This window comes from Paraperlucidibaca baekdonensis, assembly GCF_003387535.1.
Classification (GTDB): Bacteria; Pseudomonadota; Gammaproteobacteria; order Pseudomonadales; family Moraxellaceae; genus Perlucidibaca; species Perlucidibaca baekdonensis.
On the sequence record NZ_QUNR01000001.1, the window covers coordinates 1 to 115,343 of the forward strand.

General features: G+C 56.4%; 107 protein-coding genes, 2 tRNA genes and 1 other RNA gene (1 of these 110 running past the window's edge). 40 read left to right on the forward strand and 70 right to left on the reverse strand.

The window, feature by feature from the left end:
* Positions 1 to 125: 125 nt before the first annotated feature.
* Entirely contained in the window at positions 126 to 1,322 is a 1,197-nt protein-coding gene (gene tyrS, locus DFR26_RS00005) for a tyrosine--tRNA ligase (RefSeq protein WP_116206908.1), read from the reverse strand.
* A gap of 107 nt (positions 1,323 to 1,429) precedes the next feature.
* Between tyrS and DFR26_RS00010 the strand changes: the two genes are divergently transcribed.
* Positions 1,430 to 2,536, forward strand: a complete 1,107-nt coding sequence (locus DFR26_RS00010) for an anhydro-N-acetylmuramic acid kinase (protein WP_116206909.1) — start codon at positions 1,430 to 1,432, stop codon at positions 2,534 to 2,536.
* A 10-nt stretch (positions 2,537 to 2,546) separates the two neighbouring features.
* On the opposite strand, the gene erpA is transcribed toward DFR26_RS00010, so the two are convergent.
* Genes erpA through argC form a run of 4 tightly spaced genes read right to left on the reverse strand, consistent with a single transcriptional unit; the run spans position 2,547 to position 5,094 of the window.
* Positions 2,547 to 2,888 (reverse strand): iron-sulfur cluster insertion protein ErpA, encoded by a 342-nt coding sequence (gene erpA, locus DFR26_RS00015; RefSeq protein ID WP_116206910.1) that lies wholly within the window; start codon positions 2,886 to 2,888, stop codon positions 2,547 to 2,549.
* Positions 2,889 to 2,916: 28 nt separating this feature from the next.
* The gene (locus DFR26_RS00020) at positions 2,917 to 3,366 is read right to left on the reverse strand and encodes a bactofilin family protein (protein ID WP_116206911.1); all 450 of its coding nucleotides are present in this window, start codon (positions 3,364 to 3,366) and stop codon (positions 2,917 to 2,919) included.
* Positions 3,367 to 3,376: 10 nt separating this feature from the next.
* On the reverse strand, positions 3,377 to 4,063 hold the full coding sequence (locus DFR26_RS00025; protein WP_116206912.1) for a DUF6776 family protein: 687 nt from the start codon (positions 4,061 to 4,063) through the stop codon (positions 3,377 to 3,379).
* Positions 4,063 to 5,094, reverse strand: a complete 1,032-nt coding sequence (gene argC / locus DFR26_RS00030) for an N-acetyl-gamma-glutamyl-phosphate reductase (protein ID WP_116206913.1) — start codon at positions 5,092 to 5,094, stop codon at positions 4,063 to 4,065. Before argC ends, DFR26_RS00025 begins: the two co-directional genes overlap by 1 nt.
* Before the next feature lie 156 nt (positions 5,095 to 5,250).
* Between argC and hemJ the strand changes: the two genes are divergently transcribed.
* Genes hemJ through DFR26_RS00050 form a run of 4 tightly spaced genes read left to right on the forward strand, consistent with a single transcriptional unit; the run spans position 5,251 to position 9,481 of the window.
* On the forward strand, positions 5,251 to 5,673 hold the full coding sequence (hemJ, locus tag DFR26_RS00035) for a protoporphyrinogen oxidase HemJ (RefSeq protein WP_116206914.1): 423 nt from the start codon (positions 5,251 to 5,253) through the stop codon (positions 5,671 to 5,673).
* Complete coding sequence (gene thiE / locus DFR26_RS11120; RefSeq protein WP_220375668.1) at positions 5,670 to 7,076, forward strand: thiamine phosphate synthase; 1,407 nt, start codon at positions 5,670 to 5,672, stop codon at positions 7,074 to 7,076. Before hemJ ends, thiE begins: the two co-directional genes overlap by 4 nt.
* Entirely contained in the window at positions 7,073 to 8,362 is a 1,290-nt protein-coding gene (gene hemL / locus DFR26_RS00045) for a glutamate-1-semialdehyde 2,1-aminomutase (protein ID WP_116206915.1), read from the forward strand. Before thiE ends, hemL begins: the two co-directional genes overlap by 4 nt.
* Positions 8,363 to 8,365: 3 nt before the next feature.
* Complete coding sequence (locus tag DFR26_RS00050) at positions 8,366 to 9,481, forward strand: DUF3108 domain-containing protein (protein WP_116206916.1); 1,116 nt, start codon at positions 8,366 to 8,368, stop codon at positions 9,479 to 9,481.
* Here the strand turns inward: DFR26_RS00050 and mrcB are convergent.
* Entirely contained in the window at positions 9,470 to 11,770 is a 2,301-nt protein-coding gene (gene mrcB, locus DFR26_RS00055) for a penicillin-binding protein 1B (protein WP_116206917.1), read from the reverse strand. The genes DFR26_RS00050 and mrcB overlap by 12 nt on opposite strands.
* Positions 11,771 to 11,903: 133 nt before the next feature.
* Between mrcB and DFR26_RS00060 the strand changes: the two genes are divergently transcribed.
* The 12 genes from DFR26_RS00060 to panD all read left to right on the forward strand — a co-directional run bounded on the left by DFR26_RS00060 (position 11,904) and on the right by panD (position 23,750).
* The gene (locus DFR26_RS00060; RefSeq protein WP_116206918.1) at positions 11,904 to 12,902 is read left to right on the forward strand and encodes an adenosine kinase; all 999 of its coding nucleotides are present in this window, start codon (positions 11,904 to 11,906) and stop codon (positions 12,900 to 12,902) included.
* Positions 12,903 to 12,911: 9 nt separating this feature from the next.
* On the forward strand, positions 12,912 to 13,235 hold the full coding sequence (locus DFR26_RS00065; protein ID WP_116206919.1) for a Rieske (2Fe-2S) protein: 324 nt from the start codon (positions 12,912 to 12,914) through the stop codon (positions 13,233 to 13,235).
* Positions 13,236 to 13,321: 86 nt separating this feature from the next.
* Positions 13,322 to 13,804 (forward strand): RNA polymerase-binding protein DksA, encoded by a 483-nt coding sequence (dksA, locus tag DFR26_RS00070; RefSeq protein WP_116206920.1) that lies wholly within the window; start codon positions 13,322 to 13,324, stop codon positions 13,802 to 13,804.
* Entirely contained in the window at positions 13,797 to 14,678 is an 882-nt protein-coding gene (gluQRS, locus tag DFR26_RS00075) for a tRNA glutamyl-Q(34) synthetase GluQRS (RefSeq protein WP_147300245.1), read from the forward strand. The genes dksA and gluQRS overlap by 8 nt, the downstream gene beginning before the upstream one ends.
* 67 nt (positions 14,679 to 14,745) lie before the next feature.
* On the forward strand, positions 14,746 to 14,922 hold the full coding sequence (locus DFR26_RS11060) for a hypothetical protein (RefSeq protein ID WP_181898933.1): 177 nt from the start codon (positions 14,746 to 14,748) through the stop codon (positions 14,920 to 14,922).
* Positions 14,912 to 17,854 carry an ATP-binding protein gene (locus tag DFR26_RS00080; protein WP_116206922.1) on the forward strand — a complete coding sequence of 981 codons (2,943 nt, stop codon included), beginning with the start codon at positions 14,912 to 14,914 and terminating at the stop codon, positions 17,852 to 17,854. The genes DFR26_RS11060 and DFR26_RS00080 overlap by 11 nt, the downstream gene beginning before the upstream one ends.
* Entirely contained in the window at positions 17,851 to 19,200 is a 1,350-nt protein-coding gene (locus tag DFR26_RS00085) for a sigma-54-dependent transcriptional regulator (RefSeq protein WP_116206923.1), read from the forward strand. Before DFR26_RS00080 ends, DFR26_RS00085 begins: the two co-directional genes overlap by 4 nt.
* 431 nt (positions 19,201 to 19,631) lie before the next feature.
* On the forward strand, positions 19,632 to 20,966 hold the full coding sequence (gene pcnB, locus DFR26_RS00090) for a polynucleotide adenylyltransferase PcnB (RefSeq protein WP_116206924.1): 1,335 nt from the start codon (positions 19,632 to 19,634) through the stop codon (positions 20,964 to 20,966).
* A 4-nt stretch (positions 20,967 to 20,970) separates the two neighbouring features.
* A complete protein-coding gene (gene folK, locus DFR26_RS00095; RefSeq protein ID WP_116206925.1) occupies positions 20,971 to 21,507 on the forward strand; it encodes a 2-amino-4-hydroxy-6-hydroxymethyldihydropteridine diphosphokinase in 537 nt (178 codons plus the stop codon).
* Positions 21,508 to 21,569: 62 nt separating this feature from the next.
* Positions 21,570 to 22,370 (forward strand): 3-methyl-2-oxobutanoate hydroxymethyltransferase, encoded by an 801-nt coding sequence (panB, locus tag DFR26_RS00100; protein ID WP_116206926.1) that lies wholly within the window; start codon positions 21,570 to 21,572, stop codon positions 22,368 to 22,370.
* Positions 22,371 to 22,379: 9 nt separating this feature from the next.
* On the forward strand, positions 22,380 to 23,246 hold the full coding sequence (panC, locus tag DFR26_RS00105) for a pantoate--beta-alanine ligase (protein WP_116206927.1): 867 nt from the start codon (positions 22,380 to 22,382) through the stop codon (positions 23,244 to 23,246).
* A gap of 123 nt (positions 23,247 to 23,369) precedes the next feature.
* A complete protein-coding gene (panD, locus tag DFR26_RS00110; RefSeq protein WP_116206928.1) occupies positions 23,370 to 23,750 on the forward strand; it encodes an aspartate 1-decarboxylase in 381 nt (126 codons plus the stop codon).
* 88 nt (positions 23,751 to 23,838) lie between these two features.
* Here the strand turns inward: panD and DFR26_RS00115 are convergent, their stop codons facing one another.
* The 18 genes from DFR26_RS00115 to rlmE all read right to left on the reverse strand — a co-directional run bounded on the left by DFR26_RS00115 (position 23,839) and on the right by rlmE (position 43,631).
* A complete protein-coding gene (locus tag DFR26_RS00115) occupies positions 23,839 to 25,992 on the reverse strand; it encodes a TRAP transporter large permease subunit (protein WP_116206929.1) in 2,154 nt (717 codons plus the stop codon).
* Positions 25,993 to 26,062: 70 nt separating this feature from the next.
* Positions 26,063 to 27,058 (reverse strand): putative solute-binding protein, encoded by a 996-nt coding sequence (locus DFR26_RS00120; RefSeq protein ID WP_425453343.1) that lies wholly within the window; start codon positions 27,056 to 27,058, stop codon positions 26,063 to 26,065.
* 84 nt (positions 27,059 to 27,142) lie between these two features.
* Positions 27,143 to 28,174, reverse strand: a complete 1,032-nt coding sequence (locus tag DFR26_RS00125; RefSeq protein WP_116206931.1) for a hypothetical protein — start codon at positions 28,172 to 28,174, stop codon at positions 27,143 to 27,145.
* Positions 28,175 to 28,389: 215 nt separating this feature from the next.
* Complete coding sequence (gene pnp, locus DFR26_RS00130; protein WP_116206932.1) at positions 28,390 to 30,474, reverse strand: polyribonucleotide nucleotidyltransferase; 2,085 nt, start codon at positions 30,472 to 30,474, stop codon at positions 28,390 to 28,392.
* Positions 30,475 to 30,638: 164 nt separating this feature from the next.
* Complete coding sequence (rpsO, locus tag DFR26_RS00135; protein WP_116206933.1) at positions 30,639 to 30,908, reverse strand: 30S ribosomal protein S15; 270 nt, start codon at positions 30,906 to 30,908, stop codon at positions 30,639 to 30,641.
* Positions 30,909 to 30,998: 90 nt separating this feature from the next.
* On the reverse strand, positions 30,999 to 31,943 hold the full coding sequence (truB, locus tag DFR26_RS00140; protein ID WP_116206934.1) for a tRNA pseudouridine(55) synthase TruB: 945 nt from the start codon (positions 31,941 to 31,943) through the stop codon (positions 30,999 to 31,001).
* A 12-nt stretch (positions 31,944 to 31,955) separates the two neighbouring features.
* Complete coding sequence (rbfA, locus tag DFR26_RS00145; protein ID WP_116206935.1) at positions 31,956 to 32,366, reverse strand: 30S ribosome-binding factor RbfA; 411 nt, start codon at positions 32,364 to 32,366, stop codon at positions 31,956 to 31,958.
* Positions 32,367 to 32,380: 14 nt separating this feature from the next.
* Positions 32,381 to 35,101 carry a translation initiation factor IF-2 gene (gene infB, locus DFR26_RS00150; RefSeq protein WP_116206936.1) on the reverse strand — a complete coding sequence of 907 codons (2,721 nt, stop codon included), beginning with the start codon at positions 35,099 to 35,101 and terminating at the stop codon, positions 32,381 to 32,383.
* Between the two features lie 36 nt (positions 35,102 to 35,137).
* Positions 35,138 to 36,610 carry a transcription termination factor NusA gene (gene nusA / locus DFR26_RS00155; RefSeq protein WP_116206937.1) on the reverse strand — a complete coding sequence of 491 codons (1,473 nt, stop codon included), beginning with the start codon at positions 36,608 to 36,610 and terminating at the stop codon, positions 35,138 to 35,140.
* A 26-nt stretch (positions 36,611 to 36,636) separates the two neighbouring features.
* Complete coding sequence (gene rimP / locus DFR26_RS00160) at positions 36,637 to 37,104, reverse strand: ribosome maturation factor RimP (RefSeq protein ID WP_116206938.1); 468 nt, start codon at positions 37,102 to 37,104, stop codon at positions 36,637 to 36,639.
* Between the two features lie 167 nt (positions 37,105 to 37,271).
* Positions 37,272 to 37,348, reverse strand: a tRNA-Met gene (locus DFR26_RS00165).
* A gap of 110 nt (positions 37,349 to 37,458) precedes the next feature.
* Positions 37,459 to 37,543, reverse strand: a tRNA-Leu gene (locus DFR26_RS00170).
* A gap of 45 nt (positions 37,544 to 37,588) precedes the next feature.
* The gene (gene secG, locus DFR26_RS00175) at positions 37,589 to 37,945 is read right to left on the reverse strand and encodes a preprotein translocase subunit SecG (RefSeq protein WP_116207594.1); all 357 of its coding nucleotides are present in this window, start codon (positions 37,943 to 37,945) and stop codon (positions 37,589 to 37,591) included.
* A 14-nt stretch (positions 37,946 to 37,959) separates the two neighbouring features.
* Positions 37,960 to 38,718: a triose-phosphate isomerase gene (tpiA, locus tag DFR26_RS00180; RefSeq protein WP_116206939.1), complete on the reverse strand. Its 759-nt coding sequence runs from the start codon at positions 38,716 to 38,718 to the stop codon at positions 37,960 to 37,962.
* A gap of 59 nt (positions 38,719 to 38,777) precedes the next feature.
* On the reverse strand, positions 38,778 to 40,115 hold the full coding sequence (gene glmM / locus DFR26_RS00185) for a phosphoglucosamine mutase (protein ID WP_116206940.1): 1,338 nt from the start codon (positions 40,113 to 40,115) through the stop codon (positions 38,778 to 38,780).
* 12 nt (positions 40,116 to 40,127) lie between these two features.
* On the reverse strand, positions 40,128 to 40,964 hold the full coding sequence (gene folP, locus DFR26_RS00190) for a dihydropteroate synthase (RefSeq protein WP_245952973.1): 837 nt from the start codon (positions 40,962 to 40,964) through the stop codon (positions 40,128 to 40,130).
* Between the two features lie 18 nt (positions 40,965 to 40,982).
* A complete protein-coding gene (ftsH, locus tag DFR26_RS00195) occupies positions 40,983 to 42,917 on the reverse strand; it encodes an ATP-dependent zinc metalloprotease FtsH (protein ID WP_116206941.1) in 1,935 nt (644 codons plus the stop codon).
* Between the two features lie 72 nt (positions 42,918 to 42,989).
* Positions 42,990 to 43,631 carry a 23S rRNA (uridine(2552)-2'-O)-methyltransferase RlmE gene (rlmE, locus tag DFR26_RS00200; protein WP_116206942.1) on the reverse strand — a complete coding sequence of 214 codons (642 nt, stop codon included), beginning with the start codon at positions 43,629 to 43,631 and terminating at the stop codon, positions 42,990 to 42,992.
* Between the two features lie 140 nt (positions 43,632 to 43,771).
* Here rlmE and yhbY point away from each other — a divergent pair, with 140 nt between their 5' ends.
* The gene (gene yhbY, locus DFR26_RS00205) at positions 43,772 to 44,083 is read left to right on the forward strand and encodes a ribosome assembly RNA-binding protein YhbY (RefSeq protein ID WP_245952974.1); all 312 of its coding nucleotides are present in this window, start codon (positions 43,772 to 43,774) and stop codon (positions 44,081 to 44,083) included.
* A gap of 6 nt (positions 44,084 to 44,089) precedes the next feature.
* On the opposite strand, the gene DFR26_RS00210 is transcribed toward yhbY, so the two are convergent.
* The 8 genes from DFR26_RS00210 to grpE all read right to left on the reverse strand — a co-directional run bounded on the left by DFR26_RS00210 (position 44,090) and on the right by grpE (position 54,521).
* Positions 44,090 to 44,797 carry a type 1 glutamine amidotransferase gene (locus DFR26_RS00210; protein ID WP_116206944.1) on the reverse strand — a complete coding sequence of 236 codons (708 nt, stop codon included), beginning with the start codon at positions 44,795 to 44,797 and terminating at the stop codon, positions 44,090 to 44,092.
* A gap of 36 nt (positions 44,798 to 44,833) precedes the next feature.
* Positions 44,834 to 45,310, reverse strand: coding sequence for a transcription elongation factor GreA (greA, locus tag DFR26_RS00215; RefSeq protein ID WP_116206945.1), 477 nt, complete (start codon positions 45,308 to 45,310; stop codon positions 44,834 to 44,836).
* Position 45,311: 1 nt separating this feature from the next.
* Positions 45,312 to 48,527, reverse strand: coding sequence for a carbamoyl-phosphate synthase large subunit (gene carB, locus DFR26_RS00220; RefSeq protein ID WP_116206946.1), 3,216 nt, complete (start codon positions 48,525 to 48,527; stop codon positions 45,312 to 45,314).
* 3 nt (positions 48,528 to 48,530) lie between these two features.
* Positions 48,531 to 49,673, reverse strand: coding sequence for a glutamine-hydrolyzing carbamoyl-phosphate synthase small subunit (carA, locus tag DFR26_RS00225; protein ID WP_116207596.1), 1,143 nt, complete (start codon positions 49,671 to 49,673; stop codon positions 48,531 to 48,533).
* Between the two features lie 182 nt (positions 49,674 to 49,855).
* Entirely contained in the window at positions 49,856 to 50,665 is an 810-nt protein-coding gene (dapB, locus tag DFR26_RS00230; protein ID WP_116206947.1) for a 4-hydroxy-tetrahydrodipicolinate reductase, read from the reverse strand.
* Entirely contained in the window at positions 50,662 to 51,795 is a 1,134-nt protein-coding gene (dnaJ, locus tag DFR26_RS00235) for a molecular chaperone DnaJ (RefSeq protein WP_116206948.1), read from the reverse strand. Before dnaJ ends, dapB begins: the two co-directional genes overlap by 4 nt.
* 99 nt (positions 51,796 to 51,894) lie before the next feature.
* Positions 51,895 to 53,823, reverse strand: a complete 1,929-nt coding sequence (dnaK, locus tag DFR26_RS00240; protein ID WP_116206949.1) for a molecular chaperone DnaK — start codon at positions 53,821 to 53,823, stop codon at positions 51,895 to 51,897.
* A 137-nt stretch (positions 53,824 to 53,960) separates the two neighbouring features.
* Positions 53,961 to 54,521, reverse strand: coding sequence for a nucleotide exchange factor GrpE (gene grpE, locus DFR26_RS00245; RefSeq protein ID WP_116206950.1), 561 nt, complete (start codon positions 54,519 to 54,521; stop codon positions 53,961 to 53,963).
* Positions 54,522 to 54,673: 152 nt separating this feature from the next.
* Here grpE and recN point away from each other — a divergent pair, with 152 nt between their 5' ends.
* On the forward strand, positions 54,674 to 56,329 hold the full coding sequence (recN, locus tag DFR26_RS00250; RefSeq protein ID WP_116206951.1) for a DNA repair protein RecN: 1,656 nt from the start codon (positions 54,674 to 54,676) through the stop codon (positions 56,327 to 56,329).
* 2 nt (positions 56,330 to 56,331) lie between these two features.
* Here the strand turns inward: recN and fur are convergent, their stop codons facing one another.
* On the reverse strand, positions 56,332 to 56,754 hold the full coding sequence (gene fur / locus DFR26_RS00255; RefSeq protein ID WP_116206952.1) for a ferric iron uptake transcriptional regulator: 423 nt from the start codon (positions 56,752 to 56,754) through the stop codon (positions 56,332 to 56,334).
* Positions 56,755 to 56,818: 64 nt separating this feature from the next.
* Between fur and DFR26_RS00260 the strand changes: the two genes are divergently transcribed.
* Positions 56,819 to 57,253: an outer membrane protein assembly factor BamE gene (locus tag DFR26_RS00260; protein ID WP_116206953.1), complete on the forward strand. Its 435-nt coding sequence runs from the start codon at positions 56,819 to 56,821 to the stop codon at positions 57,251 to 57,253.
* Positions 57,254 to 57,271: 18 nt separating this feature from the next.
* Here the strand turns inward: DFR26_RS00260 and DFR26_RS00265 are convergent, their stop codons facing one another.
* Positions 57,272 to 57,565 (reverse strand): RnfH family protein, encoded by a 294-nt coding sequence (locus tag DFR26_RS00265; protein ID WP_116206954.1) that lies wholly within the window; start codon positions 57,563 to 57,565, stop codon positions 57,272 to 57,274.
* A complete protein-coding gene (locus DFR26_RS00270) occupies positions 57,565 to 58,704 on the reverse strand; it encodes a hypothetical protein (protein WP_116206955.1) in 1,140 nt (379 codons plus the stop codon). The genes DFR26_RS00265 and DFR26_RS00270 overlap by 1 nt, the downstream gene beginning before the upstream one ends.
* Positions 58,705 to 58,812: 108 nt before the next feature.
* Here DFR26_RS00270 and smpB point away from each other — a divergent pair, with 108 nt between their 5' ends.
* The gene (smpB, locus tag DFR26_RS00275) at positions 58,813 to 59,277 is read left to right on the forward strand and encodes an SsrA-binding protein SmpB (RefSeq protein WP_116206956.1); all 465 of its coding nucleotides are present in this window, start codon (positions 58,813 to 58,815) and stop codon (positions 59,275 to 59,277) included.
* Between the two features lie 84 nt (positions 59,278 to 59,361).
* On the opposite strand, the gene DFR26_RS00280 is transcribed toward smpB, so the two are convergent.
* Both DFR26_RS00280 and DFR26_RS00285 read right to left on the reverse strand, forming a co-directional pair.
* Entirely contained in the window at positions 59,362 to 60,783 is a 1,422-nt protein-coding gene (locus DFR26_RS00280; protein ID WP_116206957.1) for an aldehyde dehydrogenase family protein, read from the reverse strand.
* Positions 60,784 to 60,804: 21 nt separating this feature from the next.
* A complete protein-coding gene (locus tag DFR26_RS00285) occupies positions 60,805 to 63,435 on the reverse strand; it encodes a penicillin acylase family protein (protein ID WP_116206958.1) in 2,631 nt (876 codons plus the stop codon).
* Between the two features lie 108 nt (positions 63,436 to 63,543).
* Here DFR26_RS00285 and ssrA point away from each other — a divergent pair.
* The 4 genes from ssrA to DFR26_RS00305 all read left to right on the forward strand — a co-directional run bounded on the left by ssrA (position 63,544) and on the right by DFR26_RS00305 (position 69,116).
* Positions 63,544 to 63,897: a transfer-messenger RNA gene (ssrA, locus tag DFR26_RS00290) on the forward strand.
* Between the two features lie 134 nt (positions 63,898 to 64,031).
* The gene (locus tag DFR26_RS00295; RefSeq protein WP_147300246.1) at positions 64,032 to 67,166 is read left to right on the forward strand and encodes a hypothetical protein; all 3,135 of its coding nucleotides are present in this window, start codon (positions 64,032 to 64,034) and stop codon (positions 67,164 to 67,166) included.
* 10 nt (positions 67,167 to 67,176) lie between these two features.
* The gene (locus DFR26_RS00300) at positions 67,177 to 68,073 is read left to right on the forward strand and encodes a mechanosensitive ion channel family protein (RefSeq protein WP_116206960.1); all 897 of its coding nucleotides are present in this window, start codon (positions 67,177 to 67,179) and stop codon (positions 68,071 to 68,073) included.
* A complete protein-coding gene (locus DFR26_RS00305; protein WP_220375669.1) occupies positions 68,070 to 69,116 on the forward strand; it encodes a potassium channel family protein in 1,047 nt (348 codons plus the stop codon). The genes DFR26_RS00300 and DFR26_RS00305 overlap by 4 nt, the downstream gene beginning before the upstream one ends.
* Here the strand turns inward: DFR26_RS00305 and DFR26_RS00310 are convergent.
* The gene (locus DFR26_RS00310) at positions 69,113 to 69,979 is read right to left on the reverse strand and encodes a mechanosensitive ion channel family protein (RefSeq protein WP_116206961.1); all 867 of its coding nucleotides are present in this window, start codon (positions 69,977 to 69,979) and stop codon (positions 69,113 to 69,115) included. The two genes, DFR26_RS00305 and DFR26_RS00310, sit on opposite strands and share 4 nt — an antisense overlap.
* An 89-nt stretch (positions 69,980 to 70,068) precedes the next feature.
* Here DFR26_RS00310 and DFR26_RS00315 point away from each other — a divergent pair, with 89 nt between their 5' ends.
* Positions 70,069 to 70,983, forward strand: a complete 915-nt coding sequence (locus DFR26_RS00315; protein WP_116206962.1) for a mechanosensitive ion channel family protein — start codon at positions 70,069 to 70,071, stop codon at positions 70,981 to 70,983.
* Here DFR26_RS00315 and DFR26_RS00320 read toward each other — a convergent pair.
* From DFR26_RS00320 to DFR26_RS00335, 4 genes are read right to left on the reverse strand one after another with little or no spacing between them, the layout of a single operon-like run.
* Positions 70,980 to 72,386 (reverse strand): hypothetical protein, encoded by a 1,407-nt coding sequence (locus DFR26_RS00320; protein ID WP_116206963.1) that lies wholly within the window; start codon positions 72,384 to 72,386, stop codon positions 70,980 to 70,982. The two genes, DFR26_RS00315 and DFR26_RS00320, sit on opposite strands and share 4 nt — an antisense overlap.
* The gene (locus DFR26_RS00325) at positions 72,386 to 74,599 is read right to left on the reverse strand and encodes a peptidase M19 (RefSeq protein ID WP_116206964.1); all 2,214 of its coding nucleotides are present in this window, start codon (positions 74,597 to 74,599) and stop codon (positions 72,386 to 72,388) included. The genes DFR26_RS00320 and DFR26_RS00325 overlap by 1 nt, the downstream gene beginning before the upstream one ends.
* 13 nt (positions 74,600 to 74,612) lie before the next feature.
* Entirely contained in the window at positions 74,613 to 75,431 is an 819-nt protein-coding gene (locus tag DFR26_RS00330) for an SDR family oxidoreductase (RefSeq protein ID WP_116206965.1), read from the reverse strand.
* On the reverse strand, positions 75,431 to 75,841 hold the full coding sequence (locus DFR26_RS00335; protein WP_116206966.1) for a hypothetical protein: 411 nt from the start codon (positions 75,839 to 75,841) through the stop codon (positions 75,431 to 75,433). Before DFR26_RS00335 ends, DFR26_RS00330 begins: the two co-directional genes overlap by 1 nt.
* A gap of 267 nt (positions 75,842 to 76,108) precedes the next feature.
* On the opposite strand from DFR26_RS00335, the gene DFR26_RS00340 reads away from it, so the two are divergent.
* The gene (locus DFR26_RS00340) at positions 76,109 to 77,206 is read left to right on the forward strand and encodes a PAS domain-containing sensor histidine kinase (RefSeq protein WP_116206967.1); all 1,098 of its coding nucleotides are present in this window, start codon (positions 76,109 to 76,111) and stop codon (positions 77,204 to 77,206) included.
* A 68-nt stretch (positions 77,207 to 77,274) separates the two neighbouring features.
* The gene (locus DFR26_RS00345) at positions 77,275 to 78,534 is read left to right on the forward strand and encodes a DEAD/DEAH box helicase (RefSeq protein WP_116206968.1); all 1,260 of its coding nucleotides are present in this window, start codon (positions 77,275 to 77,277) and stop codon (positions 78,532 to 78,534) included.
* Between the two features lie 13 nt (positions 78,535 to 78,547).
* On the opposite strand, the gene DFR26_RS00350 is transcribed toward DFR26_RS00345, so the two are convergent.
* On the reverse strand, positions 78,548 to 79,423 hold the full coding sequence (locus tag DFR26_RS00350; protein WP_116206969.1) for a crotonase/enoyl-CoA hydratase family protein: 876 nt from the start codon (positions 79,421 to 79,423) through the stop codon (positions 78,548 to 78,550).
* 127 nt (positions 79,424 to 79,550) lie between these two features.
* On the opposite strand from DFR26_RS00350, the gene DFR26_RS00355 reads away from it, so the two are divergent.
* Entirely contained in the window at positions 79,551 to 81,131 is a 1,581-nt protein-coding gene (locus tag DFR26_RS00355; protein WP_116207598.1) for an inorganic phosphate transporter, read from the forward strand.
* A 36-nt stretch (positions 81,132 to 81,167) separates the two neighbouring features.
* Here DFR26_RS00355 and DFR26_RS00360 read toward each other — a convergent pair whose 3' ends face one another.
* From DFR26_RS00360 to mscL, 7 genes are all read right to left on the reverse strand, one after another.
* On the reverse strand, positions 81,168 to 82,358 hold the full coding sequence (locus DFR26_RS00360; protein WP_116206970.1) for a hypothetical protein: 1,191 nt from the start codon (positions 82,356 to 82,358) through the stop codon (positions 81,168 to 81,170).
* Between the two features lie 34 nt (positions 82,359 to 82,392).
* On the reverse strand, positions 82,393 to 83,010 hold the full coding sequence (locus DFR26_RS00365) for a class I SAM-dependent methyltransferase (protein ID WP_116206971.1): 618 nt from the start codon (positions 83,008 to 83,010) through the stop codon (positions 82,393 to 82,395).
* Positions 83,011 to 83,056: 46 nt separating this feature from the next.
* Positions 83,057 to 84,223 (reverse strand): lipase family alpha/beta hydrolase, encoded by a 1,167-nt coding sequence (locus DFR26_RS00370; protein ID WP_116206972.1) that lies wholly within the window; start codon positions 84,221 to 84,223, stop codon positions 83,057 to 83,059.
* Between the two features lie 3 nt (positions 84,224 to 84,226).
* Entirely contained in the window at positions 84,227 to 85,345 is a 1,119-nt protein-coding gene (locus DFR26_RS00375) for a fatty acid desaturase family protein (RefSeq protein WP_116206973.1), read from the reverse strand.
* Between the two features lie 25 nt (positions 85,346 to 85,370).
* Positions 85,371 to 86,459 carry a ferredoxin reductase gene (locus DFR26_RS00380; protein ID WP_116206974.1) on the reverse strand — a complete coding sequence of 363 codons (1,089 nt, stop codon included), beginning with the start codon at positions 86,457 to 86,459 and terminating at the stop codon, positions 85,371 to 85,373.
* Between the two features lie 97 nt (positions 86,460 to 86,556).
* A complete protein-coding gene (locus DFR26_RS00385; protein ID WP_116206975.1) occupies positions 86,557 to 87,990 on the reverse strand; it encodes a patatin-like phospholipase family protein in 1,434 nt (477 codons plus the stop codon).
* A gap of 3 nt (positions 87,991 to 87,993) precedes the next feature.
* Positions 87,994 to 88,407: a large-conductance mechanosensitive channel protein MscL gene (mscL, locus tag DFR26_RS00390; protein ID WP_116206976.1), complete on the reverse strand. Its 414-nt coding sequence runs from the start codon at positions 88,405 to 88,407 to the stop codon at positions 87,994 to 87,996.
* A 133-nt stretch (positions 88,408 to 88,540) separates the two neighbouring features.
* Here mscL and DFR26_RS00395 point away from each other — a divergent pair, with 133 nt between their 5' ends.
* Both DFR26_RS00395 and mtgA read left to right on the forward strand, forming a co-directional pair.
* Positions 88,541 to 89,551, forward strand: coding sequence for a class 1 fructose-bisphosphatase (locus tag DFR26_RS00395; protein WP_116206977.1), 1,011 nt, complete (start codon positions 88,541 to 88,543; stop codon positions 89,549 to 89,551).
* A gap of 54 nt (positions 89,552 to 89,605) precedes the next feature.
* A complete protein-coding gene (gene mtgA / locus DFR26_RS00400; protein WP_116206978.1) occupies positions 89,606 to 90,319 on the forward strand; it encodes a monofunctional biosynthetic peptidoglycan transglycosylase in 714 nt (237 codons plus the stop codon).
* On the opposite strand, the gene DFR26_RS00405 is transcribed toward mtgA, so the two are convergent.
* Positions 90,279 to 90,995 carry a TetR/AcrR family transcriptional regulator gene (locus DFR26_RS00405; RefSeq protein ID WP_116206979.1) on the reverse strand — a complete coding sequence of 239 codons (717 nt, stop codon included), beginning with the start codon at positions 90,993 to 90,995 and terminating at the stop codon, positions 90,279 to 90,281. The genes mtgA and DFR26_RS00405 overlap by 41 nt on opposite strands.
* A 2-nt stretch (positions 90,996 to 90,997) precedes the next feature.
* Positions 90,998 to 91,489, reverse strand: coding sequence for a hypothetical protein (locus DFR26_RS00410; RefSeq protein WP_116206980.1), 492 nt, complete (start codon positions 91,487 to 91,489; stop codon positions 90,998 to 91,000).
* A gap of 133 nt (positions 91,490 to 91,622) precedes the next feature.
* Here DFR26_RS00410 and DFR26_RS00415 point away from each other — a divergent pair, with 133 nt between their 5' ends.
* From DFR26_RS00415 to DFR26_RS00435, 5 genes are all read left to right on the forward strand, one after another.
* Positions 91,623 to 93,653: a TonB-dependent receptor gene (locus DFR26_RS00415; protein WP_116206981.1), complete on the forward strand. Its 2,031-nt coding sequence runs from the start codon at positions 91,623 to 91,625 to the stop codon at positions 93,651 to 93,653.
* Between the two features lie 123 nt (positions 93,654 to 93,776).
* Positions 93,777 to 94,022, forward strand: coding sequence for an exodeoxyribonuclease VII small subunit (locus tag DFR26_RS00420; RefSeq protein ID WP_116206982.1), 246 nt, complete (start codon positions 93,777 to 93,779; stop codon positions 94,020 to 94,022).
* 3 nt (positions 94,023 to 94,025) lie between these two features.
* On the forward strand, positions 94,026 to 94,946 hold the full coding sequence (locus tag DFR26_RS00425; protein WP_245952975.1) for a polyprenyl synthetase family protein: 921 nt from the start codon (positions 94,026 to 94,028) through the stop codon (positions 94,944 to 94,946).
* Between the two features lie 38 nt (positions 94,947 to 94,984).
* Positions 94,985 to 96,943 (forward strand): 1-deoxy-D-xylulose-5-phosphate synthase, encoded by a 1,959-nt coding sequence (dxs, locus tag DFR26_RS00430; protein ID WP_245952995.1) that lies wholly within the window; start codon positions 94,985 to 94,987, stop codon positions 96,941 to 96,943.
* A gap of 84 nt (positions 96,944 to 97,027) precedes the next feature.
* A complete protein-coding gene (locus DFR26_RS00435) occupies positions 97,028 to 97,462 on the forward strand; it encodes a CBS domain-containing protein (protein ID WP_116206984.1) in 435 nt (144 codons plus the stop codon).
* Between the two features lie 34 nt (positions 97,463 to 97,496).
* Here DFR26_RS00435 and DFR26_RS00440 read toward each other — a convergent pair whose 3' ends face one another.
* From DFR26_RS00440 to glyA, 12 genes are all read right to left on the reverse strand, one after another.
* On the reverse strand, positions 97,497 to 98,831 hold the full coding sequence (locus DFR26_RS00440) for a tryptophan--tRNA ligase (RefSeq protein ID WP_116206985.1): 1,335 nt from the start codon (positions 98,829 to 98,831) through the stop codon (positions 97,497 to 97,499).
* Positions 98,828 to 99,427 (reverse strand): GTP cyclohydrolase II, encoded by a 600-nt coding sequence (ribA, locus tag DFR26_RS00445; RefSeq protein ID WP_116206986.1) that lies wholly within the window; start codon positions 99,425 to 99,427, stop codon positions 98,828 to 98,830. The genes DFR26_RS00440 and ribA overlap by 4 nt, the downstream gene beginning before the upstream one ends.
* A gap of 80 nt (positions 99,428 to 99,507) precedes the next feature.
* Positions 99,508 to 100,035, reverse strand: a complete 528-nt coding sequence (locus DFR26_RS00450) for a phosphatidylglycerophosphatase A family protein (RefSeq protein ID WP_116206987.1) — start codon at positions 100,033 to 100,035, stop codon at positions 99,508 to 99,510.
* A gap of 8 nt (positions 100,036 to 100,043) precedes the next feature.
* On the reverse strand, positions 100,044 to 101,039 hold the full coding sequence (thiL, locus tag DFR26_RS00455) for a thiamine-phosphate kinase (protein WP_116206988.1): 996 nt from the start codon (positions 101,037 to 101,039) through the stop codon (positions 100,044 to 100,046).
* A gap of 27 nt (positions 101,040 to 101,066) precedes the next feature.
* The gene (gene nusB / locus DFR26_RS00460) at positions 101,067 to 101,507 is read right to left on the reverse strand and encodes a transcription antitermination factor NusB (RefSeq protein ID WP_116206989.1); all 441 of its coding nucleotides are present in this window, start codon (positions 101,505 to 101,507) and stop codon (positions 101,067 to 101,069) included.
* A gap of 3 nt (positions 101,508 to 101,510) precedes the next feature.
* Positions 101,511 to 101,984, reverse strand: coding sequence for a 6,7-dimethyl-8-ribityllumazine synthase (gene ribH / locus DFR26_RS00465; protein WP_116206990.1), 474 nt, complete (start codon positions 101,982 to 101,984; stop codon positions 101,511 to 101,513).
* A 15-nt stretch (positions 101,985 to 101,999) separates the two neighbouring features.
* The gene (ribBA, locus tag DFR26_RS00470) at positions 102,000 to 103,103 is read right to left on the reverse strand and encodes a bifunctional 3,4-dihydroxy-2-butanone-4-phosphate synthase/GTP cyclohydrolase II (protein ID WP_116206991.1); all 1,104 of its coding nucleotides are present in this window, start codon (positions 103,101 to 103,103) and stop codon (positions 102,000 to 102,002) included.
* 42 nt (positions 103,104 to 103,145) lie between these two features.
* Positions 103,146 to 103,484 (reverse strand): hypothetical protein, encoded by a 339-nt coding sequence (locus DFR26_RS00475; RefSeq protein ID WP_147300247.1) that lies wholly within the window; start codon positions 103,482 to 103,484, stop codon positions 103,146 to 103,148.
* On the reverse strand, positions 103,471 to 104,136 hold the full coding sequence (locus DFR26_RS00480; RefSeq protein ID WP_116206993.1) for a riboflavin synthase: 666 nt from the start codon (positions 104,134 to 104,136) through the stop codon (positions 103,471 to 103,473). Before DFR26_RS00480 ends, DFR26_RS00475 begins: the two co-directional genes overlap by 14 nt.
* Positions 104,137 to 104,140: 4 nt before the next feature.
* Positions 104,141 to 105,274 (reverse strand): bifunctional diaminohydroxyphosphoribosylaminopyrimidine deaminase/5-amino-6-(5-phosphoribosylamino)uracil reductase RibD, encoded by a 1,134-nt coding sequence (gene ribD / locus DFR26_RS00485; RefSeq protein WP_116207600.1) that lies wholly within the window; start codon positions 105,272 to 105,274, stop codon positions 104,141 to 104,143.
* A 47-nt stretch (positions 105,275 to 105,321) separates the two neighbouring features.
* On the reverse strand, positions 105,322 to 105,786 hold the full coding sequence (gene nrdR / locus DFR26_RS00490) for a transcriptional regulator NrdR (RefSeq protein ID WP_116206994.1): 465 nt from the start codon (positions 105,784 to 105,786) through the stop codon (positions 105,322 to 105,324).
* A 54-nt stretch (positions 105,787 to 105,840) separates the two neighbouring features.
* Positions 105,841 to 107,112: a serine hydroxymethyltransferase gene (gene glyA, locus DFR26_RS00495; protein WP_116206995.1), complete on the reverse strand. Its 1,272-nt coding sequence runs from the start codon at positions 107,110 to 107,112 to the stop codon at positions 105,841 to 105,843.
* A 165-nt stretch (positions 107,113 to 107,277) separates the two neighbouring features.
* Between glyA and DFR26_RS00500 the strand changes: the two genes are divergently transcribed.
* Positions 107,278 to 108,198, forward strand: a complete 921-nt coding sequence (locus tag DFR26_RS00500) for an alpha/beta fold hydrolase (RefSeq protein ID WP_220375670.1) — start codon at positions 107,278 to 107,280, stop codon at positions 108,196 to 108,198.
* Here the strand turns inward: DFR26_RS00500 and nhaA are convergent.
* Entirely contained in the window at positions 108,195 to 109,382 is a 1,188-nt protein-coding gene (nhaA, locus tag DFR26_RS00505; RefSeq protein WP_245952976.1) for a Na+/H+ antiporter NhaA, read from the reverse strand. The two genes, DFR26_RS00500 and nhaA, sit on opposite strands and share 4 nt — an antisense overlap.
* Before the next feature lie 87 nt (positions 109,383 to 109,469).
* Here nhaA and ettA point away from each other — a divergent pair, with 87 nt between their 5' ends.
* Positions 109,470 to 111,128 carry an energy-dependent translational throttle protein EttA gene (ettA, locus tag DFR26_RS00510; protein ID WP_116206997.1) on the forward strand — a complete coding sequence of 553 codons (1,659 nt, stop codon included), beginning with the start codon at positions 109,470 to 109,472 and terminating at the stop codon, positions 111,126 to 111,128.
* A 104-nt stretch (positions 111,129 to 111,232) separates the two neighbouring features.
* Positions 111,233 to 111,901, forward strand: coding sequence for an outer membrane lipoprotein (locus DFR26_RS00515; protein ID WP_181898935.1), 669 nt, complete (start codon positions 111,233 to 111,235; stop codon positions 111,899 to 111,901).
* Here the strand turns inward: DFR26_RS00515 and minE are convergent.
* The 4 genes from minE to DFR26_RS00535 form a co-directional block, all read right to left on the reverse strand.
* Positions 111,898 to 112,152: a cell division topological specificity factor MinE gene (gene minE, locus DFR26_RS00520; protein WP_116206999.1), complete on the reverse strand. Its 255-nt coding sequence runs from the start codon at positions 112,150 to 112,152 to the stop codon at positions 111,898 to 111,900. The two genes, DFR26_RS00515 and minE, sit on opposite strands and share 4 nt — an antisense overlap.
* A gap of 1 nt (position 112,153) precedes the next feature.
* Positions 112,154 to 112,963, reverse strand: a complete 810-nt coding sequence (minD, locus tag DFR26_RS00525; protein ID WP_116207602.1) for a septum site-determining protein MinD — start codon at positions 112,961 to 112,963, stop codon at positions 112,154 to 112,156.
* A 43-nt stretch (positions 112,964 to 113,006) separates the two neighbouring features.
* Entirely contained in the window at positions 113,007 to 113,747 is a 741-nt protein-coding gene (minC, locus tag DFR26_RS00530; protein WP_116207000.1) for a septum site-determining protein MinC, read from the reverse strand.
* Between the two features lie 94 nt (positions 113,748 to 113,841).
* Positions 113,842 to 114,096, reverse strand: coding sequence for an acyl-CoA-binding protein (locus tag DFR26_RS00535; protein ID WP_116207001.1), 255 nt, complete (start codon positions 114,094 to 114,096; stop codon positions 113,842 to 113,844).
* A 127-nt stretch (positions 114,097 to 114,223) separates the two neighbouring features.
* Here DFR26_RS00535 and DFR26_RS00540 point away from each other — a divergent pair, with 127 nt between their 5' ends.
* Positions 114,224 to 115,003, forward strand: coding sequence for a hydroxypyruvate isomerase family protein (locus DFR26_RS00540; protein WP_116207002.1), 780 nt, complete (start codon positions 114,224 to 114,226; stop codon positions 115,001 to 115,003).
* 5 nt (positions 115,004 to 115,008) lie between these two features.
* Here the strand turns inward: DFR26_RS00540 and radA are convergent, their stop codons facing one another.
* Positions 115,009 to 115,343 carry the 3' portion of a DNA repair protein RadA gene (radA, locus tag DFR26_RS00545; RefSeq protein WP_116207003.1) on the reverse strand. Its footprint extends 1,021 nt past the window's final position, so only the last 335 of its 1,356 coding nucleotides appear in the window; its start codon lies beyond the right edge, outside the window; its stop codon occupies positions 115,009 to 115,011.

Genomic DNA, 115,343 nt, shown 5'->3' on the forward strand with positions numbered 1-115,343 from the left:
GCTGAGAGGGTGTAAAGCGGTTTTTGCTAATTATCTTTCAACCGATCAATTTCTCACCAAAACCAGTGCATTTCGTATGATTAACGAGCGTATTAGCCCGCCCATCAAAACCAAACACTCTCCTTTTAGCGCACAACTACGCGAGCAATCGACTTCTTACCAGCTTGGATAACGCAACTATCACCGCGACGCATCGAAAAGCCATCCATAGCGGGCTGACCATCGATATAAACCGCTTTACGCGCCAGCACATCTTTTGCTGCCGCTGAGTTACGCACAAGACCGGCACGATTGAGAATAGCGATCAAATAGATTGGATCATCCGTCTCGGCAACGACATCCACGCACGGTAAGTCATCGGGAATATCACCCATACGCAAGACATTGCCAGCCGCCTGAGGCGCTGCAGCCGCGGCTGCTTCAGAATGAAACCGACTGACGATCTCGACAGCCAATAGTTTTTTGACTTCTTGCGGATTTTTTCCAGCCGCCACTTCCGCGCGCAGCGCATCAATCTCGTCTAACGAGCGAAAGCTCAACAACTCGAAATAACGCCACACAATGCTATCGGGTATAGACAGCAGCTTTTGATACATCTCGCCTGGCGCATCAGTGACGCCAATATAGTTGCCCAAGGACTTCGACATTTTCTGCACGCCATCGAGACCCTCTAAGATGGGCACCGTGATGCACACTTGCGCGGCTTGATCATAGCGACCCTGCAATGTACGCCCCATCAGCAGATTAAACTTCTGGTCGGTGCCGCCAAGCTCAACATCAGCCTTAAGCTCGACGGAGTCATAGCCTTGCAACAGCGGATACAAAAACTCATGGATGGCAATCGGCTGCTGGCTCGCAAAGCGCTTAGTGAAATCATCGCGCTCCATCATGCGAGTCACAGTATATTGCGCCGCCAGCCCAATGAGATCAGCGGCAGACAACGCATTCATCCACGCTGAGTTAAACACTACTTGCGTGCGCGCCGGGTCGAGGATTTTAAAGACCTGCTCCGCATACGATTTTGCGTTATCGGCGACTTGCGCCTCAGTGAGCGGCTTGCGCGTTACATTTTTCCCCGTCGGGTCGCCAATACGACCTGTAAAGTCACCAATCAAGAAGATCACTTCATGGCCCAGATCCTGAAAGACCTTGAGCTTATTGATCAGCACCGTATGGCCAAGGTGAAGGTCTGGTGCAGTTGGGTCAAACCCGGCTTTGATGCGTAATGGCCGACCTTCACGCAACTTAGCCAGCAAGTCACTTTCAGGAATAATTTCTTCTGTGCCACGCATAATCCATGCGAGCTGTTGTTCAGGGGTCATATATGAGCGCTTTTTGTCCGGATTAACGTGGGCACTAGTCTAGCACTCCCGCGCATTAGTCCAAGCCTGATAGAGTCGGTGTTTTAATCCGCAATTAGGGAGCCACGATGAGTGCGCTATACATTGGCTTGATGTCGGGCACCAGCATTGATGCATTAGATGCTGCATTAGTCGACTTAAGTGATGCGCATCGCCCGCGACTCCTAGCGGCGGAAAGTTATGCTTGGTCAACGAGCGAACGCGAGGAGCTACTGGCACTATCGGCTGGCACCACGCATGAAATTGACCGCAGCGGTGAGGCTGGTGTTTGGTGGTCTATACGTGCCAGCGAGCTCATCGCCACCTTACTCCATGCGCAGGGACTGACGCCTGAGGCTATCGTCGCCGTTGGTAGCCATGGCCAAACATTACGCCATCGGCCCAGCAACCGGCATCCCTTTAGTTTGCAGATTGGCGACCCCAGTGTCCTCGCCGAGCGCTGCGGCATTTCGGTCGTCACTCACTTTCGCCAACGCGATTTGGCCGCTGGGGGGCAAGGCGCACCACTGGTGCCGGCGTTTCATCAGGCGCTATTTGGTCAAAACAAGCAGTGTGTCGTTGCACTGAACTTGGGCGGTATCGCCAATATCAGCGTTATGCATTCGGGCCAACCGGTGCGCGGCTACGATACCGGCCCAGCCAACATGCTGCTCGATGCCTGGTGTTTGCGCCATACCGGCAACGCCTACGATGACAATGGCCAATGGGCGCAGCGCGGGCAATGCCACGACGATCTATTAAAACGCTTAATGAGCGCCGCGTATTTCGCCATGCCTGCGCCGAAAAGCACGGGTCGCGAAAGCTTCGGCATGGCGTGGCTACAAGCAGCACTCGAAGACATGCCTACCCAGATTAAGCCCGAGGATGTACAGGCCACGCTGTTGGCGCTGACGGCAACCACGGTTGCCGATGCCATTAAACGCGAAGCAGATACTGGCAAGCTCATTATCTGTGGGGGTGGCGCCAATAATAGCGCGCTGGTGGCAGCGCTTGCTGCGCAGCTTCCCGCATGGCAATGCCAAACCAGTGCGGACATGGGTTATCCGACACAAAGCATCGAGGCGATGGCGTTTGCTTGGCTGGCCATGCGCTTTATGCAAGGCCAGAGCGGTAATGCGCCGAGTGCTACCGGCGCGCATGGTGAGCGGATTTTAGGGGGGCTATTTCCGGCCTAACGCCATCAGCTTAGATCGAAAATGACGAACCACAACCGCAAGTCGACTGCGCATTCGGGTTATGAATGACAAACTGCGAGCCATTCAGACCCTCGACGTAATCAACTTCTGAGCCCACCAAATACTGGAAGCTCATGGGGTCTACCAGCATTTCCACATCGCCATTGCTGAAATGTGAATCGCCTTCCTTTTCAACATCGTCAAATGTGAAACCATAGGAAAAGCCCGCACAGCCACCGCCGGTGATATAGACACGTAATTTCAGCGCGGGGTTGTTTTCTCCCTCGCGTAACTTACGGACTTTCTCAGCGGCTTTGTCTGACAAGGCCAAGGCAGCAGTTTGCTCACTCATAAACAGCTCTCAATCAGGTATGCGTTGATTATAGCGCGTGAACGTTAGCAGCAGGACGCGATTTCTCATCTGACTGAACGGCAGGCGCAGGCTCGATTGGCGCGGGCTTGGCTTTCGACTCAACGACTGGTGCCGAAACCAATGCCATTTTGCCGGTGACTTGCGCGCCGAGCTGCATTTCCATATTGAGATAAGTCACCACGCCGCAAACACGCGCGCCTTTAGACAGCTCTAAATGGTCCGAGCAAGTGATATTGCCGTGCACGGTGCCATTAATGATCGCATTGGGCACATGAATGTCGCCGACGACATCGCCATGCACCAATAAACAGCCCTCTTTGGACTCAATATTGCCCTCAATACGGCCCTCTACGTGCAAGCCACCCACAAACGTGAGGTCACCACGGACAGTTGACTGCCGGCTGATAAAGCTATGGTCTTTATAGGCCGCTGGATCATTTTTGCTCTTTTTAAACATATCTCACACCTTAACGAGTCTTTACTTCCCACTTATAACGGCGGTCTAAACTTTTGCCGCCGCTACGCACTTGCACGTCTACGCGCTCGGGCTTGAAGCCATCAGGCAGACGCCACTCACCGCTGAACTGCTGATAATAGCGCAATGAAAATCGTGGCTTATCGACAGCCAGCTCGATTTGCCGACGACCATTGCTGACTTTTACCTTAACACGGCCTTCGGCTGCCTTGCCGGAGGCATTGCTACGAACAATTAATATTCGGTAGCGCACCACGCTAGGGTCTTTCGTTGGCAACAGTTCAAACAGCTCGATGGCCACAGGCACATTGGCACCTTTCGGCGATGCCATACGCTTATAGAACGTCACGCGACTTTCCAGCGATGACATGCTCGCCAGCAGCTCTTGGTTGTCTTCCTGCAAGCGCAGCGAGGCAGCATCGATGATGCCATATTCCTTGGCCTTCACCGCAGCACGCTCACGCTCAACGCGCAGTCGCTCATCGAAGTCTGCTTGCAAGGCAATGATGGCTTTCTCGTGATCAGCCCCCTGCGACAACAGCCATTGCTGACTCAAAAAAAAGCCGGCAATGAGTCCGATCAATACCATCACCACTAGCCCGCCTGCACTGGTGAAAAAGCTCACCACCGGCCCACGGACAGTCGGCATATACCGCCGAATCGCGTCACGCTTAGCCATCAGGGCAATAGCCCAATAATAGATAAGCCGGCGCGCTCATCGAGGCCAAACATCAAATTCATGTTTTGAACGGCTTGGCCCGCAGCACCTTTCACTAAGTTATCGATCACCGACAGCACCACCACGGTGTCGCCACCCTGCGGCTGCACCACGGCCATACGACACATATTACCGCCGCGTACGCTGCGTGTTTCTGGATGACTACCGGCCGGCATCACATCGACAAAGGGCTCATTGGCATAGGCGGCTTCAAACAGCGCCTGCAAGTCGCCCGCCGGTTTGATCAAGCGCCCGTACAACGTGGCGTGTATGCCACGAATCATTGGCAATAAATGCGGCACGAAAGTTAGCCCGACTGGCGCACCAGCGGCATCCGTTAAGCCTTGCTTAATTTCGGGCAAATGCCGGTGACCGCCAGAGCCATAGGCTTTAAAGCTTTCTCCAGCCTCGGCCATCAGTGTGCCAATCTCTGCCTTGCGACCCGCGCCTGAGGCGCCAGATTTGGCATCAGCAATCAGCGTATCGGCATCAATGAGCCCGGCTTTTATGAGCGGCAAAAAGCCAAGCTGTACGGCCGTTGGGTAGCAACCCGGGTTCGCTACTAGCCGTGCATTTTTGATGGCCTCGCGATTGACTTCGGGCAGACCATACACCGCCTCGGCAAGCAACTCAGGGCAGCTATGCGTCACGCCATACCAACGCGACCATTCCTGCGCATCTTGAATACGAAAGTCGGCAGCCAAATCGATCACGCGCACGCCGGCGGCGAGTAGTTCAGGCACTTGCTGCATCGCAATGCCATTGGGTGTGGCAAAAAACACCACATCACATGCCGACAACACCTGCGTTGAGGGTTCCGTAAAGGCAATGTCGACGTGGCCACGCAAATTTGGATACAAGGCAGAAACCGCTAAGCCGGCCTCACTGCGCGAGGTAATCGCGGTTAATTCAACCTCAGGGTGCAGCGCCAGTAAGCGCAACAATTCGACACCGGTATAGCCCGTGCCACCTACAATGCCGACCTTAATCAACGGAGAATCCTCACAATTAATGCAGCTGCCACAAATAACAATCGTTGGATTATCAGGAAAGCATGGCCCTAGGGCAAACGTTGATGGTGTTTTTTCTTGCCAACTAGCCGAGCGCCAGCATTCTTGGCAGACTGCGGGCCTTATCGGGAGATACGCATGTTATGGGTTAAGGCCTTTCATTTAATCGCCGTGGTGTGCTGGTTTGCCGGCCTCTTTTATTTGCCACGATTGTTTGTTTATCACTGCGAAAGCCGTGACGCGATTAGCCATGATCGCTTTGTCATCATGGCCCGACGGCTTTACAACGGCATTATGATGCCGTCGATGATCGCGACCGTGGCGTTGGGTATCTGGTTATTGGTGGTGGTCTGGCCCATCTATGGCCATCAAGCATGGCTGCACGCAAAACTTGCGCTGGTGGTACTGCTACTGATCTACCACTTCTATTGCAATAGGCTGCGCTTGGCCCTGGCCGAACGCCGCAGCCAGCATAGCAGCCGCTACTTTCGTATTTTTAATGAGCTGCCGGTCTTGGCGCTGGTGGCGATTGTGATTTTGGTGGTGGTGAAGCCCGTATGACGACCATGCGCCCAGTCACATTATGTTTTTCGGGCCTCGACCCATCGGGCGGTGCGGGCTTGCAGGCCGACATTGAAGCAATTGCCAGCCTTGGCGGCCATGCCACAGTGGTGTGCACGGCCCTCACCGTGCAAGACAGCCAGCAGGTCTACGACTTCGCACTAGTCGATACGGCGCTGCTCCTCGCGCAAGCCAAAGCCGTGTTGGCAGACTTTCAGGTGGCCTCGGTCAAGATTGGCATGCTGGGCTCGCGCGCGGTGGTTGATGCCATTTTTGCACTACTCGCCGAGCACCCACACATTCCGGTGGTGTTAGATCCTGTGTTGTCGGCCAACGCCGGCGGCAACTTAGCCCACGATGACCTGCGCGATGCCTTGCTCGCCGTGCTGCCGCAAACCGCTGTCATCACGCCAAATAGCCTAGAGCTACGCCGCCTCGCGGCCTGTGACAATGACGCCGCCGCTATCGCTAAGCTAAGCGCTAGCGGTGCACAAGCCATCTGGGTCACCGGAGGTCATGAGCCCGGCGACCAGATCATGAATCGACTTTATGTGCACGGCGACCTCGCCCTGACCACACAGCAAGCACGCCTTCATGGCGAGTTCCATGGCTCCGGCTGCACATTGGCGGCCACTCTCGCCGCCGCCATGGCACGTGGCATGACACTCACCGATGCGGTGCCTTGGACTGAACGTTATGTGCGGCAAGCACTTGAGCACGCCGATAGACCGCGCAGTACCGGCCAGTTTATTCCCAATCGACTCGCCCATCTGCATACCGCAGCCGCATGCATACAGGGTCTTTACGCCATCACCAATGCGAACTTGGGCGACACATTGCTAACGCAGGTCCGCCAAGCATTGATTGGCGGCGCGCGCATCGTGCAATACCGCGACAAATCCAATGATGCCGCCAAGCGCTGGCGAGAAGCCTCGGCCTTGCGTCTGCTGTGCAGCGAATTTTCCGCGACTTTCCTCATTAACGATGATGCCGCGCTAGCCCATGCCGTGGCAGCCGATGGCGTGCACCTCGGCCAGCAAGATGGCGCCGTGGCTCACGCTCGGGCGTTGCTCGGCAGGCATGCTGTCATTGGCGTGACCTGCCATAACGACCTCGCGTTGGCGCGTAGCGCAGTAGCCGCCGGTGCCAATTACCTCGCTTTTGGCGCCATGTTTGCCTCGCGCACCAAGCCCCACGCATCACTCTGCAGCATGGAAACGCTGCAAGCAGCGCGTGCCGAATTTTCGCTGCCGATAGTGGCGATTGGCGGCATTAGTCACGATACTATTGCGCCAGTTCGCGCGGCTGGCGCCAACGCCATTGCCCTTATCAGCGAGCTATGGCGCGGCGACGACACCCTCGCCCACGCTCAACGCTTGACCCAGGAGATTTACCGTCCATGAGCAATAATCGTTCCGAAACACTGTTTGCCTCCGCCTGTGAGCACATCCCCGGCGGCGTCAATTCGCCCGTGCGCGCCTTTCGCGGCGTCGGCGGCACGCCGGTGTTTTTCTCGCGTGCGCAAGGGGCTTATCTTTTCGATGCCGATGAGCGCTGCTATATCGACTACATCTGCTCCTGGGGGCCGGCGATTTTGGGCCATGCGCATCCGGAGGTAATCCGCGAAGTGCAAGAGGCCGCCACGCTGGGCTTGTCGTTTGGTGCACCCACTGAGATTGAAGTGGAAATGGCCGCCACCGTGCGCGAGCTCATGCCCTCGATGGACCTCGTGCGTATGACCAGCTCCGGCACCGAAGCCACCATGAGCGCTATTCGTTTGGCTCGCGGCTTTACCGGCCGCGACGGCTTGGTGAAATTCGAGGGCTGCTACCACGGCCACTCCGACTCGCTGCTGGTGAAAGCCGGCTCCGGCGCCTTAACCTTGGGTGTGCCGAGCTCAGCCGGCGTGCCCGCCAGCATTGCCCAGCACACCATTACGCTGCCCTACAACGACCTCGATGCCGTGCGTGCGTATTTCCGCGCGCATGGCGATTCGGTGGCTTGTATCATCGTTGAGCCTGTCGCTGGCAACATGAACTTGATCCCGCCCAAGCCCGGTTTCTTGCAAGGCCTGCGCAAGGTCTGCGACGAATTCGGCGCCGTACTCATTTTTGACGAAGTGATGACCGGTTTCCGGGTAGCGCTCGGTGGCGCGCAAGCGCTTTATGGCGTGAAGCCCGATCTCACCACGCTGGGCAAAATCATCGGCGGTGGCATGCCGGTCGGTGCCTTTGGCGGCCGCCGCGATATCATGCAATGCATCGCGCCATTAGGCCCGGTGTATCAAGCCGGCACGCTCTCGGGCAATCCGATCGCCATGCGCGCGGGCTTAAAAACGCTGTCGTTGTTGCGCCAACCCGGCTTTCACGAGCAGCTGAGTGCACTCACGAAAATGCTCTGCGATGGCCTTGAGGCGGCGGGTAAAAAAGCCGGCGTGCCGATTGTCACGCATCAGGTTGGTGGCATGTTTGGCTTCTTTTTCAGCGATAGCGCGCCATGGTCATTTGACGAGGTCATGCACGGTGACACCGAGCGCTTCAAAGACTTTTTCCACGCCATGCTCGCCGAGGGGGTGTATCTCGCGCCATCGGCCTTTGAAGCAGGCTTTGTCTCGATTGCACACACCGAAGCCGACATCAGCAATACCATCGCCGCCGCCGAACGCGCGCTGATGGCCTCGCGCCGCTAAGCCATGGGCACACGCCAACGCCTGTTGATAGCCGTTGCGCTATCGGCGTTGGTGCATGTGCTCAGCATCGCTGACATCCATTGGGCTTGGCCCTGGCAGGATGAAAGCCCAGACGAGGTGCTGTCGAAAAAGCCGGCCGAGCAGCTCAAACGGGTGTCATTGGCATTAACACCAACAAAGCCCATCAGCCAATGGCCTGTGGTGTACCTAATTAAGCCGGCCCCTGTTGTGGTAGAAGCCCCCGCGCCAAAGCCTGTGGTTAAGCCACTGCCCGTTGTGCGCGCGCCAATGAGCGCCCCGCCAACACCAGCGCCAGTCATTAGCGATGCGTTGCTCGACAGCATTATTGCTCAAGCACCGGCGCCTGAGGTCATTGAGCCCGCACCAACGTTTCCCGTGCAAGTCACTGCTGTGCAGCGCGCGAGTTATTACGGCCTTGAGCTAAAGCTTGTGCAGCAATGGTTTATGGAAGGTTTCCGCTACGCCATCATCAACGACGCCAGTAAGTTTGGTTTTACCGCCACGCTGAGCAGTGAAGGTAGTGTGTCCCCAGAGGGGCTTCAGCCAGAGCAGTATCGCTTGCTCCTCAATAACACATTGAAGCAATACGCCACCTTTGATCGCGATGCCGGCGTGGTGATTCATGGCAAAGCCGGTCAGAGTAAACGCGTCGATATCACACCGGATTTTCAAGACATGGCCAGCCTGCCCTATCACGTGGCGGTGAGCTATAGCGGCGACAAAGAAAAGCGTCTGATGGTCACCACCGGCAGCTCCGTGTATGAGATTGCACTCAATATTGTCTCTGAAGACCAGCTCAAACTACCTGGAGGCATTCTCACTACCGTGCACCTCACCGGCTCACGCGTGCGCAGCAATGGTGAGCGCCAAGTCGGCTATGACATTTGGCTTGCCCCGAGCCTGCAAAACTTCCCCGTGAAGTTTCGCGGCCCCGACAGCAAAGGCAATATCTTGGAAATGTCGGTGATGACCTTGAGCTTTGATGGCAAGGCCATCTTTGGCAAAAACGTCGAGTTTGACCCAGTCACACCCGATGACATCGCGCTGCCAGCAGACATGCTCGATGACATTGTGCGTGATTTTGACTCAACGAAATAAGTCCAACACGCCGTCAACCATGGAGTCGATAAACCCAGGAATGCCACCCGTGGCACAGGCTGTCATTTCTTGCGGACGAGATTTTGCCGCCACCGGCAGGCGCACGCCGCCACATTCGGCATTGCTCAAATACCCGCTTTGCTCATCCAGATACTCCCAGGTCACATCAGCAGGCATTTTGGCGGCATGGTAGCTCGGCTTAATACGCACCATCATATCTGTCCACACCGGCAAGGCGCCGGTGCCGCCCGATAGCCCTGTCGAGGCATTGTCATCACGACCTAACCAGACTACGCCAAGCAGGTCACCGGCAGACCCGGCAAACCAGCTATCGCGCAGGTCATTGGTGGTGCCCGTTTTGCCGGCAATGACCGTCTGCGATGGCAATCGACGATAGGCCGAGGCCGCTGTGCCCGCGCGCGCCACCTGCTCGAGACCATAGTGCAAAAGATACGTATCGCTTAAATCCACGACTTGCCGACGCTCACCAGCAAAGCGCTGCAGACTTTGGCCATCGGCATCGACCACTTCACGAATGCTTTGAATCGGCGAGCGCACGCCCGTCAGCAGCACTTGATATAAATGCAGGACATCCATTGGCGACTGATTGAGCGCGCCCAGCAACAACGAGGGATAGCTTTGTAAGTCGCCCTGCACGCCGAGCTGACGCAAGGTATTGATAAACGCTGGCAAGCCAACGGTCATGCCCAGACGGACTGCCGCCTGATTGTAGGACTTCGCTAATGCGGTACGTAATGGCACATCGCCATGGCTTTGCTTATCGTAATTTTGTGGCGTCCAGCGCTTACCCGAGTCGCTAACCACTTCCACAGGCGCATCCGAAATAGGGCTTTGCCAGGTGTATTGGCCGCTGCTCAGCGCCGTGAGATATATGGCGGGCTTCAATAATGAGCCGACTTGACGCGAGGCATCGACAGCGCGGTTATAGCCGGTAAATGTGCCCGTACTACCAATTAAAGCGCGCAACTCACCAGAGCGAAGATCGGCGGCCAGCACGGCACCTTCGAGCTTATCGAGCTTGCGGCCCTGCTTACGCAGGCGCGCTACCGTAGTCGTTAAGGCGGCATCGGCGGCATTTTGCACTCGTGGATCTAGCGTCGTGAAAATGCTTAGCCCTTGGCTGCTCAAATCATCTGGCTGATAACTTTCGCGGAGTTGGCGGCGCACAACATCTAAGAAGTCTGGGTACAAATTACCTGCCGCGGCTGGTTTGGCAATCACGCCCAGTGGCCGCTTCATGGCGATGTCACGATCTGGCGCACTGAGCTTATCTTCACGATATAAATTATCGAGGACGATATTGCGGCGCTGTGTGGCGCGCTCAGGATTACGCCGCGGATTGTAATACGACGGACCTTTGACCATGCCGACGAGTAACGCCACTTGCGGCAACGACAGCTCAGCTAACGGCTGGCCAAAATAATACTCCGCCGCCAAGCCAAAACCATTGATTGAACGGCGCCCCTGCTGGCCCAGGTTCACTTCATTGAGATAGGTTTCTAAGATTTCTGCTTTGCTGTAATGCAGCTCCAGCAGCAGCGCCATCAGCGCTTCGTTGGTTTTGCGTGTCAGCGAGCGCTCATCCGTGAGGTAGAAATTTTTCACCAGCTGTTGCGTCAATGTGCTGCCGCCTTGGCGTACTTGGCCGCTGGTTAAGTTGACCCATACCGCGCGCAAGATGCCGCGAATGGATACGCCAATGTGCTGATAAAAGCGCTGATCTTCGGTAGCCATCAAGGCCTCAACCAGATACGGCGGCGCTTCTTTGAGCTGAATTAAAATGCGGTCTTCGTTATGGCTGGGGTAAATACCGCCAATGACCAGCGGCTCAAGACGCACATCGCCGCGTTGACCTGGGCGCGTGCTGGCCAGCTCGATTAGGCGATCTTGCGAGAAGCGTGCGCGCAATAATTGGCCTGGCTCACGGCCATCGCTAAATGAAAACCCACGCGTGCGAATAAATAGCGACGAGCCATCGATAGCGTAGGTACCTGAGGATGGCGCACCGTTCACGCGACGGTAGTTCAATAGCCGCAACTCTTCTTCAACCACCTCTTGGCTCAGCTGCTCACCCTTAGACAGTACCAACGGTCGTGCATAAACGCGTGCCGGAATAGCCCAGCGCTTGCCCTCAAACTTTTCTCGCACAATCGAGTCTAGATGCATGACATAGGCGCCGCCGCCCACTACACCAATCAAGGTGACGAGCATCAGGCAGAGCAGGGCGAACGCTTTGAAGCGGCCGCTGGAGGCGGAAGATTTAGCCACGCAAAATATCCACTAAAGATTAAGTAGGGGCATTGTACTCATGCCAGCACAGCGGCGGAAACTCTGTCATCTGGCAGAAACCGTCAGCTTGCCTATAATGCGCGCTGACATTTACTAAAGACATGAGATTGCTATGAGTCGCCGCTTTGATATTTATGCCATTGGCAATGCCCTTGTCGATTTAGAGTACGCCGTCAATGAGGATTTTTTAACCCAACACGGCATTGAAAAGGGGGTGATGACACTGGCGGAGGCCGACGCGCAAGCCACATTGCTCGACGCCCTTGATGCCAATGCGCCGCGCCTTAAGCAAGCCAGTGGTGGCTCAGCAGCCAATAGCATCATTGCGGCTAGCGCCATGGGTGCGCGCAGCTTCTATCATTGCAAAGTCGCCAATGACGCGCTTGGCACGCTGTATCGCGATGACTTACTGGCCGCGGGAGTCAGCACCAATCTCGCCGAGGTGCGTCCCGAGGGCGTCACCGGCACTTGCGTGGTGATGGTCACCCCCGACACCGATCGCACCATGAACACCTACTTGGGCATTACCGCCGAAGTCTCGCGCGCCGAGCTCGACCCCGAGGCCTTGCAAGACAGCCAATGGCTTTATATTGAAGGCTATTTGTGCACCTCTGATTCCGCGCGCGATGCCGTGGCGCATGCACATGAGCTCGCCAAGCAAGCGGGCGTAAAACGTGCGCTGACGTTTTCTGACCCAGCCATGGTGCAGTACTTTTTGCCGCAGCTAAAAAGCTTGCTTGCCGATGGTGTCGACCTGCTTTTTTGCAATGAAGACGAAGCCCGCGGCTTCACCGGCTGTGATGACCTTGAAGAAGCCATGGAGAGCCTGCGCCAAGTGGCCGACAGCGGTATTATTACCTGTGGCAAATCGGGCGCATGGGCCTGGACGCAAACCAGTGCGCAGATCCTGCCGGCCTGCGCCACCACAGCCGTCGATACACTAGGGGCCGGCGATAGCTTTGCTGGCGCTGTGCTCTATGGGGTTAGCCAAGGATGGACATTAGAAAATAGTGCCCGCCTGGCCATGCAAACCGCCGCGGAAGTGGTGGCGCAATTTGGCCCGCGATTGAGCATCGAACGCTATCGCGCGCTTCGCGACGCACATCAATAAGGAGATCGTATGGGCTTTCGTTTATGCGCCAATGCCGACTTGATCGACAATGAAGCACGCGCTTTTCGCTCACCGGCAGGCGAGGTCATCGTGGTCAACCGCGATGGCCAAAGCTATGCTTATCACAACAGCTGTCCTCACCTCGGCATTAACCTTGAGTTTAATCCTGATGAGTTTATGGATAGCGAAAATCATTTCCTGATTTGCAGCAACCATGGCGCGTTGTTTCAGGTTGAAGATGGTCTGTGTGTGAGTGGGCCCTGCCAAGGCGAATCGCTGTTGGCTGTGCCCATTCAGATCAGCGATGGATACATCGAATTAATCGAACATTAGTTCAGTCAGGCGCAAAAAAGACGGTTTTGTTTGCGCCACCGCCAAGCCTCTGCTATAGAGAGCGATTATTCGCACGAGAAAAACCAATGCCTACCCGCACTACTGAAAAAACGGCTGCTGCGGCCACCAAAGCTAAGAAAAAAACCACTGGCAGTACTCTTGTTCACGGCATTGCACCGTACAAAGAAACCAAAGGTGAAGACTATTTGGGTGCGCCACAACGCCAACACTTCCGCGATATTCTGCACGCGTGGAAGCGCGAGCTCATGGAAGAGGTCGACCGTACCGTCCATCACATGAAAGATGAGTCGGGCAGCCTGCCAGACCCCAATGATCGCGCCACGCAAGAAGAAGAGTTCTCGCTGGAGTTGCGCACCCGTGATCGCGAGCGCAAATTGATTAAGAAAATTGATCAAATGCTCGAGCGTATTGAGAAAGATGACTACGGTTATTGCGATGACTGTGGCATTGAGATTGGCATTCGCCGCTTAGAAGCCCGCCCCACCGCGACGCTGTGTATTGACTGCAAAAGCCTTCAGGAAATCAAGGAAAAGCAACTGCTTGGCTAATGCCATGATTGGCCGGTTTGCGCCTTCGCCAACCGGCTTGTTGCACTTTGGCTCCTTACTCGCGGCGCTCAGCAGCTATGCCAGCGCCAAGCACCGTGGCGGACTTTGGCGCCTGCGCATCGACACCATTGATCCGGGCCGCGAAATGCCCATGGCAGCACAAAGCTTTGTCGGCACGCTGCAAGCGCATGGCTTGAATGGTGATGGCGAGGTGGTGTGGCAGGGCCAACGCATCGCACGTTACCGCGCCGTACTCGACATGCTGATTGCACAAGACCGTGTTTACGCTTGCGACTGCTCACGAAATGCGCGTGCCGAAGTCGGTGCCATTGACTGCCTAGGCCCGTGTCGGCGCGGTGAGCATACGCCCTCGGCAACCGACACCGCCTGGCGCCTGCGCGCGCCATCTCACGCTATCCGTTACCATGATCGTCGCCTTGGCGAGCGCAGTGAGTGGCTGCAGGAAACTTGCGGTGATGCCTTGCTATGGCGACGCGATAACTTACCGGCGTATCAACTCGCCACGGTTGTTGATGATCACGACATGGCCATCAGTGAAGTCGTGCGAGGCAGCGACCTGCTCGATAACACCGCGCGCCAATGTCATCTCATCGATAGCCTCGGCTGGAGTCGACCAGAGTTTCTACATATCCCCATGGTCATCAATGCAACAGGGCAAAAACTGTCGAAACAGACTCACGCGCCGGCCCTCGATAACAGCCAAGCCGCGGCTAATATCTATTTGGCACTGCAGCTCTTAGCGCAACAGCCCCCGACCGCTTTGCAGCACGCGCCTGTCGATACGCTCGTGTCGTGGGCAGTGGCACATTGGCAAGAATCGGCGCTACAAACGGGACCCATCGCACTACCATGACTTTGCCCCATGGGCTAAAGCTGATACCGTTCAACGTCGCATCATTGCTGCATTTCGGAGTCCTCGCGTGTACATTGATCGCTTAATTTTGCTCTTTGTTGTTGGCGCTTATTTGCTGTCACCAGTCATTATTGATTGGTGGAGCGAAGGCGGCAGTGCGTGGTATCGCCCCTATACTATTTGGGCGCTGTTGATTGCGCTGGGGTATTGGGTCGCGCGGAGCCGAGATTTAAATGATCTTTAGTCCCACGCTGCTGTTTACACTCACCACGGTGTATTTAGGTGCGCTGTTTTTAACCGCCTACGCCAGCGAGCATGGCTGGATCCCGCTGCGATGGGTGCGCCACCCGGCGGTTTTTGTGTTGTCGCTGGGCGTGTTTGTCAGCACGTGGGGGCTGTTTGGCGCCGTGCAATTTGCGCGCGAAAGTGGCTTTAATTTTCTAACTTTTTATATTGGCCTAGCGGGTGCGTTTTTGCTCGCGCCAGTTTTTCTGCAGCCGCTCTTTCGTCTTGCGCGCAGCCATCAGCTGAGCTCACTGCCGGACTTGCTCGCCTTTCGTTATCGCAGCCAAGCAGCAGGCACACTCGCCACGCTGGCCATGCTCATTGGCGTCATGCCATTGCTCACCACACAAATGCAGACGGTTGGCGAAGTCGCTCGCCTATTGACCGGCGGCACCAATACCAAGCTTATGGGCTTGGTGTTTTGTTTAATGCTGATTGTCTTTACCTCGCTGTTTGGCGCTGGCGCACGCTCGAGTCGACACCAAGAGAATGATGGCCTAGTTGTCGCCATTGCGCTGGAGTCGCTCATCAAACTGATTGCGATCTCTGCTGTTGGCTTGTATGCCTACTTTGGCGTGCTCGGCGGCAGCGAAGGCCTCAATGACTGGCTAACGCGGCATCCTGAGGCGCTACGCAATCTCTTTCAGCCGCTTAAAGCCGGCTATTGGCACAGCTTATTACTGGTGTTTTTCTTTGCGTCGGTGGTCATGCCGTGCCTGTATCACATGGCCTTTACCGAAAATCGCGAGCCCCGTAATTTACTCACGGCGACCTGGGGTTTTCCGTTTTATTTACTCTTAATGGCGCTTAGCATTCCGATCATTTTGTGGGCAGGACAAGCCTCAGGTCTCAGCGACATCCCCGAGTTTTATAGTCTAGGCGTGGCCATGGATTCACGCTCACCGGCCCTGGTATTGCTGCTATTTTTTGGTGCATTGGCGTCGTCGAGCGGCATTCTCATTGTCACCACCCTCGCGCTCGCCAACATGACGCTCAACCATGTCATTTTACCTTTACGTGGTTGGCCAAAAGACGATGCACTGTATTTGGAAACCCAGCGCCAACGCCGACTGCTCATCACCTGTATTTTATTGGCCGCGTTTCTGCTGTCGTGGCTTCCCGAGCTGCGGCCCGATAGCACAGAAATGTCGATGCTGGCCTTTGTCGCGACACTGCAATTAGCTCCGAGTGTTTTGGCGCTGCTATTTTGGCCACGCGCTACCCGCGCCGGTATGCTTGCCGGCTTGAGCGTTGGCATGGCGATTTGGATTGCGGTACTGGCCACGCCGGCTTTTTTTCTTGCCGATTTCGATAGCGCCCAACTGCTGGGTATTTTGACGTCCTCGCGACTGGACCATTGGCAGGCTATGGGCATCATTGCCACGCTGGGCAACGCCATAGTGCTGGTGATCGCATCATTGCTGCAGAAACAATCCAGTGCCGACCGCGAGATCGCTGAGGCGTGCTCGGTGGATAACCTCAGCAGTCCGGTGCGCTGGAGTCTCGCCGCCGACTCAGTCGATGCCTTTATCAGTGCGCTTATGCCAGCACTTGGGCCGTTAACAGCTGAGCGCGAAGTGCGCATGGCCTGCCACGATCTCGCGATGAGCAGTAAAGAGCGCCGGCCCTATGCCTTGCGACGCCTGCGCGATCAGCTCGGCGCTAACTTATCTGGCTTGCTAGGCCCGAGTCTGGCCATGGAGCTGCTCGACAAGCACTTGCCGCAACAGATTGTGCCGCAAAGTCCCGGTGAGGATATTCACTTCATTGAGTCGCGACTCGAGGAGTATCGCGACAAGCTCTCAGGCCTTGCCGCCGAGCTCGATACGCTACGACGCTTTCACCGACAAACGCTGCATGACCTGCCACTTGGCGTGTGTACGCTGGCCGGCGATCTTGAGGTGCTGAGCTGGAATCGCGCCATCATGGACATTACCGGTTGCGCCGATGCCGATGTGATTGGCTCGCACTTGGGCTCGTTGCCGGCGCCATGGAGTCAGACATTAACGCAGTTTTTGCAGCAGCCTGGAGCGCAAGAGTCGCGCCACCGCCTCAATGTAGACGGCCAAACGCGCTGGGTGAACTTGCATCGTGCGATGATCGGCGATGCCGATGGTAGTGTCGTGCTGGTGATGGAAGAAGTCACCGCATTACAACAGCTGGAGTCTCGCTTGCATCACAGTGAGCGACTCGCTGCGGTGGGTCGTTTGGCTGCTGGCGTCGCCCATGAAATTGGTAATCCTGTCACCGGCATTGCCTGTTTGGCGCAAAATCTAAAAGCTGAGCACGCTGCCGATCACGAGGTGCATGGCACCGCGCAAGACATCATTGAGCAGACCAAACGCGTCACACGCATTGTCCAATCGCTCGTTGGCTTTGCTCGCACAGAGCACCATGTTGGCGGCGAGTTTGATACGGTGCCGCTGCTCGGTGTGGTTAATGAGGCCCTGCACTTGCTGGCATTATCTCCCGAAGCGCGGCAAATCGATTTTCGCGTGCATATTGATAGCGATTTGGCGGTTTATGGGGATGCGCAGCGGCTCTGCCAGGTGTTTATTAATTTGCTCGGCAACGCCCGCGATGCGAGCACACAGGCTGGACGTGTGATCTTGCGAGCGCATCAACATGGGCCCGCATTGCGCATTGAGATTGAAGATTTTGGTCACGGCTTGCCAGATGGCGAGTTACGCGACCGCTTATTTGAGCCCTTTGTTACCACGAAAGCATTGGGTGAAGGCACCGGACTCGGACTGGCACTCGTGCATGGCATCATTGAGGCCCACGATGGCCGCATTCAATTAACCGATAAACGCGATTACGATCAAGGCACCGGGGTCATTGTGCAGATCTCTCTTCCCGCAGCGAAAGGTAATGAGGACATGAACGCGTGAGCAGTATTTTAGTCGTCGATGATGAGCAAGTGATTCGCAGCGGACTCAAGCGCTTGCTGCAGCGCAATGGCTATGAGGTTGCCGAGGCCGGCAGCGTTGATGAGGCGTTGGCGCTGTCATCACCGGACTTATATGACTTGATCATTTCTGATCTGCGCCTGCCCGGGCTGCCTGGCACCGCCTTAATTGAGCGCGCGGGAGACACGCCGGTGTTGATTATGACCAGCTTCGCCAGCATTCGCTCGGCGGTCGATGCCGTGAAAGCGGGCGCTGCAGACTATATCGCCAAGCCCTTCGATCACGACGACATGCTGATCACCATTGATCGTATTTTGCGCGAGCAACGCCTGCGCCGGCAAAACAGTGCGCTGCGTGCCGAGCAGGCGATGGCTCAGCCCGACAGCGGCATGATCGGCAGCTGCAAGGCGATCGTCGAAATGCATCGCCGCATCAGTCGCGTGGCACCGCTCAACACCACCGTACTGATTTTGGGTGAGTCGGGCACCGGTAAAGAGCTGGTCGCACGCGCACTGCATGAGCAAAGCCCGCGACGCGAAGCGCCACTGATCTCGGTGAACTGCGCGGCGATTCCTGAGTCGCTCATTGAGTCAGAGTTATTTGGCCATGAAAAAGGCGCGTTTACCGGCGCACAGGGCTTGCGTAAGGGCTTGGTTGAGGCGGCCGATGGCGGCTCGCTATTTCTCGATGAGATTGGTGAGCTACCACTTGAGGCGCAGGCCCGCCTATTGCGTTTATTACAAGAAAAAGAAGTTCGCCGCTTAGGCGCTACGCAGTCGCGCAAGGTCGATGTTCGACTCATTGCCGCGACTCATCGCAACCTCAAGCAGCTCGCCAGTGATGGCTTGTTTCGCGAGGATTTATTTTTCCGCCTCAATGTCATGGAGCTGTCACTGCCGCCATTACGTGAACGCGGCGATGATATTCTCGCCATTGCTGATCAGCTGTTAATTCGTACCATTGAGCGCGTGGGCTCCAAGCCGCTGAACTTCACCGCCGAAGCACGCTCAGCCATGGCTCACTATCACTGGCCAGGCAATATTCGTGAGCTCGAGAATGCCATCGAGCGTGCTGTTATTTTGACCGAAGGCGATGTCATTACACCGACATTGCTAGCGATTGAGTCGGCCTACCCAAAGCGCCAAGAGACGCCAACAGAAGCCGACGATGATCCACCAACGGGCCTGTCGCTTGAGGACTACTTTCAGTACTTCGTACTGGAGCATCAAGATCAAATGTCTGAAACGGAGCTGGCGCAAAAGCTTGGCATCAGCCGTAAAACGCTGTGGGAGCGGCGCCAGCGCCTTGGCATCCCAAGGCGCCGTTGATCGAAAAGTAGGCGTGGTTGTTACGTTACCCATCTACACACAAAGCATGAATAAGTAACACTTTAGTCGAAGACGTTACGCTAGCACCTGCACAATAAAATCCTAACCAGTTGTTTTTATTTGTATTTAAATTATCTGTCGATCTTGGCACGCAAACTGCTTTAACAACGAGCGGAACAATAAAAACAATCCGCTGGTCAGATACATGACCCTATAAAAAAAGCGCTCGCTCGGATGTGAGACTGCAAAAGCCAAGGATGCTCGGGCAAAAAAAACAAAAGAAGCCCAAATAATAAGACGGCCATAAACCGCACACCGTTCAGCGTACGCGGGAGGTAACCCCTCCCGCTTTGCTGCGTAATCCCCCTCCACACACCCGGATGCCAACCTGCTATCATGCGCACCTTATTTGAACGGTTCGAGATGCAGGTATGTTGAAGTGGCTTAATCGCTGGCGTAATCAGGGCAAACACCTGACAAAACTAAAGCCGGTCATTATTCCGCGCGACCAACACACTGTCTCTCGCAAGCAACTCAGCTCTGCCGCTGTGAAAACGTTGTATCGCCTGCAAGACTGCGGATTTGACGCCTATCTGATTGGCGGTGGCGTACGCGATGTGCTGCTTGGCCTGTCTCCCAAAGACTTTGATATTTCAACCAATGCCACGCCTGAAGACATCAAGCATGTGTTCGGCAGCCAATGCCAAATTATTGGTCGGCGCTTTCGTCTTGCGCATGTGCGCTGGGGGCGCGAAGTGATTGAAGTCGCCACCTTCCGCGCCAACCATGCTGAAGGGGATGACCAGAGCGCTCGCACCAATGCAGATGGCCGTATTTTGCGCGACAATGTCTGGGGTAGTATTGAGGAAGATGCTGCACGACGCGACTTCACTATCAACGCTATTTACTACCGTATTGCTGACTTCTCACTGTGGGATTTTGCACAGGGCACGGCGGACTTAAAGCAGCGCATCATTCGCTTAATTGGCGACCCTGAAACGCGCTATCGCGAAGACCCTGTGCGCATGCTGCGTGCCGTGCGCTTTGCCGCGAAGCTGGATTTCACGCTGGCCCCAGCCACTGCCAAGCCTATTGCCTCGCTGGCCTACCTACTCGAAGAGATGTCATCGCACCGACTCTATGATGAGTGCCAGAAGCTTTTTGGCGGCGGTCATGCCGCGCCATTACTGCCGCTGCTTCAGCAATACGGTCTGTTTGCGCCTCTATTTCCTGGTCCAGCGGCTCATCCTAACGAGGCGCTTTGGCTGCATGTGGCGCGCAATACCGACGCTCGCTTAGCCGAAGGCAAACACATCAATGCTGCATTCTTTTTTGCCGCGTTGCTGTGGGGCGATGTCAATGCGCGAGCGCAACACTTGATTGCCGATGGCGTACCGCCGGTTCCTGCGTGGCAACAAGCAGGCATGCAGTCCGTGAGTCAGCAACTCGCGCGCACAGCAATCCCCAAGCACGTCTCGCAAGTCATGCGCGATATATGGGAAATGCAAATGCGCTTGGAGTCACCGCGCCCTCGACAAGTTGAGGCCATGGCTGCCAATGAGCGCTTTCGGGCCGCCTATGACTTTTTATTAATGCGCGAACACGCAGGCGAGGCCACCGGGAAAATGGCGGCTTGGTGGACGCGCTGGCAACAGGCAGACCCAGGCTTGCAGGCGGAAATGCAGCGCGCGCTGGTCAAGCCCGCAGAGGGTCAAGCCCCGCGAAAGCGCCGCCGGCGACCGAAAAAAACCACGAGTCCGCAATAACGCCATGAGCAATTGGCAACCCGCCGCTATTGCTCTGGGTGGCAACTTAGGCGACCCACCAGCCGCATTATGCCGCGCCGTTGAACAGCTTAACGAACACTCAGCAATACATGTTTTGGCGGTTTCCGAGCTCTATCGTAGCGAAGCCATTGGTCCGTCTGGACAGCCTGACTATGCCAATGCCGTGGTCTCTATTGTTACCGCCCTCGCGCCTGAAGCACTGCTAACAGCCCTGCAGGCTATTGAAAACGAGGCCGGGCGCGAGCGCCATGTGCGCTGGGGAGCTCGCACGCTCGATCTAGATCTCTTGCTCTATGACGATCTCGTGCAAACTAGCCCGCGGCTAAGCATTCCTCACATCGAAATGATCAATCGCGCCTTCGTGCTCGTGCCGCTATCCGACATAATGCCTGCGCTGATATTCCCCAGCGGCCACACTCTGCATGATGCGTTAGCTGCCCTAGATAACCCTAGCTTATTGCCATGGCCCGACACACGCTGGCAGCTCATGCAGCAGCGAATCAATGCAGGCTTGACCTGACCGCGCCCTCAAGTGAATATGCGCAGCCGTACTGCTGCCACTGATTCTGCGGAGCTTATTTCATGAAAGCCATTACCTTACGCACATTGCGCGATATGAAATCTCGTGGCGAAGCTTTTAGCTGCTTAACGTGCTACGACGCAACGTTTGCCGGCGCCATGGCGCGAGCCGGCGTTGAAGTCATTTTAATTGGCGACTCATTAGGCATGGTGCTACAGGGCCACGACTCAACCCTGCCCGTCACTACAGACGACATGGCCTACCATACCGCTGCCGTAGCGCGCGGTAATCGGCAGTCGTTGATTATGGCCGATATGCCGTTTATGTCGTATGCCACCGTTGCTGAGACACTAACAAATGCAGCTACGCTGATGCGCGCCGGGGCACATCTGGTCAAGCTGGAAGGTGGCGCTTGGTTGTGCGAGCGCGTCACGCAACTGGCGCAAGGCGGCATTCCATCCTGCGTGCATTTAGGCCTAACGCCACAGTCGGTTAATGTTTTGGGCGGCTACCGCGTCCAAGGCCGCGGCGAGGCCAGCAGTTCGCAATTAATCGAGGATGCCTGCGCCGTTGTCGCCGCAGGTGCTGCTCTGATTCTGCTTGAATGCGTGCCAACTGACTTAGCCAAGCGCGTGCAAGCGACTGTTGATGTGCCTGTCATTGGCATTGGTGCCGGACCTCACTGCGACGGCCAAGTGTTGGTGCTGCATGATATGCTGGGCATCCACCATGCCAAGCCCGCCCGCTTTGTGAAAGATTTTTTACAAGCAGGCGACGGCAGTATTGAAGGCGCCTTCCGTTGTTATATTGAACAGGTTAAATCCGGCGATTATCCTGCGCCTGAACATGCCTTTGCCGACTAGCAGCAGCTTATGAAAACTGAACATACGATCCATGGCGTACGCGCCGCCCTGCGCTCGGCCAAAAAAAACAGCCAGTCTGTGGCGTTTGTTCCGACCATGGGCAATCTACATCGTGGCCATATCGAACTTATTCTTGAAGCGAAACGGCGTGCTGACTTCGTCGTTTGCAGTATTTTTGTGAACCCCACACAGTTTGGCGCTAACGAGGACTTCGCAACCTATCCCCGCACGCTAGAGCGTGATGGTAGCTTGCTTGCTGATGCCGGTTGCGACTTAGTCTTTATTCCTGATGCCACCGAAATGTATCACGATGGCCGTCAGCAACTCACCCAGGTGCATGTTGATGGCATCACGGAGCACCTATGTGGCACCTCGCGCCCGGGTCATTTCTCCGGCGTTGCCACTGTAGTGACGAAACTGCTCAATATCATTACGCCCGACATGGCGTTTTTTGGTGAAAAAGACTACCAGCAGCTCGCTGTGATTCGGCAGATGGTTCAGGATTTATGCCTTGCAACAAATATTATTGGCGTGCCAACGATTCGAGACACTGACGGCCTCGCATTGAGCTCGCGAAATCAGTACCTCACGGAGTCACAACGCGCGGTAGCCCCCCACGTATATGAGGCGCTTTGCCGTGTGCGTGATGGCATTCAAAAAGATGCTAGTCAGGCAGAAGAACTTTGTCGCGCGGCACATCAATCGCTCGAGGCCTCGGGCTTCGTGGTGGACTACTTATGTCTGCAGAGCCGGGAGTTGGCGGCTTTCGATACCCAGCAGTCGCAGGCAGTGGTGCTGGTAGCCGCGTATTTAGGCAAAACTCGCTTGATAGATAATCTAGTTTTTGACATCAGAACAACTGAATCCACTCGCTAAATTTGTCGATGAAGAATGATTGAACACACGCGCGTCTTACGGCAAAATGGCGCGCCCAACGTATAGGCAAGACAGTTGTCATCCTATGCTTGTTTTTTTGCTGCTGTGCGGAGGTAAACGCCCATGCAATGCATCATGCTGAAAGCCAAGTTACATCGTGCCTGTGTGACACATGCCGAACTCGACTATGAAGGCTCATGCGCAATCGATGGCGATTTGCTCGACCTCTCAGGTATTCGTGAATACGAGCAGATCCAAATTTACAACGTGGCTAACGGTCAGCGCTTCACAACGTATGCTATTCGCGCTGAATCAGGCTCTGGCATGATTTCAGTCAATGGTGCTGCGGCACATAAAGCCCAGCCCGGTGATCGCGTGATTATTTGCACCTATGCTCAGTTTACTGAAGAAGAACTTGCCGCCTTCAAGCCACGCTTGGTGTATTGCAATGAAGACAATAGTGTTAGCCACAGCGCCAATGCTATTCCAGTGCAAGTCGCTTAGCAGCTATTTGATGCACCCGCGTTAACGCAACTAGCGTTATCGCAGATACAAAAAAGCCGGCAATCGCCGGCTTTTTTGTGGGTGATGCTTAGCCGAACAGGCTTCGCATCATATTACCAATAGCTTCTTGCCATTCGAGGCCATGCATCACTAGGTTTTGACCACCGTAGACAACGATGAGCAAGCCCGAGAACATCACAACGACCGGCAGAATCCAGCGCTCATAACGATAGTAGAAGGACTTATGACGGACCTCAGCATCTGCTGCATCCATTTCTTCCTCACCTACCACCATGCGAGTTAGCAACTGGTTCAACGCGACTGGCGGTGATAAGTAACCTAGCTCAAAGGCAGCCAACACGATCATCCAAAAGTGGATGGGGTTGATGCCATTTGAGTAGGCGATTGGCGCCACCGTAGCAGACACCAAAATCACCGCCCCGAATGGATCCATGATCATGCCGATAAATACCATCATAAACATCAGGATGGTCAGGGTGACCCAGATACTGCCCATATCGGCAGGGACGCTTTCCATGATACCGGAATGCTCGATCACACCACCAACAGACACTGACAATGCCATCAGCATAATCAGGGCACCAATGTGGCCAATGGTTTCGTTGGTCGCATAACGCACAGCCTGCTCAAGGTTTAAGCGACGCTCAGCTTCAGGATTGACGGCCACCGCTTGCGCTTTAGGCTCGCGACGGATTTTGTCGAAGATCACGATAAAGAGCATGATCACAGGCAGCATTACCGGCGCAGTGAACTCGTCGAGCTGAGCATCTAGCAAGAACTTATAGCCATAGACTACCAACAAGGTGATGACGATATAGGGCGACACAGGCACTAGAGCACGCGCAGACTCACGCAATGCGGTGGTAAAAACCGCACGCTCACGACCTGTTGAGTCCTCTTTCACCAGCATGGCAAAGAGCAGGAACAGCGTTGAAGTGATCATGAATACGCCAACGCCCCAACCATAGAGCTCGTTGGTGGTGACCTGCTTATTGAGCGCAGCAATCAACACGATCAATAGGCAGGGGCGTAACACGACACCCATGGAGCCGGACATTGCTGCCGCTGCCAGCGCCATTTGACGACGACCACCAGCGGAATACACTTCCTTATAGACAATCGCACCAGCTGCGATCACGAAAATACCTGAGGCACCGGTGTAGGCGGTAGGAATAGCAGCAGCCAACAAGATAACCCAGGTTAATGCCTCTGGGCTTAGCTTCCACGGCCGCACAATATCCATAAATAGCGTGACGACACGGGTTTGCTTAAGCAACATACCGGCCCAAATATAAAGCGCTAAGTTCAAGAAAATACCGGAGTATTCCAAGAGTTGGCCGAGATAAATGGCAATACCTGCCCAATGCTGATCAGCAAAAAACGTTGCTGCTGAAGTCATCGCCATAAAGGCAAACAGCGGAATGGTCAACAAACTCATGCCAAAATTGCCGCCTGCAGGCGCGCTCTGCGGCGGACGCAGTAAACGTACCGCGCTAATAACAGCCAGCGTGACAAACAGCGTAATAAATATGTAATTCAGCAGCGGTTTATCTACAGGAATGCCTGAAGCGAGCAAGACTTTGGTGTAGTAGTACCACGAACTAAAGGCCAGAATGACATTGGCGACAACCATCGCCGTGTTATAGACGAAAAAATCTTTCTGCGTTTTCGGGGGGCGCAAGTTGATGTGGTGCACACCAAGCGTTGTGGTAATGGCGGCAATCGCAAACATGGCCAATAGAATGAGCGGGCGATTTTCCGTACCAAATTTGAAAATACCGAAGAAGCCAGTTTCTACGGCGCGGAAGGCCTTCAGCTCTGGCGTGATATTCTGAACAACTCGCTCATAAATATCGTTTTTCTCGATACATAATGCCTTAGCCGCTTCCAGCGAGGAGCGAATTGCCTCGGGATCTTGTGGCGCATCAGCAAACAGCATATCGAGCGGGTCATCAGATACCGGCGCGTTTAGCTTTGCTTGAACGGCTGCATCGATGTCTTTATTGGGGTCACATGCAGGACGCACGGGATCGGCGCGCAGCATGAAATATTGAACATTTGTGGTGGGATCACCAAACGTACGCTCACCAAAGCGCAGCAATTGGCCATGGAGCATTTCACCCGTGCCAATAATCAGTGTCAGTAACAGAAGCGCCAGAACCGGTAGACTGGAAAACCATTCCGAAAGACTACGGTTCAGGAAGACGGGCTTATTATTCATTATAGACTTCCTTGATTTGAAATAGCGGCGAGCACGTATGCTCGCCGCCAACCATCACAGTCGCTGTGACTTATTCTAGGTTTTGTGTGCACTCAGCATTACCACTCTCGATTGAGCAGCGTGTCTTCTTCAGCAATTTCATCATGAGCGGGTCGTAGATACCCTCTTTCGTCAAGCTAATGCGTGCATCACGCAGCAGAACAACATAGCCCAACTTTTCATCGCTAGGCAGGTCCATCCACGCGGTGCCCGGCACATCCTTCTCTGCCTTTGAAATCAATCGCATCGAACGATTGTATTGGCTATCCCAATACTTACGCGACGCTAAGCCGAAGCCAGCGGGGAACTTGTCCTTGTTGATGATCAGCTGAAAGGTCAGCTGAGCAATAGGGAAGCGCACAATAGCGCCGTCATTGCCAAGCCCTTTGTAAAGCTCGAGAGGCTTATACGCCATGGCTGGTGCCGCAATGATATCAACCGCATTGTTGTTAAACTTGGCCGCAAAGTTGCTGATGTCCGATGAGACGGGCTGTGCGCCAACCTTTTGCACCATTTTGGCTTGTGATTTGTCGTAATCGAAAATCGCAATTTTCTTGCCGGCTAATTTGTCGACATGATTAATCGAGCGGCTTTTCACGAACAAATAAGCAGCTCCTGCTGGCGCCACACCAGCGACTTCGAACTTACCTTCGACCATCTTGCCTGAGAGTGCCGGGTTTGCCAGCGTCGAGATGGCTTTTTCCATGACTGCATAGGAAGGAATGGCACCGATAGAATCGAGTGAGCCAGTAAATTTATTAAACTGACGACCACGCATACCCGTCAACATGACGCCATCGCACTGTCCAGCCTTGAAGTCTTCAGCAGCGGTGCGCTCATCGGTATAGGCCTTGAGTTCAACGGCTGCGCCCATTTTCGTTGCCGAAATGGCATAGTCTTTCATCAAGCCGTAGGCGTCGCCTTGCGCGCCAAGAATGTCAAACACGCAGATTTTGTTATCGGCTGATGCTTGCGCTGAGACAGATGCAGCGAGCACTGTCACGGCCGCAGCGGCCAGATTTTTCATCTTTTTCATGAGTTATACCCTCGAAATACGTCAAAAATAGTCAACACGACTGCCAAACGCTTAACGCCTGGCAGTCGGTGAAGTTCACAGAAGGTCTGAGATGTCGATACCTTCAGCGCGCTCAGCTTTTTCATCCCAGAACTTGCCGAGCATGCCCGATGGCGTGCGTGTACCCGCGCCCTCGGTCCACATACGGTCGGATAGCGTGGTAATCAAAAGGCCGGCAATGCTATCGGCTAAGCGATAATCAACGTTAGGCTTGAAGCCCTCTTTAACATTGGCAAAACGGCGAATGGCATCGCGTAGACGCGCTTGATCATCTTTGCCAGCAGCTGACAATGCATACATGGCATGCGGCAGGCGAACACCAGCTTCCTCACCCAATGCCATCGAGGCATTCAGTGCACCCCATGGATCTTTGCCTTCATCAGCACCAGGCAAGACATTCCACACCACAGCGCGAGCTGCTAGCGGTACGCCCCACCATTTTTTGTTGTCCAAACAGGTAAACGCACGCTCAGCTTTCGCGGCGATATCTAACGGCACGCCAACCACTTGTTGCGCAACGATGTCGTTGAGCACCGCTTGCAAACCGGTAACTAAACCGAGCATGTAGACAAACTCATCGAAATCTTTGTAGAAATCAGTGCATTGCTCGCCAATTTCAATGTCGTAACGCTTCTCGTAGTAGGTCACAAAGCGCTGATACGCCAGGAGCTGACGACGTGCGGCGAGTTCAGCAAAGCGCTTTTGGGAAATACGCGCATCCTGAGCCTCTTCAACGTTTCCGGCGCGCGCAGCACGCAGGTAGCGAAGTTCTGCTTCGGTAGCGTCAATCTCAGCGCACAAACCCGCGGTAGTGTAGAGCAAGGTGCCGAGCTGATTGGCATCTGCACCGAGGTTTTCAGTTGCCATGATTAATGGCGCCGTTGCCACACCAGATTGGCAGGCCATACGCACGTCATTATCTTGCAGCATGGGAGGGACGAGATTTCTCTCGACGAATCGGAGGGCTTGGTTACTCACAAAGGCAATAGGGTCACAAGCAGACAGCAAAACTGACGAGCCAATAACGATACCTGCAAAACCAAGACGGAGTTGGCGGAAGCCACCCATGTCGTTCTCCTTATAGGAAATTATTATTATCGCTCGCGGGCATTTTTGTTTTCGTGCGCCACGCGCGTTTCATTCGAAGCCATTAGGACTTACGAAAGATAACACTATGGGCTGATAGCATGAAAGTAGAGATTATGATTTCCCCTAGTTTTCTTGCATCAGCGGCCCACAAGCCAACAGCTGTCGGGTCATCCCTGCCCCGACAGCCATATTGCTTAGGACTCGATAAGCTCTTTCATGGATAGCTTGATGCGGCCACGTTGATCAACATCGAGCACCTTCACTTTCACGACTTGGCCTTCGGTCAAATGATCGCTGACATTTTCCACGCGCTCATGGGCGATTTGTGAAATGTGCACGAGGCCATCGGTGCCCGGCAAAATGTTCACAAACGCACCAAAGTCGACGATGCGCGCCACGGTGCCATCGTAAACAGTACCGACTTCAACTTCCGCAGTGACTTCTTGCACGCGCGCCAAGGCAGCTTGCGTAGCCGCTTTGGTTTCGCCGTAAATGCGCACCAAACCTGAGTCATCGATATCGATGGTGGCTTTGGTTTGCTCACAGATACCACGAATAGTCGCACCGCCTTTACCGATGACGTCACGGATTTTGTCGGTGCTGATTTGGATCGTGGTGTAGGTTGGTGCGTGCAGGCTGACTTCTGCGCGCGAGGCCGATAACACCTCATTCATTTGCGTGAGGATGGTTTGTCGCGCTTCATGAGCCTGGCCCAACGCGACTTCCATGATCTCCTCAGTAATGCCTTCGATCTTGATGTCCATTTGCAGTGCGGTCACGCCATTGGCGGAACCAGCCACTTTAAAGTCCATATCACCGAGGTGATCTTCATCACCCAGAATATCGGTCAGCACGGCGAAACGATCGCCCTCTTTCACCAGACCCATAGCGATACCCGCGACAGGGGCCTTCATCGGCACACCAGCGGCCATCAGCGCCAAAGAGGCACCGCAGATCGAGGCCATCGAGGATGAGCCGTTCGATTCAGTGATATCTGACACCACGCGAATGGCATACGGGAATTTATCAGCTGCGGGCAGCATGGGGTGCACACCACGACGCGCCAAACGACCATGGCCGATTTCGCGACGCTTTGGACCAGACTCGCGGCCCGTCTCGCCCACTGAGTAGGATGGGAAGTTGTAATGCAGCATGAAGTTGTCGGTGTAGGTACCCTCCAGCGCATCGACCATCATGCAATCGCGGGTACCGCCAAGCGTGGTCGTGACCAAAGCTTGAGTTTCGCCACGCGTAAACAGCGCTGAGCCATGCGCGCGTTCCAGCACATCAACTTGAATGTCGAGGGCACGCACGGTTTTCGTGTCGCGACCATCGATACGTGGCTTGCCACTGAGGATGTTGTCGCGGACAGCGCGATACTTTAAGTCGTCGAACAGCTCCAGCACTTCTTCAGCACTTTGCTCGCCGTCTTCTGGGGCAAATTGCGCCAACACAGCTTGCTTAATCTCATCCAAACGCGCGTAACGATCTTGCTTTACACGAACGGTGTAGGCGTCTGAGACCTGCGCGCCAAAAGCAGACTTCATGGCATCTTGCAGTGCGGTATTGACCACGGCAGCGGCAACATCCCACTTAGCGGTACCGACTTCTGCGGCGAACTCATTGATTGCCGAGACCACCACTTGCATTTCATCGTGACCAAACAAGACCGCGCCGAGCATCTGATCTTCGCTCAGCTCTTTGGCCTCTGACTCCACCATCAAGACCGCGGCTTGCGTACCGGCCACCACGAGATCGAGATCGGATGCTTTCATTTGCTCGAAGCTGGGGTTTAAGACGTACTCGTCGTCGATATAGCCCACGCGAGCGGCACCGATTGGACCATTGAACGGCAAGCCAGAAATAGCCAAGGCCGCCGAGGTGCCGATTAACGCGGCAATATCGGAGTCTTGCTGTTTGTCAGAAGAAATTACTGTCGCGGTGACCTGCACTTCATTGACGAAGCCTTCAGGAAACAAAGGACGAATAGGACGATCGATCAAACGCGAGGTGAGCGTTTCTTTTTCTGTGGGACGGCCTTCACGCTTGAAGTAACCGCCGGGAATTTTACCGGCCGCGTAAGTTTTTTCTTGATAGTTCACAGTTAATGGGAAAAAGCCCTGACCAGGCTTTGGCTTTTTCGCGCCAACCACTGCCACGAGCACTTGCACACCGCCCATGGTGACCACTACAGACGACGCTTGACGCGCCACGCGGCCGGTTTCTAATGTGACGCTCTGTGCGCCGAACTGAAAGGTTTTGCTTACGATATTGAACATATATTCCTCAATCAGTACGCCCTATGCGTACCGTGCTGACTAATTTGTCATTGGAGGCCCCTAACAGTTGCCATGCCTTAAGCATCGCAGGTGTTAGAAGCCTCTCCGATGACACACTGATTAAAAAATAAGGAGCGGCGAACCGCTCCCCATTCCTTACACGCTTAGCGACGCAGACCCAATACTTGGATGAGCGCAACATAGCGGCTGCTGTCTTTACGTTTGAGGTAATCGAGCAGCGTACGGCGTTGGTTCACCATGCGGATGAGACCGCGGCGCGAATGGTGATCATGCTTGTGCGCCTTAAAGTGTGGCTGCAGATCATTGATCTGGGCCGACAGCAAAGCCACTTGGACTTCACATGAGCCGGTATCGCCGGGGGCACGAGCATGCTGCGCTACGATGGCAGCCTTGTCCTGAACTGTCAGGGCCATGGGTTTTCTCCTCTGAAAGGCCATAAAACAACGACAGACCGAGCCTTTCTTCAGTCCGCGCTGACACGCCCTATGGGCATGTGTGGTGACTTACTGCGACGTGTTGACGCGCACTAAGCGTTTCGGGGCAAGCAGACCATCATCATCTTGACTGCCTATGCCTAAAAACATGTCGGGCTGACCATCATCTTGTATTTCAAAAATCAGCACCGACTGACCATCACGCGGCAGGCCTGAAGCCTGTACGGGATTGCCGTGGCGCAGATAATACGCTGAAGTTTCGCTCAACTCCACTCGCGGCCAATCGGCGAGACCGGCCCACGCCGGCAATAAAAACACGTCTAAGGCAGGAAAGCCTTGTGGCTCTGCATCGGCAATTTGCTCTCGCGTGACGCTCTGCTGAAGCGTAAATGGCCCAGCCTGTGTGCGACGCAGTGCCACGACATGCGCGCCACACCCAAGCACATCGCCAATATCTTCTACTAAATTGCGAATATACGTGCCCTTTGAGCAGGAAACTTCTAGCTCGACATACGGCAGCTCGATCGCCGTACAAACCAAGCGATAAATGCTGACCGGACGCGCTGCTCGCTCAACCTCAATGCCGGCACGCGCTAACTCATAGAGCGGACGGCCATCGCGCTTGAGCGCAGAAAACATCGAGGGCACTTGCAAGATATCACCGCGGAACTGCTGCAGTACCGTCTCTAAATCATCGGTGGTGATCGCAGGTACGACCGCGCGAGCAATAATCTCGCCCTCGGCATCGGAGGTAGTGGTTTTCTCGCCCAACTTGAGGCGGGTGACATAGGTTTTATCGGCATCAAGCAGATAATGCGAGTACTTGGTGGCCTCGCCCAAACAGATCGGCAAAACACCGGTCGCTAAGGGATCAAGGCTGCCCGTATGACCGGCTTTATCGGCCTGATAGCGATGCTTTACCCATTGCAGAATTTGATTTGATGTCATGCCAATGGGTTTATCGAGCAGCAAAATACCATCGATAGGGCGGCGTGGGCGGCGCGGTTTACTCATCGGCTCTCGCGCTTAGTCGCGGCTGTCGTCGGAGGCAGCTTCAGCGCTTGCGTCCGTGCCACTGGCATTTTTTGCATCGGCATTGACCGCTTGCGTGATCAGATCCGCCATACGATTACCGCGCGATGTTACCGTGTCGTGGTGAAAGCGTAGGTGCGGCACGATGCGCGTGCGCAAGCCGCGACCTAGCTCACCACGCAAGACACCCGCCGCGGCATTCAATATGCCAATGCCCTCATCGGGCGCTTCGTCTAGCGTCTTGCCCAAAATCGTCACGTAAATATCGGCATAGCCCATGTCGGGGCTGACTTTCACTGCCGACACCGTGACCATACCTAAGCGCGGGTCACGCAAGCGCTGGCGAATCAAATCGGAGATATCGCGCTGAACTTGGTCGCCTAAGCGTTGCGTGCGTTGACTCACTGAATCGTCCTGCCTTACAAGCTGCGCTTGATAATTTGGATTTCGTAGACTTCGATTTTGTCACCGGCTTGGATGTCTTTGTAACCGCGAACGGCAAGACCGCATTCCATACCATGACGAACTTCAGGTACGTCATCTTTATAGCGGCGCAATGACTCGAGCTCACCCTGGAACACCACCACGTCTTCACGTAAGACACGGATGGGTTTGTTCCGGAACAGGCTACCCTCAAGCACCATGCAACCCGCAGCATGACCAAATTTCGAGGAATGGAATACCTCACGAACCTCAGCCATACCGACAATGTTTTCACGACGCTCTGGCGACAACAGACCAGACATCGCGGCTTTCACATCATCGAGCAACTCATAAATGATGCTGTAATAGCGCAGGTCGATGCCATCGTTTTGGCATTTCGCACGGGCACCGTTGTCGGCTCGCACATTGAAGCCAAGCACCACCGAACCAGTAGACTCGGCCAGTGTGACATCCGATTCGGCAATCGCGCCGACACCCGAGCTGACGATTTTCACCACCACTTCGTCGGTGCCCAAGTCATGCAGCGCGGCAGTTAACGCCTCTAGCGAGCCACGCACATCGGCTTTCAAGACGATATTGACGCTGGCCGCTTCTTTTTTGCCCATATTGGCAAACACATTTTCCAGCTTCATGGCTTGCTGCATGTCCATGCGCACTTGGCGATCGCGAGCTAAACGGAACTCCGCCACTTCGCGTGCCTTGCGCTCATCGGCCACGACCAAGAACTCATCGCCAGCACCCGGCGCTTCAGGAAGACCCAAGATCTCAACCGGCATCGATGGGCCAACGGCTTTTACCAGCTTGCCATTTTCATCAGTCAAGGCGCGGGCGCGGCCATACATGGTGCCGGCCAGCACCAAGTCGCCTTTTTTCAGCGTGCCTTTTTGCACCAGCAAGGTGGCTACCGCACCGCGACCTTTATCGATACGCGACTCAATGACCACACCCTGTGCCGCACCTTTTGTTGAGGCGCGCAGCTCAAGCACTTCGGCTTGCAGCAAAATCGCGTCTAACAGGTTATCAATGCCATCGCCGCTATGGGCTGAGAGCTTGACGATTTGCGTGTCGCCACCCCAATCCTCGGGCACAACACCTTTCGCCGACAGCTCATTTTGCACACGATCAGGATCGGCTGACTCTTTGTCCATTTTGTTAATGGCAACAATCAGCGGCACGTTTGCCGCACGCGCATGATCGATCGCTTCAGCCGTTTGCGGCATCACGCCATCATCGGCCGCAACCACCAAAATCACGATATCGGTGGCTTTCGCACCGCGCGAGCGCATGGCCGTGAAGGCCGCATGACCCGGGGTATCTAAAAACGTCACCATGCCGCGAGGTGTTTCTACGTGGTAAGCACCGATATGCTGAGTAATACCGCCAACTTCGCCAGCGGCCACTTTGGCACGACGAATAGCATCAAGCAGCGATGTTTTACCGTGATCCACGTGACCCATAATGGTCACAACGGGTGCGCGCGGCGCATCATCGCCATGATCTACAATCGAATCCATCAGCGAGTCTTCAAGCGCGTTGTCACTGACAAACACGGCGGTATGACCCATCTCTTCAACCACTAAAGCCGCGGTTGCTTGATCAATACTTTGGCTTTCATTCACCATTTCGCCCATTTTCATGAGCACACGAATCACATCACGCGATTTGCGCGCCATTTTTTGCGCGAGATCGCTGACAACAATATTTTCTCCGATGGCAACTTCGTACACCTGTTTCTCCACCGGCTTTTCAAAGCCATGTTTTTTCGATAACGCGCTGGTCAGCGTGCGTGGCGTCTGGCGGAAAGCCTGCTCTTCACGCTTCTTAGGACCTTTCTTACCACCGCGAGCATTGGTACCACCGCCACGCTTGATCTCACGATCTTCACGGGCAAATGAGTCCTCGTAGGCGACACCGACCAAACCACGCGCTAACGGCGCATCGGTTGGTGCAGCGGCTGTACCATCCTCTTTACGCACAGCGAGCTCGGCAGCAATTTTTTGCGCTTGCTCAAGCGTTTTTTCGCGTGCTTTCTCTTCTGCTTCGCGACGCACAACGTCTTCTTGACGCTTGCGCACTTCGTCGGCCGCACGTGCTTTAGCAGCCTCTTCTTCGCGACGCGCCTTCTCTTCCGGCGTCTCTAATCGCTTCACGTCCACTTTCGGCACGCTCAACTTGCGCGAATCCTTAGGCTCATTGCCTAATTGCTTGCGTGCCTCTTCTGCGGCTTTGCGTGCCTCTTCTTCAGCGGCTGCCACACGCGCATCTTCAGCAGCGCGCTTTTCTGCATCAATGGCGGCTTGCTTAGCTTCTTCCGCCTGGCGGACAGCAGCCTCAGCCTCAAGACGCTTAGCCTCTTCGGCTTCGCGCACTTTATCTTCCTGCTCTTCGAGCACCGAACGCTTCACGTACGTGCGAGTTTTGCGCACTTCAACGTTGACAGTCTTGGCGCGACCACCGGTAGCAGCTGAGGTTTTCAATGTGCTAACGGTTTTGCGCTGCAAAGTAATCTTGCGCGGCTCACCGGCCTGCTCGCCATGGGCACGCTTGAGGTGCGCAAGCAGCTGCTGCTTTTCGCTATCGGAGACAGCGTCGGTGGCTTTTTTATGGTTGAGACCGGCTTCGCCCATTTGTGCGAGCAACGTCTCAACAGGACGACCGACGGTGTCGGCTAATTCTTTAACGGTGACTTCAGCCATGGGGCGTTTACTCCGGTTCTGAGAAGGTGGCCCGGCTTATTGAAACCAGGGCTCACGCGCCTTCATGATCAATTGGGCAGCAATATCGTCGTCGAGGCCGTCGATATCATTGATGTCGTCAATGGCCTGCTCAGCCAAATCTTCCATGGTGACAATGCCGCGTGCAGCCAGCGAAAACGCGAGCTTGCGATCCATGCCTTCCATCGCTAATAAGTCATCGGCTGGCTCGCGAGCGCCCTCTTCAGACACTAAGGCTTTCGTAAGCAGCGCATCTTTGGCGCGCTGGCGCAGCACATCAACCAGCTCATCATCAAACTCTTCGATGGACTGCAGCTCTTCGAGCGGCACATAGGCCACTTCTTCGAGCGAGGTGAAGCCTTCATTGACCAAGATGATGGCGATGTCTTCATCCACGCCCAGGTCACTCATGAACGCATCAATAAAATGTTGCGCTTCGTTTTCTTGCTTGGCTTGCGCGTCTTCTAATGTCATGACATTCAGACGCCAGCCGCTGAGCTCCGAGGCGAGCCGAACATTTTGGCCGCCGCGACCAATGGCCATCGCCAACTGATCTTCTTCAACGGCTACGTCCATGGTGTGGTTGTCTTCATCGACCACAATGGATGCCACTTCAGCCGGCTGCAGCGCATTGATGACAAACTGCGCGGGGTTATCGTCCCAAAGCACAATATCAACACGCTCGCCGCCCAGCTCACCCGAAACGGCTTGCACACGCGAACCACGCATGCCGATACAAGCGCCTTGCGGATCAATGCGATGGTCGTTGCTTTTCACCGCCAACTTAGCGCGCACACCAGGGTCACGCGCAGCTGCACGGATCGAGATAATTTCCTCACCAATTTCTGGCACTTCTATACGAAATAGCTCGATGATCATTTCTGGACGCGTACGCGACATGAGTAATTGCGCACCACGACCTTCGGCATTGACATCAAACAACACGGCACGCAACCGATCGCCCATGCGGAACGATTCACGCGGCAACATCTCTTCGCGCGCCAAATACGCTTCTGCGTTAGCACCTAAATCAATGATCAAGCCATCGCGTGTGGTCTTTTTCACGATACCCGAGAGGATTTCGCCAACCCGGTCACGATAGGCATCAACCACCAACGCGCGCTCGGCTTCGCGCACTTTCTGCACGATCACTTGCTTCGCTGTTTGTGCGGCAATGCGACCAAACGCTTCCGAAGCAATTTTCTCTTCAACGATATCGCCAAGGGCTAAGCCCTTTTCTTCGACATCACTAATGGCCAATTGCATAGCTGGAATTTCGTGGTCTTCGTCGGCAACGACTTCCCAAAAACGAAAGGTTTCGTATTCGCCGCTGCGACGATCAATCGCCACACGAATGTTAATTTCGTCATTGTCGAAGCGCTTCACGGTCGCCGCGGCTAATGCCTCTTCCAATGCTTGAAAGATAACTTCGCGGCTCACGCCTTTTTCGTTGCTGACCGAATCCACAACCAACAGGATTTCTTTACTCATGATGGGCCCTGCTTATTCGTGTTCTATCAAAAGTTCGGAACGATATTTGACTTATCGATACTAACAAACGGAATTTCATACGCGATGCCATCAACCTGCAATGTCACCGTACTATCTGTGCTGCTCAGCATGACGCCCTTGAAGCGGCGACGGCCTTGTAGCGGCGCGGTTAAGCGCACATTTAACTCTTCACCAACGTAGGCAGGATACTGACTGGGATTAAACAGCGCGCGGTCCCAACCAGGCGATGACACCTCAAGCGTGTACTCACCGGCAATGGGATCTTCAACATCCATCACACCACTGACTTGATGGCTCACGCGTGAACAGTCATCAATGCCTACGCCGGCTTCGCGATCCGTATCAATGTATACGCGCAGTACCGAGTGCTTGCCTTGCTGAAAAAACTCCACACCCCACAGCTGAAAGTCGCATGACTCAACCACAGGCGCTAGCAATTGCGTTAGTTCTTCAATTTTCTTCGAGATGGCCATTGTGCCCGTCTCTCCCGGCGCCCTATGAGCAGGCGTTTGCACATGTCAGAAACAAAAAATGGGCCTCAATGCCCACGTTGACGGCAGCCCGGTGAACCGGGGATCACCTGCCGCAAGACCTGTAAAAAAGCCCACTCTAGGTGGGCTTTTTCAACAAAGTCCGAATGTGGTAGCGGGGGCTGGATTTGAACCAACGACCTTCGGGTTATGAGCCCGACGAGCTACCTGACTGCTCCACCCCGCATCAGAGGTTGCGAAATATAGAGATCTGACACGGACTTGTCAAACCCTTTCGCTACCGGCAGCGCCGGTATTTACACCGAATCATCTGATCGCTCAGAAATCCGGCTAAATTGGTGCGGAAGGGGGGACTTGAACCCCCACGCCCGAAGGCACAGCCACCTCAAGGCTGCGTGTATACCAATTTCACCACTCCCGCATTGGTGTTTTACCCCGCCACCGGGGACACGATAAATCGTGCAGTTTACTGCGCTGGTGCGACCGGCAAATCAGGGTTTGCTGGAGCAGCAGGCGCTTGCTGCACAGGCAATTCAGGCAGACCCGGAATTGCTTGTGAGTTCGGTGCCAATGACGTGGCTAATGCACGCGATTGGTTTTTGGCATATATGGCCAAACCTAAACTGGTGACAAAAAAGACCAACGCCAATGCAGCCGTTAGCTTCGTCAAAAAGCCTGTTGAACCCGAGCTACCGAAAACGGTACCCGACGAGCCTGCACCAAAGGATGCGCCCATTTCAGCGCCTTTACCTTGCTGCAACAAAATCAAGCCAATCATGACCACTGCCACGATGATGTGCACAACCAACACCAATGTTTCCATGACCATTAACCTTGTTAGGCGACCTGACCCGCTGCGCGGCAAATCGCTAAAAATTCTGGCGCCGACAAGGATGCTCCTCCGACCAACGCCCCATCAATATCCGGCATAGCAAATAGGCCCGCCGCATTATCCGCTTTGACACTACCGCCATACACAATACGCAGTGCTTGCGCTGCTGGCGCATCGAAGGCGGCAACTACAGCGCGCAATGAGGCATGCACAGCCTGCGCTTGCTCAGGTGTTGCTGTTAAGCCCGTGCCGATGGCCCACACTGGCTCATATGCCAACACACCCGATGCCAATGCCTCAGCACCCATCAACTCTAAAACTGCTAGCACCTGCCGCGATACAACGGCGAGCGTGTCGCCCGCCTCACGCTCCGCCAGCGTTTCGCCAACACACAACACGGCAGTCAAACCTGCGCGCTGAAGTGCGGCAAATTGTGCGGCCACCAAGGCGTCATTCTCACCAACACCCTGGCGTCGCTCCGAATGCCCCACTAAGGCACCCGCGAGCTTGAAATCTTCCATCATTGCCACCGAACAGTCGCCGGTATAGGCGCCTGAAGCATGCGGCGAAACAGTCTGCGCCATCACAGCAACTGCAGTATCACGCAGGGCATCGCTCGATTGCTGCCAATACGGCGCAGGCACAGCAACTGCTGTATCAACAGACGCGACATGCTCTGCCGCAGCCAGTGCGTCAAGCAAGGCGGCGTTAGACTCACGTACACCATTCATCTTCCAGTTGCCACCAACCCAAGGTCGACGCATATCCGTATCTCCGGGGCCGGCCTCGCAAGGTCGGCAATACTAGCGAAGCCGACGACGGCTTACAAGCAGTTGCGCACAGTCTCTGCAAGAGATTTTGCTAAAGCCTGAACTAATGCGGCATTTTGACCCTCGACCATGACGCGAATGACTGGCTCAGTACCTGAGGCGCGCAACAAAACACGGCCCTGTCCGGCCAACTGCTGCTCCGCATCGGCAATAGCCAACTGAACACTCGGCTTACTCATGACATCAACACGCTCAGCTAAACGCACATTAATCAGCTCATGAGGAAACTTACTCATGCCAGCTTTTAGCTCGGCCAATGGCTTTCCGCTCTCAACGATAGCTTTCAGCACCTGCAAGGCGGCGACAATGGCATCGCCGGTGCTGGATTTATCGAGACAGACAATATGGCCGGAGGCCTCGCCGCCAAGCGTCCAGCCGCGCTCATTGAGCGCGGCCATAACATAGCGATCACCGACATTGGCACGGACAAACTCAACGCCCATGGCTTGAATGGCTTTTTCGAGTCCGAAGTTGCTCATCAAGGTGCCGACAACGCCGCCAATGGAGGCTCCGCTGCGCTGGCGTTCACGAGCCATGACATAGAGCAGTTCATCGCCATCGACGACTTCACCGCGATGATCAACCATAACAATGCGGTCGCCATCACCATCGAAGGCAATACCGAGATCGGCTTTTTCTGCCAGCACACGCTGCTGCAATGACTCTGGATGGGTTGACCCCACGCCGTCATTGATATTGTGGCCATTAGGCTCGCAGGCATGGCGAATCACGCGTGCACCTAATTCGTCAAATACCGCAGGCCCAACGTGATAGGTCGCACCATGGGCACCATCGATAACGATTGTTAAGCCACGCAATGACAAATGATAGGGAAACGTGGATTTGCAAAACTCGATATAACGCCCACGCGCATCCTCTTGGCGAGTGACCTTACCCAATGTGTCGGGGTTATCAATTCGCATGTCTTGATCGAGCCATGACTCAATGCTGAGCTCTACAGCGTCATCTAACTTGCGGCCATCGGGGCCAAAAAATTTGATGCCATTATCGTGATAGGGGTTGTGTGAGGCGGAAATAACAATGCCGGCGCTGGCATGAAACGCACGCGTTAAATGCGCTACCGCCGGTGTTGGAATAGGCCCCAGTAAACGCACGCTAACGCCGGCAGCGGACAAGCCTGCTTCGAGTGCCGACTCAAACAAATAGCCCGACAACCGCGTATCCTTACCGACCACAACCGATGGGTTGTCGACCTTGACTGCCATGGCTCGCCCGGCAGCCCAACCAAGCTTCAAAGCAAATTCTGGGGTAATGGGATACTGGCCAACTAGCCCGCGCACACCGTCGGTACCGAAATATTTTCTGCTCATTATTATCCTTAATTAGTCTGCTGCAGATTGTGCTTGCCAAAGCGCGAGGGCATCGACAGTTTCACGCACATCATGGGTGCGAATGATACGAGCGCCGCGCTCAACCGCCAAGACCGCCGCCGATAAGCCGGCCGCACCGCGCGCCTGCACAGGCGCACCACCCAAGACATCACCCAGCATGGACTTGCGTGAAACACCCACCATTAGCGGCGCCCCAAGCGCCTGCAAGCGCTCGAAATGTTTAAGCAAACTAAGGTTGTGCGCCAGTGTTTTGCCAAAGCCAAACCCCGGATCGAAGAGCAATCGCTCAGCACCAATACCGGCACCAAGACACGCCGCGGCGCGCTCACGCAAAAAGGCCATAATCTCATCACAGACATTGGTGTAGCGCGGTTGCTGCTGCATGGTTTCAGGCTGCCCCTGCATATGCATCAGGCATACCGGCAGTCCCGAGCCGGCGGCGGCCTCGAGCGCGCCCGGGCGCTGAAGCGCGCGCACATCATTGATGAGTCCGGCGCCAGCCTTCGCGCCAGCACGCATTAGCGTCGGCGAGGACGTATCGAGTGACATAATGACATCGAGCCGCTGACCAATTGCCTCCAACACCGGCATGACACGATCAAGCTCTTCTTGCGGCGACACCGGCGCAGCGCCTGGACGCGTGCTCTCACCGCCAATATCGATGATCTGCGCACCGGCATGACAAAGGCTGTCAGCGTGATGAAGCGCTGCATCGAGGGCGTTATAACGACCACCATCTGAAAATGAGTCGGGGGTGACATTGAGCACCCCCATCACAACGGGCCGCGTCAGATCTAAGACACGACCGCCACACGACAGATGCGTCACCACGTCGCGCCTATGGCGTTAAATGGCATCAGGCGCTGGCGTGGCCGAGCCATTGGACTCGTCTTTTTCGCTCGATGTCGCCGCTGTGTCGCCGCCACCTTTTGAGTCATCGTCTGTCCAGCCGCTGGGCGGACGCACATCGCGGCGAGCCATCAGGTCGTCAATTTGTGGCGCATCAATGGTTTCATACTTCATCAAGGCCTCAGACATGGCATCGAGAATGTCGCGATTATCAACGAGTAATTCGCGCGCGCGCGCATAGCAGCGATCAATCACCGAGCGCACTTCGATATCAATTTCAATGGCGGTCTGACTGGAGACATTTTTGGTCTGCGTAACCGAGCGGCCCAGAAATACTTCGCCTTCATCTTCTTCATAGAGCAATGGGCCGAGCTTCTCGGATAAACCCCATTTGGTGACCATATTGCGCGCCAATTCGGTGGCACGCTGAATGTCATTGCTGGCACCGGTGGTGACCCCCTCAAAGCCGAGCGTGAGCTCTTCGGCAATGCGGCCGCCAAACAGCGAGCAGATATTGCCCTCAATACCGCGCTTGGACATGGAGTAGCGATCTTCTTCGGGCAAAAACATGGTCACGCCTAGCGCACGACCGCGCGGAATGATCGACACTTTGTAGACCGGATCATGTTCAGGCACCAAGCGACCAACAATGGCATGGCCGGCCTCGTGGAAGGCGGTGTTGAGCTTCTCTTTTTCCGACATAACCATGGATTTGCGCTCAGCGCCCATCATGATTTTGTCTTTGGCTTTCTCAAACTCATTCATGCTGACTTGCTTGAGGTTGCTGCGCGCGGCAAACAACGCGGCCTCATTGACCAAGTTAGCCAGGTCAGCGCCGGAGAAGCCGGGTGTGCTGCGCGCGAGGTTATTTGGCACGACATCATTGCCCATGGGGATTTTGCGCATGTGCACGCGCAGAATTTGCTCGCGGCCACGGACATCAGGCAAACCAACCACGACTTGGCGGTCAAAGCGACCGGGACGCAGGAGCGCAGTGTCGAGCACATCGGGGCGGTTGGTGGCGGCAATAACAATCACACCTTCGCTGCCTTCAAAGCCGTCCATTTCGACCAAGAGCTGGTTCAGCGTTTGCTCGCGCTCATCGTGACCGCCGCCCATGCCGGCACCACGATGACGGCCCACGGCATCGATCTCATCGATGAAAATAATGCACGGCGCCTGCTTCTTGGCCTGCTCAAACATATCGCGCACGCGGCTGGCGCCGACACCGACAAACATCTCAACGAAATCAGAGCCCGAGATGCTGAAAAACGGCACTTTCGCCTCACCAGCAATGGCTTTCGCTAGCAGCGTTTTACCGGTACCGGGTTGACCAACCATGAGAATGCCGCGCGGAATGCGACCGCCCAGATTTTGAAACTTACCCGGGTCGCGGAGGAACTCAACCACTTCGCTGACTTCTTCTTTGGCTTCATCGCAGCCGGCAACGTCGGCAAAGGTCACTTTGATTTGATCTTCGGTAAGCTGGCGCGCACGTGATTTACCAAAGCTCATAGGATTGCCGCGACCACCGCCGCCGCCCATGCCACCGCCCATTTTGCGCGATAAAAACACAAACAGCGCCACCATCAGCAGGATAGGAAATGCTGCTACTAAAAGCTGCGACAACATGCCTTGCTGCTCAGGCGCGGCACCGACCACGGTGACTTTCTGACGCAAAAGCTGGTTGATAAGGTCTTTGTCTTCGGCAGGCGGTCGCACGGTCTCAAACTTCTGACCGCTGGCGCGCTGACCCGTAATGAGGTCGGGCTGGATACGCACGCTTTGAATTTCGCCGGCATCAACCGCGGCCACGAAATCACTATAATTCATGGCTTGGCTGGGTGCTTTTTGGCCAAAATTACCAAACACATAGGCAAGTGCCCCTGCGATCAGCAGCCACACCACAATATTTTTGCCGAAATCATTCACAAAGCAACCTCCAGGTCATCCGACCTTGTTGTGGCAGCACAGAGCTGCCGGCTGTGATGGACTGCCCACCACTTATGGGCGAAAACCACTCGCCACTAAATAGACTTCCCGCGAACGCGCCCGCGAGGCCGCCGGTTTACGCGCCTTCAGCACAGCGAAATGCTGCAAAATAGCACGGCGATATTCTTCATAACCCTCGCCCTGAAAGACTTTCACCACAAACGTGCCTTTCGGGCGTAGCACCTGCACCGCCATCTCTAAGGCGAGTTCACACAAATACATGGCGCGCGGCAAGTCTACTGATGTATTACCACTCATATTGGGGGCCATGTCGCAAATTACAAGGTCCATCGGCTCGCCGTTGAGTTCCGTCATGATGGCATCGCTGACTGACTGCTCGCGAAAGTCGCCGAGTACGAAGGTCACATCAGGGAGCGCATCCATCGGCAAAATATCACTGGCAATGACTTTGCCGCGACCATCCATCAAGCGCCCAGCGACCTGGCACCAGCTACCTGGCGCCGAGCCCAGATCGAGAATATTCATGCCCGGCCGGATAAGTTTATCTTTCTCCTGCAGCTCCAAAAGCTTGTAGCTGGCGCGTGAGCGGTAACCATCTTGCCAAGCTTTTTGCACATAATGATCGTCGAGATGCTCCTGCATCCAGATCTTGCTGCGGCCACTGAGTTTGCGATTGGTAATTTTTGTAGCCATGGCACCGATAACACTGCAGACAACAACAGAAAAACAGGAACTAGCGGCAACAAAGCGCTAGAATAGAGTGTCTTTTTACCAGAATTCGGCGCGTTATGCCCTGCTTTTACGCAGCAAACCGCCCCAACACTGAGGTTGCCGTGAGCTTGTCACCCGCTGAGAAAAAACGTTTGCGCCAAATTGGCCACCACTTAAACCCACTTGTGCAACTCGGCGGCAATGGCTTAACCGAGGCCGTACTGGCGGAGATTGATGCGCGCTTAGAAGATCACGAACTCATTAAAGTTCGCGTAGGCGGCGATGATCGCGAGGCACGAAGCGAAGTCATTGCCGAGATTGCGCGCACTACCGCCTCGGAAATTGCGCAGACTATTGGCAAGCTCGTGCTGCTGTACCGCCCCGCCAAACGCCCAGATCCCAAGCTCTCTAACCTCTTGCGAGCACTTGGCTAACGGAAGCTATTGCGTTGGCGAAGTGAGCCACGACAGCAGCCTGGTGAGCGCGTCATGCATCTCGTGATAAGTGGCGCTCGGCCATTGCAGCAAGGTCTCAGCGGCTTGCACCGACGGCCCTTTTTTCGTCAGCTCATCTGCACACTGCAGGGTTAATGCCTCCAACCCTACTGTGGTAATTTCCAAATGACATTGCAGCGCTAAAGCGCGTGGCCCCATGAGCACCGCTTGCGTCGCGCAGGCTGCGCTGCTGGCAAGCTGTTGGGCGCCTGCCGGCAGTGAAAATGTCTCACTATGCCAATGCAGCACACACAAATCATCCCACACCGCAGGCACATCTGCGGCGGCATCAGTCGCTACTAAGGGATACCAGCCGATTTCTCGCACAGGGTTTTTCGTCACGTCAGCCCCCATGCACAAGGCCATTTGCTGTGCACCAAGGCATATGCCCAATGTTGGTACGCCCCGCGCAATGGCCTCTTGCAAATACGCGCGCTCATCGGCAAGCCACGGGTATTGCTCGTTGTCATGGACGCTCATTGGCCCGCCAAGGCAGAGCAACAGGTCAATGTCATCTAGGTCAGGCAGGGCTCGATCGCCGCTATACCATGCGGTCGTTGTGACCTCCGCACCTTGGGCCGAGAGCCAGTCGGCGATATGCCCAGGCCCCTCAAACACAACATGCTGAAGCACGTGCGCGCGTTTAACACTCATAGCTTAAGGTCTCACGCGCGATCAGTGATCGCAGGATTATTCGTAGCGAACCGCGACAACTTCGTATTCGACTCGGCCACCGGGCGTTTCAATCACGGCATCATCGCCTTCGCTTTTGCCAATGAGACCGCGCGCAATGGGCGAATTGACTGAGATTTTGCCGATTTTAAAGTCGGCTTCGTCATCGCCCACGATGTGATAGGTCTTGGTCTCGCCGGTATCGATATTTTCAATGTCGACCGTGGCACCAAAAATCACCTTGCCAGTTTTTGGCATTTGCAAGATATCAATGACTTGCACATTTGAGAGCTTGCCTTCGATATCTTGAATGCGCCCCTCAATAAAGCCTTGTTGCTCACGTGCGGCGTGGTATTCGGCATTTTCTTTCAAGTCGCCGTGCGCACGCGCTTCCGCAATCGCGGCAACGACCGCTGGGCGATCGGTGCCTTTTAACTTAATCAGCTCGGCCTTTAGCGCTTCTGCGCCTTGCACCGTCATTGGGTATCGTTGCATATCAAAGCCCCTCGTGGAGATCCTGTAAGCGGCGCACCGTTAACGCATCCGTCGATCGCAGCGATTGGCTGACGGCCTCAGCGCCGCTCAGCGTGGTCGTGTAGTAAACCTTGCCTTGCAAGGCACTGCGACGAATCGAGAATGAGTCTTCTTGAGCCTGCTTGCCTTCCGTGGTGTTAATGATGAAGCTGATGCTGCCGTTCTTCAACATATCGACAATATGCGGACGGCCTTCCGTAACTTTATTGACGCGCTTGCAGGCAATACCCGCATCAGCCAAGACTTTTTGCGTGCCACTCGTGGCGACTAGCGTGAAGCCCAGGCCAGCTAACTCGCCAGCCACGCGGGAGACGTGCGGCTTATCGGAGTCACGCACCGATAAAAACACACAGCCGCTGGTTGGCAGGCGCTCATTAGAGCCTAAAACTGCTTTATGGAAGGCTTCAGCAAAGGTCGCGCCAGAGCCCATAACCTCGCCTGTCGACTTCATTTCTGGGCCTAAAATGGGGTCTACGCCGGGGAACTTGGCAAACGGGAATACCGCTTCTTTGACGCTGTAATAGTTCGGCACGATCTCTTTAGTAAAGCCCTGATCTTGCAAGGACTTGCCAGCCATGCAACGCGCCGCCACTTTCGCCAGCGAGGTGCCAATGCACTTCGAGACAAAGGGCACGGTGCGCGAGGCACGTGGATTGACCTCGAGCACATAGACGTCATTGCCCTTCACGGCAAATTGTACGTTCATTAAGCCGATAACGCCGAGCTCGCGCGCCATCGCGATGGTTTGCGCGCGCATAACATCTTGCAGCTCAGCCGACAGGTTGTAGGGCGGTAATGAGCACGCCGAGTCGCCGGAGTGAATGCCGGCCTGCTCGATATGCTGCATGATGCCGCCGATAACCACGGTCTTGCCGTCGCTCACGCAGTCGACATCGACCTCGATGGCATCATCTAAGAAGCGATCGAGCAGCACCGGCGACTCGTTGGAGGCGCTCACGGCTTCGCGCAGATAGCGCGCCAGCTCCGCATCATTGAAGACGATTTCCATGGCGCGACCGCCAAGCACATAGCTTGGGCGCACCACCAATGGGTAGCCGACTTCCGAGGCCAGCAACAGGCCCTCTTCAGTCGAGCGCGCCAAGCGATTCGGCGGCTGCAATAGATTCAGACGCTCAACCATTTGCTGGAAACGTTCACGGTCTTCGGCACGGTCAATGGCATCGGGGGACGTACCGATGATCGGCACACCCGCCGCCTCAAGGGCACGCGCAAGCTTCAGCGGGGTCTGGCCGCCGTATTGCACGATGACGCCTTTGGGCTTCTCGAGCGCGGCAATTTCTAACACATCTTCCAGCGTGACCGGCTCGAAATACAGACGATCGGAGGTGTCGTAATCGGTGGAGACGGTTTCGGGATTGCAGTTGACCATGATGGTCTCAAAACCATCTTCGCGCATCGCTAACGCCGCATGCACGCAGCAATAGTCAAACTCAATGCCTTGCCCAATGCGGTTCGGACCACCACCGAGCACCATGATTTTATCGCGGTTGCTTGGCTCAGCCTCGCAGGTTTCTTCGTAGGTCGAATACATATAGGCGGTGCTGGTCGCAAACTCGGCAGCACAGGTATCGACGCGCTTATAGACCGGGTTGATGCCCTGGCTCCAGCGCCGTTTACGCAGCTCTTTTTCGGAGACGCCAATGAGCGTGGCCAAACGACTATCGGCAAAACCCTTACGCTTGAAGCGCCACATGGCATCGCGATCAAGACCGGCAAAGCCAAGTTGCGTCACCTCGGCCTCAGCCTTGATGATGTCTTCGATCTGCACCAAAAACCAGGGATCGACACCGGTAAGCTGATGCACTTCGTCGATGCGCAGGCCCATACGGAAAGCATCGCCGATATACCAAATACGCTCAGGGCCGGGGTTTGATAGCTCATTGCGGAGCTTGGCATCGGCATTGGCATCGCTGGCGCTGAGCATCGGGTTAAAGCCATCAGAGCTGACTTCTAAGCCGCGCAAGGCTTTCTGCAAGGACTCTTGGAAGGTACGACCAATCGCCATTACCTCACCGACTGACTTCATTTGCGTGGTCAGGCGCGGCTCAGCTTGCGCGAACTTCTCGAAGTTGAAGCGTGGAATTTTGGTGACCACATAATCAATCGATGGCTCAAATGACGCTGGCGTGCGGCCACCGGTGATGTCGTTTTTCAGCTCATCGAGGGTGTAGCCAACGGCCAATTTCGCCGCAACTTTAGCAATCGGAAAGCCGGTGGCTTTTGAGGCCAGCGCCGAGGAACGCGACACGCGCGGATTCATCTCGATGACCACCATGCGGCCATCGTGCGGGCTAATACCAAACTGCACATTGGAGCCGCCGGTTTCCACGCCAATCTCACGCAACACCGCGCAAGAGGCGTCACGCATGATTTGATATTCTTTATCGGTCAGCGTTTGCGCGGGTGCCACGGTGATCGAGTCGCCGGTGTGCACGCCCATGGCGTCGAAGTTTTCAATGGCGCAGACGATGATGCAGTTGTCATTGCGGTCACGCACAACTTCCATCTCGTACTCTTTCCAGCCAATCAGCGACTCATCAATGAGCAGCTCGTTGGTCGGCGACAGATCCAGACCACGCTCGCAAATCTCGATGAACTCTTCGCGGTTATAGGCAATACCGCCACCCGAGCCGCCCATGGTAAATGATGGACGGATAATCGAGGGAAAGCCTGTGGTTTCGAGCACCGCAAAGGCCTCGTCCATATTGGTGGCAATACCCGCACGCGGACACTCCAGGCCAATACGGCGCATGGCTTGGTCAAAGAGCTTGCGGTCTTCAGCCATGCGGATAGCTTCTTTCGAGGCACCGATTAGCTCAACACCGAACTTCGCCAGCACACCTTCTTTGTCGAGGGCGAGTGCGCAGTTCAGCGCAGTCTGGCCACCCATGGTTGGCAGCAGCGCATCGGGGCGCTCTTTTTCGATGATTTGCGCGACGGTCTGCCACGTGATCGGCTCGATATACGTCGAGTCGGCCATCGACGGGTCGGTCATGATGGTGGCCGGATTGGAGTTCACCAAAATAACGCGGTAACCCTCTTCACGCAGCGCCTTACACGCCTGCGCGCCGGAGTAATCGAACTCACAGGCCTGACCAATGACAATCGGACCAGCGCCGATGATGAGAATGCTTTGGATATCAGTACGCTTTGGCATGTCTTACTTCCGAGCCTGCATCAATTCAATAAAATGGTCGAACAAGGGCTGCGCATCGTTCGGGCCGGGACTGGCCTCAGGGTGACCCTGAAAGCTGAACGCCGGTTTATCGGTGCGATGAATGCCTTGCAGCGAACCATCGAAGAGTGATTTGTGGGTCACGCGCAAGGTCGCTGGCAATGACGCTTCGTCGACCGCAAAGCCGTGGTTTTGGCTGGTGATCATGACGCGCCCGGCATCGATGTCTTGCACCGGATGGTTAGCGCCGTGATGGCCAAACTTCATTTTCAAGGTTTTCGCACCGGATGCCAGCGCCAGCAGCTGGTGGCCTAAGCAGATGCCAAACACCGGAATGTCAGTTTCCAAAAAGGCTTTAATGGCATCGATGGCGTAGTCGCAGGGCTCGGGGTCGCCTGGGCCATTGGAGAGGAAAATGCCATCAGGATTCATCGCCAAAACGTCGGCGGCAGGCGTTTTCGCCGGCACCACGGTGAGCTCGCAGCCGCGATCGGCGAGCAAGCGCAGAATATTTTGCTTCACGCCAAAGTCATAAGCCACGACCTTAAAGCGCGGCGCCTCACTGGGCTCTTGATAGCCGCTGGCTAAGGTCCAGCTGCCCTGTATCCATTGATAGGCTTTATCGCTACTCACCACTTGCGCCAGATCGGCACCTTTCAGGCTAGGCACTTGCTTGGCCGCGGCGATGGCTGCCTCCACGGCGCCATCAGCAACAGCCGCTGCACCGGCCACGATGACACCATTCTGCGCACCTTTTTCACGCAAAATGCGCGTTAGGCGGCGCGTATCAATGTCCGCAATCGCCACCACGCCATTGCGCAGCAAATACTGCGGCAACGTCTCGATCATGCGCCAGTTACTGGCCAATAGCGGCAAATCGCGGATGATTAAGCCGGCAGCCCAGACCTGCGTAGACTCGTTATCTTCGCTGTTCACGCCAGTATTGCCGATGTGCGGATAAGTCAGCGTGACCATTTGCTGGCAATACGATGGGTCGGTGAGGATTTCTTGATAGCCGGTCATGGCGGTGTTGAACACCACCTCGCCAGAGGACTGTCCATCAGCCCCAATAGATACGCCCTTGAAAACACTTCCGTCTTCTAGCGCAAGAATGGCAACGTTGCTCAAACCGACCTCCACAAAGCGATTTTAGTTAAGCGCGCGTGCAAAAAAACGAGAAGCGATGACTATCCTTCTCGTTGTATCCATATAGGGGTTGCACGCTGGCACGATTTGAAACGGCATTCTACGCAGATGCGACCGCGCTGTCCAACCAAAGGCACGGCTAAATGCGCGGGCTCAGCAGATGCTTAAGACAGGCCGAGCACGTCTTGCATGGAGTATAGCGCTGGCGTTTGCGCGGTCTTATCTGACGCAAGCCAGCGCGCTGAACGCACCGCACCGGTGGCGAAATTGGCTCGATTGGTGGCGACATGGCGGACTTCCACGCGCTCGCCTTCACCAAAGAAAAATACCGTGTGATCGCCCACGGTATCGCCACCGCGCAGCGTTTGAAAACCAATCTGCTGACGTTCGCGGGCGCCGGTGTGGCCGTGGCGCGCATAGACCGCGACCTCATCGAGATTACGACCTAACGCACTCGCCACGGCTTCACCCATCATCAGCGCGGTACCCGAGGGCGCATCAACTTTGTGGCGATGGTGCGCCTCCAGCACATCGATATCGACGCTGTCACCAAAAGCTTTCGCCGCCAGCTCCAACATTTTCAATGAGACATTGACGCCGACCGAGTAGTTGCCCGAATACACCATGGCCTGCTCGGCGCTAAGCGCCGCTAGCTCGGCTTTTTGCTCAGCATTGAGCCCGGTGGTGCCAATCACCAAGCCGCGCCCCAAACGCTGACACACACCGGCATGGATGATCGTGGCGGCTGGCGCGGTGAAGTCAATGGCGACATCAAAATCGACCTGCGCCAAGTCATCCGTAATGCTCACGCCGAGCCGGCCAACACCCGCCAGCTCACCCGCATCTTGGCCTAAAAACTCCGAGCCATTGCGCTCAATGGCGGCACTTAACTGCACGCCCTCAGCTGCATGCACAGCGGCGATCAAGGCCCGCCCCATGCGCCCGCCAGCACCACAAATGGCAATTCGTGTCATTTTGTCATCTCATCAAAAAACTTACGCACAGCACTAAAGAAGGACTCTTTATTGGGCGATTGCTTGTTGTCGTCACCGCTCATGGTTTGCTTAAACTGGCGCAGCATGTCTTTTTGCTCGCTGCTCAAGTTCACCGGCGTTTCCACAATCACGCGACACAGCATATCGCCTGGTGCGTGGGCGCGAATTGGCTTCACGCCCTTGCCCTTCAAGCGAAATAGCTTACCGGTTTGCGCACCCTCGGGGATGCGCAACTTCACGCGGCCATCGAGGGTGGGCACTTCCAGCTCACCACCCAATGCGGCATCGGCAAAATCGATTGGCACTTCGCAATACAGATCGGCGCCATCGCGCTTGAAAATACGATGCTCACGTACCGACACTTGCACATACAGGTCGCCCGCTGGGCCGCCCTGCGCGCCCGCCTCGCCTTCGCCCGTGAGGCGAATGCGATCGCCGGTATCAACACCGGCTGGGATTTTTACTTCTAAGGTCTTTTGCTTACGCACTCGACCTTCACCACGACAACTGCCGCATGGGTCGGTGATCACACTGCCGCGACCATGACAGCTGGGGCAGGTTTGACTCATCACAAAGAAGCCTTGCTGAACACGTACTTGGCCGCTGCCATTACAGCTTCGGCAGGGACTTGCGCTGGTGCCTTTTTTCGCACCGGAGCCATCGCAGGGCTCGCACTCCGACATGGTCGGCACGCGAATTTGGACTTTCGTGCCACGCACGGCCTCTTCTAAATCTAGCTCTAAGGTGTAGCCTAAATCGGAGCCGCGATTGCTACGCTGTTGGCCACCGCCGCGACCGCCGCCACCGAAAATATCACCAAAGACATCGCCAAAAATATCACCAAAACCGGCGCCACCAGCGCCACCGCCGCCGCCCATATTGGGGTCTACGCCAGCGTGGCCATACCGATCGTAGGCAGCGCGCTTATCGGCATCGGAAAGTATTTCATAGGCCTCATTGGCCTCTTTAAATTTGTCTTCGGCTTCTTTGCTATCGGGGTTGCGATCAGGGTGATGCTTCATCGCTAAGCGCCGATAGGCTTTTTTCATCTCATCGGCAGTGGCATTTTTTTGCACACCCAATACGTCGTAAAAATCACGCTTGGCCATCTCTCTTCCCTCAAGCACTCACGCAAAATCGCGCTTTCATCGTATAAATACAAACGCGGGGATATCCCCGCGCCTGCGTTACTTCAGCATCAAACGAGCTTATTTTTTCTCGTCTTTAACTTCTTCAAACTCAGCATCGACGGCGCCGTCATCACGCTTCGGCTCAGCGGCGGCCTCTTCGCCCGCACCCGCTGCACCGGCGGCATCGCCAGCTTGATCAGCATACATTTTCTGCATGATCGGCATGGACGCATTGCTCAGCGCCTCAACAGCCGCGTCAATTTGCTCCTTGTCGTTGGCTTTGATGGCTTCTTCCACCTTCGCCATCTCTGCTTCAACCGTCGCCTTCTCTTCTTCGCTAACTTTGTCGCCAAGATCGGCAATGGCTTTTTTCGTCGAATGCACGAGCTGGTCGGCTTGGTTGCGCGACTCCACTAACTCGGCAAACTTTTTATCTTCCTCGGCATTGGCTTCGGCATCACGCACCATTTTTTCGACTTCTTCATCGCTCAAACCAGAGTTGGCTTTAATGATGATGCTCTGCTCTTTGCCCGTGGCTTTATCTTTCGCGCCCACGTTCAAAATGCCATTGGCGTCGATATCAAACGTCACTTCAATTTGCGGCATGCCGCGTGGTGCCGGCGGAATATCAGCCAAATCGAAACGGCCTAATGATTTATTTTGCACAGCTTGCTTGCGCTCGCCTTGCACCACGTGAATCGTCACCGCTGCTTGGTTATCGTCGGCCGTGGAGAACACCTGCTGCTTTTTCGTAGGAATGGTGGTGTTTTTCTCAATCAACACCGTCATCACGCCACCCATGGTTTCAATGCCTAAGCTCAATGGTGTGACATCGAGCAGCAACACATCTTTCACATCGCCCGCCAACACAGCGCCTTGGTATGCAGCGCCAATGGCCACGGCTTCATCGGGGTTCACATCGCGGCGTGGTTCTTGGCCAAAGAAAGCCTTCACACGCTCCATCACTAGGGGCATACGAATCTGACCACCGACCAAAATCACATCGCTAATATCGCCGACTTTCAGGCCTGCGTCGCTGAGCGCCACACGGCATGGCTCAATGGTACGGGCCACTAAATCTTCCACCAACGCCTCAAGCTTGGCGCGCGTGACTTTCACATTTAAATGCTTAGGACCTGATGCATCAGCGGTGATGTAAGGCAGGTTAACGTCGGTCTGTGTACTCGTTGACAGCTCAATTTTGGCTTTCTCAGCAGCTTCTTTTAAGCGCTGTAATGCCAATGGGTCGCTATGCAAGTCAATGCCTGACTCTTTCTTGAACTCATCCGCCAAATAATCGATCAAGCGCAAATCGAAATCTTCGCCACCTAAGAAGGTATCGCCGTTGGTCGATAACACTTCGAACTGGTGCTCGCCATCGACTTCAGCAATTTCAATGATCGATACGTCAAATGTACCGCCACCCAGGTCATACACCGCAATTTTGCGATCGCCTTCTTTTTTGTCCATGCCAAAGGCCAAGGCTGCAGCGGTTGGCTCATTGATAATGCGCTTAACATCCAGGCCCGCAATACGGCCGGCATCTTTAGTGGCCTGACGTTGTGAGTCATTGAAGTAAGCAGGCACGGTGATAACCGCTTCAGTAACCGCCTCGCCAAGATAATCCTCGGCGGTTTTTTTCATTTTCTTCAAGACTTCAGCGGAGATTTGAGGCGGCGCTTTTTTGTCACCCTTCACTTCCACCCACGCATCGCCGTTATCGGCCGCCACAATGCTATATGGCACCATTTTGATGTCTTTTTGCACGATGTCATCTTTGAACTTACGGCCAATCAAACGCTTTACTGCAAACAGTGTGTTGGTGGGGTTGGTGACTGCTTGACGCTTTGCGCCAGCACCGACTAACACTTCGTTGTCGGTGAAAGCGACAATCGACGGCGTAGTGCGCGCGCCTTCCGCGTTTTCAATGACTTTAACTTTATCGCCATCTAAAATCGCGACGCAGCTGTTGGTGGTGCCTAAGTCAATCCCAATAATTTTACCCATTATGCTCTCCTACTCGCCCGACGCTCGGTGCCGCGGCTGTGTTAATGATTAATGGCACGTTGCTGGTGCCTTGTTAGTGATATGAGGCTGCAATCATCGATTTCAAGCCTGACCACTGGTTGCTAGTGGAAATTTCTTTAGCCAGCGCTCGCGACAACCACCATCGCTGGGCGCAACAGACGCCCCGACAAGGTGTAGCCTTTTTGAAAGACCGCCGTGACTGAGTTTGGCTCAGCGGTGGTGGAGGGCTGTGTTGATACCGCCTGATGCAACTCCGGATTAAACGGCTCACCGAGTGGGTCGACCGCCTCAACACCGAAACGCTTGAGCGTATCGACAAATAACTTGTGCGTGAGCGACACACCTTCATGCAATGCTTGCAGCGCAGGCTCTTCAGTAGGCGTTGCCTGCAAGGCGCGCTCTAAATTATCCGCGACATCGAGCAGGCTGCCGGCAAACTTTTCCAATGCGAATTTATGCGCCGCCGTCACATCGCGCTCAGCACGACGCTGGATATTTTGGATATCGGCCTGGGTGCGCAGCTGCAAGTCCTTTAACTGACCTTCAAGCTCAGCGATGCGCGCCATGCCGGCATCTACGCTGTCATCGACAAATTCGGGCATCTCAACGCTCTGCGGCTGCTCAGACGCCTCATGCTCTGGCACGTCGTCGTGCGTTGGTGGCGTTTGCTCGCTCATAAAAGTCTCCTGTCTCGGCAATTTACTGATGAGAATGTAGGTGGCGACCTTCGCTGGTTATTTCAAGGGCAAACTGAAAATTCAGCCTCGCCGCATCGCAACTCGGCACGCTCTGGCCTATTATTGAAACATTGCCCTGAGGAATCTCTGCCATGCTGAGTCTGCTCAAAATCAGCCAATTTGCCATTGTTGAAAATCTTGAACTGGAGCTCGACGCGGGCTTTAGTGTGATCACCGGCGAGACCGGCGCCGGCAAGTCTATTTTGATGGATGCACTCGGCCTCTGCTTGGGCGACCGGGCCGATGGTTCGGTGGTGCGCGCAGGCGCAGAGCGCGCCGATGTGAGCGCCTTGTTTTTGGTTGGCCACTTGCCTGAAGCACAAGCGTGGCTTATCGAGCGCGAATTAGATGAAAGCGACGAATGCACATTGCGCCGAACCTTTAACCGGGATGGTCGCTCGCGCGCCTATATCAATGGCCGGCCGGCAAACCTAAGCGATCTACGCGCCATTGGCGAGCGCCTCATTGATATTCATAGCCAGCATGAACACCAAACGCTGCTGCGCAAAGACAGCCATCGCAGCATGCTAGATAGCTTTGCCAACTTGCGCGTGGAAGCCAAAGCCCTCTCCGGCCATTACGCGCAATGGCAGCAGGCCGCTAGCAAGCTTGCCCATGCCGAACGTGCCGGCGCTGAGCAGGCCGCGCGCCTCGAGATTGTTGAGCATTTGCTGCAAGAGCTCAGCCAGCTCAATCTTGGCCCCGATGAATACGCTCGCCTCGAGCAGCGCCATGACACACTCGCGCACATTGGCACCTTACAGCTCGATGGCGAACAGGCATTAGCCATGATTAGCGAGGGCGAAAATGACAACGCCAGCCGCTATCTACAGCGCGCGATTCGATCGCTCGAGCCGCACGCTCAGCGCGCCAATGCACTGGCCGAGGCCATCGATTTGCTGCGTAGCGCACACATTCAAATTGAAGAAGCTTCGCCCACGTTACGCCACTTCCTCGACGACCTTGAAGCCAGCCCCAATGAGCTTGCCGAGCTTGAGCAGCGGCTCAGCCAATGCCATCAGCTCGCGCGCAAACACCGAGTCGCACCGGAAACATTGCCGAGCGTATACGATGCACTGAATGCCGAGCGCGACGCTCTGCTTGAAGCCGCAGACCTTGGCTTACTCGCCGAACAGGCCCGTGCGGCAGAGCAGAGCTACCAAACGCATGCGACTGCTTTGCGTCGCGCCCGTGGCGAGGCGGCCACGCGTTTCTGCGATGATATTCAGCAGTTTTTAAGTGGCTTGGGCATGAGTAACGCACGCTTGGCTCTCACCCTAACGCCACTCGCCAAGCCCAGCGCTATTGGTTTGGATGATATTGAATTTCACTTCAGCGCCAACCCTGGCCAGCCTTTGCGGCCATTAGGCAAGGTTGCTTCAGGCGGCGAGCTGTCACGACTGTCACTGGGCATCCAAGTGGTTCACGCTCGCCATTCGCCCGTGCCGGTGATGGTGTTTGATGAAGTCGATGTGGGTATTGGTGGCGGCATCGCCGAGGTCGTTGGGCGCCTATTACGCGCACTTGGCGAAAACGCCCAGGTCTTCAGCATTACGCATCAACCACAAGTCGCGGCGCGTGGCCACCATCATTTACGGGTGGAAAAACGCGTGGTCGATGGCACAACGCACAGCACCGTGGTGGCACTTAGTGATGCCGAACGTATTGAGGAAATTGCTCGTATGTCGGGTGGCATGACCATCACCGAAGAAACCCGCGAGCATGCGCGCACGCTGATGGCCAACTAGACTTAGTCGACTGGCTTATCTTCCAAGCGGCGCACATAAAGCACCAGGTTGTGATCCACCAGCTCGTAGCCGTGGGCCTTCACCACTTCCCGTTGGCGCCGCTCGATTTCGGCGTCAAAAAACTCAATGACATCGCCGCTATCGACGCAGACCATGTGGTCGTGGTGCTCACCTTGGCTTAGTTCAAACACCGAGTGACCGCCCTCAAAGTTATGGCGCTCGACCATGCCAGCCGACTCAAACTGCGTGAGCACGCGATACACCGTGGCCAAGCCAACATCCTCACCAGAGGCCAACAGCGCCTTGTAGACATCCTCGGCACTCATGTGATGGACATCGGAGCTTTCTAAAAGCTCGAGAATTTTCACGCGCGGCATGGTGACCTTCAGGCCGGCTTTGCGGAGTTCTTGATTACTTCCTGACATGGTTCGTCTCTTCGCTACGGTTGCCGTATGATAGCGCGATCAACTTACAAGGATCACTCGGGTCATGCAAAAAAAGCTGCTGGCAATTGCCCTCATCGCCGCCGTACTGAGCAGCGTAGGCTGTAAAAACGTTTTCCGCGCCTACCGCATCGATGTTGTGCAAGGCCAAACCATCACTAGCGAGCAAGCCGACAAAATTAAAATCGGCATGTCGCCTGCGCAAGTGCGCTATGTGCTGGGCTCGCCGCTCATCACCGACACACTCAACCCCACGCGCTGGGACTACACCTACCGCTTCCTACCCGGCACCTACGCTACAGAAGCTGGCTTGGAAAAAGTGCCACATCGCCGCCTGAGTGTATTTTTTGCCAATGGCGTGGTGGCAAATATCGACCGCGAGGGCAAGCTGCCCAGCACCACCACGTCATTGCCCAATAGCAAAGACGGCGCGGTGCGTACCACCGAATCATCACTCGAAAGCCAACGCCCCGCCGAATAAACCCGCGTGCGGCGTGCTTCAGCGCGCCGCCTTGGCTTTTTCAGCGCGCGCCTTGCGAGCCGCTTTCGGATCAATCGTTAGCGGCCGATAAATCTCCACGCGATCGCCGTCCGCCAAGACATAGCTGGACGGCTCACTCACCGTTTTGCTCCACACACCCACCGCTAATGGCGAGTCATCGGCCATTAGGTCTGGGCATTTGGCGCGAATCTCGGCGTCATCGAGTAACGCCGCAAGCGTCGTGCCTTCAGCGACTTCGCGCGCCCACAGCCATTGTTGCTGAGGCTCGGCATAGGCTATTTCAACGCGCATTAGAGCAGGCCCAAAAGCATGGCCACGCCCGCCAGCAGTGACAACGGCGCCACCCAGCGAATGGCTATACGCCAGATAGTGTAGGCGGCCTCGCTCGGCAACTTGAGGGCTTTCCGGGCATGGCTCATTTTCATTACCCAGCCCGCGTAGATGGCCAGCACCAGCGCATTAACGGTCATCCACAGCAGCAGCAGCAAGCTCAGTTGCTGTAGCCGCACGATGCCACCGGTATACCAGAGCAGCTCGGCGAGCCCAGTAACGAGCACTAAAACGACAAAGAGCGCCGGCCAGCGGCTGAGTCCGCGCGCCATGAGCACGGCCAACGCCGGCTGTGCCAGGATCAACATCATCAGCAGGCACGCCACGGCGGCGAGCAACACGGCCGTCATGCCGGGCACCAAGATCGCGAGCACCATGGCTGCAGCAAATAATGCGCTGGCCATTTGCATAATGGGCTGACGCGGTGTGTGCTGCTGCCAAGGCCAGCGAGCCATCAAGCCAGCGCCACCCAGCAGGCCGCCAAGCAGCCACGCCGCTGACCATCCGGCACCGCCTGGCAGCGCCAAACTCGAGGCCACTGACCAGGACTGATCGTGCGAGAGCGAGTAGCCACTAAGGCCAGCGAGTAACAGCATGGGCACTAACCACGCGATGAGCTTGGCGTGGCCAATAAAGCGCAGCAGCCCTAAAAACACCACCACGGTCGTCACTGCCGGCACCAACAGCGCCGAGGCCAACCACCCCGACTGCGACTGCAACAGTGTTTGCAACGCCATCGTGGATAACACGCCAGCCCATGTGGCCGTTAGCACGGTGGCCAGTAAGCCCGCCAGCAGCGCGCTATACGCCAAGACGCGCCAAGCCCGATTGGCATCGCTTTCGCGTGTTAACTGCTGCATGCCATCGACCAATGAACGCTGGCTGCGAACCGCCAAAGCGCGCTCCGCCAAGGCCAACGGCCATGCCGCGAGAAGGGCCGACAGCGCCAACAATGGCAGCTCATTCCAGAGCACACCGGCGCCAATGAGGCCGCCCCATACCAGCACCGTCATGGCCACGGCAATGCTTTGAACCGACGCCGCTTGGGCATTCGCCACAGCTAATGAAGAGGGAGATGAAGAATTGGGCACCGACGTCATGAATACTCTCTGTTGTTGTCTGGCGAATGACCGCTGAAAGCGGAAAACTTATTTTCAAGCGGCTCGTGCAGATACACAAGGCCACCATTGTGCCTATAATTGTCGGCTATGAGCCAAACTAAATCATCGACTATTGCCCTCAACCGCCGCGCCCGCCACGAATTCTTCATTGAAGAACGTTTCGAGGCCGGACTGTCGTTGCTGGGCTGGGAAGTCAAATCGCTGCGTGCCGGCAAATGCAACTTAACCGACGCCTATGTCTTGTTGAAAAATAACGAGGCCTGGGTCATTGGTGTGCATATTCAGCCACTCATTGCTGCCTCCACTCACGTTATCGCTGACCCAACGCGCACGCGCAAGCTGCTGCTGCGCGCCCGTGAAATAGACCGGCTCTTTGGCGAGGTGAAGCAAAAGGGCCATACCTGCATTCCGCTCGCCATGTATTGGAGTGGTGGTCGCGCCAAGATCGAAATAGCGCTGGTTAAAGGGAAGCAATTACACGATAAACGCGATGCTGAAAAAGATCGCGACTGGAAGCGTGAGAAGGCTCGCGTGATGCGTAATCGTGGTTAGCGCAGCGCGCTGCGCCCGATTGGCGATCTCAAATAAAAAGCCCGGCAGATGCTGGGCTTTTTATTTGTCACCTATTGCGAGCACTTACACCGTTTTCATAAACAGCCCAATGAGCTTGCGGGTCGTGGCGGTATAGGGCGGGAAGAACATTTTCGCGAGCATAATACGCGTGCGCACCACCGCGCGTTCGTGCGAAAAGCTCTTAAAACCAAAGTGTCCGTGCGCGCTGCCCATGCCCGAATTATTGACACCACCAAAAGGCAAGTTACCGTGTAAAAACTGCACCACGCAATGGTTAATACACGCACCACCCGACGTGGTGTTTTGCATAACGCGCTGAATCACCGCCTCATCTTTCGCCCACACATACAGCGCTAACGGCTTCTGATCGGCATTGATGCGGCCAATCACTTCATCAAGGTCGCGGTATTCGAAAATCGGCAAAATTGGCCCGAAGATTTCTTCTTTCATGATTGTTGAATCGGCGCTGATATTTTCAATCAGCGTCGGCGAAATAAAGCAGTCTGCGGTGTCGGCATGACCACCGGCGAGTACGCGCGCGCCTTTACTCACAGCGTCATCGAGCAGACCTTTAACACGCTGCGTGTGGCGCTCATTCACGATCCGCGCAAGGTATTCACTTTGCTGCGGTTGCGCGCCATAGACCTCACTCATCACCTTAGTGCAGGCGGCGACAAAGTCGGCCTTCACATCGGCATGTACGTAGATATGATCAGGTGCGATGCAGGTTTGACCATTGTTGGTGAACTTTGCCCAGAGAATATTTTTCGCCGCCAAAGTCAAATCAGCAGACGCATCGACAATGGTTGGCGACTTGCCGCCAAGCTCCAGCGTGACGCTGGTCAAATGCTTCGCCGCCGCCGCCATCACGACTTTGCCAATCGCTGGCGAGCCGGTGAAGAAAATATGGTCAAACGGCAGATCCAAGAGCGCCTGTGCCACCGGCGCATCACCTTCAAATACCGTGACCTCGGCCGGATCAAACACCTCACGCACAATTTTACAAATCACCGCAGAGGCCGCCGGTGTCATCTCGGAAGGCTTGATGATGGCCGTGTTACCTGCAGCAATGGCAGAAATGAGTGGGCCAATACTGAGGTTCACCGGGTAATTCCACGGCGAAACGATTAAGCAGCGACCTTTCGGCTCATACTGAATATAGCCCTTGGTGCCAAACATCATGCGCGATGGCCACACGCCTTGCGGCTTCATCCAACTTTTGAGATTACGCATGGCATCGTTGGCCTCAGCCACCACCGGTAAAATTTCGGTGAGCTCAACCTCAGTGGGCGGCTTGCGGAAATCGGCATAGCCCGCATCAATAATGTCTTGCTGATGCGCCAGCAGACTGTCGCGCAGTTTGCGAATTTTCTCGCGACGCTCACCGACCGTGGACTGACGCAGGCGAATGGCCGTGGCGCGATGCGCGTCAAAGGCCTGCTGGATGAGCGCGGTTTGTACCGGCGTATTCTGTTCTGCGGTCATGGTTTTGCCCTCAAGTGAGCCTTATTGGCTCAGTGTCTTTTTAGAAATTTGTTGTTGTTGAATCTGTGCCGGCGTGAAAGGGAATGTCTGCCAGCGCTTCATGCCATAGGCCTCGGTGAAGTCTTTAAAATGCGGGCTCGCCGGGTCTGATGATTGCGAGTAGGTAATAAAACCAGCCGCAATCGGATTGCGCTGGGCATCCCAAGTCACTGTTTGCAAGTAGCTGTTGCCGTACTCCACCGTGTATCCGTCAGACGTCAGATTTTCCGGCACAGTCGATACTACCGTGAAGGCCCCTGCCCCGCCACTGCCACCAAAAACCGGCAAAACCGCATCGCCATGGACACCGGAGCGTTGGATTTCACCTAAAGGTCGATCGAATGGAATGCCTGTGGCTTTCACCGCGGCAATGGCGTCAGCAAAGGCCATTTGCACGGTCAGCGCATTGGTATTGAGTGTGTTTGGCGTATTGATGGGGTCGGCACTAGAAAACGGCACCGACCACAGATCCGTCACCGGCGTGGGAATCGGCAGCGCGATGGGCAGACCCAATGGCGCGGCGCTAGCACGGCGCCAAAACTCACGCCAAATATGGCTGCCCACTGACGTCAGATTATCGCTGCCATCCCAGGCCGCCAGCACGCCGCACGCCGCAGCAACATCGGCACCATTGGCGGGTCCCTCACCACCGAGCAACAGTGGCTGCGCACAGAGACTATCGACAACCGTTTGGCGCGTTAGCTCAGCCGAATAAATCTGGCTCGACAGCGCCACATCCTGCAGCGTAGCAATATCAAAGCCGGTGCCGGGACGGCCATCGCTGCCATCTAAGCGACGCTCCGCCTGCAGCAAACACAGGCGCGTGCGCAATGTGCGCTCAGCATTTTCATCGCCAATAATGCGCGCGAAGCCGGTCAGCGGCTCGTTAGCGTTGGTCAGCCAATGGCTATCGTTACAGTTGGCAACATAGTCATCGCGCTGCAGCGATGGCAGGTTGCTAGCACCAAAAACACCGGGCGCAGGCGCGTCGTCATCGTTGAGCCATTCACAGGCCGAGCGGCTGCCATCGAGCAAAGGCAAGCCGGCGGCGACTTGATCGATCACCAAGCTAAATGGCAGCGCACGACAGCTGGCGACGAGGCTGTCGGGCACATTCGGTACCACCGTGACATCGCCATAATAGACCTTACCGCCGGGGCCACTGGCCACGGTGTTGACCCATGGCACGCCAAGCTGCGAGGCCTGCAGGCCAATAAACTCATCGAGGCTAGTGGACTCATTCCAACGGCCAAACTGATTGATCAGGCGGTCATTTTCTAAATTTGCATCGCGCATGCTATAGGCCAATACCGGTGTCCACGCCAGCACCGGCACGCCGGAGGCACCGACAGTGATCATCGGGCCAAAATGGCTTTTATAGAGCGTGCGCGTGCGCTCGGTAATTTGGCCATCGGCATTTTTCACCTGAATAGTCAGCGGCACGGCCGTGAGGTCGCGCATCTCGCCGTCGTACAGGTATTGCGTGGGGTTGAGCGGGTTCAGCTTCAGTTCATAGAGCGTGAAGCGGTAAGCCGTGGAGACCGTGTGGCTCCACGCGACATTTTTATTGAAGCCAATGAGCACGGCCGGCACGCCATAGAGCGAGGAGCCCATGATGTCGAACTTGCCGGGAATGGTGTTGTGCGAAATCCACAAGCGTTCGGTGCCCGACCACGGAAAATGCGGATTGCCATAGACAATGGGGTTGCCGGTATTGCTGGCGTCTTTGCCGAACGCATACATATTGCTGCCGAAACGCTCGTGCTCTTGCAGGTCAGCAAACGCGCCGGGATTAGCCGCGAGCGCCTGTTGCTTCCACGCCACTTCGTTTTGCGGCGTGTATGGCTGCGCGCGCCGTGGCGTCTCGATGTGCGCCAAGGGCAGGCCAAGACCGCCCAACACATCGAGCAGGGGCGCCAGCAAATCGCCCAATGGCCCGGGCAATAGCCCGCCCAGCGCACCCACGCCGGGCAGCGGCAGGTTATTTAGGCCAGGCGGCTGCGCATTGGCGATTTCCTGCACAAATACCGAGCTACTGGCCAACACCGAGAGCCGCACAAAGCGGCGATACATGTCGTCGGTGCTAATCGGCTGCAGCCACTCGCCATCGGCGCAAGCAGCATGGCGACCGGGATGCTCACCGGCTTTTAGCTCACCGATATAGCGGTTGAAACCGACCGTCCAGCCAGTGACGAGCTCTTGAAAGCGCGGGATAGTTTTCGCCTCGGTGCGCTCCACCGCGGCGTCATCGGCGATGAATTTCCAGAAAAAGTCGCTGGAGACGTTATCGGCAACGCTGTCATTGGCGGGAATGCGGTAGCTGCCATCGGGCCCGAAAAAGCGCGAACGCTGGCCGCGAATGGTGACGAAGTCATCCATCATGGTGCAGAGGTTGTCTTCAGCGAAGGCATAGCCTTGGCCATAACCTAGGCTGCCAAAATCGCGCGCCGTGATGTGTGGAATGCCCATCTCAGTGCGAACAATCTCGGCGCTGTACTCACCTTCGCGCGCGGCACCATTATTCCCGCTACCGCTGGAGCTGCCGCCACAGGCGGCCAACAGTGCGGTGCTCATGAGCACGCTAAGCGAACAGACGGCGCGAATAGATTTCATGGCTCATCTCATTTGTTATTGTTATGTAACAACCGACAATAATCGAGCCACAGAGACCGCGCAAGTAAATGACAAGCGCCACGACTGCGCGTATAGTGGAATTGCTTTGGGGATGACATGGCTTCGACGCCGGTTATGAAACCTGCAGGGGCATGCGGAGAGTGAGTGGCCTCTCCTAAATCAACTTCTCAAACAAATAGTCGCAAACGACGAAAACTACGCACTAGCCGCCTAAATCCGGCTTATGACTCAACTTGCATGCCGATATGCGGGGGCGGTCAGCGCAAAAAATATCGGATCGCTACATGACTTGCCGCGCGTCATGATGCTAAAACCCAGTGGATCGCTTGTCGTACCCTGTCTCTCGGGCCGCGCTGAGTTAAATCAATAGAGAAGACTAAGCATGTAGAACCGAGGGTAGAGTGCTGACGGACGCGGGTTCGATCCCCGCCATCTCCACCAAATGCAAAACCGAGAACCCGCACGGCGACACGCTCTGCGGGTTTTTTGTTGCCTAATGATCGCTGCCCCGCTAGTGTCGCTAATCAGGGTATTGCACAGCTTCACTTTTAAAATAAGAACCATTGAGGTGCGTGTTGACGATTAAGGCAAGCTGGTCACAAATCGCCGTATTGATGCTGACATTCTTGATCACGCCGCTACGAGCCGACGACAACGCAGCAACCCGTGAAGACGCCGTGCCTAGCGCACAAGATGTGACACGCACACATTTGCAGGCTGAAATTGCTGATCTTCAAGCCCTGCTAGTCGGTCAGCTACCGCAAAACGCCTCACTGCCAGCGCTTTTTGAAATTGACCTCAATAATCCCCAAGCTGTCGCGCAGCGCATATCTGCGCTTGAGTCGCGCTTAAACGCTGAGCCTGACGCGGCGCTAAAAGCCGCCAACACGGCAAAAGATAAGCAAGATGCTAAAGCCGACTCTGAGCAAGACGACAACGCCGATGCCGGAATGGCCGCACCCATTGCCCAGGCGGATCAATTTGTACTGATTCGGCGCGAGCGTGATCGTCTGCGGCTGAGCTTTCTGCAGCTGCCGGCTGAGCGCCGCAGCGCACTCATTGAGCAAGATCGCCTGAAGCGCACCCAAGAAGCACTGGTCGCCGAACAAGCCGCGGCAGCGGCAGCAATGGCGCGCAGCGAATTGGCGCGTGATAACGCCCTCGCAGCGGCAACCGCCGCGCGTAACGACAGCGAACGTGTATTGGCAACCGAAGAGGCCCGCTTGCTCGCGCAGCTCAGCGAGCTCAGCACCCTGCGCCAACAATGGGCCGACAGCAACCAGGCTAACCTCAATGAACGCCGTGCACTATTTGCCCGCTATGCCGCGGTGTCACAACAAACACCGCTGCCCAGCGCACAGGCCGATGAGCTCTACAATAGTATTCGTGGCGACTTAGACCAGCTGCGGGTAGGCGCAGCCGATGCCCTCAATCAGCTCGATAACGCCAGCCAAGTGCCACTTCTCGAGGAGCCTCTTTCGCTGAATGATGCGCGCTTTGCGGCGCATGGCGAACGTGTTGCGCGTTTGCTACAACTTCGCCTGCGCATTAGCCAAGAAACCCAAGCGCTGCGCGAGCGTGAGCGCCAAGAACGCTATGAAGACGCGCGCGAAAAAATGACGGGCTTAAAAACGCTGCAGTCACAACGGGTGATTTTGCTCAGCCAACTCAGCCCAAACAAGCGCGCCGAAGTCACCGGCTTTAATGCGCAAGGCATGTCTCGTGTGGCTGATGAAATCGCGCATGTGCGTCTGATGGTGCGTTGGTACCCGTTGCAACGAACGCATGACGCTCAAGGCCTGATGTCATTGCTGCAAAATGTGTTTACGGCCGGCAAGTTTGGTGTTGGTCTTTTACAGCTCGTGTTCATTTTGGCGCTTGGTGTGTGGGCGCGCCGCCGCAGTCGTGATTGGATTGGCAAAGCACGCCAATGGCTTTCGAACCATGTCCAGCCGAAAAACCTGCGACTGCGTCTCGATCGCGCCATGTTGACGCTAACGGCTATGTCTCGCGAGCTGATGCTGCTGCTCTGCATTTATATCGTGTTTGACTGGCTTTATGCGCCCGCGCAATCGATCACAGAAGTGGCGGTTTTACGCAAACTTGCCTATGCCTACGGCTTTTATGCGCTCGCGTTGGCACTGATTCATCGGGTTTTCCTCACCGCCATTTCGCGCTACCGCTCGGTGACGCCGGAGCTAAACAGCAAGATTTTGCGCTCGCTGCGATGGGTGGCGCGCTGGGCCCTAGTGGTCAGTATCTATTTGATTTTTGCGCAGGCACTGCTCGGTCGCGGCGCGCTGTATGGGATCGCCGAAGACGTCGCCACATTTGGTGCGGTGGTGGTGGCATGGCGCTTAATTCGCGCCTGGCGCATTGAGGTGACGCAGGCGTACTTGAGCTACTCGCCCGATGGCCGCTTGGCCGATATGGTGCATAAAAGCAAAGGCCACAGTTATGGCCTGGTGTTGGCGGCAGCGGCTTTTGTCATTGTTGCTGCGCGTGGCTTATGGACATGGGTCACCGATCTAGCACTAGGCTTTGAACAAACGCGCAAGGCATTAGCGTATCTATTTCGTCGCCAGCTTGAGCGTCAATCGCGTAAGCAAGCCGATGCCGTTGAGCCAACCGCGCTACCCGATGCGCTCACAGAGGCGCTCAGCGAAGAGCCCGCCGACGTTACACTGAGCATTGACCACTTCCCCAAACTCGATGCCATTGTAAAGCAGGCCAATGCGCTCTATGACGGTGGCCATGGCGCCTTAATCGCGCTCACCGGCGATCGCGGCGCAGGCAAAACGACGTGGCTGATGGCCATGCAGCGGCATTTGCCCAGCGACATGTCGTGCACCTACGAAAGCCTTGAAGAGCGCGTCTACGATGCCGACAGCGTCTGCCGTCTGCTGTGTCGCGTGCTGGGCATTGGCGAGACCACAGAGCCAAAGGAAATTATTGCGCAATTACACGCTCAGCGCCCGCAAGTGGTGCTGCTCGATTTAGGGCAAAACCTGATGTTGCGAACGGTGGGCGGTCTTGCTGGTTACGATGTCTTTGTTGCCATTGCCCAGGCCACCGTCGGGCGCGTGCTGTGGCTGGTCGCTTTCGCCTCCTGGCCCTATGAGTACCTTCAGCGCATTCACCCCAATCGCGATGTATATGACCAGCATTTGGTGTTGTCGCCTTGGTCAGATCAACGCATCGGCGAGCTTATCGACTCGCGCATGGCGAGCGCCGACTTTACCGCCGACTATGACAGCCTGCTGAGCAATGATGCGCTCGCGCCAAGCCCCGCGTCGCTCAATAGCGAAGTCGAGGCCGAACGTATTGCCGATCGTTATCACCGCCTGGTCTGGGATTATGCCGATGGCAACCCGCGCTTAGCGCTGCACTTTTTCCGGTTATCATTAACCTGGACAGGCGAGCGGCGCGTTGAGGTGCACCTGTTCCCAATGCCGCCAGTCGGTGCATTGGAAGACTTTGCCACCCGCACGCACTATGTCTTGGCGTGTTTAGTGCAGCATGAAAATCTCACGGCGACTGAAGCCTCGGTGTCGCTCGGGTTCCCACTCAGCGAATGTGAGCGCGCCTTGTACTTACTGCATCAGCGCGGCTTCCTAACCGTCGGCAATGCCCAACGCTACCGAGTCTCGACGCATTGGAACCGGGCCGTGTTGCGCTATTTGCAACGTAAAAAATTACTCGTGGTATGAGGCTTAAGCGATGAATGACGCCACGCAAATTTTACAATTTATCCGTCCCGGCAGCTTACCCACGGCAATCCTAATCATCGCCATTGCCTGGGCCATGGTGCAGGTTTTACGTAAGGTCAGTGAGCAGCTTGGCGACCGCATGGTGGATCGGCGCTTGGCCATCAACCAGCTCGCCACCATCCTGCGCTTTGTCATTTATATCGGCACCATCGCCGCCATTGTGCCAGTGGTGTTTGTGCTCTCCGATGAGATGCTGCTCGCACTTGGCGGCACTATTGCGGTGACCGTGGGCTTTGCCTTTAAAGACTTGGCGGCATCGATTATTGCCGGCATCACGCTGCTTATCGACAAACCCTTTCAGGTCGGCGATCGCGTTAGCTTCGATGGCTATTATGGCGAAATCGTCGCCATTGGCCTGCGCTCGGTGCGACTGGTTACGCTCGATGACAACCTCATCACCATCCCCAACAATAAATTCCTCAACGACAGCGTCTCCAGCGGCAATGCCGGCGAGCTCAATATGCTCATCCAGCTCGATTTCTATATTGCCATCGATCAGGACTTAGCGCTGGCCAAGCGCATTGCTCGTGAAGCCATTACCACCAGCCCGTATGCATTTTTAGATAAGCCCTGGGCGGTTTTGGTCAATGAGGTCGTGCATGAGCAGTATTTTGCGTTGCGCATTCGCACCAAGGTCTATGTCATGGATGTGCGCAATGAAAAGCTGCTCGAATCCGACGTTACCGAGCGCATCGTGCGCGGCTTTGCTGAGGCGAATATTCAGCGCCCCGCCATTCTTTATCGCGTAGCGCCACGCAACAACGACGATGGCCTGCTTGATGGCGAGGCCGGTGTCGGCGTCAATCTGGACACCGGCAATCCCAGCCAGCATGGCGGCGCCTCATGATGATGAAACCACCAGGCCGCACGCAAAAATTGCGCAAGCGCTTGTTTGTTAAATCGGAGCACTCGCCAGAGCAAGTATTGCTGCGCCGTATTGGTCTGATTGTTGGGCTTATTAGCCTCGTGTTGCTGATCTTTTGGATAGACCGCGACGGTCTGCGCGATCAAATCGATGGCCATGTCAGTTTCAGCGATATTGCCTACTTCACGGCCGTCACCATTACCACCGTGGGTTATGGCGACATTGTGCCGGTCAGTGATCGCGCACGCATCGTTGATACGATTTTGGTCACCCCGCTACGTTTATTTATCTGGTTTATTTTCTTGGGCACCGCCTATGAGCTGGTGCTGCAACGCTGGTTGGAGACTCGCCGCATGACACGACTACAAAAATCCCTGCGTGATCACGTGATCATTTGCGGCTATGGCCACAGCGGCGAAAGTGCTGCCCGTGAAGCTCTGTCGCGCGGCACACCGATGGGCCAGGTACTGATCATTGACCAGCATGCAGAACATCTGAAACGGGCTGCCGAGCACGGACATATTGGCCTCCTTGGCGACGCCACCAGCGAGGAGATTCTGCGCGATGCCGGTGTCGATAACGCCAAGGCTGTGCTGATTTGCCTAGGCCGTGATGACGCGGCCGTGCTAACGGTGCTCACCACGCGGCATCTTAATGCCGACGTGCGCATCATCGCCTCGGTCAATGAGGAAGAAAACATCAAGATCATCCGCCAAGCCGGCGCCGATGCGATTGTTGCGCCGTCGATTGTTGGCGGCTACTTGATGGCCGACTCGGTGGACTCCACGTTTGTTGCCGACTACATCAATGACTTGATGCAATCCGATGGCCGTGTGCGGCTCATTGAGCGCGCCGTTCGCCCAGATGAAATTGGCAAGCGCATGCGCGAGCTAGGTCCTAACCTGGTGGTGCGCGTGCATCGTGACGGCGAGCGCATTGGCTTTTGGGAAGATGAGCGCGCGGTCATTGAGCCCAATGACCGCTTACTGGAAATCGAGCCCAACCACGCGCTTGATGGCGCTTAATGCTCGGTCGTGGCGCTCGGTGTGGGCGCCAATAGCTGCAAGGTCTCATAGGGCATATCGACGCCCGCCTCACGCAGCGTTTCAAAAATACGCTCACGCAGCGCAAAACGCAGCTCCACATGTTCACGCTCGTTGAAGATCCACACCTGCAGCTCTAGGGCTAAATTGTAGTCATTGAGCGCGGTGACTACCACGCGCGGTGCCGGCTCAGTCATAAACTCTTTGCTTTCGTGCACCAAACCGAGCAGCAGGCCACGCACGCGCTCTAGGCTCTCTTCCACGCCAACCGTGACAGCAATATCGATGCGCAAATGCGGGAAATTCGTGTAGCTAGCCACCGTCTGATTAATCACTTCGGTGTTTGGCACCGCCAGCATTTTGCCATCTCGGGTGATGATTCGCGTGGAGCGTAGCGTGATGCGCTCTACGCGACCGTACTGGCCATCGACCTCAACCAAATCACCGATCACAAACGGTCTATCGATGAAAATCAGAATGCCCGAAATCAAATTCGACAGCGCATCTTTAGCGGCAAAACCGATGGTCAAACCGGCAATACCCAATGAGGCAATGACCGCGCCGGTTTGAATGCCAGCGCTATCGAGCGCGCTAATTAAGCCAATGGCCAAGACGCCATACTTCAGCAATGTCTGCATAAATGACACGGTCGTGGCATCGGCACCACTGCGCTGAAAAGCGCTATTGAGCGCCGCTCGCAAAAGCCGCCAGAGCAGATAAAACGCGCCAAATACCGCGAGTGCGGCCGATAGATTGATTAAGCCATCGATAGCCGTTTTACTCAGCTCATCGACCGAAAATGCCTCATGCAAACGTGCCATGAGGCGAGTGCTTAGCTCGTCCATTAATGCCTCTCAATATCAGGGTTTGGGTTTACACGGTGGGTCAGACTTGTATTATCGAGTGTAATCAAAAACGCTCATACAGGCACCGCATGAATTTCTCCGAATGGCTCGATCACGCCGGTTCACTCCTCACTCACCCCTTAGTTAGCGTTGGTCAAACCGATATCTCCATCGGTCGCCTCATTGCTGTCATTGGCTTCTTGGTGCTTGCCGGTGTCGTGGTGTCACTCATTGATCGTGCCTTGCAACGCTTAGCCAAACCAGGGCGCAGCGTCACGCTCAGCAAGTCTGGCGTCTATGCGCTATCGCGCATCATGCGTTACACCGTGTGGGCGCTGGTTGCCTTTATGGGCCTCGACTACCTGGGCATCAATCTCTCGCACTTCGCTTTAATCGGCGGTGCTATTGGTGTCGGCATTGGTTTCGGTCTGCAAAATATTTTCAGCAACTTTATTTCCGGCATCGTGCTGCTGCTCGAGCAAACCTTGAAAGTGGGCGACTTTGTTGACCTGCAATCGGGCGTGGTCGGTCGCGTTAGTGAAATAAACATCCGATACACGCGGGTCACCACCAATGATTCGGTCGATGTCATTGTGCCGAACTCCGAATTCATCAATGGCCGAGTCACCAACTGGACCTTCGATACCGACAGCCGCCGCGTCCATGTACCCTTTGGTGTGGCTTATGGCTGCGATAAAGACCTGGTGCGTGAAGCTGGTCTTGCAGCGGCTGAAACGGTTGACGGCACGGTGAGCAATGCCACACACAAGAGTGATGTCTGGCTAGTTGGCTTTGGCGACAATAGCCTAAACTTTGAGCTGGTTATTTGGGTCAATGAGCAGTTGGTGAAAACCCCAGCACGCACGCAAGCGCTGTATTTGTGGGCACTCGAAACGGAGCTCACGACACGCAACATCGAAATCCCCTTCCCGCAACGCGACCTGCATATTCGCTCGGGCGTGCTGCAAATCGCCAAGGTCGATGGCGCAGAGGCTAGCAGCTAACGCGCCCCAATGGGCTGTGCCAAAATCCACAGCCCAGACGCCGTAAACGCCATCATCAGCACCAGCAAGGGCAACTGACTGAGCGTGGCCTGACGCGCGGTGGCAAAGCTGCGCAAGGCAATGCGATGGCCGATATACACGCTGATCACATGCCCCAGCACAATCAAGCCCACCTGCGTGTGCCAGACCACCGCCACATCGGGAATGATCGGTGCACGCCACAGCCCAGCACTGCCAAACACATTCCAGCCCCAACCAAACGGGTCAGAAAGCATGCTCACGATCTTCACACCCTGCGTGAAAATCAGCGTGTAGTAGTGCGTGATGTTATAGACCAAGGCAATCGGCAGCAGGCTGTAGGCAAAGCGCAAACACAGCTCCCGCGTACTCAATGCACTGCCGGTCAGCCCCTTCGCCAAGGCCATGCTTAGCCAATAAAATACCCCGTAGATAAACGGCGAAAGCAGCAGCACCGCGCTCTCAAAAGCAAAGTAATACGGCCGCAATGTGACAAAATTGTAAATCGGCGCGCTGCCCATCCAGGCCGTCAGCCAGCCCGTACGATCATGCCAAAACAGCGACACCCACCAGCTGGTCGCCCGCAGGCCATCAAAGGCCGTGGCTGAGAGCAAAAATAAGACGAAAAATAGCAGCGCCAGATGCCGTGGCTGCTCACGTAACATCCCGGAAAATGGCGCCTGCCAGCTGAGTTGGCGACGACCGTTATGCAGCGGCGACATCAGGGCCATGAGGCGAAACATCACGGAAAATAGCTCACCGTGGCGCGCCCATGAGCGCACACCAAATAGCCACATGGCCAGCACGGTATAGAGCGTGTAGGCGGCGAGCATTTGGCCGAGGCTCATGGGTGTGTTGTGAGTAAACAGCTCGACCCAAATCAGCCCCAAATACGCCACAAATGCAGGCCAATAATTCAGCCCGCGGGGGTAGCGCCGCAGACCACGCTGCCATCGCGACGGCATCACCAGCTTGGCGAGCGTGACAAAAGGATTAATGTCGCGATAACGATCGCCAAACAGCGTGCAGACATAGGCAAAACCCAGCAAAAACACGATCCAAAAAAAGGTCATGCTGAAGTTGACATACGGATCACGGTTGCCAAATAAACCGGTGGCGATCGTCAGCAGCAACACCATGACGCTCAATGAGCGCGCGACGACCTGACGCGAGGGCTTTTTTCGATAAAGCCGATAACGACGACTCAGGGCGAGATGCTGCTCGCCGCGCAACATAAACGCGGCCAGAAAAAACGACAGCGCCAATGCCGCCGCACCGCCATAGACATAAAGCCAAAGCGGCACCGGCAGGTTGTATTGACGACCAAAGGAATGCGCCCATGCCAATGACGGCATGAGCGCAAGCAGCGCGACAACAACGCGCATTAGCGGTCTAGCACCTGCTCCCACATTTGGATATACGCCTCAGCCGAGTGGTACAGCGCATCCAGCGCCTCTTTGCCACCCTCTAGACGAATCTCCTCCACATAATCAGCGACCATGCCGTAATGCGCGGTGCCGACCTCATCGATTGGCCAAGTTTTACCGCTCTCCGGATGCGTTTGCAGATTAAATTGCACTGGCTTAATGCCCGCAAATTGCGCGCCCCAATCTGGCCCACTAAACAGCGTGAAGGGATAGGTCACCGGCTCGCTACCCGCGCCTCGCGGCGGCGCACGATCGGCGATGCCATTCGCGTCCATACCGTAGCCAAGTGGAATCTGGCCTCGGCTAGCGGGCCAAATCGGTTTGATTTTTTCAAGAAACTCCACATGGCCTTTGCCATTGGGCTTGAAGGGATAAATCAGGCCGCCGCCATTAAGCAGGTCTTTGGCTTGCTGCAGGCTCAAGCCGCCTTGCGCACCATGCGCGGAGATGAGCGGGTAGCTTGGTGTTTGCGCATTAGCAATTTCCAACATTTTGCCTTTCACCGAGAGCTCAGCATGGTCGATATCAATGATGAAGCCCTTGGCCATCAAGCGCTCCATGACGTACTCGCCCAAGTCGGTCATGCCGCGGGTATTACAGAGGCGACGGTCAGTTGGGTAGATCGGCAAACGGCCATTGGTTAAGCCAAGCACGAGGCTGGTGAGTGGGTCATTGCCGAGACCGGGAGGTGACAGCGTGGCTTTAAAGCCGGCATTGTAGAAATAACTGTCACCTTCGCCGCCATCGGGGCAGTCGTAGGTTTCCCAAAAGCCAGTCGTGCCATAGAAACCAACGATATTGAGGATCTCTTGAAACAGGCCAGTGCCGCCAAGCGCGCTATTGATGTCGTGATAGGGGAAAATCTCGCGCACGCCCAAGTCCCAGACTTCGTCGATTTGGCGATCGATGCTTTCGCGCGTGCAACCGCGTGTCTCACCGAGCAAATTTAGTGGTGAAAAACGCACATCGCAGTTAAACACATTGGCGAACTCGAGCCCGGCCACGACCGCTAACTTGCCATCGTTAATGACGCGGCGCGCTTCTTGCGGACTGCGCACGATGCGAAACCACCCCATGCCTGGGCCGCCCTCTTGCGCATCAATATAGTTTTGCAGCTGGAACAGATACTTCACCTGCGCAATACCTAAGCGCATGTCGTTGCACTCAGCCGTTGGCCGCAGCACCGCCAAACGGCCGATTTCGCAGAGCGCGGCAATATTTGTGCCCTCGCTAACCATGATGCGCAAACCGGCTTTCCAAGCGCGCTCCACCCATTTGTAATACATGGCTTGGTGCAGCTGTGAATCAAACTGCGGCCAGTCAATAAACGTCGGCCAGCCCTGCGTGTCGTGCGTGGTCAATGGCGTCATGTCGAGCACCAAGGCCTCGGGATCGCGAATGCCATTGGGGCCATGCCAGTCAGCGCAGTCTTCGATTGCATGTGGCACACCAAAACGATGGAACATTTGGCCATACAGCACGCCGCCGGCCGATGGGCCAACCGTGGTTTTGCCATCAGACATCTCGTGGCCCATGGCCATATGCGTGTGAACTTCAGCAAAACCCACGACCGGCTTGTCGATGCCACGCCCGACATAGGTCTCACCGACGCTATCGGTACTGATTTCCGGATACGCCGTGCAATCTTCAGCTGGCACAAAGCGGAACTCGCTGGCCGGGCCTTGGCTAGAGGCTAATGTCAGTGCATCTTGCGCACTGCGTTGCATACGCACCGAGGTGTCGCTATTGCTTAGTGTGAAGATGCCGGCACGCGGCATATCGACAGTCCAGACCGTGGCATTACTGGGCTGCGAAGCACTGGTCACGGCGCTGCCACCATTGCTCAATAAGCTGCTGTTTTTGGCCTGAATCAGGTACTCGCCAAGCGCTGTTGGCTTCATGTAGAAGCGCTCGGCGTTGGCCGCCGACAATGACGCGAAGCTGTAGCGGCCCGTGTTGGAGCGCGTGGCGAAACCGTTGTTTTCTGCCGACTGCATAACAAAGCAATTATTGGCCATGGCAAAGCGTGTGGTAGGCGGTTTGCGCTCTTGCGCTGCCGCGGTTGCTGATGAACCCCCACTGCTGCCGCCGCCACAGGCAGCCAGCGTGCTGGCTAGTGCTAGCAATGCGCAGGCGGCAAAACCAGGCTTAATCGATGGGTTGTGTGTCATGGGCTTGAGCCTCTTATTGTTTTAATTTAGACAGCGAAAAGAGTTTGCTGAGCAGGCCATCGCGTAGCGGCCTCGGCAGCCAGCGCGCGACCCACGGCAGCGCGCGGCTACCGGTGCCAATGCGCAGCAGCGACGGTGGTTTAGTCGCCAACATGGCGCTGGCCAATTGCTCGGCAAACACCCTAGCTGGCGTGGCGCGTTGCTGTGAGGCATTTGCGCGCTTGGCGATGGCCTCGGCGAGCGGCGCAAACAGCGAGTTGTCACTGATTTGCACGGTGTTGCTGGCGGTATCACCAAAGGCTGAGGCAATGGCGCCCGGCTGCACGGTCATCACACGAATACCCAATGGTGCGAGTTCCATACGCAGCGCATCGGAAAGCGCATGGACGGCTGCTTTGGTTGCGCAATACGCCCCGGCAAACGGCGTAGTCAAGACGCCGGAGACACTGCCAATATTAACAATTAAGCCACTTCGGCGGGCCGCTAGGCGCGGAATCACCGCCTGCGTGAGCGCCAGCAGGCCCAGCACATTGGTCTGAAATTGCTGCTGTAAATTTGCTGCACTAATATCGGCCAATGGCCCCATGAGTCCGTAGCCGGCGTTATTAACGAGCATACTCAAATGCACGCCACGAGCATCAAGCGTGTCCATCGCGGCAGCAATCGATGCGCTGTCATTGACGTCTAAGGCCAACGTCATTAAACCTTGTTGTGCCAGATCATCTATCGTGTTTAAGCGGCGTGCAGTAGCACAGACCGCAGCCCCGCGCGCATGCAACGCCAAGGCCAAGGCCTTGCCAATCCCGGATGAACAACCACTAATCAAAATCATTAGCGCGGCTCCACTATCAGCACGCTTAAAACGCGATGCAGACGATGTGACTCCAGCTCAAAGCGGCCGCTATGCTCCAACGTTAGCGTGAGTATTGATTCGCCGTTGGCAGGCACCATGAGCACTTGCTCATAGCCGTGTAAATGAATTTCATCGGCGTCATCACTGCTGACCGAGAAGGACACAGACTCCCCAGCGGGCAGCTCAATTTGCTCAGGACCGCTGATTTTTCCTGTCCGAATTTGCCAACTGAAGTCGGCGGCCTCCGCGCCACCTGGTGACACCTGAGTCATTGCTTTAACGGGCTCAGAGGCTGGAGAAGCACTGGACGACACGGCCTGAGGCGCTAGGAAATACCAGAGTGCCGCTAGGCTAATGCCCGCCAATAAGCCAAAAATGAGTGCTCGCATGGGACTATTATTCTTTTAATTAGGAACTTGGTGGTGGCATATCAGTTTATGCGCTTTGTGTCGGTTAAGCGCGCAAATAAAACAATTTTGTAACATAGCAAACTCGCACAGCAGCATAAACTACTTATTTGTAACTATGGCCAAAATTTTGACAGTTTATGGCAAGCGCCCCTGACTACATTCCATGCTAGTTTGGCGACAGTTAAACAACACACCGCCCGCAGGTACTATAAGAGAATGGATGCACTATGAAAGCGGTCACACGCCATGCCCATTGAGCGCATTGCTCGTAATAAAGAAAACCTTCTCGACCATGTCTTAAGCCATGTCGATGACTGCATCATTATTATCAATAAGCTCGGCACCATCTCCCGCGCTAACCCGGCGGGTCAGGCGATGTTTGGTTATGCGGAAGACGAGCTACTTGGCCACAATATCTCCATGCTCATGCCAGAGCCTTTTCGTAGCCGCCACGACAGCTATCTAAAACGCGAGTCTGGCGATAAACGTCCCGACTTATTTGGCCGGCCATTGGATCTCAAAGGTCAGCGCAAATCGGGCGAAGTCTTTGATATTACGTTAATGATTTCGTCGCTGCCTCATGGTCAGGTTGATATTGGCGCGGACTACGTTGGCATCATCCGCGATATCTCCGCGCTCAAGCGCAGCGAGCGCCTGCGCGAAGAGCTGCTCTCGGTCATTAGTCATGAGCTGCGCACACCCATTACTGCGATTTCTGGCTCGCTTGCTATGCTCGCCGACACGCGACTTAGTGACCTGCGCGAAGATAGCCGTGAGTTACTGGCGATGGCTCAACGCAACACCGCACGGCTCACCAAGCTCATTGATAATTTGCTCACCGTGAATAGCCTCGCTGACAGCAATATGGATGTGGTGCTGCTGAAAACGCCACTGCTGCCGGTGCTGCAACGCGCGCTGGCGAAAAAGCTCAAATCGGCGAGTGAGAAAGGCATTGATTTTGAGGTCAATGCTTTCGCGCCCAGCCTAAGTGTCTTGGTCGATGCGGAGCGCTTAGGCCAAGTGTTTAGTCATCTGATCGACAATGCGCTGAAATTTTCGCCCACTCAAACCACCGTGAAAATTGCTGTCAGCCTGTTTGAGAACAAGCAAATTATCTTAAACCTCACCGATGCGGGCGAAGGCGTACCGGATGAGGCCCTGGCCGATCTCTTCAAACCCTTCAACACTGGCCACGGCAGCGACAGTAAACATCTTGGCGGTAGCGGCTTAGGGCTAGCCATTTGCAAGGGCTTATTGGAGCAAATGAGCTGCAGCATTCGCTATGCGAAAGATGCCGAGCACGGCAGTCGATTTACCGTGACCATGCCCGTCGCGCCGGCTTAATTTAGCCACCAACCTCAGGTCGCCTGCCAGATGCGCTATGATGCGCGCCTATTTTTAGAGTGACTGCTATGTCTTTTGCCGATCTGGGCCTGATGCCTGAACTGCTGGCCGCCCTTGACGCCGTGGGCTATACCACGCCAACGCCAATTCAGCGCGATGCCATTCCGGTGGTGCTGGCCGGCCGTGACTTACTGGCTGCCGCGCAAACCGGCACCGGTAAAACCGCGGGCTTTACGCTGCCCATGCTGCAATTGCTCAGCTCGCGTCACGCCGCGCATCCAAGCACGCGCCATCGCCCGCGCGCCTTGATTCTCACGCCCACTCGCGAACTCGCCGCACAGGTTGAAGAAAATGTGAGCGCCTACGGCAAAAACCTCGCGCTAAATTCAATGGTGATGTTTGGTGGCGTCGGTATGCAGCCGCAGGTCACTAAACTGCGCGGCAAGATTGATATTCTCGTGGCCACGCCCGGCCGCCTGCTCGACCATGTCGGCCAGGGCACACTCGATCTCGGCGGCATTGAACTGTTCGTCTTGGATGAAGCCGACCGCATGCTCGACATGGGTTTTATCCGCGACATTCGCCGAGTGCTGGCGATACTGCCCAAGCAGCGCCAAAACTTATTGTTTTCAGCGACGTTTGCCGATGAAATTCGCGCACTCGCCAGCAGCCTGCTGAAAGACCCAGCCACAGTCGAAGTGACACCGCGCAACACCACGGTGGAGCGCATCGAGCAGACCATTTACCCGGTCGACCGCGAGGCCAAGCGTCAGCTTTTAGAGAAGCTCATTCGCGATGGCGAATGGTCGCAGGTGCTGGTGTTCACGCGCACCAAGCATGGCGCCAACCGCCTTGCCGAACAGCTCGATAAGCATGGCATTCCGGCCATGGCCATCCACGGCAATAAGAGTCAGTCGGCGCGCGAAAAAGCGCTGCGTGAATTTAAGGCCAACCGTCTGCGCGTGTTGGTGGCGACCGATATTGCTGCGCGCGGCATTGATATCGATGCGCTGCCGCACGTGGTGAACTATGAGCTGCCGCAAGTGCCTGAGGATTATGTCCATCGCATTGGTCGCACAGGCCGTGCGGGTGCGGGTGGTGAGGCGGTATCGCTAGTCTGTGTCGATGAATTGAAGCTGCTTGCTGATATTGAGCGCACCATCAAGCAAAAACTCAACCGCGTAGTGGTGCCGGGCTTTGAGCCCGACCCCAATGCCAAGCCCGAGCCGCTGCGTAAAGCGCCTCCGCCACGCGGGCCTCGCCGCGACAAACCTGCGCGTGCAGCCGATCAGGTACGTCGCGACCAACCCAGTCAGCGTCGCCGATAGCGGCTTGCGCTGCTTATTTCCACCACGGATAAAACGCCGGCATCTTGCTGGCGCGGCTGGTGTAGGCAGGTTCGCGTTTTTCTAAAAATGAGCGAACGCCCTCTTTGCCATCTTCCAGGCTGGTGTAGAACATCGCCAAGGAGTCCACGCGATGCGCCTCAATCGGGTGCGGCTGGGCGGCATTGCGATACATCATCTGACGTGCAAAGGCCACGGCCACCGGCGACTTGTGCTGACTGAATTTGCGCGCGAGCTCCAGGGCCGCGGGCAGCAGTTCATCGGGCGCATGCACTGAGCGCACCAGCTTGCCAGCAAGGGCTTGTTCGGCATTCAGAATATCGCCGGTATAAACCCACTCCAGCGCCTGCTGAATACCGACAATGCGCGGCAAAAACCAGCTTGAGCAGGCCTCAGGCACAACGCCAATTTTGCCAAAAACAAAGCCAATGCGCGCCTTCTCAGAAGCTAAGCGAATGTCCATCGCCAGCGTCATGGTCGCGCCAATGCCCACGGCCGCGCCATTGATGGCGCCAATCACCGGCTTCTTGCAGTCATAAATAGCCAGCGTCACGCGGCCGCCGGTATCGCGCACGCCATCGAAAATAGCGGGATCATCGAGGCCGGTGTGCATGTCGTCGAGGCTGGGTTGCAGCGACTCGTCGAGGCCAAAAACATTGCCCGGTACCGACAAATCCATGCCCGCACAAAAGGCTTTGCCCGCGCCGGTCACAACGATTGCGCGCACGTCATCGTCTTCGCTGGCGCGACCAAAGGCGTCGACGAGCTCATTGGCCATGGTCACCGTGAAGCTGTTGAGCGCATCGGGGCGGTTGAGCGTGAGCGTGAGGATATGCTCGCTGACCTCGTAGCTAAGGGTTGTGTATGACATGCGCAGCTCCGGCAACAATTTAGATGAATAGCGGTTGTACCTGAGCGGAACGCGTTAGACAACCGCGCAATCTTGGGTCGACTTCTGTCATAATTTTGCCCACTGAATGTCATATAAGGCTGAAACCATGGAACTCAAACATATCGAGGGCATGGAACGCGCGATGCATAAAGGCCGCGCAGAGCAAGTTCGCCTAGGGATAGGTCTGCTATTTATTTTGGGCGTGATGCTCTACGCCGCCAGCCAGAGTGTTGGCGAGGTCAGCATCATGCTGGTTATGGCCGCCATGGTCGGCGGTTACATGGCGATGAATATTGGCGCCAATGATGTTGCCAATAATGTTGGTCCCGCTGTCGGCTCGCGCGCCCTGACCTTAGGCAGCGCTTTAGTAATTGCCGCTGTTTTTGAAGCGGCCGGCGCCATTATTGCCGGCGGCGAGGTGGTGGGCACCATTCGCAACGGCATCATCGATCCGAACTTAATCCCCGACACCGACACCTTTGTTTGGATCATGATGGCGGCGCTGATTGCCGGCGCGTTGTGGTTAAACTTGGCCACGGCCATTGGCGCGCCAGTCTCAACTACGCACTCGATTGTTGGCGCCGTGCTCGGCGGTGGCATGGCCGCTGCCGGCCCTGACATTGTCGATTGGGGCACCATGGGCGGTATCGCCGCGAGCTGGCTGGTTTCACCTGTACTAGGTGGTGTGATCGCTGCCGGCTTTTTGTTTCTGATCAAACACAGCATCACCTATAAAACCGACATGATGACTGCCGCTCGGCGCGTTGTGCCTTGGCTGGTCGCCGCCATGGCCTTGGTGTTTAGTGTCTACCTCATGCAAAAGGGCCTGAAACAACTGATTAAAGTGTCACTAATGCATGCACTCGTTGTCGGCTTGGTGTCTGCCATCGTGGTGTTTGTGTTTGTACGCTGGCGCTTAAAGCAGCCTCACCATCAGTTGCTGGAAGGTAAACAAGGCGTCAATAGCCTGTTTACTGTGCCACTGATTTTTGCTGCCGCGCTGCTCAGTTTTGCCCACGGTTCCAACGACGTCGCCAACGCCATTGGCCCACTCGCCGCTATTGTTGATGTCTATACCGCGCATCCCGGCCAATTTGGCGCCTCAGCCGCTATTCCTCTGTGGGTGATGTGTATTGGTGCACTCGGCATTGCCATTGGTTTGGCCTTATTTGGCCCAAAAGTGATTCGCACCATTGGCACTGAAATCACCGAACTCGACCAAATGCGTGCCTATTGCATTGCCATGGCCGCCACCATCACGGTCATTATTGCTAGCCAACTCGGCTTGCCGGTGAGCTCCACGCACATCGCTGTCGGCGGTGTCTTTGGTGTGGGCTTTCTGCGCGAATACTTAAAGCACAACTACGACCGCATGGTGGTGGAAATTAAGGCGCACCACCCCGAGGATGACCAACAAGCCATCGACGCCTTTTTACTGCGCTTTAGTCATGCCGATATTGCGCAAAAAGGCATTATGTTGCGTGAGCTCAAGTCTTTATCGAAAGCCAACGAAGACCCCGCGCACTTCTCCAAAGGCGAGCGCAAGGACTTGAAAAAGGTCTATCGCAAAGAGCTCGTGAAGCGCTCGCAGATCTTGCGCATTGTCTCGGCTTGGGTGATCACCGTGCCGGCGACGGCCTTCATGGCGGCGATGATTTTCTTCATGTTGCGCGGCATGCTGGCCTAATCCCAACGGCCTGCGCTCATGGCTTAATGCATGAGCTCAGGCCAGCCCCAGCTCAACACACAGCTGACCAATCGCCATCACCGCGGCTTGTCGGGGAAATGGATGGTCTAAGTTCGGCGAGCCAATACGCAGATGCCGCGGAAATGGCGGGTAAGACACATCCCAATGATGACCATGTAAGACCGCCAAAGACGTTGCCATGGGCAACTCAAGGCTGGCTTGCGCTTGCGTGACCTGCATGTCGTTATTGGCGCAATGCTTGCTGAGTGCCAACCAATCCGCCATCTGAATGGTCGGCACTTCGAGCAGCTTGGTCGCCGCCGTTAGACAAAACAGCGGAATATCCAGCGCATCGATCTTAGCGCTCTGCGTCGCCAAAAAAGCTTCACGATCGGTCGTCGTCAAGCTCTTCACGCCGCCAATCATGTCGTACTCCTCAAGCCGGCGCAGACGGCCATCGCGCCTCATGCCCGGCATGAGTAGTCGGAGAAAGTCATGCAGGCGCTGACTCACCACATTGATCGGCAAGTCCTTAATGAGCTGATAAATTTTGTCGGCGGTGAACGAGCCGCCGTTGGCACCCGCCCACGTAAATACTGCCTTGATGCGCGGCTTTAATTCCGGATGCGCCGCCAATAGGCTGAGCATGTCCGGCCCACCCTTGCTGTAGCCAAACAAAATGATGTCGTGCTGCATCTCGCCGGTGCGCGCGGGAGTATCCGGCGTGGGCCAATAGCCATAGCCCTCGCTAATGGTGCGCTGCAAATCGGCGACATTGGCCTCACAAGAACGCACCGGATGAGCATCGGCGGAGACGATATGCCAGCCTTCGGCGACCAAGGCCGGAAAGGCATCGCCAAATCCATGCACAGGCAGCAAGCCATTGATAAACCCAGGGCAGAACATCAAGGTGGCACGCGGCGCACGCGTGGGCGCAGGCAGGCAGTCGGAATCGTAATCACTGGGGCTGGCGTCGAGCAAAAAGCGCTCAGCGACTTTTTGCCGAGCGGAGCGCTGGTCACGGCGCAAGCCGATCGGCGATTTCACACGCTTGAGCACCTGCGCATCATTCGCGGCCGCTTGCACAAATAACTGCCGCCAGCGCATAGCCAACCATGCCTTCACCTGCGGGTCGCAGACCACGCGCGCATCACTGGCGATGGCCGCCTGCAGGGCCGAGCGTTTGTCGCTGGCCGTTTGTGCTTGATGAAACTGAGTTAATGACATCACACGCTCCTTGTGATGATTTTCTAAACGCACATTAAGCCGCTACTGCCCGCCCTCGATAGACATACGTCATGGCCTTCGGGCCTTTCAAATAACACTTTTCCAGCTCCACAATCTGAAAGCCGCCCTCGGCAATAATCGCTGGAATATCACGATCTAAATGACAACCGCCAGCCATCGGCTTCCAAAACGGTTGAATGCGCCGCTGCCAGACCTGCACCGAGGCCTCCGGCGCCAAACCATGCTCGCAAAATAAGAGCTCGCCGCCCGGCTTCAGCACACGGCGCACCTCGCGCAAGGCCGCGACCGCATCGGGGATGGTACAAAGCGTGAAGGTCGTCACCGCGGTGTCGAAGCTGTCGGTTTCTGCAGCAATTTCCTGCACCTCCAGCGCTACAGTCTTGACCGGAATGGGACTTGCCGCGGCGCGCTCGCGGGCCTTGTGATGCATCTCAACCGCCGGGTCAACGCCAAAAATGCCGGTGACTTTTTCGGGGTCATAGAAGGGTAAATTTAAGCCCGTGCCAATGCCTAACTCGAGTACGCGACCGCGTGCGTGCGGGATCAGTTTGGCGCGTTGCCCCATCATGGCAGGCAAGCCGCAGGCGCAGTTAATTAGGTGCGGCAGAATGTGCTTGTCGTAAAAACCCATGGCATTGACTCAAAAAGACCTGCCAAGGGTTGTAACGCATTCGGCCTTAACGCGCCAGCCACCAATCGCTGAGTGCATCCCAGACACGCACATCGCTAAGAATGGCCATGTGGTCCATGTGGTCAAAACACAGGCGGGTAATATTGCCGGCGACCAGCGTTTTGCTCGGCTTTTTATGCTGGCCAAGACCGCTATAGAGCGGAACCAGACCATCACCTAGCCAGCTTTTTTCAGCGGCGGGATTGATGCTGCCGGCCACCACCAAATGTGCGATGCCATCGGGCAAAGGCGCGAGTGCGAGGCGATGGTCACGCGCGCCCATATCACTGTTTTGGCCATGCTCCGCTTGCGTTATCAGACCATAGCGCAGATCTTTAATGGCCGCGCTGCGGATATTGCCCAAGCGCATAAACGGTGCGGTATAGGGTGAATGACCGAGTAAGGTATTGGCGCGATTGCCCAAGCGCTCCATGGGCGCGCCCAAATGTGGCGTCGCTAAGTACACCGCTTTGCTCACGCGTGATAGCCACGTATGACCCTGCGATTGCGCATGGATAAAGGCACTGCGCATCAGCAGGCCGCCCATGCTGTGACCGATCAAAACAATCTCGCGCGCCGGATAGGCGGCATTGGCGGCCTCTAGCCAGTTCGCTAAATCTTCGCCATTTTGCCAAATCGCCCGGCCGCTGTTGTAGCGCAGATGGCCGATTTGCCAACCTTTCGACTGCATCAGCGCATCGCTATTGTGCTTGGTCGGCGTTTGCCATTCGCGCTCGCTCATGCACAGACCGTGCAGATACAGCGCCACCTTGGCATTGCCCTGATGGCCGGCGAGATCGCCCCAGGCCATGGCCTCGCCCGTGCTATTGCGCAGACTCATTGGCAGTGCCAAGGGGCTTTGCCAGCGCGCTAATTTGTCGCCACAAACGCCGTTCAGCGCACTAATAATCGGCAAGGCATAGGGCGGCTGATGCGTGAGATCGGCATGCACTGGCAGCAGACCAATGCCGCGCGCGAGCTGGCGGAATATCCCCGAAATAAGCTTGTAGGGAAATGGCGCCGCGGCACGTGCCTGGCGGCTATCGAGCGTTGACACTGGCAGCGGCACCCGCTTGATGGTGCCGTGCATTTCGGTGACCAGCTCAGTGATCTCCGCCGCCGAGTGCATGGCCAAATGTGCCACGCCCTTGCCGCCCCACAGTGCTAAGCGCATGACTTAGGCCGCCTTCGCCAAGCTGAGTTTTTCCTCAGCAGCAAGCACCGTTAAGGCTTTTTTCGGCGAACTTGGTAAGGCATGACGCAAGATGCGACCCGCCACGGTACCAAACTGCTTAAACAGCGAAGCACTGTTGTAGTTTTGGCCGTAGCGCTTAGCGATTTCGCGCATTTCCACGGAGATTTCGGCATAGCGGTGCGCCGGCACTTCAGGGAATAAATGGTGCTCAATCTGATGGCTCAAATTGCCACTCAAGATGTGAAACAGCTTGCCGCCGGTGAGATTGGCTGAGCCGCGCATTTGGCGCAGATACCATTGCCCACGGGTTTCGTTTTCCAAGGTCTCGATAGCAAAGACTTCGCTGTCTTCGGTGAAATGACCACAGAAAATGATTGTGAAGGTCCACAGATTACGCATGATGTTGGCAGCAAAGTTACCCGCCAGCACCGGCAAGAAAAACGGACCGGCCAAGAGTGGAAAGAACACATAGTCTTTGCCAGCCTGCTTGGCGGCCTTGCGGAAAGTCGACTTACCTTGCTTGAACCATTCTTTCCATGACTTCTCACCCGCGAAAACCTTTTCAGTTTCCAAGGTTTGCAGGGCCAGCAGGTTTTCAAAAAACACCGCCAAGCTCACGGCCATCACCGGGTTGGCGAGGAAGCGTGGCTCCCACTTTTGCTCGGGAAAAATACGCAGCACGCCGTAGCCAATGTCGTGGTCTTTGCCGAGCACATTGGTGTAGGTGTGATGCATATAGTTATGGCTATAGCGCCAGTTATCGGCGGTGCACCAGGTGTCCCACTCGAAGGTCTGACCACTAAAGCGCGGGTCTTGCATAAAGTCATATTGACCGTGCATGACGTTGTGGCCGAGCTCCATATTGTCGAGAATTTTCGAGATGCCCAGCAGTGCTGCACCGGCGACAAAGGCAGGCGGGAAAATGCCAGCCATCAGCAGGCCACGGCCCGCGATTTCGGTATAGCGCACGGCTTTTTCGATCTTGCGAATATAGGTGGCATCGCGCTCACCGACATCGGCTAAATGGCGTTGCTTGATAGCATCGACCTCGGCACCAAAGGCTTCGATCTCGGCGGCGCTTAATTGACGGCTCTTGCTCATGATAATTCTCCAGATGCTCGCGGCATTACAAATCTAAAGTCAGGTCACCAACGGCTGCGCTCACACAAATGCGCAGGCTGGCGGTGTCATCGACATCGAGTTCTTGGGTCAGCAGGTTGCGTGTGACGCCACCGGACTTGCCGCAGGCGCAGGTATTGCAAATACCCATGCGGCAACCAGAATTTGGCTTGATGCCCTGCGCCTCTAAGGCGTCGAGCAGCGGCATGCCTTGTGGCAAGTCCACGTGCTTATTGGATTTCTTCAAGAACACCCGCACGGTCTCGGTACTGCTCGGCACGAACACGGGCGGCGTGAAGGCTTCGGCATGAAACACTTGCGCTTGATCGGCAACCAAACCCTGCACAGCATTCATAAAGCCGGTGGGACCGCAGGCATAGACCGTGCGCTCGCTCATATCGGTGATATCGGCAAAATGTTCTGCGCAAGGCCGACCGACTAAGTCACCGGCTTCTAAACGCGTTTCATGCTCATAAATTTGCACTAAGCGTAGCTGTGGGTATTGGCGCGCTAAGCTGACCAGCTCATCGCCAAAAATCAGATCAGTACGGGTGCGCGCCCAAAACATAAACACGACATCGCTGGGCATCTGCTGCTGCGCGAGTTCGCGCAACAAACTCATCAATGGCGTGACACCACTACCGGCAGCAAGCATGACGATTTTTTCAGGCGCGCCAGCCGCGAAGGTCATCTCGCCAAAGGCTTGACCGAGCTCAATGCGATCGCCGATTTCAACACGGTCAACCAAGAAGTTACTGACACGGCCATTCGGCACTTTTTTGATGGTGATGGCGAGCAGGCCGGTGGCCGCTGGGGCTTCGCTAAAGCTATAGCTGCGCGTGTGGCGAATGCCATCAATCTCAACGCTCAGATTCACGTGCTGGCCTGCTTGGAAGCCGGCGAAGTTGCTATTGGGCTTGAGCACCAAGGTGACGGTGTCGGGGGTTTCCATCCAGCGTGCAACCACGCGGCAGACCGTGCGCTCGACACGGCTATCGAAACCGAGTTCGGCGGCCCAAAAATCGATAACGCTGGGCGTTACCACGGACTTCACAACACGGCTAACAAATGAGGGTAAGGCAAATTGCGACGACATGTTTGCGTCTCCAAGTGAACATCTACACACTCAGAGTACGCATGTAACTTATTTAAGTCAACACATGTTCACTCAAATTTTTAAAGTCGCCATAATATTAATTAAAATCAGGTACTTGCAATGGCCTCAGTGCCTCATGCAATTGCGGCAATAGGGACTCTGCTTGATCCCAACCCCACTGGAAGGCTTTATCGAAGACCGTTGGCGAGGGCAATAAGTTCACTGGCGAGGGCGTGGGCTGGAAGCGCACTAGCCAATCGTAATAGGGCCGCTGCGCCGGCAATTGCGCTTGAATGGCCTGCGTTACGGGGACTAGCCAGGCGTGACCCGCGCTCCACTGCGGATGAAAACAGTCAAGCGCGAGATAAAATGCATTGCGCGTGCCAATGCGGCCGGATTGCACACCTTTCCATGCCGCCCGCGCCGGCACATTGGCCACCGTGCCGCCATCCATAAAGGCACGAAGCTGATGCGTTTTGCGCAAGTCACTCAGGATGCTGAGACTTTTGACATCATCACGCCAGGGCGCATATTGCAAGACACCCGGAATAGCCGACGACAGGCCAATCGCATCCACCACACGCATCTCACGCGTGCGTTCATCGCGACCTAAGACAATGCCTTGCGCTACATGCGGACTGAAGTAGCTAATGAGTTGCAGCATGCGCTCAGCTACCACCATGGGCGCGCCTAGCATGTGACTACGACGCGCCGGAAGCGCCGGCAAATCGCGGTAAGCCGAGAGCTTTACGCCAGCGATTAGTGCATCATAGGGGATGGCCAAATCCTTGATACGCAGCGGCGAGCCATCGGGGTGGCAGAGCATTTGGTCCATGCCGCGTAAATGCAGCCGCACCGCACCGGGCAAACTCAACACGCCGGCGGTGGTTGGCCGCGAAAAAATTTGCCGTACGCGCAAGCCCTTGCCCCAGGCCATCAAGGCCTCAATATCGGGCTCGGCGTCACGCGCCATGAGGCCGCCAAGCAGCGCACCAATCGATGCGCCAACAATGTATGAGGGCAGCAAGCCTTCCGCTTTCAGCCGCGCCACCAGACCAATATAGACAAAGCCCGAGCCGCCGCCACCGCCCGGCGCCAGCACCAAGACTTTATGACACAGCTCGGCATCAAGCTCAGCAGCGTTGAAGTCGTGCGCATGCGTGGCGAGCAATTCGCGCCGAGCCTGTGCGGTGGCGGCGCGCACTTGCGGAACGTGTTGGCGCACTTGGCTTAAGCGCAGCAATATATTGCGCTGCTCGCGAAGCGGCGCATAAAGCGTATCGAGCAATAATTTACGCAAGGTTGCCACCGGCGACGTATTGAGGGTGACTTCCGCACGCGCCTGTCGATGCGCGAGCCGCGTGCCGGCCGCGCCGGGACTAAAAGCCCGCAAGCGCGCGAGCACTAGAGCATAACGCACCAGCTCATAATCCGCGCGGCGCAGCACATCGCTGTGCGTTAAGTAGCTACGAATCAGCGACGCCTCCATACGCTTAATTCGCAGCAGCGCGGTTTCCTCGCTCAAACTCATGGCTTATGCCTTGTGCTTGAGCAGGTCACGAATTTCCATCAACAGCTGCTCTTGCGGTGCTGGCGGAATGGGCGCGGCGGCCTTCTCAGGCGCAGGCTCAGGCTTGCGCTTCATGGCATTGATAGCCTTCACCCCCATCATGACCGAGAAGGCAATAATGATGAAATCGATCAGTGTCTGGATGAACTTGCCGTAGCTAATCACCACCGCAGGCTTGTCATCGATAGCGGCTTTTAAAATCACCGCCAGATCGGCGAAATCGACACCGCCGACCAATAGGCCGATGGGCGGCATGATGATATCCCCGACGAGCGAAGACACCACCTTGCCAAAGGCCGCACCAACAATGACACCCACGGCCAAATCGATGGCATTGCCCTTAATGGCAAACTGGCGAAACTCTTGAACCAAGCTCATAGCAGACTCCTACAGATCCTAAACAGGCGCTTATTAAACGGTGCAATACGCACAGCGTCTAGCCCGAATCGCAGATTTCATCAGCGCGCCACGCTGCTATACTTTCGTTTTACAGACATCAGCAGGCCGCCACATGAGCACAGCGCATCACATCACTTTCACCGACTGGCTGCACGACAGCCAACGCGCTCATGGCACGCTGCCGGCCAACCTCATTCAAACCTTGATGGTCACGGCCGAGGCCTGCCGGCGTATTGGTGCGGCGATTGGCCAGGGCGCGCTCGCCGGCGTGCTTGGTGCGGCCGGTAGCGAAAATGTACAGGGTGAAGATCAGAAAAAGCTCGATGTCATTGCCAATGATATTTTGCTGCAACTGCACAGCGATGGCAGCCACTTGGCCGGCATGGCTTCGGAAGAGATGGACGATCCATTTCCCGTGCCGCACCCCGGTAGCTCCGACGCCTACCTGCTGCTCTTTGACCCGCTCGATGGCTCATCGAATATCGACATTAACGCACCTGTCGGCACGATTTTCTCGGTGCTACCCGCTCCTGCCGGCTGTGACGCCCGCGATGCCTCGGTGTTTTTGCAACCCGGCAGTGCCCAAGTCGCCGCTGGCTACGCCATTTATGGGCCATCGACGCAGCTCATCATTACCTTGGGGCATGGCGTACATGCCTTCACGCTCGACCGCTACAGCGGCGAGCTCATCCTCACGCAAGAGCACCTAGCGCTGCCGGCACAGACTCAAGAATTCGCCATCAATATGTCTAATCAGCGCTTCTGGGAAGCCCCCGTGCAGACCTATGTGACGGATTTATTGGCCGGTAAAACGGGGCCGCGCGCGAAAGACTTCAATATGCGTTGGGTCGCCGCCATGGTCGCCGATGTGCATCGCCTGCTCAGTCGTGGTGGCGTATTTCTGTATCCGCTCGACAGCAAAATGGCCAGCAAAGGCGGCAAATTACGCCTGATGTATGAGGCCAACCCCATGGCGTGGCTTGTCGAGCAGGCTGGTGGTCAGGCCAGCACGGGCCATCAGCGCATCCTAGATATCATGCCCACCGGCCTACACCAGCGCGTGCCCGTGATGCTCGGTGCCCGTGACGAAATCACTGAACTCACGCGCCTGCACAGCGCCTAAACCGCCTGATGACCTTGAGCGTAATGCAGGCAGCTGAGCATCGGCACGAAGTCTATGGCTACTAAGCGCCGGTCATTATGGCGTCGTCTGCTTGGGCGACTCGTGCTGCTTGCCCTAGCGATGGCGCTAACGTGGCACGCCTGGGTTTATGCGCAACTCTGGTGGTGGCAAAGCCATGCGCCAACGTCGACTGCGTTCATGAGTGCGCGCCTCGATGCGCTGCAAGCCGACAACCCCAAGGCCACGCTCAAGCACACGTGGGTACCTTATGCGCGCATCTCGACCTCGCTCAAACGCGCGGTCATGGTCGCCGAAGACAGCGGCTTTATGCAGCATGAAGGCTTTGACTGGGATGGTATTGAGGCGGCGTGGCAGAAAAATCTGAAAAAAGGCCGCATCGTGGCCGGCGGCTCAACCATCTCGCAGCAGCTCTCGAAAAATCTGTTTTTATCCGGCTCACGCTCGCCATTGCGCAAGGGCGAAGAGGCCATCATCACGCTGATGCTGGAGCAACGCCTAGACAAGCGTCGCATCTTTGAGATTTACCTCAATGTCATCGAATGGGGCAATGGTGTGTTTGGCGCCGAAGCCGCCGCGCGGCATTATTTTGGTGTATCCGCCGCCAACTTAAGTCCGCAACAGGCGGCAAAATTGGCCGCGATGATCCCCAACCCGCGCTATTACGACACGCATCGCAACACACGCTATTTGAATCGCCGCACCGCGACTATTTCGAAGCGGATGAATCAGGTGCGTCCGCCAAAATAATTAAGTGCCGCAATAGCGCCACCAGCACCACGTGCAGATTCTCAGCGAGCGTGGCAATTGGCTCGCGAAACCCGCCAATCATCCAGCGCGACACTACGGTAATCACGGAGCCAAGCATCGCTACCGACAAAATATCGGGTTGCAATGGCGCCGGCAACGTCTCGGCATCGAGCAGCGGCGCAATCATCTGCTGCATGAGCTGCGCAAAATTCTCCACGCTGGCGCGGTATTTGGCATCCACGCGTTCGCTCACACCCAAGACCTCAACAAACAGTATCTGCGCCATGCGTGGATCATCACGCATGATGGTCAGAAATGCCTCCAACGTGGCATAGGCGATGGCTGACGGCTCACGCGGTGCATCCATTAAGGTCGCTAAAATTCGCTCGCGGATGCGCTGATTGGTGTAGTCATACACAACGCAGAGTAAATCTTCGCTATTGGAAAATGACTCGTAGAAATAGCGCTCAGTCAGCCCCGCTTCGGCGCAAATGCTGCGCACCGTGGAGCTGTGATAACCACGCGAGCCAAATACGCTCAAGCCCGCTTCAATAAAGCGTTGCCGGCGCTCCGCTTGGCGCGCCTCTTCGCTGACACCGCGATAGCGCCGCCCCGTTACCGCTGCGGCTTTTTTTGGCGCCGACTTTTTCACAGCGGCCTTGCTTGTATCCGTCATGATTAACGCGTCGCTTTCGTGCTGTAGCCATTGGCGGTAAGCGCGACTTCGTAGCAATCATCTACATGGCTCATGGCCAACTTGCGCATGATCCAATAGCCCAATGTTGCGGCAATAATTTGCCCACCCAGCGGGATAAATTTTGTCACCTGCTTGGCAACAATGCGCGTGCCCATGCCCTGCAAGCTGCGGCGAATCAGCTCACGCGACACCACCATACCGATCAGTTCGCTGCCACGCTCAGCGCGACGCTTCCAGACCTGAATGCGTGTCTCCTCGGGCATTTGCTCAATTTGCTCGGGCTCAAGGCCAAAGCGCTGATTGATGTCGGGGATCACTTTAATGAGCACGCCGACATCAAACACCACATCAAACAATGGCACCGGCACCACCGCAGCGCCTGCCGACACCCACGACACACGACGCACGAGGCGCTGGCAGTCTTTTTTTACTTGCGCCAGCTCAGCCTGGCTCAATGGCTTGATCACAGTCACAAACGCACCCCTCTGTTGTCGACAGCGCATGATAACTCAGACACACAAACCTGCCGAATGACACTCAGGGGCTTGCACTTAATATGTTATGGTATAACATAGCTAATCAACTGCCTTACCGTGAGTTTTTACCATGTCATCTGCTCGTTTCCCTAAAGCCCCCATGGGTCTCTTTGCCCTTTCCGCACTGGCCAGCAGCGTAGCACTCGCCAACACGCCCGAGGCCAAGCCCTTACTGGAAATCACCATTACCGCCAGCCCCTTAGGGCGCACGGCCGACGAGCTCGTGCAGCCGGTGAGCGTGCTCAGTGGCGAAGAGCTGGCCAGCAAAAAGCGCGGCGGCATTGGCGAGACACTGGCCAATGAGCCCGGCATTAGCACCGGCGACTTCGGTGCAGGCGCCTCACGCCCCGTGATTCGTGGCCAGTCCGGGCCACGCGTGGATGTCTTGGCAAACGGCATCAGCGCGATGGATGTCTCGGCGCTGAGCCCCGACCATGCCGTGACCATCAACCCCTTAATTGCCCGGCAAATTGAAGTTATCAAAGGCCCTGCCACGTTGCTCTATGGCAGCAGCTCTTCCGGCGGTGTGATCAATGTCACCGATACGCGTCTTGCCACCGAGGTCACCGAAGGCTTCTCCGGCGCGCTCGAATCAAGTTACGGCTCCAATGCCCGCAACGCCTTGGGCGCTGCCGACATTAATTACGGCTCCGGCAACCATCAGTTCCACCTCGATGCCACTCGCAGCCGCAGCGAGGACTATGCCATCCCCGGCAATGCCGCCATCGATGGCAGCGGTAGCAATGGCCGACTCGCCAACAGCGCCAGCGATCTCGACAATGGCGCGCTTGGCTACAGCTATATTGCCGACAATGGCAATGCCTTTAGCGTCTCAGCGAGCCAATACGATCAGCGCTATGGCCTGCCCATTGAAGAAGAGAAGTTTATTGTCATGCGCCAGCGTCGCTACGACGCACAAGCGTTACTGCGCAACCCAACACCTGCATTGGAGTCGGTACGCATCCGCTTAAGCGACTCGCGCTACCGCCACACCGAATTTGAAGCGCCCAATGAGGTCGGCACACGTTTCACCAACAATGAAACGCAAGCGCGCATTGAGGCAGTGCATGAAGATATCGGTGGGCTGCGCGGTGTCATCGGTGCGCAATTTGGTGTGCGCGAGTTTGCCGCACTCGGCGACGAAGCCTTTGTGCCGGCAACTAAAAGCCAGCAGGCTGGGCTATTTTTCCTCGAGGAAAAGCGCTTTGGCCGCAACAAAATTGAGTTTGGCGCGCGTATCGAGCATGTCGTGCTTGATCCAGAAGTAGGCCAGCAGCGCGACTTCACGCCGATTAGTGCATCGATTGGTAATCGCTATGACCTGGGCGAAAACACGCATTTACGCGTGACGCTAACGCATGCCGAACGTGCGCCGGCCATTGAGGAGCTTTATGCCAATGGCCCGCATGAAGCCACAGCAACGTTTGAAATCGGCTCAGACCGCCTGCGCAAAGAGCAAAGCCAAGATATCGAAGTCGGTATTGATCATCATCAGGGCCGTTTTGATTTGGAGGCCAGCGTGTTTCATAAGCAGGCTCGCAATTACATTTATGCTCGCGAACAAGATGACGGCAACGGCAATGCGCTACTCGTGGGTGACGATGGCCTGCCAGGTGACGAGCTATTACTCATCAATTTTGTGCAAGACCGCGCACGCTTTACTGGCTACGAACTCGCCGCCAGCTACGCGTTGCTCAACGAAACCGATGGCCCCGTGCAGCTCAGCGTACGCGGCTTCACCGATGCCGTGCGCGGCACGTTGGAGACCGACAGCGGCGATGCTCCCGCGCCACGCCTCACGCCCAGCCGCTATGGTATGAGCCTGCATGGGCATTATCGCGAAGCCAGCGCCAACATCAGCTTTGTGCAGGCCATGGACCAAAATCGTCCCGGCCGCCTCGACACCGAGACCAATGGCTACGGTCTGCTCAATGCCGATCTGAGTGTGGTGGTGCATCGTCATGGCGCCAGCGAAGCCAGTGTGTTTGTGCAAGGCACGAACTTGCTCGACGATGACATTCGCCGCGCCACCTCGTTCATTAAGGATGCTGTGCCCGCACCGGGTCGCGGCGGCGTGGTCGGGGTGCGCTACACCTTCTAATGGTCGCGCGCCGGAGCCTCCGTGTCTCGGCGCGCCAATTGCCAGCAAGTCACGGCGGCGGTTGCCCGCAAAGGCCATCGTTCGTGCTTAAATAGTGTTTTGTTGGCAACACGGAGCGCGACCATGACCGACGCACAAACGCCCATTGATTTTGAACACGCCCTAGCTGCACTTGAGTCGCAAGTGCAGCGACTGGAGAGCGGCGATCTGCCATTGGAAGAGGCGCTAAAAGCCTTTGAAGAAGGCGTGACCTTGACTCGCCAATGCCAACAATCGCTCGATGCCGCCGAACAGAAAGTCCAACTGCTGCTCGCCAAACGCGATGGCAGCCTCGACACGCAGGTCTTCACCGCGCGCGATGAGAGCTGATTCATGCTCGCTGCGACAGCATCAGATACCGCTTTGCTCCGCGCCGCACCGCCTGAGCTATTAAGTCGCGCACAGCAAGACTTCCGATCCTTGCTCACGGCATTTCTGATGCGCCACGCTGGCCCCGATGCGCGCCTCAATGACGCCCTCGCCTATGCCATGGCCAATGGCGGCAAGCGCGTGCGCCCAGCCTTAGCTTGGGGCGCCTGCCTCGCGGTCGGTGGCCCATGGCAGGCGGCGGATTCAGCGGCTTTGGCCGTCGAATGCATCCATGGCTATTCGCTGGTGCACGACGACCTACCGTGCATGGACGACGATGACTTGCGCCGGGGCCAACCCACCTGCCATCGCCAGTTTGATGAGGCCACCGCGCTGCTCGCCGGCGATACCCTGCAAGCACTGGCCTTTTGCGCACTCAGCGATGCCAGCACAGACGCCGAGCTCGCCCCCTACTCAGCGCAGCAAACACAGGCCTTAAGTGTCGCCGCCCGCGACATGGTCTATGGCCAACGCCTCGACCTCGCCGCCGAGGGTCGATCCATCCGCGTTGATGAGCTCAGCCAAATTCATCGCTTCAAGACCGGCGCACTGATACGCGCGGCCGTGCGGCTGGGTGCTCTCGCCGGCGGCGCCACTGAGGCGCAACTTGCCGCCCTCGACCAATACGCCGACGCCCTCGGATTAGCCTTCCAAGTCCACGATGATGTGCTCGATGTGATCGGCGACACGGCCACGCTCGGCAAACACGCTGGCGCCGATGCCGCACACAGCAAAGCCACGTACCCAGCGCTGCTCGGCTTAGCACCGGCACAGGCCTTGGCCGCCGAACTCACCGAGCAGGCATTAGCCGCACTAACGCCACTGGGCTCCGGCGCTGAACCGCTAGCAACACTGGCGCGCTACTTACTTGCGCGCGATCACTGACGTTTGGGTATAATTCGCCCATCTGCTCAGGAAGGCCTCTGATGTTTCATGAAATTCCGCTAAGCCGCCCCGTCACGCCATTGCTCGATCAAGTGCCGACACCGGACAAGCTGCGCGAGTTACCGCTCAATGCACTGCCCGAATTGGCACGCGAGCTGCGTGAATACCTGCTCTGGAGCACCGGCCAGACAGGTGGGCATTTTGGCGCCGGCTTGGGCGTTATTGAGCTCACCGTGGCGCTGCATTATGTCTACAACACGCCGCATGATCGCGTGGTGTGGGATGTTGGTCATCAGACCTATCCGCATAAAATCCTGACGGGTCGCAAAGAACAGATGCTGACCATGCGCCAGCAAGATGGCCTCGCCGCCTTTCCACGCCGTGAAGAATCGCCTTACGACACGTTCGGCGTTGGCCATTCATCAACATCCATCTCGGCGGCACTCGGCATGGCGCGCGCCGCCGAACTCACCGGCAGTGAGCGCAAGGTCGTCGCGGTCATTGGCGATGGCGCGATGACCGCCGGCATGGCCTTTGAAGCACTCAATGACGCGGCGCATCAGAACACCAATATGCTCGTGATTTTGAACGATAACCAGATGTCGATTTCGCACGCGGTGGGCGGCCTGTCGAATTATTTTTCGCATATTTGGGCGAGCAAAAGTTATATCGCGCTGCGTGAAGGCGGCAAGCGCGTGCTGCAATCGATGCCCACGGCAATGAACTTTGTGCGGCGCACCGAAGAGCAAATGAAGACCATGGTCACCGACGCGCCCGGCGCGTTGTTTGAGTCCATTGGCTTCAATTATGTTGGCCCGATTGATGGCCATAATCTGGAGGAGTTGGTCGAGACCATCGCCAATTTAAGTGAAGCCCAAGGCCCGCAACTGCTGCATGTGTTTACCACCAAGGGTAAGGGTTTTGCGCCAGCGGAAGCCGACCCCATTGGCTATCACGCCATTAGTAAAATTGCGCCAGTAGCTGAGCGCAAAGCGGCAGACACGCCAACGCCGATGAGCACGCCAGCGGCCGTAGCGGCAAGCGTGAAGCCGAAAAAATACTCCGATGTTTTTGGCGACTGGCTCTGCGCGACCGCCGCCGCTGATCTGCGCGTGGTGGGCATCACGCCGGCCATGTGCGAGGGCTCGGGCATGGTGCGCTTTGCTGGCGAATACCCCGAGCGCTATCACGATGTTGCCATTGCCGAGCAACACGCCGTGACTTTTGCCGCCGGCTTGGCCTGCGAAGGCTTTAAGCCGGTAGTGGCGATTTATTCGACGTTTTTGCAGCGCGGCTATGACCAGCTCATTCACGATGTAGCCTTGCAAAACCTCGATGTCACCTTTGCCATCGATAGAGCCGGCTTGGTCGGCGAAGATGGCCCCACGCATGCCGGCGCTTACGACTTGGCCTTCCTGCGCTGCATTCCGAATATGATTATCGCCGCGCCCAGCGACGAGGCCGAATGTCACGCCCTACTCACTGCCGCTTGGCAGCACCCCGGGCCATCGGCAGTGCGCTACCCGCGCGGCACCGGCACGGGCGCCAGCCTTTACAGCCACGCCGAACAAGTCGAGATTGGCCACGCCCGCCGCATCCGCGACGGCCATGAAGTTGCCATTGTCAATTTTGGCTCGCGCCTTGAGGCCGTTGTGCAAGCCGCCGACGAGCTCAAGCGCATGGGCCTCGCCTCACCAACCATCATCGATATGCGCTGGGTGAAACCGCTTGATGAAGACTGCCTCGCCGCACTCGCCAGCAGCCATAGCTTGATTGTCAGTGTTGAAGAGCACGCGCTGATGGGCGGCGCCGGCTCAGCGGTCAGCGAATGGCTGCACGCCGAGGGCTATGCCTGCGGCCTGCTAACCCTCGGCATCCGTGATGCCTATATTGAGCACGCCGCCCCCGCGCAAATGCACGCCGCCTGTGGCCTCGACCGCGATGGCATGGTGCGCAGCATTGCCGCCCGCCTAGCGCGCACGCAGCTCGGCCACTAAAACCGGTCATCCGGCGTAAGTGGCTTGACCGCCCGCACAACTTAAGCCATGAGTGAGATACACATTTGTTGGCGGGGCTCCATCATGCTGCATGACATTCGCGTTGATCATTACATGGCCAAACAACCCGTGGTGCTGACTCCCGACATGAGCATCGATGCGGCCATCAAAACGCTGCTGCAGCACCGAATTTCTGGCGCGCCAGTCGTGCATGATGGCTTGCTCGTGGGCATCTTTTCGGAAGCCGACTGCCTCAGCGATATGCTGCAGTCGGGCTATTACGAAATGAGCTCGGGCTTGGTGCGCGATGTCATGAGTGCCGGCGCCGACACCATTCATCCAAGCCAAAGTATTTTAGATGCCGCCGAGCTGTTTAAGCAGCGCGGCCGCAGACGCCTGCCGGTAGTCGACGATTTAGGCGTGGTGGTCGGGCAAATCAGTCGCCGCGATGTGCTGCGCGCGCTCGATGACCTAGCCCACAAAACATCACCTAAGCAAAATAGCCCAGCGACCCACTAACGCAACGCCTACGCTAGCGACGCAAACCGCTTTCTTAGGAGTCTTGCGCGGCGCGCAACTCAGCCAACGCGGCCTGCACCGTAGCCATTTCCGCTTCCGTGGTTACCGGCTCAGCGACCTGCACTGCCGCCTGCCAAAGCACATAGCCTTCTGCCTGTGTGCGCCAGTCATCAACCCCTGCCACCAGCGCTTTTGCGGCTAAGCCCGCGCTCTTGCCATCGGCATACGGCAGACTGGTCAATAACACCTCACCACTGGTCGTGCGCAGACGGCAGCGGAACTGACCATCGTGGTCGCGACCGCTGACCATGCGCGGGCCGCTGGTGGCTTTTTTCGCGGCAGTCTTGGTCGATGTGTGCGTGCGACGAAAGCTTTGCAGGCCCACGGCATCGCGCAACTCGGCTAAGAATGGCTGGGCAATCGCTCGCGCCTTGCTCGCGCCGGCGAGCAGAATATCTTCCAGGTCATCAGGGCGTTGCAATAAGGCCTGATAATGCTCGCGGCCCGGCGCTAACTCAGCGTCGAGCAGAGCAAACAGTGCCTGCTTGGCATCGCCCCAACCCATGCCATCGAGCAAGCTGGCGCGAAACTCAGCACTGGCCTCGGCGCTGGCAAAGCCGCGGTAGATTTGAAACAGATGCGAGGTATCGGCATCTTTGGCCTCACCGGGCAGTTTCGAGTCGGTGACGATGCGCGAAATCGCCGCCTTCAACTGCTTCGGCGTGCAATACAGCGGGATGGTGTTGTCGTAGCTTTTCGACATTTTGCGGCCATCAAGGCCGGGCAGCGTGGCCACATGGTCATCGACCACGGCCTCGGGCAGCGTGAAATAGTCACGGCCAAACACATGATTAAAGCGCTGGGCAATATCACGCGCCATTTCCACGTGCTGGATTTGGTCGCGGCCAACCGGCACACGGTGCGCGTTAAATAGCAGAATATCGGCGGCCATGAGTACCGGGTAGCTATATAGCCCCATGGTCACGCCGGCATCGGCATCGAGCTCGGCATCGAGATTGGCGGTAACCGCGGCTTTGTAGGCGTGTGCGCGATTGAGCAAGCCTTTACCGGCCACGCAGGTCAGCAACCAGTTTAATTCGGTGGTCTCGGGGATATCCGACTGCCGATAAAATGTCGCGCGTTCGGCATCGAGGCCGGCGGCCAACCAGGTCGCGGCAATGGACAGTCGCGACTCGGCAATACGCGCTGGGTCATCACACTTGATCAGCGCATGGTAGTCGGCGAGAAAGTAAAACGCATCGACACCGGCTTCGCGGCTCGCGGCCACGGCAGGCCGGATAGCGCCCGCGTAATTACCCAAATGCGGAATGCCGGTGGTGGTGATGCCGGTGAGAACACGCACGCTCATGATTGACTCGGCTTCAAAAGATGACCCATTTTCGCGGTTTTAGTGAGCATATAGCCTTCGTTGTGCGGGTTAGCGCCAACAAACAACGGCACACGTTCGATGACATCAATACCGACCGCGCGCAGACCCTCGACTTTTTTCGGGTTATTGGTGAGTAGACGCACAGTCGCGACGCCCAAATGCCGCAGCATGTCTTCACACATGGCGTATTCACGCAAGTCGGCGCCGAAGCCCAAGCGTTCATTGGCCTCAACCGTGTCAGCGCCGGTGTCTTGCAAGGCATAGGCACGAATTTTATTGACCAGACCAATGCCACGACCTTCTTGACGCAAATACAAAATCACGCCGCGACCGACATGGCTAATCTGCTGCATAGCGGCTTGTAATTGCGGGCCACAATCGCAGCGCAAACTGCCAAAGCCATCGCCGGTTAAACACTCCGAATGCACACGCATGAGCACTGGCTCGCCGTCATTGAGTGTGCCAACGCTGAGCGCCACATGCTCTTTGCCGGTGGCGCTGTCTTGGAAGCCATGAATGACGAAATCGCCAAATTCTGTGGGCAGACGCGAGGATGCTACAAATTCAAAAGCCACCAGATGGGCTCCGGACAACTAATTAGGGGGCAGAGTGTAGCAAAAGCGCGCGGCTCTGCGGCAGCGATTGCCTGCAACGATTAGTGAACAATACCAAACCAGCCGGCTTCAGCTGCCGGCAAGTAAGGCAACAAAAAATACAGCACGATGGCGGCCATGATGCCGGCAATGATGTCATCGAGCATGATGCCGAAACCGCCGTGGACCTGACGATCTACCCAGCTGATGGGCCACGGTTTCCATATATCGAAGAGTCGAAAAAGGCCAAAACTGAGCAGCACGGCAAGCACATGGTGAGTGTCCCAATGCAGCAACGGCACGACTGGAATCAGCGCGATCCATTGGCCAACAAACTCATCCCAAACAATGCCCGGGTGGTCATGCACGCCCATGAGCTTGGCGGCCTCGCCACAAATGGCGATGCCAGCGATGGCGGCAATGACAATCCACACCAAGTACACCGGCAACGGGAAGCTCGCAAACACGCCAAACCAGACCACCGCGATGGCCGATCCTACCGTGCCCGGCGCTTTTGGGCTGCGCCCAGAGCCAAAGCCGAAAGCGAGCAAATCGAGCGCACGAGGCAGGCGCGGCAAGGGGTCATTCATAGTCGTGCTCAGAAATGCTGATAACCAGCGAGGCTGTCATGCTCCCAAGGCTTGCCGTGCGCGGTCAAGCGCAGGCCGGCAGTTGGGGTAATTTTACCGATGACCGTATAGCGCAGTTGCGGCAATAGCCTGGCGCGCGCTGGCGCCAGCGTAAACAGCAGCTCATAGTCATCACCCGCGCTGAGCGCCCAGCGCCGCACTTGCAGGAGCGCCGCACTGCTCGTGGCCGCATAGGCCTGCAGCGGCTCAGACAGCGGCAGCTGCTCCACGGCCAGCTCAGCGCCGACATTCGAAGCCTTGAGTAAATGCCCAAGGTCTTGCAGCAGGCCATCGGAAATATCCAGGCCGGCACTGGCGATGCCGCGTAAATAGGCGCCCTCAAGCAGACGCGGCATGGGTCGGTGCAGGCGATCGAGCAAATACGCACGGTCATCGTCACTGATGCCCGCCATTTCGGCAGAGCTCATCGCCAAGGCCAAGCCAGCCCCGGCATCACCAAGGCTGCCGGTCACGCAAATCAGGTCGCCGGCTTGCGCGCCACCGCGCTTGAGCGCCACGGACTCTTCAACACAGCCGATGGCCGTGATGGTCACCGATAGCGGCCCGCGCGTGGTGTCGCCGCCAATCAACGGCACATCGGCGATGTCCGCCAGGCCCCAGAAGCCGCGCGCAAACGCCGCGAGCCACGACTCATTGGCCTCGGGCATGGTCAGGTTGAGGGTTACGCCGAGCGGCCTCGCCGCCATCGCCGCGAGGTCAGATAAATTCACCGCCAAGGCTTTCCAGCCAATATCCACCGCCGCCGCATCATGCGGGAAATGCCGACCCGCCACTAGCGTGTCGGTGGTGACAACTAGCCGCTCGCCCGGCGGCAGCTCGAGCAAGGCGGCATCATCGCCAATGCCGAGACAAACCTGCGAATGGCCAAGTTGCGGATGGCCGGGCCAGTCATCAGGCTTGCGGACAAAATAACGCTGGATGAGCTCGAACTCGCCAAGGCTCATGGCGCCGAATGCTCCGCTGCTAGCGTATTAGCTAAGCTCATGCGGGCGTAAAGTCCGAGCCAGCTGATCTAAAATACTGTTGATGTATTTGTGCGACTCGCTGGCACCAAAGGTTTTCGCGAGCTCGATGCCCTCGTTGATGACCACGCGCATAGGCACATCGACGCGATGCTTGAGCTCAAAGGTGCCAATGCGCAACGTCGCCAACTCGACCGGATCGAGTGCGGCAAAATCACGATCCAGGTGCGGCGTAAACAGCGCATCAAGAGCATCTGACTCGGGCGGCACACCATGCAATAGGTCATGGAAGTAATCCAAATCGACCTTGTGCATGGCGTTTTCGACGCGATAGCGCGCCTCAATTTCCCACGGCGGATTGCCGGAGAGTTGCCATTCGTAGAGACCTTGCAATGCAAAGCGCCGGGCCTTTCGGCGTGCGGCAGGGTTAAGACCGTTGCTGGCGTTCACGAGTTAGCCTACCGCCTTCAGCAGCGAAATCATCTCGATGGCGACCATGGCGGCATCCGCGCCTTTATTGCCAGCCTTCGTGCCTGAGCGCTCAATGGCCTGCTCAATCGAATCGACGGTGAGCACACCAAAGCTCACTGGCATATCCGACTCCAGCGACACCACGCCCAAGCCTTTGGCGCATTCGCCCGCGACAAAGTCGAAGTGCGGTGTGCCGCCGCGAATCACCGCACCAAGGGCAATGATGGCGTCGTAGTTGCCGGTGGCCACGAGCTTTTTCGCCACCAAGGGCAGCTCCCAGGCACCGGGCGCGCGCACGATGGTGATGTTGTCGTCGGTCACGCCATGGCGCTTCAGGGCATCGAGCGCACCGCTGAGCAGCGACTCCACAACAAAGCTATTGAAGCGGCCCACAGCGATCGCGTAACGGGCATTGGCATTTTGAAAGTTACCTTCCAAGGTCTTGATATGGCTCATGGTTTATCCTCAGTGTTAATCAGTAGTAATGTATTCGACGATCTCAAGACCAAAGCCTGAAAGCGCATTAAATTTCATCGGCGAGCTCAGCAGACGCATTTTGCCCACGCCTAAGTCACGCAAAATCTGCGAGCCAACACCGATGGTGCGATACATGCCCGAGGTCTCTGCCGTGCGCGGTCTCGCGGCAAAAAAGCCTTCAATATGATCGACCATATCGGCGGCGCGATAGTCTTGGCTGAGTAGCACCAGCACGCCATTGCCGCTGTCACTGATGGCTTTCAAGCTGCGCTGAATATTCCAGCCAAAGCGGCCGTTAAATTGCGCATGCAACAAGTCGCGCAGCGGATTCACGGCATGCACACGCACGGTCGGCACGGTGGCCGCATCGAGCTCGCCCTTCACCAACGCGATGTGCACGCCGGGATTGTTGCTCTCACGGTAGACGTGCAACTGAAAGTCACCGTATTCGGTGGGCAAAGTGCGCGTGGACTCGCAGGCCACGGTTTGCTCATTGACCATGCGGTAATGAATGAGGTCGGCAATGGTGCCGATTTTTAAGCCGTGCTGCTCGGCGAATTTCTCCAGATCGGGGCGGCGCGCCATGGTGCCGTCATCGTTCATTACCTCGCAAATCACGCCGCTGGGGTCGAGACCGGCCAAGCGCGCAAAGTCACACGCCGCCTCGGTGTGTCCGGCGCGATGCAGCACGCCACCGGCCTCGGCCATGAGCGGGAAAATATGCCCCGGCTGGACGATATCGGCCGCCTTGGCATCGCGTGCGGCGGCGACTTGCACAGTGCGTGCCCGGTCGGCCGCAGAAATGCCGGTGGTGACACCGGTCGCGGCTTCAATCGACACCGTGAATTTCGTGCCATAACCGGAGCCATTGGCCTGCACCATAAGGCCAAGATCAAGTTGCTGGCAACGCTCGCGGGTCATCGGCATGCAAATTAAGCCACGCGCATGGCGCGCCATAAAGTTGATGTGTTCGGCTTGGCAATGCTGCGCCGCCATAACGATATCGCCTTCGTTTTCGCGATCTTCGTCGTCCATCAACACCACCATTTTGCCTTGGCGAATGTCGTCGATGAGCGCTTCTACGGAATCAAGTTTCATGCCTATCCTATTGCGTTGATGGCCAACCAAAGGCCGATAAAATTAGCGTGCCGACTCGCGGACACAGGCTTGTCGAATGCTTCGCACATTATCGCCGAGTGCGCTTTTCGGCAGGCGCTGATCGGGTGCTTCCCACACGCGCGCATCGAGCGCTAACACATCAGTAATGCCAAAGCGTGTGTCGCCACCATAGGCAAACGCCTCAAAGACGCAACGGCACAAGGCCTCACGCTGACCGGCTGCCACCGTGGCATCGGTCATGCAGGCTTGCTTAAACTGCTGCTCACGCGCAGCAGCAAAATCCACGGCCAACGCCGAGCTGCTGCTCACTGCGCAAAGCGCTAGCAGCCACGCGCGGCCTGTCATGTTAGTGTGCGCCATAACCATTCTCCGCCAACATGGCCAGCGTAATACCGCCGCTGGCGCTGGTGTGCGCGGCCTTATCGCCCATCATCAGGCGTTCAAGATAGCGCGCCAAGACATCGACTTCGAGATTGAGTTTAACGCCGGGCGCCCAATCACCGACATTGGTTTCTTGCACAGTATGCGGCACGATATTTAAATCAAACACGGCGCCGTCGATGGCATTGATGGTCAAACTCACTCCATCCGTGGTGATTGAGCCTTTTTCGGCCATGTATTTGGCGAGATTATCCGGCGCTTTCACGCGGTAGCGGATCGAGCGTGCACTGGGCGTCACCGAGACAATTTCACCGACACCATCGACATGGCCGCTCACCAAATGGCCACCCAAGCGTGTGGTGGGCAGCAGGGCTTTTTCTAAATTCACGCGTTGGCCCACGGTGAAATGGGCCAAGGTCGAGCGCGCCACGGTCTCCAAGGAGACATCGGCGCTGTACCAGTCGCTGCCCTGCGCGATGACTGTTAAGCAGACGCCATTGGTGGCAATCGAATCACCCAGTTTGACATCGGCCAAGTCAAGCTTGCCGGTGGCAATGGTCAAGCGCAGATCACCGCCGCGCGGCTCCATGCGCCGCACCTGCCCAACCGCTTCAATAATCCCGGTAAACATAGCCCTACTCCTCGCTGCTCAGCACGCACTGGTACATCGTGCGGGTATCGTCGCCTAGTTGACGGCGATCTTTCACGATTAATCGGCACTGTTCAATCATACGCTGCATTGGCCACGTCACCGCTGCACGCGCGCTGCTACCGAGCAGTGTTGGCGCTTGGTAGACAATCAGCTCATCCACCACGCCAGCACGCAAGAATGCGCCGGTTAAGGTGGCGCCGGCTTCGAGCATCAGCGTGTGATGGCCCGCCTCGGTCAGTGCCGCTAGCGCGGCCTGAATGGCCACACCTGAACTGGCCGACCTATCGCTTGCTGCCTCGGCCACACAGTGCATCATCACGCCCGCTTGCGCCAAGGCCTGCACACGCTCAGCCGGCGCTTGCGCCGTGTGCAGCAGGCGCACAGAGCCATTTGCAGCAATGAGCTTCGCTGTTAATGGCAGGCGCGCGCGACTATCGAGCAGCACGCGCTCGGGTTGGCGCACGCCGCGCTCGGGATGCGGCATCAAGACGCTAGCATCGGGCCAGAGTTCGGGGCGAATATTCAGACTGGAGTCATCGGCTAAGACCGTGCCGCTGCCGGTGATGATGGCGCTGCTGCGCGCCCGCCAGCGCTGCACATCGGCGCGCGCAGGAGCAGCGGTAATCCATTGCGACTCGCCAGACGTCATGGCGCTGCGGCCATCGGCACTGAGGGCAATTTTTGCGCGCAACCAGGGGCGACCACCGGCCATTACGCGATGAAACCCGGGGTTTTGCGCCTGCGCTTGGGCGCTGAGCAGGCCATGACGCACGCGTATGCCGGCAGCGCGTAAAAGCGCAAAACCGCGGCCGGCAACTTGCGGATTAGCATCGGGCATGGCGACCACGACCTCAGCGATGCCGGCGGCGATGAGCGCCTCGGCGCAGGGCGGCGTGCGACCATGATGTGCGCAGGGCTCAAGCGTTACATACGCCGTTGCGCCACGCGCGGACTCACCGGCCTCACGCAGGGCATAGACTTCGGCATGTGGCTCACCGGCGCGTAAATGCGCGCCACGACCGGCCACCACGCCATCGCGCACGATGACACAGCCGACTTGCGGATTGGGATGTACGGAATACTGCCCCTGCGCGGCGAGGCGCAAGGCATCCGCCATGAAGGCGAAGTCGGCAGTGCTAAAGTCAGTGCTCGCCGCGAAGTCGCTCACTCGTCGCTCTCGCGTGGGCGCAGGCTGTCGATCTCGGCACGAAAGGCGTCGACATCTTGAAAGTCGCGATACACCGAGGCAAACCGCACATAGGCCACCGAGTCGAGCTGCTTGAGCTCGGTCATCACCAGCTCACCGACGTGCCGCGTCTTCACCTCGCGCTCACCGGTAGCGCGCAGCTTATGCATGATGTGATGCAGCGCGGCATCGATGCGATCTAAGCTCACCGGACGCTTTTGCAGTGCGTGCAGCATGCCCTCGCGGAGCTTTTCGAGATCGAAGGGCTGGCGCGTGCCATCGGATTTGATGACCCGCGGAATGACTAATTCGGCCGTTTCAAACGTAGTGAAGCGCTCGCCGCAGGAGATGCACTCGCGGCGGCGGCGGATTTGATCACCCTCGGTGACCAACCGCGAGTCGATAACCTTGGTGTCTTCGGTCTTACAAAACGGACAATGCATAACTAAAGAACCACCCTGTGTTTCGTCAACAACAGCGTTTTGGTGCGCGGCGTATTAGGCGCCGTAGACCGGATATTGCGCGCAAATGGCTTTCACGGCGGCAGCCACTTTGGCCTCCACCGCGGCATCGCCTTCGGGGTTGCGCTGCAAGCCTTCAACCACATCGGCAATCCATCCGGCTAATGTGGCGCAGTCGGCCTCACTAAAGCCGCGCGTGGTTACCGCTGGCGTGCCAATACGAATGCCCGAGGTCACAAAGGGTGAGCGCGGATCGTTGGGGACGGCATTTTTATTGACGGTAATGCCCACACGACCGAGCGCGGCATCGGCGTCTTTACCGGTGATGTCTTGCTTGATCAGCGAGAGCAGAAATAAATGGTTTTCGGTACCGCCCGAGACCACATCGAATCCGCGCTCAATAAACACGCGCGCCATGGTCTGGGCGTTTTTCACCACGGCTTGCTGATAGGCCTTGAACTCCGGCGCCATCGCCTCTTTAAAGCAAATCGCTTTCGCCGCGATAGCATGCATCAAGGGGCCGCCTTGGTTGCCGGGGAATACCGCGGAATTGAGTTTTTTCTCAATGTCGGCGTTGGCGCGCGCCAAGATCAAGCCCGAACGCGGGCCGCGCAAGGTTTTGTGCGTGGTGGTGGTGACCACATCGGCAAATGGCACGGGGTTGGGGTATACGCCCGCCGCCACCAAGCCCGCCACGTGCGCCATATCAACGAACAAATAGGCACCGACTTTATCGGCGATTTCGCGGAAACGCGGGAAATCCAAGACCTGCGAATACGCCGAGAAACCAGCAATAATCATGCGTGGTTTATGCTCAAGCGCCAGACGCTCCACGTCGTCATAATCGATCAAGCCGGTATCGGTGTCGATGCCATACTGTACGGCGTTGTAATTTTTGCCGGAGAAATTCACTTTCGCGCCATGCGTCAAGTGACCGCCATGCGCCAAGGACATGCCAAGGACAGTATCGCCGGCATTCAGCAACGCCAAGAACACCGCGCTATTGGCTTGCGAACCCGCGTGTGGCTGGACATTGGCGTAGTCGGCGCCGAACAAGGCTTTCGCGCGATCGATGGCTAATTGCTCAATGACATCGACGTATTCGCAGCCGCCGTAATAGCGTTTGCCAGGATAACCTTCCGCGTATTTGTTGGTGAGCTTGGAGCCCTGCGCTTCCATGACCGCCGGTGAGCAATAGTTTTCCGAGGCGATCAATTCGATGTGCGCTTCTTGGCGCGCATCTTCTTGTGCCATGGCGGCGGCTAATTCGGGGTCAAAACGCGAAATGGTTTGGTCATTGCTGAACATGCGGGGCTCCGTGGCGGCTCAGGGTGCTCATAAGTGATGACGGATTATACGGTAATTCAGACGGAATAGCAGTGGCACTCAACGAGCCTTCGACACTCGCCAGTCTTGCTGCGTAACAGTCTTCGGTGTAATGATCACGCATCGTCAACATGAGCTAAATATTCCGTGAAAACTTACCGCATTCGCACGACTGACGGCATCAACCTACACGCCATGAGCTTAGGTTCTGCCGACGCACCAGCGCTGGTCTTGGTGCATGGTTACCCAGACAATCATCGCGTCTGGATACCGGTGGCTGAGCGCCTTGCCGAGCATTTTCAGGTGATTTTATACGATGTGCGTGGCGCAGGAGATTCTGATTGCGGCCGCAATGTCGCCGCCTACCGCCTGACACAATTAGCGCGTGACCTTGAAGCAGTAGTCGATGCCATCATTCCCGGCCAACAGTTTCACTTAGCCGCGCACGACTGGGGCTCAATTCAAAGTTGGCAATCGGTCACCGGCGAGGCCTTAAAAGACTTTATTTTGAGCTTCTCGAGCATTTCCGGCCCGAGCCTCGATCACGCGGGGCATTGGATGCGAAAGCGCTTGGGCAGCGGCGAGGCAGCCAGCATCAAGGAGGGCCTGAAACAACTGTCGAGCTCGTGGTACATCATGCTGTTTCAGCTGCCGGTATTAGCACCGAGCGCGTGGAAGCTCGGCGTCGGGCGTTGGTGGCCGCGCTATTTATCGCGCTATGAACGCGTGCAGGAGGCCCAACCCAATCCCTGCCAAATCGCCGATGGCGCCGAGGGCGTCAAGCTTTATCGCGCCAACTTCATGAATAAGCTCGCCGGCCCCGCCGAGGCTTACGCCAATTGCCCAGTGCAAATCATCGTTCCCGCGCGCGACAAATTCGTCAATGTCGCGCTCTTTGATGACCTGAAGGCTTGGGTGCCCGAGCTTTATCGCCGCGACATCGACGGCGGCCACTGGGTACTGCTGAGCCAGCCCGACCTCGTCGCGCAATGGCTCCGCGAGTTCACCCAAGGCATCAGCAAAACACGGCGACCATTGGCGCTACAAGCCCTCGCGGTCGAAGGCTAGTGCTCAACCGCGCGATGCGAACTGCTTTCGCGCGTTAGCAGCCAGTAGCCGAAGCCTGCCGAAGCAAACGAGGCAATTAACACGGCCAAGCGATCGACCAAGGCCACACTTTGGCCCGAATGCTCAAACGCCAGCGAGCTAATAAATAGACTCATGGTGAAGCCGATGCCGCACAGCACGGCGGCACCATGGAGCTGACGCCAGTTGGTGTCCTTGGGTAGCTGCGCCCAGCCCATGCGCACGCAAAACCACGAAAAGCCGACAATGCCAATTTGCTTGCCAACAAACAGACCCAGCGCGATGCCTTGGAATACCGAATTGCTCAGCACATCGAGCCCTAAACCGGCCAGCCCAACACCGGCATTGGCAAAGGCGAAAATCGGCACAATGGCATAAGCCACCCACGGATGCAGCGTGTGCTCCAAACGCTCACAGGGCGACTGACCATTGGCATCACGCACTACCGGAATCGCCAAGGCAATCACCACACCAGCCAAAGTCGCGTGCACGCCGGACTTCAACACGCTCACCCATAAAATCAAACCAACCACGGTATAGGGCGAAATGCGGCGCACACCGGCACGATTCATCCAAAATAAAATTGCTGTAGCCACACCGGCCACCACCAGCGACAGCAGCGATAATTTGCTGGTGTAAAACAGCGCAATAATCACCACGGCACCGAGGTCATCCATGACCGCCAAGGCCATGACAAACGCTTTCAGCGCTGGCGGCACGCGCGAGCCAAGCAGCGCGATAATGCCTAGCGCAAAGGCGATATCGGTGGCCGAGGGAATGGCCCAACCCGCCAGCAGCACGGGGTCATGATAGTTCAGCGCCACATAAATTAGCGCTGGCACAGCCATGCCACCCACGGCGGCGGCGCCCGGCAAAGCCATTTGCTTAAAGCTGCTTAAATGGCCATGCACGGTCTCGCGTTTGATCTCCAAGCCCACGATCAGAAAAAACACTGCCATCAAGCCATCGTTAATCCACAGCAGCATGGGTTTATCGATATCGAGCGCGCCAACGCGCACCTGCACCGGCACCGATAATAGCCATTCGTAAAAGGCGCGACCCGGGGAGTTAGCGAGTGCTAGCGCAGCCAACGTGGCGAGCATCAGCAAGATGCCGGCTTGTACATCGGGCGCCCAGCGCTGCCATGGCCATTGAGTCGTGCTCACATGTATCTCCTTTGCGGCAAATGCCCGCAGTGATGTCGCTGTGCAGTATACTGCGCCGCTTGATTGGCCCGTAAAGAGGAGCATCGCATGGCTCAGTACATCTACACCATGAACCGGGTGTCGAAATTGGTTCCGCCCAAGCGTGAGATTCTAAAGGATATTTCGCTGTCTTTTTTCCCCGGCGCAAAAATTGGCGTACTCGGCCTCAATGGCTCCGGTAAATCCACGCTGCTGCGCATCATGGCTGGCGTCGATACCGACTTCAGCGGTGAAGCCCGCGCGCAAGCCGGCACCAAAATTGGCTACCTCGAGCAAGAGCCCGAGCTCGACCCTAACAAAGATGTGCGCGGCAATGTCGAAGATGGCGTACGCGAATGCCTCGATGCCATGGCCCGCCTCGACGAAGTCTTCAATGAATACGCTAGCGAAGATGCTGACTTCGACAAGCTCGCCGCTGAGCAGGAAAAACTCGAAGCCATTATTCAAGCGTGGGATGGCCACAACCTCAATAACCAGCTTGAGCAAGCCGCCGACGCGCTGCGCCTGCCCGCCTGGGACGCCGAAGTCAGCACCCTTTCCGGGGGTGAGCGTCGCCGCGTAGCCTTGTGCCGCCTGCTGCTTTCCAAGCCCGATATGCTGCTGCTCGACGAACCCACCAACCACCTCGATGCCGAGTCTGTGGGCTGGTTGGAGGTCTTCCTGAAAGATTTCCCGGGCACCATCGTGGCCATTACTCACGATCGCTACTTCTTAGAAAATGTCGCGGAATGGATTCTCGAGCTCGATCGCGGCCGCGGCATCCCTTACGAGGGCAACTACACCGGCTGGCTGGAGCAGAAAAGCGCCCGCCTAGACATGGAAAGCCGCCAAGAGGAAGCCCACACCAAGGCCCTCAAACGCGAGCTCGAATGGGTGCGTAGCAACCCGAAAGCACGTCAGGCAAAATCCAAATCGCGTATGCAGGCGTACGAGGAGCTCTCGAGCAAAGAGTTCCAAAAACGCGCCGAGACCCAGGAAATCTACATTCCACCCGGTGAGCGATTGGGCGATCAAGTCATTGAAGTGCAAGGCATTGCCAAGTCCTTCGGTGACCGCCTGCTTTACGAAAACGTCAGCTTCACGGTGCCGAAAGCCGCCATTGTTGGCATTGTCGGCCCCAATGGCGCGGGCAAAACCACACTATTTCGCATGATTACCGGCGAGCAAAATCCCGATGCCGGTGAAGTGGTCGTTGGCCAAAGCGTGAAAGTCGCCTACATTGGCCAGATCCGCGACTCGCTCGATGACAATAAATCGGTCTGGGAAGAGGTCTCTGGCGGTCTCGACATCATGAAGGTCGGCGACTACGAAATCCCCTCACGCGCCTATATTGGCCGCTTCAACTTCAAGGGCCAAGACCAGCAAAAACGCGTCGGCGATCTGTCTGGTGGTGAGCGCAATCGTTTGCAGCTCGCGAAAATCTTGCAAGTTGGCGCCAACGTATTGTTGCTCGACGAACCCTCCAACGACCTCGACGTGGAAACCCTGCGCGCTGTCGAAGAGGCGCTGCTGACTTTCCCGGGCGTGGCCATGGTGGTGTCTCACGACCGCTGGTTCCTCGACCGCATTGCCACGCACATTCTGGCGTTTGAAGGCGATGATGTGGAATGGTATGACGGTAATTACACCGAATACGAAGAGTATCGTCGCAAGAAACTCGGCAATAACGCCGGGCCTAAGCGGGTGAAGCACAAGAAAATGGCCTAAGCCGTAACGCGTTGCCAGACGCCCGTCCTATGGCTCGGTCAACGAGCTCACTAGGTCGGGCGTTTTTGTTGGCAACAACAAAGCCTTGCAGGCAGGATGTCACCATGGATATTTCAACGCGCCGTGTGCGCCCATTTCTGAGCATCGCGGCAGTCGCGGTTTTATTTGTCAGCCTTGCGGCGGGGGCAAAATCGATCGGCTGGTGGCCCATTAGCGCCGCCCAAGCCGAGCCACAGGCGCCCACCCACACCATTGAACGTCTCGCCGAGGTAGCACCAGCACCGCGGGCACAAGAGCAGTGGTATAGCATTGAGCCAGAGCCGGTTAGCCCTCAGCGCGCACCGACGACGGTGCGCGTGGCCGAAGTCAAACAGCAACCCATTCAGCAAAAGCCCTACGCAGAGTATGGACATCAGTCGCGAGCCACTACTGAGCGCTATGCCAGCTGCGTGGATTGTGGCGTGGTCACGGGCATTACGCCCATCGCGGCAGCGGCTGGCCCATCAGGGGTTGGCGCCTTAGTCGGCGCCATCGCCGGCGGCGTCATTGGCCATCAAATTGGCGGCGGCAATGGTCGCCGCGTGGCAACCGTGGCCGGCGCCTTAGGCGGCGCTTACGCTGGCAATCGTTACGAGCGCAGCCGAGTTAGTGGCTATGAGATGAGCATTCGCCTCGATAGCGGCGAAGTCAGAAGTTTGCGTTACGCTGACCATCCCGGCTTCGTCGTAGGCGATGCCATACGACTAGCCGGTAGCCAGGTGGTGCGGCGTTAGCGCTCAGGTAGCGTGATGTTGAGCTCCAGCACAGAGCAGGTGCCCTGGCTATCGAGCTCAACATGCACCTGATCCTCGCTGATCGGCACATACTTTCGAATCACTTCTAAAATATCGCGATGCAGCTGCGGCAAATAGTCGGGCTGTGTGCGCTGACCGCGCTCGTGAGCAACGATAATCTGCAGCCGCTCTTTCGCCAGCGATGCAGTCGTGGGCTTTTTTTGAGCCCGGAAAAAATCCATAAAGCTCATGTCAGCCTCCAAAAATTCGCTTCAAGATGCCTTTTTTCTGCACCTCTAAAAAGCGATGAGGCATGTCGGCACCCAGTAGACGATCGACCGCATCACTATAGGCCTGGCCAGCGTCGCTTTCAGCATCAAAAATGACGGGCACGCCTTGGTTTGACGCTTTCAGCACAGCCTGCGACTCGGGAATCACGCCCAGTAACTTAATGGACAAAATCTCTTCCACATCGGTGACCGACAGCATTTCGCCCGTCTCAACGCGCGCGGGGTTGTAGCGCGTGAGCAGCAGAAACTCTTTGATAGGCTCCAAGCCCTCTTCGGCACGCTTGGATTTGCTCGACAGCAGCCCCAACATGCGATCGGAGTCACGCACCGACGACACTTCGGGGTTGGTTACCACCACGGCTTCATCGGCGAAATACATGGCCATGTGCGCGCCTTTTTCAATACCGGCGGGCGAATCGCAAATGACAAAGTCGAATTGATCGCTCAGGTCTTGCATGACCTTCGCCACACCATCGACCGTCAACGCGTCTTTATCGCGCGTTTGGCTCGCCGCCAGCACGTATAAGTTATCTAAGCGCTTATCTTTAATGAGCGCCTGATTGAGGCTGGCATCGCCCTGCACCACATTAATGAAGTCATAGACCACCCGGCGTTCGCAGCCCATGATCAAGTCGAGATTACGCAGGCCCACGTCAAAGTCGACCAACACAGTACGATGCCCGCGCATAGCCAAGCCGGTGCCAATAGCGGCACTTGTGGTGGTCTTACCGACCCCACCTTTACCCGATGTTACGACGATTATTTTTGCCACAAAAAAGTCCTCAAGCGCGTGCAATGATGGCACGCAGTATTGTTCAAAGGTCGTACAGGTTCAACATCTCTTCCACTAAGCTGATGCGCGCGCCGCGACGCCATTGCGCGCTCGTGCGCAGGTCATCCGCTACGCGATAACGCCCGGCAATGGACACCAGCTCAGCCTCCAGCGACTGGCAAAATACTTGCGCTGATGTATCGCCTTGCACGCCCGCCAGCGCCCGGCCTCGCAACGGTCCATAGACATGAATATGGCCATCAGCCAAGACTTCAGCGCCAGCACTCACCGGCGCCAAAATAATCAAGTCACCGGCGGCGTATATTTGCTGGCCGCCGCGAACGGGCTGCGTGATGACTTGGGTGGCTTCGCGTGCGGTCGCTTCCGGGGCAGGCTCTGGAGCCGCCTCAACGGCGACGCGATGACCATCGGCGTCGTAAACTTTGTCGGCGGCTTTCGGGCGCAATGAAGCCAATACCGGCAGGCCTACCGAGGCCAATGCCGCATGCATGGCTTTCGGCGCACGCATGCCTACCAAGCTCACCCCATGGGCGCGACATAATGCCACCACAGCGGGCCAATCCGCGTGCGCATCAGCAATCTTTTCAACACTCAAAATCACCGGCGATTGCTGCAGCCACGCGGCAGCATCGAGCGTGCGCGCGGCGAGTTGCGTTTTGATGTCAGCGAGATTAGCCGACTGCAACTCTAAGACAGTCGCCGTAAAAGAACTACCTTTGAGCTGGAAAGCGGCCGAGGCATCGGAAACAGCGGAAGAAGCCATAAAAAAACATCAATCGAAAACGAGGGGCATATTGGAAACGAGGCGGCGTAAGCATGCAAGCCAAACGCCGCGTTTGCAGCAAAAACCGGGTGAATTAGGCGTGTGTTTTTAGCAAGGCATTTACTTTATCGGTATAAGCCTGCTCGGCAGCCGATTGGCTCATGCCTTTCAATGCCGCCCAGGCATCGTATTTGGCGCGATTAATCATATCGAACATGCCGGGACGACTGCCGGTAGCATCACCTTGGCTGGCTTGTTTGAAGTGCGCGTAGAGTGCCAGCATATCGTCGTTGCCGGGGCGTTGGCTCAGGGTTTTGATGTCTTTTTGGGCTTGCTCAAAGGCGCTCATGGCCGGTCTCCATACAATTAAAAAATTCGTATCACTAAAATCGGGTTGCACACAGCCCGTCTGCTCGACAACATTATCAGCAGTTTAGCTATTACGCAGTTTATTTTCCCGCACACGAGGCGCGTCCATGCTGAAATTTTCGGCCAACTTATCGATGCTGTTTACTGAGCTACCGCTGCAGGCACGCTTTGCTGCCGCTCATGCCGCCGGCTTTCGCGGTGTTGAAGTGCAGTTTCCGTATGAGCTGAGCGTGGAGACACTAGCCGCCGAGCTGCAACGCCACGATCTTGAGATGACCGTCATTAATGTGCCGGTCGGCGACCTCACCAATGGCGGCAATGGCCTTGCCGGTATACCCGGGCGCGAGCAAGATTTCCGCCGCGCCGTACTCGATACGCTGCCTTATGCCGATGGCCTTGGCGTGCGCTGTGTAAATATACTCGCCGGACGCCAGCCACCCGACGCTGACCTCGTGCAGTGCCTACACACACTGGCGGCTAACGCGCGTTATGCCGCCGAAGCCTTCCAAAGCATTGGCGTCACCACCACGCTCGAAGCCATCAACACCTTCGATATGCCCGGCTTTTTAGTCAGCAATATTGCCCAAATGCAAGAAATTATTGAGGCAGCAGACCACCCCACGTTAAAGATGCAGTTCGACCTCTACCACCTCGCGCGCATGGGCGACGATGTCATTCTCGGGCTTATGGAAAATGCCGCCAACATTGCGCATATTCAATTCGCCGACGCCCCTGGCCGTGGCGCGCCGGGCACCGGCAAGCTGCCGCTTAAGGGTTTATTTGACGTGATCGAAATGCTGCCTTACAGCGGCTGGACGGGCGCAGAATATCGCCCCGATGATGCTGGCACAGAAGCGAGCTTAGACTGGTTCGCGCCCTATCGGTAAAGCGCTTAGAGCGCGTCGAGGGCCTCGCTTAAGCGCCCCACACCAATAACTTTAATACCTTCAATGGCCTGCTTAGGCACATTGCCTCGCGGCACAATGGCACGCGCAAAGCCATGCTTAGCGGCCTCTTTCAGACGCTCCTGGCCATTGGGCACCGGGCGTATTTCACCGCTCAAACCAATCTCGCCAAACACCACAAGGTCGCTGTCGAGTGCCTGCCCGCGCAGGCTTGAGGTCACGGCCAACACCACCGCTAAATCCGAGCCGGTCTCCAGCACCTTCACGCCACCCACGACATTGACAAACACATCTTGGCCTTGACTGGAAATGCCGCCGTGGC

Excerpts from the sequence above, each read along its gene's own strand:
- tyrS (WP_116206908.1), bottom strand. The coding sequence starts at position 1,322 with ATGACCCCTGAACAACAGCTCGCATGGATTATGCGTGGCACAGAAGAA.
- DFR26_RS00010 (WP_116206909.1), top strand. The coding sequence starts at position 1,430 with ATGAGTGCGCTATACATTGGCTTGATGTCGGGCACCAGCATTGATGCA.
- erpA (WP_116206910.1), bottom strand. The coding sequence starts at position 2,888 with ATGAGTGAGCAAACTGCTGCCTTGGCCTTGTCAGACAAAGCCGCTGAG.
- DFR26_RS00020 (WP_116206911.1), bottom strand. The coding sequence starts at position 3,366 with ATGTTTAAAAAGAGCAAAAATGATCCAGCGGCCTATAAAGACCATAGC.
- DFR26_RS00025 (WP_116206912.1), bottom strand. The coding sequence starts at position 4,063 with ATGGCTAAGCGTGACGCGATTCGGCGGTATATGCCGACTGTCCGTGGG.
- hemJ (WP_116206914.1), top strand. The coding sequence starts at position 5,251 with ATGTTATGGGTTAAGGCCTTTCATTTAATCGCCGTGGTGTGCTGGTTT.
- thiE (WP_220375668.1), top strand. The coding sequence starts at position 5,670 with ATGACGACCATGCGCCCAGTCACATTATGTTTTTCGGGCCTCGACCCA.
- hemL (WP_116206915.1), top strand. The coding sequence starts at position 7,073 with ATGAGCAATAATCGTTCCGAAACACTGTTTGCCTCCGCCTGTGAGCAC.
- DFR26_RS00050 (WP_116206916.1), top strand. The coding sequence starts at position 8,366 with ATGGGCACACGCCAACGCCTGTTGATAGCCGTTGCGCTATCGGCGTTG.
- DFR26_RS00060 (WP_116206918.1), top strand. The coding sequence starts at position 11,904 with ATGAGTCGCCGCTTTGATATTTATGCCATTGGCAATGCCCTTGTCGAT.
- DFR26_RS00065 (WP_116206919.1), top strand. The coding sequence starts at position 12,912 with ATGGGCTTTCGTTTATGCGCCAATGCCGACTTGATCGACAATGAAGCA.
- dksA (WP_116206920.1), top strand. The coding sequence starts at position 13,322 with ATGCCTACCCGCACTACTGAAAAAACGGCTGCTGCGGCCACCAAAGCT.
- DFR26_RS00080 (WP_116206922.1), top strand. The coding sequence starts at position 14,912 with ATGATCTTTAGTCCCACGCTGCTGTTTACACTCACCACGGTGTATTTA.
- pcnB (WP_116206924.1), top strand. The coding sequence starts at position 19,632 with ATGTTGAAGTGGCTTAATCGCTGGCGTAATCAGGGCAAACACCTGACA.
- folK (WP_116206925.1), top strand. The coding sequence starts at position 20,971 with ATGAGCAATTGGCAACCCGCCGCTATTGCTCTGGGTGGCAACTTAGGC.
- panB (WP_116206926.1), top strand. The coding sequence starts at position 21,570 with ATGAAAGCCATTACCTTACGCACATTGCGCGATATGAAATCTCGTGGC.
- panC (WP_116206927.1), top strand. The coding sequence starts at position 22,380 with ATGAAAACTGAACATACGATCCATGGCGTACGCGCCGCCCTGCGCTCG.
- panD (WP_116206928.1), top strand. The coding sequence starts at position 23,370 with ATGCAATGCATCATGCTGAAAGCCAAGTTACATCGTGCCTGTGTGACA.
- DFR26_RS00115 (WP_116206929.1), bottom strand. The coding sequence starts at position 25,992 with ATGAATAATAAGCCCGTCTTCCTGAACCGTAGTCTTTCGGAATGGTTT.
- DFR26_RS00120 (WP_425453343.1), bottom strand. The coding sequence starts at position 27,058 with ATGAAAAATCTGGCCGCTGCGGCCGTGACAGTGCTCGCTGCATCTGTC.
- DFR26_RS00125 (WP_116206931.1), bottom strand. The coding sequence starts at position 28,174 with ATGGGTGGCTTCCGCCAACTCCGTCTTGGTTTTGCAGGTATCGTTATT.
- pnp (WP_116206932.1), bottom strand. The coding sequence starts at position 30,474 with ATGTTCAATATCGTAAGCAAAACCTTTCAGTTCGGCGCACAGAGCGTC.
- rpsO (WP_116206933.1), bottom strand. The coding sequence starts at position 30,908 with ATGGCCCTGACAGTTCAGGACAAGGCTGCCATCGTAGCGCAGCATGCT.
- truB (WP_116206934.1), bottom strand. The coding sequence starts at position 31,943 with ATGAGTAAACCGCGCCGCCCACGCCGCCCTATCGATGGTATTTTGCTG.
- infB (WP_116206936.1), bottom strand. The coding sequence starts at position 35,101 with ATGGCTGAAGTCACCGTTAAAGAATTAGCCGACACCGTCGGTCGTCCT.
- nusA (WP_116206937.1), bottom strand. The coding sequence starts at position 36,610 with ATGAGTAAAGAAATCCTGTTGGTTGTGGATTCGGTCAGCAACGAAAAA.
- rimP (WP_116206938.1), bottom strand. The coding sequence starts at position 37,104 with ATGGCCATCTCGAAGAAAATTGAAGAACTAACGCAATTGCTAGCGCCT.
- secG (WP_116207594.1), bottom strand. The coding sequence starts at position 37,945 with ATGGAAACATTGGTGTTGGTTGTGCACATCATCGTGGCAGTGGTCATG.
- tpiA (WP_116206939.1), bottom strand. The coding sequence starts at position 38,718 with ATGCGTCGACCTTGGGTTGGTGGCAACTGGAAGATGAATGGTGTACGT.
- glmM (WP_116206940.1), bottom strand. The coding sequence starts at position 40,115 with ATGAGCAGAAAATATTTCGGTACCGACGGTGTGCGCGGGCTAGTTGGC.
- rlmE (WP_116206942.1), bottom strand. The coding sequence starts at position 43,631 with ATGGCTACAAAAATTACCAATCGCAAACTCAGTGGCCGCAGCAAGATC.
- DFR26_RS00210 (WP_116206944.1), bottom strand. The coding sequence starts at position 44,797 with ATGAGTGTTAAACGCGCGCACGTGCTTCAGCATGTTGTGTTTGAGGGG.
- greA (WP_116206945.1), bottom strand. The coding sequence starts at position 45,310 with ATGCAACGATACCCAATGACGGTGCAAGGCGCAGAAGCGCTAAAGGCC.
- carB (WP_116206946.1), bottom strand. The coding sequence starts at position 48,527 with ATGCCAAAGCGTACTGATATCCAAAGCATTCTCATCATCGGCGCTGGT.
- dapB (WP_116206947.1), bottom strand. The coding sequence starts at position 50,665 with ATGACACGAATTGCCATTTGTGGTGCTGGCGGGCGCATGGGGCGGGCC.
- dnaJ (WP_116206948.1), bottom strand. The coding sequence starts at position 51,795 with ATGGCCAAGCGTGATTTTTACGACGTATTGGGTGTGCAAAAAAATGCC.
- dnaK (WP_116206949.1), bottom strand. The coding sequence starts at position 53,823 with ATGGGTAAAATTATTGGGATTGACTTAGGCACCACCAACAGCTGCGTC.
- grpE (WP_116206950.1), bottom strand. The coding sequence starts at position 54,521 with ATGAGCGAGCAAACGCCACCAACGCACGACGACGTGCCAGAGCATGAG.
- recN (WP_116206951.1), top strand. The coding sequence starts at position 54,674 with ATGCTGAGTCTGCTCAAAATCAGCCAATTTGCCATTGTTGAAAATCTT.
- fur (WP_116206952.1), bottom strand. The coding sequence starts at position 56,754 with ATGTCAGGAAGTAATCAAGAACTCCGCAAAGCCGGCCTGAAGGTCACC.
- DFR26_RS00260 (WP_116206953.1), top strand. The coding sequence starts at position 56,819 with ATGCAAAAAAAGCTGCTGGCAATTGCCCTCATCGCCGCCGTACTGAGC.
- DFR26_RS00265 (WP_116206954.1), bottom strand. The coding sequence starts at position 57,565 with ATGCGCGTTGAAATAGCCTATGCCGAGCCTCAGCAACAATGGCTGTGG.
- DFR26_RS00270 (WP_116206955.1), bottom strand. The coding sequence starts at position 58,704 with ATGACGTCGGTGCCCAATTCTTCATCTCCCTCTTCATTAGCTGTGGCG.
- smpB (WP_116206956.1), top strand. The coding sequence starts at position 58,813 with ATGAGCCAAACTAAATCATCGACTATTGCCCTCAACCGCCGCGCCCGC.
- DFR26_RS00280 (WP_116206957.1), bottom strand. The coding sequence starts at position 60,783 with ATGACCGCAGAACAGAATACGCCGGTACAAACCGCGCTCATCCAGCAG.
- DFR26_RS00285 (WP_116206958.1), bottom strand. The coding sequence starts at position 63,435 with ATGAAATCTATTCGCGCCGTCTGTTCGCTTAGCGTGCTCATGAGCACC.
- DFR26_RS00300 (WP_116206960.1), top strand. The coding sequence starts at position 67,177 with ATGAATGACGCCACGCAAATTTTACAATTTATCCGTCCCGGCAGCTTA.
- DFR26_RS00305 (WP_220375669.1), top strand. The coding sequence starts at position 68,070 with ATGATGATGAAACCACCAGGCCGCACGCAAAAATTGCGCAAGCGCTTG.
- DFR26_RS00310 (WP_116206961.1), bottom strand. The coding sequence starts at position 69,979 with ATGGACGAGCTAAGCACTCGCCTCATGGCACGTTTGCATGAGGCATTT.
- DFR26_RS00315 (WP_116206962.1), top strand. The coding sequence starts at position 70,069 with ATGAATTTCTCCGAATGGCTCGATCACGCCGGTTCACTCCTCACTCAC.
- DFR26_RS00320 (WP_116206963.1), bottom strand. The coding sequence starts at position 72,386 with ATGCGCGTTGTTGTCGCGCTGCTTGCGCTCATGCCGTCATTGGCATGG.
- DFR26_RS00325 (WP_116206964.1), bottom strand. The coding sequence starts at position 74,599 with ATGACACACAACCCATCGATTAAGCCTGGTTTTGCCGCCTGCGCATTG.
- DFR26_RS00330 (WP_116206965.1), bottom strand. The coding sequence starts at position 75,431 with ATGATTTTGATTAGTGGTTGTTCATCCGGGATTGGCAAGGCCTTGGCC.
- DFR26_RS00335 (WP_116206966.1), bottom strand. The coding sequence starts at position 75,841 with ATGCGAGCACTCATTTTTGGCTTATTGGCGGGCATTAGCCTAGCGGCA.
- DFR26_RS00340 (WP_116206967.1), top strand. The coding sequence starts at position 76,109 with ATGCCCATTGAGCGCATTGCTCGTAATAAAGAAAACCTTCTCGACCAT.
- DFR26_RS00345 (WP_116206968.1), top strand. The coding sequence starts at position 77,275 with ATGTCTTTTGCCGATCTGGGCCTGATGCCTGAACTGCTGGCCGCCCTT.
- DFR26_RS00350 (WP_116206969.1), bottom strand. The coding sequence starts at position 79,423 with ATGTCATACACAACCCTTAGCTACGAGGTCAGCGAGCATATCCTCACG.
- DFR26_RS00355 (WP_116207598.1), top strand. The coding sequence starts at position 79,551 with ATGGAACTCAAACATATCGAGGGCATGGAACGCGCGATGCATAAAGGC.
- DFR26_RS00360 (WP_116206970.1), bottom strand. The coding sequence starts at position 82,358 with ATGTCATTAACTCAGTTTCATCAAGCACAAACGGCCAGCGACAAACGC.
- DFR26_RS00365 (WP_116206971.1), bottom strand. The coding sequence starts at position 83,010 with ATGGGTTTTTACGACAAGCACATTCTGCCGCACCTAATTAACTGCGCC.
- DFR26_RS00370 (WP_116206972.1), bottom strand. The coding sequence starts at position 84,223 with ATGCGCTTAGCACTGTGGGGCGGCAAGGGCGTGGCACATTTGGCCATG.
- DFR26_RS00375 (WP_116206973.1), bottom strand. The coding sequence starts at position 85,345 with ATGAGCAAGAGCCGTCAATTAAGCGCCGCCGAGATCGAAGCCTTTGGT.
- DFR26_RS00380 (WP_116206974.1), bottom strand. The coding sequence starts at position 86,459 with ATGTCGTCGCAATTTGCCTTACCCTCATTTGTTAGCCGTGTTGTGAAG.
- DFR26_RS00385 (WP_116206975.1), bottom strand. The coding sequence starts at position 87,990 with ATGAGTTTGAGCGAGGAAACCGCGCTGCTGCGAATTAAGCGTATGGAG.
- mscL (WP_116206976.1), bottom strand. The coding sequence starts at position 88,407 with ATGAGCTTGGTTCAAGAGTTTCGCCAGTTTGCCATTAAGGGCAATGCC.
- DFR26_RS00395 (WP_116206977.1), top strand. The coding sequence starts at position 88,541 with ATGAGCACAGCGCATCACATCACTTTCACCGACTGGCTGCACGACAGC.
- mtgA (WP_116206978.1), top strand. The coding sequence starts at position 89,606 with ATGGCTACTAAGCGCCGGTCATTATGGCGTCGTCTGCTTGGGCGACTC.
- DFR26_RS00405 (WP_116206979.1), bottom strand. The coding sequence starts at position 90,995 with ATGACGGATACAAGCAAGGCCGCTGTGAAAAAGTCGGCGCCAAAAAAA.
- DFR26_RS00415 (WP_116206981.1), top strand. The coding sequence starts at position 91,623 with ATGTCATCTGCTCGTTTCCCTAAAGCCCCCATGGGTCTCTTTGCCCTT.
- DFR26_RS00420 (WP_116206982.1), top strand. The coding sequence starts at position 93,777 with ATGACCGACGCACAAACGCCCATTGATTTTGAACACGCCCTAGCTGCA.
- DFR26_RS00425 (WP_245952975.1), top strand. The coding sequence starts at position 94,026 with ATGCTCGCTGCGACAGCATCAGATACCGCTTTGCTCCGCGCCGCACCG.
- DFR26_RS00435 (WP_116206984.1), top strand. The coding sequence starts at position 97,028 with ATGCTGCATGACATTCGCGTTGATCATTACATGGCCAAACAACCCGTG.
- DFR26_RS00440 (WP_116206985.1), bottom strand. The coding sequence starts at position 98,831 with ATGAGCGTGCGTGTTCTCACCGGCATCACCACCACCGGCATTCCGCAT.
- DFR26_RS00450 (WP_116206987.1), bottom strand. The coding sequence starts at position 100,035 with ATGAATGACCCCTTGCCGCGCCTGCCTCGTGCGCTCGATTTGCTCGCT.
- thiL (WP_116206988.1), bottom strand. The coding sequence starts at position 101,039 with ATGAGCCTTGGCGAGTTCGAGCTCATCCAGCGTTATTTTGTCCGCAAG.
- ribH (WP_116206990.1), bottom strand. The coding sequence starts at position 101,984 with ATGAGCCATATCAAGACCTTGGAAGGTAACTTTCAAAATGCCAATGCC.
- ribBA (WP_116206991.1), bottom strand. The coding sequence starts at position 103,103 with ATGAAACTTGATTCCGTAGAAGCGCTCATCGACGACATTCGCCAAGGC.
- DFR26_RS00475 (WP_147300247.1), bottom strand. The coding sequence starts at position 103,484 with ATGGCGCACACTAACATGACAGGCCGCGCGTGGCTGCTAGCGCTTTGC.
- DFR26_RS00480 (WP_116206993.1), bottom strand. The coding sequence starts at position 104,136 with ATGTTTACCGGGATTATTGAAGCGGTTGGGCAGGTGCGGCGCATGGAG.
- ribD (WP_116207600.1), bottom strand. The coding sequence starts at position 105,274 with ATGGCGGATGCCTTGCGCCTCGCCGCGCAGGGGCAGTATTCCGTACAT.
- nrdR (WP_116206994.1), bottom strand. The coding sequence starts at position 105,786 with ATGCATTGTCCGTTTTGTAAGACCGAAGACACCAAGGTTATCGACTCG.
- glyA (WP_116206995.1), bottom strand. The coding sequence starts at position 107,112 with ATGTTCAGCAATGACCAAACCATTTCGCGTTTTGACCCCGAATTAGCC.
- ettA (WP_116206997.1), top strand. The coding sequence starts at position 109,470 with ATGGCTCAGTACATCTACACCATGAACCGGGTGTCGAAATTGGTTCCG.
- DFR26_RS00515 (WP_181898935.1), top strand. The coding sequence starts at position 111,233 with ATGGATATTTCAACGCGCCGTGTGCGCCCATTTCTGAGCATCGCGGCA.
- minE (WP_116206999.1), bottom strand. The coding sequence starts at position 112,152 with ATGAGCTTTATGGATTTTTTCCGGGCTCAAAAAAAGCCCACGACTGCA.
- minC (WP_116207000.1), bottom strand. The coding sequence starts at position 113,747 with ATGGCTTCTTCCGCTGTTTCCGATGCCTCGGCCGCTTTCCAGCTCAAA.
- DFR26_RS00535 (WP_116207001.1), bottom strand. The coding sequence starts at position 114,096 with ATGAGCGCCTTTGAGCAAGCCCAAAAAGACATCAAAACCCTGAGCCAA.
- DFR26_RS00540 (WP_116207002.1), top strand. The coding sequence starts at position 114,224 with ATGCTGAAATTTTCGGCCAACTTATCGATGCTGTTTACTGAGCTACCG.